Genomic DNA, 113753 nt, shown 5'->3' with positions numbered 1-113753 from the left:
AGTGCGCGTAGCGTAGACGAGAGCGACGATGTAATTCTCCACGGGCTCGGATACGGTGACCGCGCTGATCTCGTTGCGTGCTGTGAATATGGCCTGCTGGGCGAGCACTTCGCGCTTCTCGGCCGTTTTGTTGCCGGAGCCGGCCTCCGTCTCCTCGCCACGCACCAGCCGCATGATGTCGCCCTCGGCCTTCTCATCGGGATAACCGACCTGGACATGCATCAGGAAGCGATCGAGCTGCGCCTCGGGCAAGGGATAGGTTCCCTCCTGCTCGATCGGGTTCTGGGTCGCCATCACCAGAAAGAGCTGAGGCAGGGCACGGCTTTGGCCGCCTACGGTCACCTGCCGCTCCTCCATAGCCTCCAGAAGTGCCGCCTGCACCTTGGCCGGCGCGCGGTTGATCTCGTCGGCAAGGACGAGATTGGCGAAGACGGGGCCCTCCTGGAACTTGAACGTGCCCTTCCCGCCTTCCGTGAAATAGACTTCCGAGCCGGTGATGTCGGATGGCAGAAGGTCCGGCGTGAATTGCACACGCGACAGCTTCGCGTCGAGGTTCTTGGCGAGCGTCTTGATCGCCCGTGTCTTGGCGAGCCCGGGCAATCCCTCAACCAGCAGATGTCCGTTGCTGAGAAGGCCGAGCAGCAGCCTTTCGACCATCGCTTCCTGGCCGATGATCGACTGATTGATGCGTTTGCCGAGCGCGAGGATGTCGTCACGGGCGGTCATCCGTCCTCCGGTCGCCGAGAAACCATTCGTAGTAGGGATTGCTGGCGCCGCCGGCATCCATGAGCTTGTCCATTTGCATCTGCCAACCGCGGCGGTCGTCGACATAGGCGTAGATGCCGGCTTGATAGAACGTATCGAGAAGGTCGCGCTCACGGTGCAGCTCTTGCATGAAGTCCGCGTCCGCGCCCTCGACCGGAACCTCGTGCCGCAGCGCGAAGAGCGCGACGAGCACCGGCGCGAAAGCGTCGCGCCTCACCCAAGGCGCGTATTCGATGCTCGGCCTATCGTCCGTCACGGCCGGCGCATCGCCAGCGAAGGCAGCCAGGCCGGTCTCGTCGGCAATCCAGGTCGCGAGCAGCGCGGCTGGCGAGGCGATGCCGACCTCGCTGAGGGCCGCAGAGACCGCCGGTTCGGCGAAGCGGCGCTGGATCGTGGTCAGGTCCAGCGTCATCGGCTCGAACGAGCCAATCATCAGCATTTCGTGCAGTTCAGTGGTCCAGAGCGATGCGTAGGGGAAGACCTCGATGAAGCTCTTCACCAGCGAACGCGTGTCGTCCGCGTTCTGCGTCGGCAGCGGCAGCCATTGGGCAACTATTCCGTGCCTCGCCAGACGCGATCCGGCCAGCCTGTAGAAGTCCCTCGAATAGAGGTTCGCTACGCCGGCAGCGGAAGGCGGCGGAGGCTCCAGCGTGATCAGGTCGTGCGCTTCGGCGCTCGTGAGCAGCTCGCGGCGACCATCGCGTAGCCGGATCTCGAGCCGCGGGTCGCGGCTGGCGCCGTAATTTCCTTTGAAGCCGGATGCGGCTCGCACCACGCCGGGAAGCAACTCCGCCACCACCCGTTTGTCGAGATCCTGGACGTTGAGCAGCGCGCCTGCGGTGATGCCTGTCCCCAGCCCGATCACCAGCGCGGTGCGCGGCTCCCCGCCGTGGATGATCAGTGGAAGCAGTGCCTGAAGCCGCATATAGCGCAGCGAAGGGAGCGAATCTCCTGAATTGGAGACGCCCTGTATGTAGAGGCGGCGGAATGCACCTTTGCCGCCCTGCTGTTCGACCACCGCCACGGTGGCGCCACGCCCTTCCTCGTAAAAGGCGAGCTTGCCGTTGCGGGCTGCCGGCAGGAGCGTGGCCAGCCTGTCGACTGGTGTCGCTATTGCGGTGAGGCAGGCGGCGACGGCCGCCGCCAAAGTCGCCGCAACCAACCTGCGGCCTTGCTGACCCCAGGTGGCGGCGGCGATTCCGACAAGGCTAGCGGCAACGGCCAGAATGGCCAGCGTGCGGATCAGACCGAAATGGGAAACGAGGAAGAAGCCGGTCAGCACCGTTCCGGCAATGCCGCCGATCGTATTGAGCGCGGCGACCATGCCGACCCCTTGCCCGACCCGGCCCTCCGCCACGATCAGCCGAAGCGCTGCCGGAAACGCAGCTCCAAGCAAAACTGTAGGCAGAAGCACGATTGCCGCCGCGGCGGTGGCAAACCGCGCGCACATGCCGGCAAGCTCGCTTCCGGTCAGCGACAGCGCGATCCTTTCGGTGTAGGTCTGCAGGACGACAAGCCACTCGCCAAGCACTGCGAATTCGGCCAAAGCGACCAGGCCGGCCAAGGAGATGAGCAGGCCGAAGCAACCCCATGGGTTCCGGACCTTGTCGGCCCAGCGCGCGTAAATCGCAGACCCCGCCGCAAGCCCGGTAAGGTAGGTCGCCAGCACCACCGAAAACGCGAAGGTGCGCGTGCTCATGAACTGCACGATGGATTGCGACCACACGACCTCGTAGCCGAGCGCTATGCCGCCGGCCAGCGAATAGAGGGCAATTGCAACGACTGCATCGCGCGACATCGGCGTCGCGCTGCCCGCCGCCTTCGACGGGAGTGCAACGTTCTTGCGCTCCATCAGCAGGGCGCCGGCTGCGGCAGCCACGCTGATGACAGCCGCCGCGAAGCCGGTGCCTCTCAGCCCAACGGCCGGAATGAACAGGAAGGAGGCAAGGAGCGCACCTGCAATGGCACCGAAAGTATTGGCCGCGTAGAGCCGGCCTCCGTTCCCCCCGACCGAGCCGACCGAAGCCGAGAGGGAGCGGACCAGAACCGGCAGCGTACCGCCCATCAGGATCGCGGGAATGCCCACCAAGGCAAAAACCATGGACCATGCAAGCGGGCTCGCGATTGTCTCGAGCCAGGCAAACCACGCAGCGGCGTGAGCAAGGGTCCAGGTTACTGTCACGCCGAGCAGTGCGACGCCTGCTTCGAGTTCGGCGTAGAAGAGGAACGGCCGCTCGGTTCGGTCAGCGAGCCGCCCGAGGGTCAGCCCGCCGATCGCGAGCCCACCGAAGAAGGCACTGACGCCGGCCGAGATTGCGTAAATATCGACGCCGATGATGACGGAAAGCTGCTTGATCCAGAGGATCTGGAAGATAAGGGCCGACAGCCCCGAGCCGAACAGGAGAACGGCCGGCCAGGCAAGCCGCCGGTCCGCCTCGCCTGCGGCGTCGGTTGCGACCTGCTTCATTTGAACATCATGGACACTGACTGTCATGCGGGTTCAGTCCAGTCTCCGCAAGCTCTCGGCACGCCATGGCGTGCCGAGAGAGATTCGTATCTCGGGCCCGAGCTCCTGTCATTGGGCCGGGGCAGCCTCCTTCATCTTGGCCGCGACCTTCGCCTTGACGTCCTCGACGATCTGGTCAACCGAGAAGCTCGCCGGGGCTTGGCTGGGCGGATAATCGACGAAGGTCTGCAGGAACACTGCCGCCCTCGCCACAGCCTCGGCTGTCAGGTAGGCATTTTCTACACGCCATTGGTCATAGCCGCTCCCCGATATGTCGGCGTGCTCGTAGGGATCCATTCGGAGATTGTACATCTTCGGAACCCTGAGGCAGGTGAACGGATTGGCCCAGACGTCGAACTGACCCGGCTGCCTCTGCTCGCAGAAGACGAACTTCCAGTTGTCCATACGCATGGCAACCAGTTCGCTGTCGTCGTTGAAATAGTAGACCTCGTGGCGGGGACCCTTCGGCTCCTGACCGGTCAGGTATGGAAGCTGGTTGAAGCCGTCGAGATGCACCTTAAAGTTCTTGCCGCTGATATCCGTACCCTTGAGAAGGCGTTCCTTGATATCGGTATCGCCGGCCGCGGCGAGCAGCGTCGGGAACCAGTCGAGGCCAGAGGTTATCTCGTTGGAAACGGAGCCTGGCTTGATCTTGCCTGGCCAGCGGATCATGGCTGGCACTCGGAACGCCCCCTCCCAGTTCGAATCCTTCTCACTGCGGAACGGCGTGGTCGCGGCGTCCGGCCACGTGAACGCATTGGGTCCGTTGTCGGTCGTGAAGATAACGATGGTGTTGTCGGCGATTTTCAGGTCATCAAGTGCCTTGAGCAGTTTGCCGACATTCTGGTCCATCTCCCACATGCCATCGGCGTAGAAGTAACCCTTGCCTAACCCGGCCTTCCCCTCATACTCAGGCCGCACATGTGTGAAAATGTGCATGCGCGTGAAGTTCATCCATGTGAAGAACGGCTTCTTGGCGTCTGTCTGCCTCTTTATGAAGTCTATTGCTGCGCCAGTCGTTTCATCGTCGACCGTTTCCATTCGTTTGACGGTGAGCGGGCCGGTATCTTCGATCTTTCCGTCGGCTGTTGCCTTGAGCACGCCGCGCGGATTGTACATCTTCAGAAACGCCTGATCGTCCTTTGGCCAATACGGCCGCTCCGGCTCTTCTTCCGCATTCAGGTGATAGAGATTGCCGAAGAATTCGTCGAAGCCATGCTTGGTCGGCAGGAAGCGATCCTGGTCGCCGAGGTGGTTCTTGCCGAACTGACCGGTCGCATAGCCTAGCGGCTTCAAGGCCTGGGCGATCGTTATATCGCGGTCCTGCAGGCCGACCGGTGCGCCGGGCACGCCGACCTTGGAGAGGCCGGTCCGCCAGGCTGTCTGCCCGGTGATGAACGTCGACCGCCCTGCCGTGCAGCTGTTCTCGGCATAGTAGTCCGTGAACAGCATGCCGTCATTGGCGATGCGATCGATGTTCGGCGTCTGATAGCCCACAAGGCCGCGGCTATAGGCGCTGAGGTTCGTCTGGCCGACATCGTCGCCGAATATCACGAGGATGTTCGGCTTCGCAGCCTCTTGTGCATGAGCGACATCGATGCCCGTCGAAGGACTGAGCGCCGCACTCACCGAGAGACAGGTAGCGGCAGCAAGCGCCATCGCCCCTAACTTCAATCTCGTCTGCATTTAGAGCCTCCTGAATCAAGAGCGCATTCCTCCCGCTCAAAGCTTCCGGCGGGCGCGAAGAGACTATTGTCGCGCAGAGGCTTGGGTAAGTTGTGTTACTGTAACAGACACGCAGCCTTCCGAGGGCCCGCAAGCGTGCCCGATGCCGTTTTCTGCCTTTTTTACGGTTAAAGGCTGGTCTGCCGGTATCCCGAGCGGCTAGATTGTAAAACCCGTCGAAAACAACCGCGGGATTTGGAAAAGGCGCGCGAGCAGCTGCCCGCCGGGTGATCGGAAAGGCTGGAGGCAGCTAGCCGGGAGACGCGGAGCGAGCGAAGATGAAGGACGCCGTCATAGCCGAGGAAGGCAAAGCCGCCTCACCAGGCGAGCCGCCCTATCCTGACATGATCTGGATTCCAGGTGGCGAGTTCCTGATGGGGTCCGACAAGCACTATCCGGAAGAAGCGCCGGCGCATCGGGTCCGAGTCGACGGCTTCTGGATGGACAAGTTTACCGTGACCAACCGGGATTTCGCGCGATTCGTGGAGGAGACGGGCTATGTGACCCTCGCCGAGAAGCCGGCCGATCCCAAGGCCTACCCCGGGGCGCTCCCCGAGCTGCTCGTACCGTCATCGACAATGTTCAAAAGACCGACCGGCCCGGTCGACCTCTCCAATCACTACAATTGGTGGGTCTATGTTCCAGGCGCCAACTGGCGCCACCCGCGCGGCCCGGCGAGCTCGATCAAGAAGCTCATGGACCACCCGGTCGTTCACGTCGGTTTCGAAGATGTCGAGGCCTACGCGAAATGGGCAGGCAAGGAGCTGCCGACCGAGGCCGAATGGGAGTTTGCCGCCCGCGGCGGGCTCGATGGCGCTGAATTCGTCTGGGGCGACGAGCTCACACCCGGAGGCCAGCACATGGCCAACACATTCCAAGGGGAGTTTCCCTGGCGCAACACGCTGGAAGACGGCTTCGAATATACTGCGCCAGTCGGCTCATTTCCGCCCAACGGCTACGGCCTCTTCGACATGGCAGGCAATGTCTGGCAGTGGACGGCGGACTGGTACCAGGAGCACGGCAAGATCGACAGCCCGTGCTGCACGGCCGCCAACCCGCGCGGCGGCGCGCGTGAGGCGAGCTACGATCCCCGCCAGCCGGACGTGAAAATCCCACGCAAGGTAACCAAGGGCGGCTCGCATCTTTGCGCGCCGAACTACTGTCGCCGCTATCGCCCCGCCGCGCGAATGGCGCAGCCGATCGACACCTCGATCTCGCATCTCGGCTTCCGGTGCATCGTACGATCCACGGAAGGCCCATAAGGGCAGCGCTGCGTCCCAACAAGCACAGCAGGCGAGGAAAGGCCACAGGAACGTCGACTCGACATCCTCGCGGCCGTCCGGTCCGGCAAACGACCAGATATGGTTGGCGGGATGCCCAAGGTCCAAGGACCGCTGTGCTTGAGCGCGACTGCCGTAGACCCTGCGCCACACTTGCTGCTGCCGAGCAGATCGGAGCGGACGGCTTCGGGCGGAAACTCATCCGGCATGGCCAGAGAGCGCGCCGGGTTCGCGCAGGCAAACCAAGCACCATGCGGCAAGCAGAACGTGGACCAGAACTGCCGGCCAAAGCAGAACACCGGCCAAGTTCAGTGCCACGCCCGCGTAGGCAAGGACGATGGCGCCGAGACTATAGTAGATCGCCAATCCGACTAGCTGCGCCCGCTGGACCGCACTGCGAGAGTCACTTCTCGACAGCCAGCTCGCGACGCCTATGCAAAGGAGTGCGGCCCCCATCATGCGTCCGAAGACGAGCGCCTCTGGTGAAATCTCTGCCGATCCGAGCAAGAGTTCGGACACGACGCCGGGTACTACAATGAGCACGACACCGATTAAGGCTTCGAAGATCCCGGCCACACCGAGCACCAAGGTCCTGCTGACAGCATACATCGGCGTCCGTGCCTCTCTTTCAACCAATCCCAGCGTCGTTTGGCGGATAGGCGCGCGACAGACGAACACGCCTCCGCCGGGGCGCCCACCGTCAGCGCGGCGTCGCGACAGTTTTCTTATCGGTGGGTTCTTGTAGCCGCGATCAATCTCCCAATCGATGCATGGCCCTATCGACTCGCCTCCGCTTTCTGTTCCGGTTCGAGCTTGAAGGTCAGCTTGTCGATCTTGCCCGTGAACTCGAACGGCGTGTCGTAGCGGTACTCCACCAGCGCGACAGGCGTGCGGGTGTCGATACCGACATCGAAGCTCTCGTCCTCCGGGAACGTGATGGGGATCGTGTGGTCGAGCGAGTTCGTCGCCACTTTCTGCCCGTCGACGGAGAGAATGCCCGTGCCGCCTTTACCAAGCCCTTGACCATCGGATTTGAAGTCGAAGACGATGGTGTGCTTGCCGGGCTCCAGTTCAGGCCCTTCCCAGGTCGTGCGCTTGAGGTCGAGCAAATTGTAGAGGAACACGACCTTGCCTCGGCCGACCCCGAATTCGCCTTTGCTCAGGAACAGGCCGTAGCCGCCGAAGCGCCCGCCCTGGGTGACGATCGTGCCCTCGGCGCCGCCTGCGGGGATCTCGACTTCGGCTGTGATGGTGTAGGACTTGTTCAGGATGTCCGGCGCGGCGCTCGCCGGTGTGCCGGCCAGCTCGCCGGAATACTCGAACTCCGTTCGCCCCGCCGTAAGGCTCGGGCGCGGTGTGTTCCAGCGCGTGAGCGTCGAGTTGTCGAGCGGCAGCACGTTGTACTTCTTCGCCTCTGCGTAGAAGAGATCCTGCATCTGCTTGACCTTGTCCGGCATTTTGGCGGCAAGGTCGTTAGACTGAGTCGGATCGTCCTGGACGTTGTAGAGTTCCCAGTTGTAGCCGGTGATCACGTCCGGCGGCGGCGCAGTGCTAAGCTCCCATGGGAGCGTCGCCGGGGTGGTGGCAGCCACCCGCCCATGGTCATAGATGGCACGGTTGCCGAGCATCTCGAAATATTGCGTGGTGTGCCGGGTCGGCGCGTTGGCGTTCGCCTTGTCCCACGTGTACATCATGCTCACGCCTTCAATCGGAATCTGCTTGATCCCGTTGATCGTGTCGGGCTGTGGGATACCCGCGGCATCGAGAATGGTCGGCACGATGTCGATGACGTGGTGGAACTGGCGCCGGATACCGCCGATGTCCGTGATATGACCGGGCCACGACATTGCCACGCCCTGCGCAGTCCCGCCGAAGTGTGACGGCACCTGCTTCACCCACTTGAACGGAGTATCCATCGCCCAGGCCCAGCCGGCGGAGTAATGCGGGAAGGTCCGTTCCGATCCCCAGAACGGATACCAAAGAAACTGATCCTTGACCGGCACGGAAACGCCGTTGAAGGTGGTGAACTCGTTCGGTGTGCCGTTGATCATGCCTTCGGCACTCGCTCCATTGTCGCCGCCAATGTAGATGATCAGGGTGTTGTCGAGCTCGCCGAGGTCTTCGACTTCTTGAATTACCCGCCCGATTTCATTGTCGGCATAAGCGAGATAGGCGCCGTAGATGTCAGCCTGCTTGATGAAGAGCTTCTTTTCATCCCAACTGAGGGAATCCCACTGCGGCAACTCCTTTGGCCATGGGGTTAGTTGCGCATTCTCCGGCATGATCCCAAGGCGTTTCTGATTGGCGAAGATGGTCTCGCGTACCTTGTTCCAGCCCTCGTCGAAGAGGTGCATGTCGCTGATCTTCTTGACCCACTGCGGCGTCGGGTGATGAGGCGCATGGGTGGCGCCCGGCACGTAGTAGACAAACCACGGCTTGCCTGGTGCGATCTCCTTGAGCTGCTTGATGTAGCCGATTGCATCGTCGGCCATCGCGGTCTCCAAGTTCCAGCCGGGATTGCCCTGGAAGGGGTAGATGGCAGTCGTATTGCGGTACAGGTTCGGTTGCCACTGGCTGGCATCGCCCCCGACGAAGCCGTAGAAGTAGTCGAAGCCCATCCCGGTCGGCCATTGATCGAACGGACCGGCCTGGCTCGATTGGAACGAGGGCGTGTTGTGGTCCTTCCCGAACCACGCGGTCGCATAGCCGTTCGACTTCAGAATGGTGCCGATCGTGCCCTTCTCGATCGGGATGATCGAGTCATAACCCGGGAAGCCTGTCGCCATTTCACCGACCACTCCATAGCCGACCGAGTGGTGGTTGCGCCCCGTTATCAGGGCTGCCCGCGTCGGCGAGCAGAGCGCGGTGGAGTGAAAATTCGTGTAGCGCAGTCCGCTATTTGCGATCCGATCCATATTGGGAGTGGGAATGACGCCGCCAAAGGTGCTCGGGGCCCCGAAACCCTGGTCATCTGTCATGATGAGCAGCACGTTCGGCGCACCCTTCGGCGGCACCACACGCGGCGGCCACCAGGGCTTCGACTCGGTGGCCTTGTCCTTGATCACTCCGCCGAATGGGGCGGGAGGCGGCGGTAGCTGCTTGTCGGTGATTGTGGTGGTGGCGCTGGGCGAGCCGGGCTCGCCCGTGACTTGCTGTGCTGCCGACAGCGTCACGCCGGACAGGAGCACCGAGATGGAAGCGGCGATCCTGATTGTTGCGTTCCGAGCAGTTCCGCGCATGTTTGCCTCCATGTGACGGGTTTACCGTTGGAGCAGCGGCGCCGTATTTGGCGGCCGCTGAGGCCACCTCTTTCGGCAACCTATTGCGGGCCGGCCTGCACGTTATGAATCGGCCTGCCATCCACAGCTATGGCCTGAGTATTCTCGATATTCTTGACGTCTTCCTCGGTCAGCTTCGGCCGATCCACCTTGATCGTCAGCTTGTCGAGCTTGGCGGTAAGCGTGAACGGCGGCTTGTAGTCGGCGTCATTCACGCCGGTGAGGGTGTCGGAGCCGATATCGAAGCTTTCGTCCCACTGCAGGATCATCGGCAGGGTGTGCTCCATCGTCTGCGTCGCCACCACCTTGTCGTCCACCTTGAGCGTGCCGGTACCGGGCCGGCCGACACCGCTGAAGCTGTTGTAGGCGAGCGTGCCGGCGCCGAGTCCGTCGTATTTGAAGTCGAACTCGACGATGTGCTTGCCCGGTGTTAGCGCAGGGCCTTCCCATTTCACGCGCTTCAGGTCGACCAGGTTCCAGAGGAATACCGGCTTGCTGTTAAGCAGGTAGAAGCCGTAGCCGCCGAACCGTCCGCCTGAGGTCAGGATCATGCCCTCGGCACCGCCCGCCGGCACGTCGATGTCGGCGGTGATCGTGTAGGAAGTGTTGAGCAGTGACGGCGAGTCCCCCTGCGGCAGCCCGACCATCGGATGGGTGTAGATGAATTCGCTGCGGCCGGCGGTTATGTTCGGGCGCGGCGCCACGATGCGGGCCGCGACCGAGGCGTCCATCGGGAAGACCTGGTATTTCTTCGCCTCCGCTATGAACAGCTCCTTCATCTCCTTCACCTTATCGGGGTGCTTGTCGGCGATGTTCTGAGACTGGCTGAAGTCCTTGGTGAGATCGTAGAGTTCGAGCACTTGGTTGTTGAGCGGGTCGGGATTGGCAGGACCAAACGCCTCCCACGGCGCGCGGTTCACCTTGGTGCTGAGCAGCCAGCCGTCGTTATAGAGCGCCCACTGTCCCATCATCTCGAAATATTGGGTCTTGTGACGGGTTGGCGCGTGGGCGTTCTCCTTGTCGAATGTGTAGGCGAAACTCGTACCCTCGATCGGCGCCTGCTTGATGCCGTCCACTGTGTCGGGCGCGGGAATCCCGGTTACTTCAAGGATGGTCGGCACGACGTCGATCACGTGCGTGAACTGATCGCGCAGGCCGCCCTTGCCCTTGATGCGTGCCGGCCAGGAGATCGCCATGTTCTGCCCGATGCCGCCGAGCCTCGAGGCGTTCTGCTTGAACCAGGTGAAGGGCGTATCGAAGGCCCAAGACCAGCCCGCAGACATGTGGTTGTAGGTCTGCTCGGTGCCCCAGACGTCGTACCACTTCATCTGCACGTCGACAGGCATTTCGTTGATGCCGTTGAAGAAGGCGACCTCATTGGGCGTACCCAGGGGACCGCCCTCGGCGCTCGTTCCGTTGTCGCCGTTGATATAGATGATGAGCGTGTTGTCGAGCTTGCCCATATCGTCGATGGCTTGGATGACACGCCCGATCTCGTGATCGTTATAGGCGACGTAGGCGGCGAAGACGTCTGCCTGCCTGACGAAGAGCTTCTTCTCCGTCGCGGTCAGATCATCCCAGTTCTTGAGGACTTCCGTCGGCCAAGGCGCAAGCTGTGTGTTCTGAGGGATTACGCCAAGCTTCTTCTGGTTCTCGAAGATCTGCTCGCGAAGCTTGTTCCAGCCCTCGTCGAACAGATGCATCTGGCTGATCTTATCAACCCATTCCTTGGTCGGGTGATGGGGAGCGTGTGTGGCACCCGGGGCGTACTTCATAAAGAAGGGCTTGTCGGGCGCCGTTTGATTGAGCCGGTTGAGATAGTCGATGGCGTCGTCGGCCATTCCGGTGACCAGGTTCCAGCCTGGCTTGCCTTCGAAGGGGTAGATTTGCGTGGTATTGCGAAAGAGGTTCGGTTGCCACTGGTTTGCATCGCCGCCCACGAAACCGTAGAAATATTCGAAGCCCATTCCGGTCGGCCATTGATCGAATGGCCCGATCGAGCTCGCGGCAAAAGCCGGGGTATTATGGTCCTTTCCGAACCAGGACGTAGCGTAGCCATTGTCGAGGAGTATCCGCCCGATGGTTGCTTTGTCCTTGGTGATGATACTGTTGTAGCCGGGGAAACCCGTGGACTGCTCGGAGATCACGCCGAAACCGGCTGAATGATGGTTCCGACCGGTAATCAGCGCGGCGCGCGTCGGAGAGCACAGCGCGGTGGAGTGAATGTTGTTGTAACGCAGGCCGTTCGCAGCAACGCGATCCATCGTGGGTGTCGGAATGACCCCGCCGAAAGTACTCGGGACGCCAAAGCCGGCGTCATCCGTGATGATGAGCAGGATGTTGGGCGCGTCCTTCGGCGGCACGATGCGCGGCGCCCACCAGGGCTTCGAGTTGAGGGCGTCATTCTTGATGACTCCCCCGAAACTCGGGTCGGGCGCCGGCAATTGCTTTCCGTCGATCGTCGTCGTAGCGCTCGGCGAGCCGAGCGTGCCGGTCACCTGCTGCGCTGCCGCCAGCGTCACGCCGGACAGGAGCGCTGCAAGGGAAGCGACGATCCCAAATACTGCTTTCCGAGTAGTTCTACAGGGGTCCATTCTTTCCTCCCGTGGCAAGCGGAAGACTCCGCTGGGTCAGACGTCCTGTCCTAGTAGCAGGGCGGATAGGGGTAGTAGCCGCAGGCCGGCGGCGGGTATGGCGGGCGATAGTAAGGGTCAGCTCTGACCGCGTAAGCCGCGCCCGTGGCTGCACCTGCATACCAGGCGCCGCGAAAAGCGGTGCGACGGGCGACGCCGGCGAACGAGAGTGGCGTGCGCGGCAGCCCTATGATGTCGATGAAGACCGATGCCGGCCCGTCGGCCTTCGCGATGTTGCTTTCAAGAACGTCTACGGTGAAGGTGAGCTTGTCGCCGGAGAGCTTCGGATCCTTGAGGACCAGGACAGCATCTTCGACGTCGGACGCTTCCTTGTCGAACACCGAAACCGTCGCATTCGGCGGATCTTTCTCGAATCCGCCGCCCGGCGCCCACTCTTCCAGGAGATGCTTGGTCAAGGCGTGACCGGCCGAGCGTACCGGGCGATCGGCGAACATTATCGAGTTGAGCGAAATGCCGTTGAGCGTCAGCGTCGTTCCGGTCAGGCTGGCGCTGTCGGAGTTCATGACGATCAGGGACGGAACGATCTCTTGCTTGGCCGTACCGATCGATTTCTGGGCGGGTGCCTTGATGGCATTTTCGGCAACGGCCGAACCGCTCGCGCCCAGAAAGCCGGCAACAGCAACAACCAATGCGAATCTCGATACACCTTCAGACGAGCAAAGCGTGCCGGTGACCTGCTGCGCCGCCGACACCGCCACGCTGGATAGGACCACCGCCAAGGATGCGAGGATTTTGGCTGCTGCTTTCCGAGTCTTTCCGAGCATGGCCCACCTCATTCTTCCTCTCGCTTGCGAGGGTCGGCAAAGCTTGCCGATTTGTTCGGGGAACGGTACTGCTGTCGGTGTTGCCTGCCGCATCGGGGAAGCGGCGGGTCTAAAGAAGCGGCGGATCTAACAGTAGACCCCACGCGCGCACCGCCTGACCGTCCGCCGTGCGACCCCGGCGTAGCTCACCGGCGTGAGTGGCCTGCCGATGATTGCCTGAGCTTCGCTCACAAAGCTGGAGCCGGGGATATTGTCTCCGCTCCAGAACAGGCCCGTAATGGCCGCGGCAAGTGCCGCCGCTACGAGCATTAATCTTGATTTTGTCATGACTATTGTCCTTTCGCCGGTGCGCTCGGTGGAAGCTCGTCGAGATCGGCAAGCGCTGCCTCGTCGACCTCCTTCGCGCCCTTGGGCGGGTTAAATGTGAAGGCTGCCGCGTCGACCGGCACGTCCGTCTTCCAGTCCCTCACCACGAGCGAATACTGGGGGGCCGCGGCTATGGTTTTGCTGGTGATCACGAGCTTTCGGGGCATTGGCTTCTCCCCGAGCTCGACCCACAGCTGCCAATCGGTGTCGTGCTGCCGAAACGCCAAGTGCCCGCACTCGACGCCACCGACCACGCCGCGACCGATGTGCTTGGCATCGGTTATGTCGCCGATCAGAGTGTCGTAGACATTGCTCAGCAAGAGATCAGCCCCAGGCAAGGCCCGGCCACGCTCGCACAACGAGTCGATCAGGTGGTCGACCGAACCGGCCAGGTCCATCTTCACGTAGCCGTTGGTGTTCTTGCCATAGACGACGAGCGTCTTGCCATCGAAGAGCATTTCGACGTCGACATAGCCGCCGGTCCTGGTGGCGCGGATCTCGTTGGGGCGGTCCAAGAGCAACGTACCCGAGCTGGTGAATTGAATCTTCTCCATCTCGGGGGTGATGACCTCGATGTCGGAATCGAACGTCGCCGAGATCGTCTTGGCACTCGCAAGATAGTTCGACATCGATTTGAGGATTTGGGCCGCGTCGTCGTCGGCCGCCAGGGCCGGCGACAACATCAAGCAGGCACCGGCACCAAACGAAACCGCAAAGGCCAGCCCCGCGACACTCCATGCTCGTGATGCTGTCATGACGTTTCTCCATTGTCGGCGGGCCTCGCTAAGCGGGTGGCAAGGTGATCGGTACCCGCTGGCTGTGCTCCGCCGTTCCAACCCACGCACCTGTCGCATTTTAGATGGCGCTTATAAAACCGTGCCGCCGGCCCGGGGCGTAAATTACGGTAACCAACAGGGCAGTTCGGGGGCTCGGCTGTCGTAACAGGGCTGCGCGTGCCCTTGGAGACCGCGTGCGACGGGTTAAAACCCAGGTACCAGTATGCCGGCTTTCCGAAGGCCGTCGACGAAGTGTGCCTGATCCCCGGGCGGGATATTGCGAGTTGCCAACTCCTGACCAACCTCTCGCAGAAGCTGGGGGGCATTCCTCACAAGCCAATCGCGCTCGACCGCAGCGTCGGCGGTCTCGCCGAGCTGTCCGAAGATGGCGGCGGCGATGCCATGGTAGAGGGGGTTCGCCTGCACGTTCGCCTTTCGGATCCACATCGCGGCCGACCGATAGTCGCGCTGCATATAGGAGGAAAACGCCAGTGCTGTTTCGAAATATCCCATTGGTCCCGGGTTGCGGTCGAGCACCTCGAGGATCAACTCGCTGCCGCGCTTCCATTGGCCGGACATGGCCAGGCGTATTCCATACTCGCCCACCAGCTCGGTATCGTTCGGATTGATCGAGACCGCCTGCGCGCCGATCTTCAGAGCTTCGTCAACATCTCCGTGGAAGAAAAGGGCGGTCATTTCCGCCTGTAGGCCCCTCACATTGTCCGGGTCGAGATCGACCGCGCGACGCGCAGCGTCCAGCGCCCGGTCAAGCGGAGGTGTGGAATCCGCGTTGATGCGATAGCGGAAGCGCTGTTCGTCGAGATAGGTGAGCGAGAGCAGCGCCCAGGCGGTCGCATAGTTGGGGAAGCGTTCGGCTGCGCGCTCGAGGCATTGTTTGACGGACTGATGCGTTTCCGGTCGGAGATCGGCCCGATAAGCATAGTAGGCAAGTGTGCAGGCATAGGCCTCCCAGTCGTCGGGCGGCCTCTCGACCGAACGGGCGGCGTCTGTCCGAAAGATGATGCCGTAAGGCTGTGCGATGGCAGTTGCAACTTTGCGGGCAATATCGGTCTCGGTCTCAAGAAGCTCGTGCACCTTGAGGCTCTTATCGTAGCTGTCGGCCCACACCACGGAACCGCCGGGCCGGTCTACGAGGCGCGCTGTAACGCGTAGCTTGTCGTCCTCGATGCGGATGCTCCCTTGCAATACGTAGCGGACCGGCTGGCTGCCTCGGGGAGCGGAGGTGCCTTCCGTTCCTCCGACGACCACCACAATATCCTTGAACTTGGCGATCTGGCCGACGACCTCGTCAGCCAGCCCACGGGCGACGATTGCCGATCCAGTTGTGCCGGACAGGCCCTCGAAAGGCTCGACCAGCAATCCCGGAAGGTCCGGCTTCACCGATTGGGCATTGGTCGCAGAGACTGTTGGACTTTCTTGCCTGATCTCGGAAGCCAAAAGACGGTAGCCGGTGGTGAGCGCGACGATGACAATTGGGATCGCCAGACTGCACCACACTGCCAGGGAGATCTTCGGTCGCGTCGGCGCGACCGGTTGATCGGCAAGCGCGGCGGCTGCTTCCTCAACCTGCGGCTCGCGCTCGAGCCGGTTGAATACCGGGACATAGCCGCCTTTCGGCATGGTTATGACGATCGGATCATCGCGCCCCGCCGTGAAGTAATAGCGCTCCAGCGCGCGCCGAATCCGAGCAGCCTCGATCCGAACCGACGGATCGGTTTGCGCATCGAATGAGGTGTCACGGCCGAAGACCTCGACCGCGATCGAATAGGCCTTTATGCGATCGGCTCGCCCGACCAGTGTTTCTTCGACGACGTAGGAGAAAAATTTGCGCGCGCGTGCCGACACGTCGAATTCGAGGCTCGACAGAATCCGATCAAGCTGACCGCGAATATCCGCTTCGGTACAGGGAGCCAATCCTTCGGCGGCAACATTCCCGCGAACAGCAGCCGCATCAGCCATGCTGTTCCCTCCAGAGACAGGACTTTTTCTGCCGCCCGCTTCTGTGTATTCGCGTAATTTACGTCTCCGCATTGATCTAACGCAATATACTGGCATCACAGCAATTCGGGCATATTCCTCTGCTCCGGGTATGGGCCAGGAATGAAAGCGCGACGCGACGATCTTCTCGGAGGCGATGGCCCGCGGGCGGCAATCCGTCGCTTTCCGGGCCACTTGCAGTTGATCCGGGAATTATTGGCCGACGACGAGAATTTTCGAGGAATATGCGACGACCTTGCCGCTGCCGAGCAGGCTCTTGCGGCAGTGGATCAATTGCCGAAAGCCGTTCAGGCAGAGCGTCGTTCTGAATATGAGGAGCTGATCGAAGACCTCGCAAAAGAGATTCGAACCAGTTTTCGGCTGGCGAGGATCATCCCTATCAAGCGACCGCCGAAGCGCTGAACGAGCGCGGGCAAGCATTGGTCATCATGTCGCTGATACGCCGGATGTACCGCCTGTTGTGCCACGCGACTGATTACCGGTGCGGCTTTTCTCGTGCGTGCCAAGCGTGAAAATGCTCCACCAAGATCGTCAGTGAGACGCCGCGGTCGTTGTTGAAAATTGATCCATCGCAACGACGCGAAGCGCTAATATGCCTTGATGAGATGTTTGGTTTCCCGGGCCTGTGGACGGAGCCGAGCCTATCCCGGGCGAGCCAATTGGCGAGGCTGGAAGGAGATCAGGAGCTAGCTGGGCAATTGCCCCAGCGCCGATAACGACGAAGCAGAATGCACGAGGCAAGCCGCACTCGGCTCATGCGCGATCGTGGAGCCGTGCTGCCAAAGCCGGGAGCGAGCACAATGAAAAGTAAGCTTGTCAGATTGCTGCAATGCGCAACTTTGATTGTCCTGGTGACTTTCGCAGGTTCGTCGCTGGCGCAACAGGCGCCGCCGGACATCTCGCCGGAAAAGGCAAAGCAGTTTCTCCAATTGATGTCGGATCCGCAGATCAAGGCGTGGCTGGAAGCGAAAGTGCCCGCAAAGGCGGAGCCGAGTTCCGGATCCTCGATGGCGGACGCGCTCTCGACATGGGAAACTGTAATGCGCGAACGCTTCGGTGCGCTCGTCAGCGCCGTGCCGCGACTCCCCGACGAAGTCTCCAAAGCGGCCGGGGTGATCACCACTGACGTCAATTCCGGCCGGCCGGGCACGGTTCTCGCCATCCTCGCCGTGCTGATTGCGGTAGGGTTCGGCGCCGAGCGGTTGGCCAGGCGACCGATTGACCGAGGCGCTGTCAGTCCTGCGGAGAGTGCAGGCGGTGGGGAGGCAACCGTCGCACGCGCAATCGCGTCCGAATTTGCCGGCCTGCTGACGTTCTCGATCGCCTCGCTAGGACTGTTTCTGGTGTTCAACTGGCCACCTTTGTTGAGGAAGATCGTAGTTACGCTGCTGCTCGCGACAATCGCCTTCCGGGTCGTGCGAGCAGTGATCGCGTTGTTCCTCAAATTTGGCCGCGGCTCCAGCGAAACTGCGGCGGCCAATGATGCTGAACCGTTGATTGCCATGGACGATGCTTCGGCGCGGTTCTGGGGCCGGCATCTAAGCGTCCTGATGGCATTCCTTCTGTTCGGCTGGGCTCTGGTCAGCCTAATGCCTTCCGTGGGCTTCTCTGCGGATTCGACACGGCTCATCGCTTACCTGCTCGGTCTCGGCATACTCGGAACCGCGATCGCAATTGTCTGGGGCCGCCCGGGGAAGCCGGTTTCGCGGATGAAAGGGATGCTGCTGACGCTCTTCCTCGTCGCCCTGTGGGTCGCATGGGTGGCGGGAACGACAGTGCTCCTGTGGCTCGGCATCTACGCCATCATCCTTCCATCGCTGCTCGCTGGTACGGGCAAGACGGTCTCTGCTGTGGTCGACCCCGTGAAGCCCGCAGGCGCGGTGGGCGTAATGATCGACGTCCTCGCCGTTCGAGGCGCCAGAGCGCTGGTCATTGCGGCGGCGATCATCTGGCTGGTCTATGTGTCAAGCTTCAGCGCACTGGCCCTGGCTGGAAGCCAGTTGAATGAGCGGTTGGCAAGTGGGCTGGCCAACACGGTAATAATCCTGCTGATCGCCGATCTGCTGTGGCAACTGTCGAAGGCGTTGATCGCATACAGGATGGATCTCGCGGCTCACGCGGGCGGCAATCCCGATGAGATCGCCCGCGCCGGCAGGTTGCGGACCCTCCTGCCGATTTTCCGGAATGTTCTGGCCGCGTTCATCATCGGGGTCGCCCTGCTGACGATACTTTCAGGTCTCGGCGTGCAGATCGGTCCACTGATCGCCAGCGCCGGCATCTTAGGCGTGGCGATCGGCTTCGGCGCGCAGACCTTGGTCAAGGACATATTGAGCGGGGTTTTCTACATGCTCGATGACGCCTTCCGCGTCGGCGAGTATATCCAGAGTGGGTCCTACAAGGGCACGGTAGAATCCTTCAGCCTCCGCTCTGTACGGCTCCGCCACCATCGTGGCCCCATCTACACCGTGCCTTTCGGTCAGCTGGGCGCGGTGCAGAACATGAGCCGCGACTGGGCGATCGAGAAGATGACGATCGGCGTCACCTACGATTCCGATGTCGAACTGGCACGCAAGCTGGTCAAGAAGATCGGCCAGGAGCTCGCGCAGGATCCCGAATTCGCGGCCGACATCATCGAGCCCCTGAAGATGCAGGGCATCGAGAATTTCGGCGACTTCGCCATTGAACTGAAAATGAAGATGATGACCAAACCTGCCACGCAATTCCCGATCAAGCGGCGCGCTTACGTGATGATCAAGAAGGCCTTCGAGGAGAACGGCATCAAGATGGCGGTTCCTACGGTTCATGTAGAGGGTGGGCAGGAAAGCGCTGCTGCGGCCCAGCAGGTCATGAAGATGAAGCAGGATGCCGAGCTCGCGGCCGCCGCGGCGGCCAACCAGGCTTAGACTCCAAAGCCTGCGCGCTCTGGGGGCGCCCTCTGGCCGCTGAACAGTTCAACGTCTTTAGCCGTCCGCGCCACGTGACGGCGGCGACACACTTACCCGAACCTGTGCAACCGGACCACGTCGGAATCCGTTGGACCCTTTGCATTGCCCGCCAAACTCGTTCTGTGGACAAGGCTGGAGCGATACCGGCCGCCCTTGGCTTTGCTGCTCGCAGCTATAGACTTGAACTATGAAACCTTCCCGCGACATATCCCGACTGATCGAAATCATGGCGGCGTTGAGAACGCCAGTCACCGGCTGTCCATGGGATCTCGAACAGAACTTCGAGACCATTGCGCCTTATACGCTCGAGGAGGCCTATGAGGTCGCCGACGCGATCGCTCGCAACGACCTTGTCGACCTGCGTGACGAGCTTGGCGACCTCCTGCTGCAGGTCGTCTACCACGCGCGCATGGCCGAAGAGCAAGGCGCATTCGATTTCGGCGCGGTCGTCCAGGCGATCACGGAAAAGATGATCCGGCGGCATCCACACGTGTTTGGCGACGAGGCTGCACGCGGTGCAGGCATGGCCAAGGGAATGTGGGAGAAAGTCAAGGCCGAGGAGAAGGCGGCGAAGCGCGCAGCTCGAATTGCCGCAGGACTCGCCCCCGAAGATCACGGCGCCGGCTATCTGGATAGCGTGCCGGTCGCCCACCCTGCCCTGACGCGCGCGCTGAAGCTTCAGGAAAAAGCAGCTACGGTCGGCTTCGACTGGAAGGACGCCAAACCGATCCTCGACAAGATCGAGGAAGAGATCGGCGAATTGCGTGAGGCGATCGATAGCGGGTTCAGTGCCGATGTCGAGGACGAGTTCGGCGACGTGCTCTTCGCGCTTGTCAATTTTGGCCGCCACCTGAAGATAGACCCGGAGAAGGCGTTGCGCGGCACCAACGAGAAGTTCCGCACAAGGCTGCATGCCGTTCAGCGCGCGCTCGAGGAGAACGGCAGCAGCCTGGAGGCGGCGAGCCTAGACGAAATGGAGGAGCTTTGGCAGCGGGCGAAGGCAGCCGAATAGGGTTCGCGGCCGTCTTCCCATGATTAGAGCAACGCCGCCTGGAAAAGGCTGAATTGGATCAATGTCCTACTCTAATTCTTTGTTTTGATTTGATGTTGTAGTTTGATCTGTCCTCGTTGGGATGCTGACGGGACCCTACGGCTGCTTGTATGTACAATAGATTACAACTACAACCGGGGTGCGGCCGAATACCACCTCCACATGCAATATTTAAACCGAGCGCGTCTATTCCGCGGCTTTTCGCAAATAGAGCCGCCGTTCTATTTCTTGCTTTGCGGCTTGCGTTACGAGCATCGTCATCGTGACGCTGCCGTCTTCATTGTCGACCCTGCGCCGCACATCGCCATTGCGATAGAGCCAGTCGATCAGGCCGAATTGCTGCGGCGGGACGTCAAAGGTCGCGAGTTCGAGCGCGCCGGCAAGGCGCGTCTCGATCATCTCGACAAGGGCGGGAATTCCCTCGCCCGTCACGGCGGAAATCGCGACCGGCGGCCCCTTTGCGGGGTCGGCACTCTCGGCGAGCAGCCGCTCGCGATTGGCCTCGTCGATCAGATCGACCTTGTTCCAGACCTCGATTACCCGAGTCTCGTCCGAAGCATCAACGCCGAGGTCGGCGAGGATCGCCTCCACATCTTCCGCTTGAGCGGACGTATCGGGGTCGGAAATGTCGCGCAGATGCAGGACGAGATCCGCCTCGACCACCTCCTCCAGCGTCGCCCGAAAGGCTGCGATCAGATGTGTCGGCAGATCCGAGATGAAACCGACAGTATCGGAAAGAATGACCGTTGTGCCGTGCGGCAGCCGCACACGCCGGAGCGTCGGGTCGAGGGTGGCAAACAGCATGTCCTCAGCGAGGACGCCCGCCCCGGTGAGGCGGTTGAACAGTGTCGACTTGCCCGCGTTGGTGTAACCGACGATCGCAACGACCGGAAATGGCACTTTCTTGCGCTTGGCGCGATGAAGGTCGCGCGTGCGCCGGACCGTCTCCAGCTCACGCTTCAGCTTGACGATCTTGTCCTGGAGAATACGGCGGTCGGCTTCGATCTGCGTTTCACCAGGGCCGCCCAGGAACCCTGCACCGCCGCGCTGGCGTTCCAAGTGCGTCCATGAACGCACGAGGCGGCCGCGCTGGTAATTGAGATGCGCGAGCTCGACCTGCAACGCGCCTTCCTTGGTACGCGCCCGCTCACCGAAGATTTCCAGGATAAGCCCGGTGCGGTCGAGGACTTTGGCGTTGAGCGCCTTCTCGAGATTGCGCTGCTGCACCGGCGTGAGCGGGTGGTCGACGACGACAAGCTCTGCCTTTTTGTCGCGAACGATGTTTGCGAGCTCGTCGAGCTTGCCGGTGCCGATCAAGGTTGCCGGCCGCGGATCGGCGATCATGACGATTTCGGTGTGAACCGGTTCCAGATCGATCGCAAGCGCAAGGCCGACTGCCTCGTCGAGCCTGGCCCGGGGCGAGCGGCTGAGACGTGGGCGCGAAGGATCCTCCTCGCTGCGCGGCTGCCGGGTCAGCACCGGAACGACAACAATCGCGCGACCGCTCGTTCCCGGGGCTCCCTCCTGCCCCGATTCCGGTCTTGTTGTGCTCTCCGGCCTCTCGCCGGCGCGCTTTTCTCTAACCAATCAGGATTCCCGACTGCCTTCCTCACCATCAAACATCTGAACCGGCTGGCTCGGCATGATGGTGGAGATGGCATGTTTGTAGACGAGCTGCGAATGCCCGTCGCGGCGCAAGAGCACGCAGAAATTGTCGAACGAAGTCACGACACCGGTCAATTTGACCCCATTGATCAGGAAGATCGTGAGCGGGTTCTTGCTTTTACGTACGGAATTCAGGAACAGGTCCTGAAGGTTCTGCGATCTCTCCGCCATTGTTTTTCTTTCGCCGTCCCCTATGCGCCAGATTTAGTAGCGCCAAAATAAATTGCCAGTGTCAAGCACACACAAACACGCCTTACTCCGTGACCTGTGCCGGAGCGGGACAATTCAGCATCCCCTCACTAAAAGCGGTTATCAGGCCCGTGTTTTTTCCGCAACGTCAAAAAAGGCCTGGCGAAGCGACATGGCGACAGAGCCAGGGTGGCCATTGGCTACAGATTCTCCATCGATCTCCACGATCGGCATCACCACGGTAGTGGCCGCGGTTATGAAAGCTTCGCGCGCCGCCTTCGCCTCTGCGACAGTGAAACCACGCTCTTCGATTTCCAACCCCAACTTCCCCGCGACGTCGAACAGGGTGGTGCGGGTGATACCACGCAGGATGCCGTGATCGGCCGGGCGGGTGACGAGCTTGCCTTCCATCGTCACGATCCATGCGTTGGTCGAAGCTCCTTCCTTCACCGTGCCGTCGGGATCGATAAACCACGCTTCATGCGCGCCAGCGACCTTGGCCTTCTGCTTTGCCAGCACGTTGGGCAGCAAACCGATGCTCTTGATATCGACGCGGTCCCACCGGTTTTCGGGCACTGTGATCACCTTCAGCCCGCCCTCGGCGCGCTTGTGCACCACTGCCGGATCGATGCGCTTGGCAGTTATAACGACCGCAGGCCGCGCTGCTACAGGGAAGACGTGGTCGCGAGGGGCCACGCCGCGGGTCACCTGCAGGTAAACCATGCCGTTCATCACACGGTTGCGCCGCACCACCTCGCGCATCACGGTCTCCAGAGCCTTGCGCGACATTGGCCAGGCGATGTCGAGCTCGCCAAGGGAACGGTTGAGACGGTCGAGATGGCGGGTCATGTCCACGATGAAACCACGCGCCACCTCGCAGACCTCATAGACGCCGTCGGCGAATTGGTAGCCCCGATCCTCGACATGCACGACCGCATCGGCGTGGCGAACATAACGGCCATTCACATAGGCAATGCGCGGCATGGGGCCTTCCCGTTTGGTGATTCTCTCTCAACCCGGAGATTTGACGGATTACAGTCGAGCAAGGCAATCGCCTGCTAGTCTGAATCTTGTCGCTGTTCCAAAGGACAGCGATTCAAAACGACAGCGTCTCGCCATCGGCGGGGATGCGCAGGCGTGCCGTGATGCCTGCGGCAGTCGCTGCATCGCGCAAAGCCTGCCGGTCCACCGTGGCATGGTCGAGCGCTTCCATGTGGGTCGCAATCACGATCGCGCCGGCAGGTGCGATGCGACAAACCTCAACCGTTTCTGCGGCATCCATCACAATCGGATCGCCATCCCAGAGCGCACCGCAAGAGTGCGTGACGATGAAGTCAGGCTTGACCTGGCGGATCGTCTCCCTCACGGGCGGATAAAGCACAGTATCACCTGCCCAATAGACGGTGGGCTCGCCAGGTGCTCGCAGCACGAATCCCATGACCGGTCCCATCTTCTCAACGACCTGCCCAAGGCCGTGGCTCCCTTCGCATCGCGTGAAGCTCACGCCATTCCATGCAAGGTCGCCGACGAGTGGCGTGACGTCAGTGAAACCGGCATTTCGAATAGTCTCCTCGTCGCCAGGCTGACAGATCAGCGGCAAGCCCTTCGGAACGATCTGCTTGGCAACCGAATCGAAATGATCGGAATGGAGGTGCGAAACGACGACCAGTTCGACCCCGGCCATTATCGCGTCGATGGCAACCGGCAGGTCCACAAGCGGGTTTGGCGATCTGCCGGTGTAGGAAGGCAGGCTGTGCTGCGGCGCAAGATAAGGGTCGATCAGAATCGTTGCCCCGCCGTAGTCGAGCTTCAACGTGGCGTTCCGGATAAGTTGCAGACGCAAGATCGGCCTCGCTGGTTCAGGTAATGAGGGCTCGCCGGGGGACTTCCTTAGAGCGGCGTTGCATCCAGGCAGGATCGCTACGCCGCTCTAAATCGGATTTCTCCGAGAACCGCTACGAAGGTCCGCTGACGCGGTCCTTCGGTTCGGCACGCTAGACCCCGAGCGACTTCAACTTCCGGTGAAGCGCCGATCGCTCCATGCCGATGAACTCGGCCGTGCGGGAGATATTGCCGCCGAATCGGTTGATCTGGGCTATCAGATATTCCTTTTCGAAGAGCTCGCGTGCCTCGCGCAGCGGCAGTGCCATGATGTGCTGGTCCGATTGGCTGGGCGTGCGCGGCATCACGTCACCGATTTCCGCCGGCAGCCGGTCGGCGCTGATCGGCGCCTCGACGTCGTCGCCGCGGGCCAGAATCATCAGCCGTTCGATATTGTTGCGCAGCTGGCGGATGTTGCCCGGCCAGTTATGCGCCTGCAGCACGGCGAGCGCGTCATCCCCGATGCGGCGCACCTTTATGCCGGATTGGCGCGCGACCTGACGCATGAAGTGGTCGACCAGATAGGGAATGTCCTCGCGGCGCTCGGAAAGTCCCGGCACGATCACCGGGACCACGGCAAGCCGATGATAGAGGTCCTCGCGGAAGCGACCTTCGGCGATCATGCCTTCCAGGTTCTGCGCGGTTGACGAGATGATCCGGACGTCGACCTTGACGCGCTTGGTGCCACCGACCCGCTCGAATTGCTGGTCGACGAGCACACGCAGGATTTTGCTCTGCGTGTCGCGTGGCATATCGGCGACTTCGTCGAGATAGAGCGTTCCCCGATGCGCTTCCTCCAGCGCGCCGACCTTGCGTTCGCCGCCATTCGATTCGGTGCCGAACAGCTCGATTTCCATGCGCTCGGGCGTGATCGTTGCGGCATTCAGCGTGACGAAGGGACCGGTCTTGCGGGCCGACGCCGCATGGATCGCACGAGCGACCATCTCTTTGCCCGAACCGGATGGACCGACGATCATGATGCGGCTGTTGGTCGGGGCGACGCGTTCGATCGTCTGGCGGAGCTGGTTCATCGCCGCCGACATGCCGATGAGATCGAAGCTTTCCCCGCTGCGTTGCTTCAGATCGAGCACCTCGCGCTTGAGTTTCGACGTTTCGAGCGCCCGCTCGGCAATCAGGATCAGCCGGTCGGCCTTGAACGGCTTCTCGATGAAGTCGTAGGCGCCCCGCTTGATTGCCGAAACCGCCGTCTCGATCGTGCCATGGCCGGAGATCATGACGACCGGCAGATGCGGATGCATGACCTTGATCTGGTCAAGGAGCGCTAGCCCGTCGAGCTTCGAGCCTTGCAGCCAAATGTCGAGAAAGATGAGACGCGGCACACGGTCGGCGATTGCGGCAAGTGCCGAATCGCTATCGCGTGCCGTGCGTGTCTCGTGCCCCTCATCGCTCAAAATGCCGGCGACGAGTTCGCGGATGTCCTCTTCATCGTCGACGATCAATATGTCAGACGCCATTACCGACCTTTTCAGTTTCTCTTTCTTTAGCCGCCTTCGAATCACCGGCAGCAGGTAAGGTGCCCTGCCCCATTGGCAGGAACATGGAAATCATCGCGCCACGGCCACCGTGGAAATCCGCCGGAGCGTCGTTGAGCTCCAGATGGCCGCCATGGTCCTCGACGATCTTCTTGACGATTGCGAGGCCGAGCCCCGTGCCCTTTTCGCGTGTTGTCATGTAAGGCTCGAGCAGGCGCTGCCGGTTTTCGCGCGGCAGGCCCTTGCCATTGTCGATCACGTCCACGCGGATGGTGTCGCCTTCAGGGCGGGCGATGATGCGGATCACGCCGCTTTCGCCAGTCTCGCGCTCAGCAGCTTCGATCGCCTCGGCGGCGTTCTTGATGAGATTGCCGAAGGCCTGTCCCATCAACCGGCTGTCGAACGTGCCCATCAGCGGAACATTGCCGAAATCTCGCTCGAAAGCGATATCGGCGCGGCTCACCTCGACCAGGAACGAAGCCTCGCGCAGCGCCTCGCGCAGATCCATTTTCTGCATGTCCGGCTTCGGCATGCGCGCGAATGCAGAGAATTCGTCGACCATGCGGCCGATATCCGCAACCTGGCGGATGATGGTATTGGTGCACTGGTCGAAGACCTCACGATCCTCGGTAATGACCTTGCCGTAGCGACGGCGGATGCGTTCCGCCGACAGCTGGATCGGCGTCAGCGGATTCTTGATCTCGTGGGCAATGCGACGCGCGACATCGGCCCAAGCGGAGGAGCGCTGCGCCTGGACGAGATCCGTGATGTCATCGACGGTAACGACGTAGGAATTCTCCTCGAATTCGTCTTCCGATTCCTCGATCGTGATCTGCACATTGAATGTGCGCTCCGCGCCGGCGCGGAAGAAGGTCACCTGCTCGCGATAGACTTCGCGGCCGGAATTGCGGCCGATCTCAAAGACGCGGCCGACATGCGGCAACACGGCCGAGAGGTTGCGGCCAACCGCTTGCGCGCCCTTGATCGCCAGCATCGCTTCAGCCGACCGGTTGACGATGGTGATGGTGCCGGTGGAATCGACACCGATCACGCCAGCCGTAACGCCCGCAAGCACCGCCTCCGAGAAGCGGCGGCGCTCGTCGATCAGGTCCTTGGCCTCCAGGATCTCGTTTCGCTGCGACTTCAGCTCGTGCAGCATCTTGTTGAAGGTGTCGCCGAGCGAGGCGACGTCGCCATCCGACGCCCGCACAGGCACCGTCACGTCCAGATTGCCGGTCGCCACCTCGTCGGCAGCACCGATCAGCTGACGGATCGGCCTCACCAGCCTGTCGGCCACGGCTATGCCGGTCCAGATGGCCGACAGCACGATTATCAGGGTCAGGCCAAGATAAAGCAGCCCGAACGCGACCTGGGTCGCTCCTCTATTGCGTTCGAGGCCGCGATACTCGTCGGTGTTGGCGGTAACGATCTGGCGCGCCTTGATGACCTCCGGATCGACGAGACGGATCGTATAGAGGTAGGCGTCGGGAATTTCGCGCATCTTGACGATCACACCGACCAGATTGCGCCGGTCGGGCGCGATCAGCACAGGCTGCCCGCCTTCCGCGGATTGAACCCACTGGGGCGGCGCCTGCGGCATTTCGAATTCCGCATTCGTCTTGGCCGCCATGATGACCGAGCCGTCTTCGTTGATGAGGGCGGCATGGGCGAGATTGCGGCCGAGTGCCTGCTGGGACATCAGTTCGCGAAAGCCGGTGCGGTCGAGATTGTAGACGGGGCGAGCCTGGTCGAGGTCGTAAGCCATCGACAGTGTCGTGCCCTGCAGGTTGCGGGCGTTCTCCTGCACATACGCGTCAGCGATCGACAGCGACGAGCTGATGATCGTCTTCGTCCTGATCTCGAACCAGCGGTCGAGGCCGATATCGAGCGTGATCGAAGCGACGACGGCCACCATGATCGCCGGAATGGCGGCGACCAGCGCGAACATGGTGACAATGCGGACATGTAGCCGCGAGGCCGCCTTGCCGCGGCGGCGGGCAAGGTAGATGCGGTGGATCTCGCGGCCGATCAGCCCGATCAACAGGAGAACGAAGCCCGCATTGATCGCGATCAGCGCCAGCGTCGTCGTGATGTCGGGCGTGATGGGCGTAACGCCGACCAGGATAGCGAATGACACAGCCGCGCTGATGAGCGCGCCGACGATCGCCAGCACGCCGGTCAAAGCGAGCAAACGGCGCCCCTCTATGGGCGCCGGGTCATTGTAATTCGACGTTGCCAGAATCGTTTCGGTCGCCATCGGCCCTGAAAAGCCCAGAAATGCGTTGGATGTATGCAACGCATTGTGGCGATTGTGCAACATTCCTCGATATATGAGGAAATGAAATACAGTGGATCAGGGCTGTTTCGAGGCGCGGTATACGTTGACGCCGAGCTCGCGGATCTTCTTGCGCAACGTGTTGCGGTTGAGACCCAACAGATCGGCCGCCTTGATTTGGTTGCCGCGGGTAGCGGTCATCGAGGCGAGCACCAGCGGGTACTCGACCTCGGCGAGGACGCGCTGATAGAGCCCGGATGGCGGCAGCTCGCCGCCGAACGATGCGAAATAGCGCTGCAGAAAGTGCTCGACTGCCTGCGTTATCGACAGGTCTTCGGGGAGCAGCCCCCCTCCGCCCTGCACCGGCACATCGCTTGTCTTCAGCTCGGCTTCGATGATCTCGGCAGAAATCTCGTCCTGAGCATAGAGCGCGGCCAGACGACGGATCAGATTCTCCAGCTCGCGCACGTTGCCCGGCCATGGATAATGCTTCATCAGTTCGATGCCGGCGGGCGAAATGCGCTTGGTCTGCAGCCCGGCGCTCTCGCCCTGCTTGAAGAAGTGGCGAACAAGGTCCGGAATGTCCTCGGAACGCTCCCGTAAGGGCGGCAGGCGGAGCGGCACGACGTTCAGGCGATAAAACAGGTCCTCACGAAACAGGCCCTGGTTTATGAGCGTGCGCAGATCCTTGTTGGTAGCCGCGACGATGCGTACGTCGGTCTTGATGGGAGTGCGGCCTCCGACGGTCGTGTATTCCCCCTGTTGCAGCACGCGCAGCAGGCGCGTCTGCGCTTCCATCGGCATGTCACCGATCTCATCGAGGAAAAGCGTGCCCCCCTCGGCCTGCTCGAAGCGGCCGGTCGATCGCTGCTGCGCGCCGGTGAAGGCGCCCTTCTCATGTCCGAACAGTTCCGATTCGATCAGGTCGCGCGGAATTGCCGCCATGTTGATGGCAACGAATGGGCCGTTCCTGCGGCGCCCATATTCGTGCAAAGCGCGCGCAACCAGCTCCTTGCCCGTGCCGGACTCGCCGGAAATCATTACGGTGAGGTCCGTCTGCATCATGCGTGCGAGCATCCGATAGATGTCCTGCATCGCCGGCGATCGGCCGACGAGCGGCATCGATTCGGGCTGCTCGTCGTCGTGGCGATCGATCTGCGGCCGCTTCGGCTCGGCGAGCGCGCGGTTGACGATATTGATGAGTTCAGTGAGGTCGAAGGGCTTCGGCAAATACTCGTAAGCCCCTGTTTCGGAGGCACGAATCGCCGTCATGAACGTGTTCTGCGCACTCATGACGATGACCGGCAGTTCCGGCCGTGCCTTCTTGATGCGGGGCAACATGTCGAAAGCGTTCTCGTCGGGCATGACGACATCGGTAATCACGAGATCGCCTTCGCCGGCGGCGACCCAGCGCCACAATGTCGAGGCGTTGGAGGTGACGCGGACGTCGTGGCCGACGCGCGTCAGCGCCTGGTTGAGAACTGTACGGATCGCCGCATCGTCGTCGGCGACGAGGATATTGCCGCGCGCAGTCATGGCTTGGCTCCCGATTCAGAGTCGACGTCGGCTGTCTGCTTCCAGGCGGGCATCAGGATGCGAAATGTCGTGCCGCTCGGCGGGGAATCGCATTCGATGATGCCGCCGTGTTCGCCGACGATCTTGGCTACAAGGGCAAGCCCGAGACCCGAGCCGTTCGGCTTGGTGGTTATGAAGGGGTCGAACAGGATCGGCAGTATATCCTCCGACACGCCGGGCCCGTTGTCGCGCACGCAGAATTCGAGCGGCAAAGACACGCGATCCTGGCTGCCAGGAACCGCTACACGGATGCCGGGCCGGAAGGCCGTCGACAGGGTGATCTCGCCTTGCGGATCAGAGCCTATCGCCTCGGCCGCGTTCTTAACCAGATTGAGGAAGACCTGAACGAGCTGGTCGCGATTGGCATAGACGGGCGGGAGCGACGGGTCATAATCCTCCAGGATCTTGATGCGCCTCGCAAACCCATTCTTGGCGATGGCTTTCACATGATCGAGCACGATGTGGATGTTGACCGGATAGCGCTCGATCGGCCGCTCGTCTGAAAAGATCTCCATGCGGTCGACCAAAGAGACGATGCGGTCGGTCTCGTCCGTAATGAGGCGGGTCAGCGCGCGGTCTTCATCGCTTAGTCCCGATTCCAGAAGCTGGGCAGCGCCGCGAATGCCGGAAAGCGGGTTTTTGATCTCATGCGCAAGCATGGCTGCAAGGCCGGTAACGGAACGGGCCGCGCCGCGATGCGTCATCTGGCGATCGATCTTGTCCGCCATCGAGCGTTCCTGAAACATCACGACGACGGAGCCTGGCAGTTCCGGCACGGGAGCGACATAGATGTCGACGACCTTCTCCAGCCCAATGCGCGGTGAAGAGATGTCGACTCGGTATTCGTTGACAGGAGTCTGGCGCTCGCGCACCTGATCGATCAACGCCAGCAGCGGACTGCCGAACGGCACAAACCGGGCAAGCGTGCACTTGGCAAGGATGGGCGCGCTCGAGCGGAAGAAATCCTCCGCATCCGCATTGGCAAAGACAATCCGCCCGTCGGGGCCGATCATGATCACCGGCCGGCGGATCGTGTCGAGCACGATGCGTGCGGGGTCGATTGCCGCCGATGCCTGCCTTTGATCCAGCTTCATGCAACTTCCCTAAACGGTTGCGCGGTCTCAGCAATCAAGGCTTGACGCAGTGCGGAGACGACGATCCTCGGCTCGGTCGAGGTGAGTGCAGTCTTGCGCAGTTCGGCCGAGGTCGCAGGGGCCCGGCGCTCCAGATACCAGCCGAGGTGCTTGCGCGCCTGTCTCAACCCGCTCTCGACGCCGTAGAGCGATAGCATGTCCTCGTAATGCGCAACGACGTAGTCTGCGAGCGCGAACTGACCGTGTGGCATCGGCTCGCCTGAGCTCCCCGAGGCGGCTCCGGCGATCGCGCCCGCGGTCCAAGGTGCGCCGTAATGCGCGCGGCCGACCATCACTGCATCAGCCCCCGACTTGTCGAGAATTTCTGCTGCATCGGCGGGCGACGCGACGTCACCGTTGGCGACGACCGGGATCGATACTGCCTGCTTCACTCGGGCAATGGCCCGCCAATCTGCCTTGCCCTGGTAAAACTGGCAGCGCGTGCGTCCGTGGACCGTGACCATGCTGACGCCGGACTGCTCGGCGCGACGCGCCAGCGTTGGCGCATTCAGCGTCATCTCGTCCCAGCCGAGGCGCATCTTCACCGTCACCGGCACGCTGACTGCGCCGATCACCGCATCGATCAAGGAAACGGCATGGTCGAGGTTACGCATCAGCGCCGATCCGGAATAGCCGCCCGTCACCTTCTTTGCCGGACAGCCCATGTTGATGTCGATGATGTCGGCGCCCTCGCCTTCCGCGATTCGCGCAGCCTCCGCCATATGGTCCGCCTCGCGCCCGGCGAGCTGAACCATATGTACCGGCAGCCCGGAATGCCTGATACGTGTTCCGGCCCCTGCCCTGCCTTTTGCGAGCTCGCCGCTCGCCACCATTTCGGAGACGACGAGGCCAGCGCCATGGGCATAGGCGCGACGACGGAACGGCTCGTCTGTGATGCCTGACATCGGCGCCAGGAAAACCCGGTTCCTAATCGCGACCCCGCCTATGTCGAGCGGCCGCGCCAATTTAGCCAGTTCGGGCATGCACAAAAACAGAGCAATTCATTTAACTGCTCATTCTGTAGCCACAAACTGCGGGGCGTGCAACCGCCAAGTCGCGGCAAATACGGCCAAACCGGGTTTAGGCTGGCATTCGGTCAAACGGCCGATTAGACCTCGGCCATGGATGAAACTACCTCTCGATCGCCAGGTGCCTCGCATGCGACCGTAGGTGTCGTGATCGTCGCGGCCGGCCGCGGCGAACGCGCCGGGCGACCGTCCGATGGCCCGAAGCAATATCGCAAGATCGGGGGGAAGCCGGTGATCGCGCGAACCATCGAAGCATTCCGGAAACATCCTTCCGTCGGGCCGATCGTGGTCACGATCCACCCGGACGACCACGAACTTTTCGTGGAGGCGGTCGGTGGCCTGGCGAATAACCTGATCGCGGTCGAGGGCGGCGCCACTCGACAGGACTCGGTGCGACTTGGGCTTTCGGCACTCCGCGAAGCGGCGCCCGAGAAAGTGCTTATTCACGATGCCTGCAGGCCGTTCGTGGATGCGGCCCTGATCCATCGTGTCATTGAAGGAATAGGCGAGCGCGAAGCAGCTTTGCCTGCATTGCCCATCGCGGAGACGCTGAAGCGAGCGGATGGAGCAGCGACCGTCGCGGCGACCGTCTCCCGCGAGAATCTCTACGCAGCCCAGACGCCTCAAGGGTTCCCGTTCTGGCCGATAAACGCGGCCCATCAGAAGGCGCATCGCGCCGGAAAAGCCGGATTTACCGATGACGCAGCGATCGCTGAATGGGCTAAAATGCCTGTAAGGATCGTCCAAGGCGAGCCGGAGAACATAAAGCTGACCTGGGCAAGAGACATTCAGATGGCCGACCAAAGGCTTTCGGGCGCGATGTTCCCCGATGTTCGCACCGGCAACGGTTACGACGTGCATTCCTTCGAGGCCGGCGATCACGTGACGCTCTGTGGGATAGCCATTCCGCATTCGAAGAAACTCTGTGGCCATTCCGATGCCGATGTCGCCCTGCACGCGCTCACCGACGCGCTGCTCGCGACATGCGGCGCAGGCGATATCGGCACCCATTTTCCGCCGTCCGATCCGCAATGGCGCGGTGCGGCTTCGAGGCTTTTCGTCGAGCATGCAGCAAGGCTGGTGCGCGAGCACGGCGGCCGTATCGCCAATGTCGACATTACCCTGATTGCGGAGATGCCGAAGATCGGCCCGCATCGCGCGGCGATGGCTGCTGTCTTGGCCGAAATGCTGGCCATTGCAGCCGAGCGCATCTCGGTGAAGGCGACCACCAACGAACGGCTGGGCTTCGTCGGCCGCGAGGAAGGGATTGCCGCGATCGCTACGGCGAGCGTCGTCTATCCCGGGAGCCTGCCGGAATGATTGCCGCGGCTGGCACATTCGAAGTGCTAGCACGCCAGGTTCTGGAGGCTTGCCGCGCACATGGCGTCATGCTGGCCACAGCCGAGTCCTGCACCGGCGGCATGATCGCTGCTGCGCTTACCGACATTGCTGGGTCGTCGGATGTCGTCGATCGCGGCTTCGTCACATATTCCAACGAAGCAAAAATGGAGATGATCGGCGTCTCAAAGGCAACACTTGATGCCTTTGGCGCCGTTTCGGGCGAGACCGCAAAAGAAATGGCGGCGGGCGCACTTGCGCGCTCCAGAGCGGGAATCGCACTCTCCGTGACCGGTGTTGCCGGCCCCGGCGGCGGTTCGGTGGAAAAGCCGGTCGGCCTCGTCTGGTTCGGACTGGCGATGAAGGGCCGGGATACGGCTGCCGAGCGGCGGTTGTTCGAGGATAATGGCCGTGCCTTCATCCGCGCCGAGTCCGTCAGGACTGCGCTCGAGATGGCGCTCGCTGCACTTACCGATCAGGCCGGCGGGCCGTAGACCACGTTGGCACGCTTCTCGAACGCATCGGAAAACATTCGGAAGGCGCGGTCGAACATCGAGCCCATCACAGCGCTGAGAATACGGCTCTTGAATTCATAGTCGATGAAGAAGTGAACCTCTGTGCCGCCATCCGGCGCTGGATCGAATCGCCAATGATTCTGCAGATATTTGAACGGTCCATCGATGTATTTCACATCGATCAGCCGTTCGTCCGGCCTGAGGAAGACTTGCGTGGTGAAGCTCTCGCGGATCGCCTTGTAGCCGACACTCATGTCTGCGACGAGAAGCGTGCGGCCATCCTTCTCCTTGCGCGAACGGACAGTGAGGCCGGTGCAAAGTGGCAGGAACTCAGGGTATTTCTCGACATCCGCGACCAGCGCGAACATCTTGTCGGGGGGATGTCCCACGCGGCGCGTCGTTTCAAACTGCGGCATGAAATCGCTAGCTAATCGCGCTTCTTGAGCTGCGCTTCGCGTGCGGCGCGCAGCCGTGCGAAATCGTCGCCGGCGTGATGCGACGAGCGCGTCAGCGGACTCGACGAGACCAGCAGGAAGCCCTTGGTGTAGGCGATCGTCTCGTAGGACTTGAATTCCTCCGGCGTGACGAACTTCTTCACCGGATGATGCTTCCTGGACGGCTGCAGATACTGCCCGATGGTGATGAAGTCGACGTCGGCACTGCGAAGATCGTCCATCAGCTGGACCACCTCGTTCCGCTCCTCGCCGAGCCCGACCATGATGCCAGACTTGGTGAACATCGAAGTGTCGAGTTCCTTTACCCGCTGCAGAAGCCGTATCGAATGGAAATAGCGGGCACCCGGCCTGACGGTCAGGTAGTTCGAGGGCACCGTCTCCAGATTGTGATTGAAAACGTCGGGTTTGGCTTCGACGACAATCTCGAGCGCGCCGTCCTTGCGCAGGAAGTCGGGTGTAAGCACCTCGATGGTCGTTTCCGGCGAAGTGCTGCGGATGGCGTGGATGACCTCTGCAAAATGGCGAGCACCGCCGTCATCGAGGTCATCACGATCAACCGAGGTGACGACAACATGGCTGAGGCCCATCTTTGCGACAGCCTGGGCAACGTTGCCGGGTTCGGTCTTATCGAGCGGTCCCGGCAAGCCCGTGGCGACGTTGCAAAACGCGCACGCGCGCGTGCAGATCTCGCCCATGATCATGAAGGTGGCGTGCTTCTTGTCCCAGCACTCGCCGATGTTGGGGCAGCCGGCCTCTTCGCAGACGGTGACTAGGTTGTGCGATCGCACAATGTCGCGCGTTTCCTGATAGCCGCGCGAGACCGGTGCCTTCACACGTATCCATTCGGGCTTGCGCAGCACCTCCTGGTCCGGCCGATGGGCCTTTTCCGGATGGCGCGGCCGAGATTTTGCAAGAGTATCGAGGACAGTGACCATATTATCTCTGCGGGGCCTGCGGAGGAACACGCGGCTGCGAGCGCCCAAACAGCCATAGGATGAGGATCGCGCCGCAAATGGCGACGATCAGATTGCCGAGGAAACCGTACACGTGGACGTTAAGCAAGCCGGCTAGTGTTCCGCCGACAAACGAGCCGGCAATGCCAACCAGGATATTCGTCAGAAAACTGTGCTGACGGTTCATCGTGCGCTCGGCGATCCACCCGGCCAGAAAACCGATCACCAGCATTCCGAAGAACCCGGTGCCGGGCATGCTCAGGATTCCAACTGGCTGATCCATCGGTCGATCCTCCTCACCAACCGATATAGTTCATAACGGCCTGTGCAAACAGACCATCCCTGGAATGCCCATCATGCGTTGAGCGCACGGCCATATGCGTCGAGCACGCTTTCCTTCATCATCTCCGAGAGCGTCGGATGCGGGAACACCGTATGCATCAGCTCTTCTTCGGTCGTCTCGAGGTTCATGGCAACCACAAAGCCCTGGATCAACTCCGTCACTTCGGCGCCGATCATATGAGCGCCGAGCAGCTCGCCAGTCTTCTTGTCGAAGATCGTCTTGACGAAGCCCTGGTCCTCTCCGAGCGCAATCGCCTTCCCGTTCGCGCCGAACTGGAAACCGCCGACGCGAATGTCGCGGCCCTCGGCTTTCGCCTTCTGTTCGGTCAAGCCGACCGAGGCTACTTGCGGACTGCAGTAGGTGCAGCCCGGTATTTTCGACTTGTCGAGTGCGTGCACGCCAGGGAAGTTGGCTATCTTCTCCACGCAGATCACGCCTTCGTGTTCGGCCTTGTGGGCAAGCATCGGCGGCCCTGCCACGTCGCCAATCGCATAGACGCCCTGCACGTTGGTGCGGCCGTAGCCATCGACCGCGATCGTGCCGCGGTCGGTTTTCACCCCGAGCTGCTCAAGACCGAGATTCTCGATATTGCCCTGCACACCGACGGCCGAGATCAGGCGGTCGGCGGTGATCTTCTCTACCGTGCCGTCCTTCTTCTCCACATGAGCGGTGATCGAGTTCGCTTCCTTTTCGACTTTCGTAACTTTGGCTTCGAGCAGGATCTTCATGCCTTGCTTCTCGAATTGCCGCTGAGCGAATTTCGATACTTCGGCATCTTCGACGGGCATTACCTGCGGCAAGACCTCGACGACAGTCACTTCGGCGCCCATGGCTCGGTAGAAGTAGGCGAATTCGATGCCGATGGCGCCGGAGCCCATGACCAGCAGCGACTTCGGCATTTCCTTCGGCACCATTGCCTCGAAATAGGTCCAGATCAGCCTGCCATCCGGCTCGATGCCGGGCAGCACGCGCGGGCGCGCACCGGTCGCAATAATGATGTGCTTGGCGCTGTACGTGCCCTCACCCTTTGTGCCTTTCGGCAAGGGTGGCTGAGGCTCCATCGGCTTCTTGGCCGATTTGCCGACGACGATCTCGCCGGGCTTCGTCAACCTGGCTTCGCCCCAGATCACATCCACCTTGTTCTTCTTCATCAGGAAGCCGACGCCGTTATTGAGGCGTAGCGAGACCTTGCGCGAGCGATCGACCACCCCAGCCGTATCGGCCGAAACCGTGCCGTCGATCTTCAAGCCGTAGGCCGACGGGTGTTGCGCATAATGCATGATCTCGGCCGAGCGGAGCAGCGCCTTGGTCGGGATGCAGCCCCAGTTGAGGCAGATGCCACCCAGGTGCTCTCGCTCGACGATCGCAGTCTTGAAGCCGAGCTGTGCCGAACGGACGGCCGCCACATAGCCGCCCGGGCCGGAACCGATGATGATGACGTCGTAAGATTCGGCCACAGCGAAAGCTCCTTTAAATCAAACGTTCAAAATATTGCGTACGATCGGCGCCAGCGCTTTGCCGATGGCCCTGGTGTTCTCGGCGTCGAGATGAATGCCGTCGAGCGGCGTGGTCTTCGCCACAGTGCCTGCATCGAAGAAGCCGCATTGGTATTGCTCGGCAATCTGACTGTAGAGCCCGGCGAGCTTTTTCGATTCGCTGATGCCGCCATCGAACATTGCGGCGAAATCGGCATTCTCGGTCTCGCGAATCAGCGGCGGCGAAACGACCAACACCGCAGGAGGCGGTGCGTCAAAGGAATAGACATGGTTGCGGGTGAGCTGAACCAGCCGCTCCATTCCATACCTGATGCCTATAGCGTCGCCACAGATGAACGGCTTCAGGTCGTTGGTGCCAAGCAAGATTATGACGAGATCGAGCGGCTCGTGCGTGGCGAGCAGTGTCGGCAAGGTGCGCACGCCGTTGCGGTCGGCGTCCGCCAGATGATCGTCATATGCGGTCGTGCGGCCATTGAGCCCTTCCGGAATCACACGAGCGGCAGTGCCAAGCTCGGACTGCAGAATGCTCGGCCACCGGTCCTCATAAGCATGCCGGCCGAGCCGCTGGGCATCGTAGCCCCAGGTGAGCGAGTCGCCGTAGCAAAGTATCGTCTTCATCTGTCCTCCTCCCTACTCCGCGCTGCCATTCTCTCTCAGGCGTTCCAGATGCTCCGCTGCATAGGCGAGGCAGCGTTCGAATTGGCTGAGTTCCGAAAGATCACCGGGCTCACCGCCCGTCGGTCGAAAGACGCCGCCAAAGCCCTCCAGCGTCTCGTCGATCATGAGATTGTCGGCGAGATCGAAATCCTCGATGGCATGGCCGACCCGGTCGTATTTCTGACCGTCCCTGCCCGGTGTCGAAGGACCGAAGAAGGCCTCGGCCCTGTCCAGATAATTCCTGGGATGGTTCGAGTAGCCGAAAACAGGCAGGCCCTTGGCGAAGCCGTAACCGAGCTCGAACACTGTGCCGACGTCGGCGCTTGGGCCGCGGAACGGCGACAGGTTCGCGATGATCAGATCTGCCGCGTCCATCAGCTTCACATTGCGCAGGTAAATCTGACGGGACAGGCGGTCGCTGGGCGTGAGGGCAGCAGCATCGATAGGTGGCGTGGGCTCGATGTCATAGCGATGGCAGAGCGCCGCCTTTGCCGCAAAGACCTCCGCCTTGTTGGGAAGGAAGACTTCGGGCCCGGCCAGATAGGCGCGAGGGCGGCGCAACGTCATCTGCAGGTCAAACCAGCATCGACATCGGGTTCTCGACGATGCGCTTGAAGGCGCTGAGCAGCTCGGCGCCGAGCGCGCCGTCAACAGCGCGGTGATCGGTGGAAAGCGTCACCGACATCACGTTGGCCACCACGATCGAGCCTTTCTTCACGACCGCCCGCTCCTCGCCTGCGCCGACAGCCAGGATCGTCGCATGCGGCGGATTGATCACGGCAGCAAAATCCTTGATGCCGAACATGCCGAGATTGGAGACGGCAGTCGTGCCGCCCTGATACTCTTCCGGTTTCAGCTTGCGGTTCCGCGCACGCGCCGCAAGATCCTTCATCTCGTTGGAAATGACTGAGAGCGTCTTCTCATCGGCGCGCCGCACGACCGGCGTGATCAGCCCGCCAGGAATGGATACCGCCACGCCCACATCGGCATGCTTGTGCTTGAGCATGCCGCCCTCGGTCCAGGATGCGTTGGCATCGGGAACCGCCATCAACGCAAGCGCCATCGCCTTGATGATCATGTCGTTGACAGAGAGCTTGTAGGCTGGAACCTCGCCGTTGTCGGTCTTCTTTGTTGGAGCGGCAGCATTGAGCTCGGCGCGCAACTTCAGCAGCGCGTCGATCTCGCAATCGAGCGTCAGGTAGAAATGCGGGATGGTCGATTTCGCCTCAACCAGGCGGCGGGCGATCGTCTTCCTCATATTGTCGTGCGGCACGAGCTCGTAGGAGCCGGGCTCGAACAGCTTCAACACCGCTTCGTCCGACATCGGCTTTGCGACAGGCGCCGTCCCCGTCTGGGCAGCCGGCGCCTTGGCAGCCGGAGCGCCGACGCCGCCTTGAATCGCAGCTTCGATATCAGCCTTGACAACACGGCCATGTGGACCTGAGCCACCAACAGCCTTGATGTCGATGCCGGCATCTTTCGCGATGCGGCGCGCCAGCGGTGAGGCGAAGATGCGATCACCCGTTGCGGCCCCGTTGCCTTGCGCAGGCGCAGGCTTGGGAGCTGCAGGCTGCTGCTGCGCTGGCTCCGCCTTCGTTTCAGACTTGGTCGGCTGCGGAGCTTCGGTCTTTGATGCCTCTGTTTTCGCTGTTTCCGCCTTGGGAGCCTCGACCTTGGCCGGCGCGGCCTTCGCCGCAGCGCTCGCATCCTCGCCTTCACCGGCGAGAACCGCGATCAGCGCGTTTACCTTGACGCCTTCCGTACCGGCCGGCACCACGATCTTGGCAACCGTGCCCTCATCGACGGCCTCGACCTCCATGGTGGCCTTGTCGGTTTCGATTTCTGCGATCACGTCGCCGGGCGAAACCTTGTCGCCCTCCTTGACCAGCCACTTGGCGAGATTGCCCTCTTCCATCGTGGGCGAAAGGGCCGGCATGGTGATGTTGATGGGCATCTATCGGTCTCCGGCATAGAGATGCTGAGGGTCTTCATTCAAGCCGAGTGGCCTGTCCAAAGGCCATAAGTCGGCGAGCGAAAAGGATATCGCGTCGAAGGGTACCGCACTGACCATATCGTCAGACCGCCAAGCTCCATTGAGCTTCCAATTGCCGTCGGTCGCCAGCACGAACACTTCCAGGAGCTGCTGACGTGGGTCCAGCAGCCAAAGATAAGTTACTGCTGCTTCGGCATAGATACGTCGCTTTGTCGTTCGGTCGCGCTGTTCGGTTGAGGCAGACAGAACCTCGCAAATCCAATCTGGGGGAATCTCGATAAATGCCGCATCGTGGTAGTCCCTCAGTCGCTCACGCCGCCAGCCAGCCAGATCAGGAACAATCACGTGCGAACCCAGATGGAGTTCTGGTTCGACGATAAAGATCCAGCCGCCAGGACCTCCCCCGCCACCAAACTGGTATGGATCACCAATCTTTCCGCCAAGGGCCGAAGCTGCCGCGCCATGCCTGGGCGACGGCCGCGGATGGGTCACCAGCTCGCCGTCGATGATTTCCGCCACCAAATGCGGCGGCACCGCCTCCAGGTCGGCATAGGTTGCGGGTGTTTTCTTAGGCTCAACCATAGTCATCGACCGCTGCCAGGACGGAGTCGGATAGATAACAACAAATCGCAGCCCCCCAAACGACCGGCGTCTATCCTCGATAAGTCACTGCCTTAACCGCCTCGACAACCTCCGCGACGCTCGGCAACGCCAGCTTTTCCAGATTGGCGGCATAAGGCATCGGCACATCCTTGCCGGCGATCGTGGTCACCGGTGCATCCAACCAGTCGAAGGCGCGGCGCGACACCTGGTTGGCGATGAAGTCGCCGACCGATGATTGCGGGAAGCCTTCCTCCACAACGACCAGGCGATTTGTCTTCTTCACCGAAGCGATCACGGTATCGAGGTCCATCGGCCGGATCGTACGCAGGTCGATGATCTCAGCGTCGATGCCTATGCCGGCAAGCTCGGCCTCGGCCTTCACGACATAGGTCATGCCGATGCCGAAGGAGACGATGGTGACGTCCTTGCCCGTCTTATGGATGCGCGCCTTGCCGATCGGCAGCACGAAATCGTCGAGCTTCGGCACCTCGAAGGAATGGCCGTAGAGAATCTCGTTCTCGAGGAAGATCACCGGGTTCGGATCGCGGATCGCGGCCTTGAGCAGGCCCTTGGCGTCAGCGGCCGTATAGGGTTGGATGACCTTCAGGCCAGGGATGTGGCTGTACCAGGCCGCGTAGTCCTGGCTGTGCTGGGCGGCGACGCGGGCGGCCGCGCCGTTCGGCCCGCGGAAGACGATCGGCGCGCCCATCTGGCCGCCGGACATATAGAGCGTCTTCGCCGCCGAATTGACGATCTGGTCGATCGCCTGCATGGCGAAGTTGAAGGTCATGAACTCCACGATGGGCTTAAGGCCCGCAAAAGCTGCGCCAACACCCACCCCGGCGAAGCCGTGCTCCGTGATAGGCGTGTCTACGACGCGCCGCGCCCCGAACTCCTGCAGCAAACCTTGGGTGATCTTATAGGCACCCTGATATTCGGCGACCTCCTCGCCCATGACGAAGACGTCCGGATCGCGGCGCATCTCCTCAGCCATGGCATCGCGCAGTGCTTCGCGGACGGTCATCTGGACCATCTCGGTGCCGGCTGGAATATCCGGATCAGCAGCCACCTGAACCTTCGGCGCTGCCGGGACAGCGGTATCCTTCTTGGCGCTAGGCTCTTCCTGCGGCTCGCGCGCTTTGCCGCCCGCATCATCGCGTTTTGCCTCGGCAGGCGCCTCTGCGACGGCCGGGGAGCCATCGCCCTTGCGAACATTTGCGGCGCTTTCGCCTTCCTGCAGCAGTACCGCGATCGGCGTATTGACCTTGACGCCTTCGGTGCCGGCCGGGATCAAGATCTTTCCGAGCGTGCCCTCGTCGACAGCCTCCACCTCCATGGTGGCCTTGTCTGTTTCGATTTCAGCGATCACGTCCCCTGAGGCGACCTTGTCGCCCTCATTCTTCAGCCATTTGGCGAGATTGCCCTCTTCCATCGTCGGCGAGAGCGCTGGCATCAAAATATCGATCGGCATCTTTCGCCCCCCTTAAAGCACGACGTCGGTCCAAAGCTCGGACACGTCCGGCTCGGGATCGGTCTGGGCAAATTCTGCGGCGTCCGCCACGATGTCACGCACCTCCTTGTCGATGCCTTTGAGCTCCTCCTCGCTCGCCCATTTCTTCGCGATCAGGCGTGCCCTGACCTGCTCGATCGGGTCGTGCTCGGAGCGCATCTTCTGCACTTCCTCCTTGGTCCGATACTTGGCTGGGTCGGACATGGAGTGGCCGCGATAGCGGTAAGTCAGCATTTCGAGGATGATGGGCCCCTCGCCGGAGCGGCACCACTCGAGCGCAAGATCGCCCGCCGATTTCACGGCCCGCACATCCATGCCATCGACCTGAAGGCCGGGAATCTTGAACGATAGGCCACGATGCGAGAACACGGTCTCGGCCGAGGAGCGTGCGACGGACGTGCCCATCGCATAGCGGTTATTCTCGATGATGTAGACGATCGGCAGCTTCCACAGCGAGGCCATGTTGAAGCTCTCGTAGACCTGACCCTGGTTGGCCGCGCCGTCGCCAAAGAAAGTCAACGCGACCGAATTGTTCTGCCTATAGCGGTTGGCAAAAGCGAGCCCGGTGCCGAGGGGGACCTGCGCGCCGACGATGCCGTGCCCCCCATAGAAGTTCTTCTCCTTGGAGAACATGTGCATGGAGCCGCCCTTGCCCTTGGAGTAACCACCGCGGCGCCCGGTCAATTCAGCCATCACCCCGCGCGGTGACATCTCCATCGCAAGCATATGACCATGGTCGCGGTAGGCAGTGATCATCTGATCGCCTTCCCGCATTGTCATCTTGAGGCCGGTAACGACCGCTTCCTGACCGATATAGAGATGACAGAAGCCACCGATGAAGCCCATGCCGTAGAGCTGGCCGGCTTTCTCCTCGAATCGCCGGATCAGGAGCATATCGCGAAAAACCGCCAGTTCCTGCTCCTTACTGAAGTCTGCAGGCTGCGGCGTAGTGAGGCTTTGCTTGATTTCAGTGCGTGATTTGGCTGATGTTTTCTTGGCGGCGGTCGCCATCAGTCGCTCCCTAATATGTCTCTTGATGGACATTGGGGCCGTCGCACCCCACGCGACCCATCTCGTTCCGTAAACGCTAGCATGGAGAGTTGGGTTCGGCCATGCGGAAAAACGCATGGCAGGCATGCAAAACGCACGGCCAGCCCGCGGCTAACCTATTCTATTCGCTCGATAAATTATCGATTAACTTGAATTCTGTTAATTCGCCGCCGCAGGATCGAGCATGATGGTGATCTCATCCGAATGCGACACGTTCAGCGAGCGGCGCGCCTGCTCGTCCAGCATATCCTTCTCGAGCGTGCCGTCATGCATCAGCTGCACACGGCGCTCGAGCTCGAGCCTCTGCGCTTTGATAGCGGCAAGTTCTTCGTTGAGCTCCAGGGCCTGTGCCTCGAGCTGGTATTTCGAATTGATGCCGAACTCGCCGTGATAGGCGTGAAAGCCGAAATAGGCGAGAAACAGGGCCGAGATCGCAGGCACGATCAAACGGCCGGTATTTCGATTCTTGTGCTGGCGGGTCCACATGGCGCGCTCCTTGCGCACCATGTCGCCTGATCTTGCTTAATAGAGAGTTACCAACGAAAGCTGAAGATCAGCCTTGTGCCTTCACCACGCTCTTGCCCGCATAGCTCGCCTGCTTGCCGAGCTCTTCCTCGATGCGGATGAGCTGGTTGTACTTGGCGGTGCGGTCGGAGCGGGCGAGCGAGCCGGTCTTGATCTGCCCGCAATTGGTCGCAACGGCGAGATCGGCAATAGTGGAATCTTCCGTCTCGCCGGAGCGGTGGGACATGACCGCGGTGTAGGCTGCCTTGTGGGCGGTCGCGACCGCATCGAGCGTCTCAGACAGCGAGCCGATCTGGTTCACTTTGACCAGGATCGAATTGGCGACTCCCATGCGAATGCCATCCCGGAGGCGAGCAGCATTCGTAACGAAAAGGTCGTCGCCGACGAGCTGCACCTTGCCGCCCACGAGGTCGGTCAGTGTCTTCCAGCCTTCCCAATCGTCCTCGGCCATGCCGTCTTCGATCGAGATGATCGGATAATCGGCGACGAGCTTGGCCAGATATTTGGCCTGCGCCTTCGGATCGCGCGCCTTGCGCTCGCCCTCATAGACGTAGTTGCCGTCCTTGAAGAACTCGGTCGAGGCGCAATCGAGCGCGAGCGCAACTTCCTCGCCGGGCTTGTAACCGGCCTTCTCGATCGAAGCCACGACGAAGTCTAGCGCGGCCTGCGCGCTCTTCAGATTTGGTGCAAAGCCACCCTCGTCGCCGACATTCGTGTTGTGGCCGGCCTCCTTGAGGCCCTTCTTCAGCGTGTGGAAGATTTCCGAACCCCAGCGCACTGCGTCGCGCAGGGTCGGCGCGCCGATCGGCATGATCATGAATTCCTGGAAATCGATCGGATTGTCGGCATGCACGCCGCCATTGACGATGTTCATCATCGGGACGGGCAGTATGTGTGCATGCGCTCCGCCGACGTAGCGGTAGAGCGGAAGCCCCGCGGCCTCGGCGGCAGCCTTGGCGACAGCCAGCGATACGCCGAGGATGGCATTTGCTCCAAGCCTGCTCTTGTTCGGAGTGCCGTCAAGCTCGATCATCGTCTGGTCGATATGGAGCTGGTTCTCGGCTTCCATCCCGCCGATCGCCTCGAAAATCTCGCCGTTGACAGCTTCCACCGCGCGCTCGACGCCCTTGCCAAGGAAGCGCTGTCCGCCATCACGCAATTCGACGGCTTCATGCGCGCCGGTCGAGGCGCCGGAGGGTACGGCGGCGCGCCCCATCGACCCGTCTTCCAGCACCACGTCGACTTCGACGGTCGGATTGCCGCGGCTGTCCAGAATCTCGCGCCCCACGACGTCGATGATGGCAGTCATGCGCAAACCCCTCTGTTCCTGTCGATTGAAAGCCGCGTTGTCTTAGCCAAAGCCCCGCGAGAAAGGCAATGCACGGGGAGAGTTTATTTTTGATCAGAGCAAGCCAGGCTCACGGGTCAGAGCCGGACGGCAGCGCGATTGTGAGCGAAGGCGAAGGCAGAGGCGGTGCCTGCGCAGGCAATCACCGGCCCCAGAAGCGAGAACGGCAACGGGATCACCAACCCGGCAATGGCGATCGCACCGAGCGCAATCGCCGCTATGAGCAGCCCCCAGAAACCGGGCAGAGCAGCCGCAGCGAAACCGGCGAGAATCGCGACATAAATGACGACCGGGTTGGCGAGGGCTGACCCGAACAGCGCGCCGAAGACGGCGACCAGCAGGGCCGCATAGACGAGCAAGGCGCGGCGGCCGTAATCACCTGGTGCGCCGCCGATAAACATCAGGAAGACGAGGATAATAGTCGGGATGTTGACGATCAGGGCAAAACTTATGCTGCTCGTCATCATCTGATCTCAAGCCGCCGGCTTAACAGTCGACTTGAACTTGGACATCAGATAGGGCCCCGAAAGGACGGGCGCATAGCGCGGCCTTTCTCCTGGCGCCAGGCAGGATTCGATACAGCTTATCTCGGCATCCCAGTTGGGCTGGTGAAAAAAGGCAAACGACTGCCTTCGCGCCGCATTGCCGTCCGAGTTGACGACACGGTGCAACGTCGAGACCCAGCGGTCGTTGGTCCACAGCGCCATCAGGTCGCCGATATTGATGATGAAGGCGCCCGGCACCGGCGGCACCTCGCTCCACTTGCCCTCTGGCGTGTAGATCTGCAGCCCGCCTGAGCCCGCCTGCGGCAACAGGATCGTCAGGCTGCCGTAGTCGGTATGCGCGCCTGCCCTGAGCTGGCCTGGCTTGGGCGCAACCGAGGCTTCCGGATAGTTGAGAGCGCGCATTGCGCTGATGGGCCGATCGATCATCTCCTCGAAGAAATGTTCCGGCAGCTTCAGCGCTACCGCAAAGACGCGCATTATCCGCGCCGCCAGATTCTCCATTGCTCTGTAGTAAGCCTTCCACGCATCGACGAAACCCTCCGGCGCGGCGGGCCAGATCGTCTCGGCATAGCAGAATGAAAGAGCTTCGGGATCGCTCAAACCCGACGGAACGGACGGTGGGCCTCCGTTGAAACTTTCCTTCAAATCAGGCGGTGTATCGGCGCCTTTCGATTTGGCGAGCGCCTCGACCCCTGGCCCGAGATATCCATAGGGGTAGCCGGCATAAGGCGCCCGCACCTTCTCCTTCGCCTCCGCCGGCAAGTCAAAAAAGGCATGAGCTGCAGACCAGGCGGCTTCGATAATGGGCTGCGGCACCCCATGTCCGCTGACTGCCAGAAAGCCCGTGCTGCGGCAAATTCCATCAACCTCGGCGCCCAGGACCGCGCGCTCGGCCATCCCGGCCTTCTCGAAGCGCGAAAGATCGAAGATCGGGAAACCGGATGTCGGCATGACGCGCCACCTTTCCATTCGTCATGCCGACCTTAGTCGGAAAATCACGCCGCTGCATAGCGGCCGAGAATTGGGAAATCCGGCTTTCCCCCGAAAGCCATCACTGGGGTGAGCCGGCGAGCATTCGAAGAGGCCCGCCGTGCCTGGCTTCGGCCCGCCGCGCTCAGTGCTCAGTGCCAGTAGGGATCAACGTGCCAGTACTCATACGAGGCATTGCGCGCGACCTGACCGTCGCCTTGGGTCAGCTCGTCAATCGTGTAGCTCGGCGCAGCCTGGAGCTGCTCCTTGGTGAAAGGGACGACATAGCCGCCGCGGGTGGGCTCATAGTCGAGTACCGACCATGGAATAGCGTGATATTTTTCGCCAATTCCTAAAAAGCCGCCAAAGCCGATGACCGCGAACATGATGCCGTTCGAAGCCTTTTCCAGCATCACGTCCTCGATTGTGCCTATGTGGTCGCCGGCAGTATTGTAGACTGATGTTCCGATCACGCGCGAAGCGCGAATAGCGTCTGTATGTCCGCTAAGGGTCGGCATTGTCTTGTTCTCCTCGTTGAGTGAATGGATCACAAACCAACGGGAAGCTTCGTCCGAAGTTCCGGACAGCGCCGTGGACCAGGCGGGCTGCGCTCAGTCCGCTACGACGAATGTGATCCTCAGACTGACTCGAAGCAAAGATATACCGGCGGGTGTTCCCCTCAATCCCGGCCTATGATTTCGCAACGCGATCCAAGGCGATCAGCCGTTCAAGCAGGGCCGGCATGTCTTTCAGCGGCACCATGTTCGGGCCATCCGAAGAGGTCGAGTTGTCGGGATCCTGATGCGTCTCGATGAAGACGCCCGCCACGCCGACGGCCACCGCCGCGCGCGCCAGTGTCTGCACGAAACGGCGCTCGCCACCCGACGAGCCGCCCTGACCTCCAGGCTGCTGCACGGAATGCGTGGCGTCGAAGATCACCGGCGCGCCGGTCTCAGCCATGATCGGCAGTGCGCGCATGTCGGACACCAGCGTGTTATATCCGAAGGAAGCGCCACGCTCGGTCACCAGCACGTTCGGGTTGCCGCTGTCGGTCAGCTTGGCCACCACGTTCTTCATATCCCAGGGCGCGAGGAACTGGCCCTTCTTCACGTTGACCACCTTGCCCGTCTTGGCGGCGGCGACAAGCAGATCAGTTTGGCGGCTGAGGAAAGCCGGGATCTGCAAGACATCGACATGCGGCGCCACGATCGCGCATTGTTCCTCGTTATGGATGTCAGTTAGCACGGGTAGGCCGAATTCATTGCGCAGGTCGTCAAAGACCGGCAGCGCCGCGTCCAGACCGGCGCCGCGCGTGGCCTTCAGCGAGGTTCTATTCGCCTTGTCGAAGCTGGTCTTGTAGACCAGACCGATGCCGAGCCGCTCGGCGATTTCCTTGAGCGCGCCGGCCATGTCGAATGCGTGCTGGCGCGATTCGAGCTGGCAAGGGCCGGCAATCAGGGCCAGCGGCGCAGTATTGGCGAATGCCACACTTCCGACATTCACAACGCCGTTTGGCTTGCTCATTGCTCTTCCCCGAATGCGAATAGCGCACCCTGACCAGGCGCGGGTTGGACGATGACACGATTGTTGCGCCTCTCGAAAGCAACCTGCATGGCCCGAAGGATATCTTCTGCGCCCGGCGCATTGGCAGTTGCAATGCCGATGGGATGATAGCCTTCCGGCGCCACGGTGAAGCCGAGCTTCGTCACTCGGTTGCCGGCTGTCGCCAAATCGAGGACCGGCAGCACTGCATGATCGATCGGACGAGCGGGAGGAGCATACATGCTCGCGACTTGCCCGAAATCGGGCGCGGGTTCAAGGCATGCAGAGCGGCGTAAGCCATTACGCCGGCTGCTCGGCGCGTTCGGCCCGCCGCGCCACCCTCCAGCCGATCACCGCAGCAGCAAGGAGCACCAGCGCGGCGATGAGAAACGATGTGCCGGGGAACGGCAGCCACGAATCTTCGCTCAGCGTGAAGGCGTATACCGCGCCGAAGAATAGTGGCGAGGCGATGCCGGCGATGCTGCCGACGCTCATGTTGGCGCCCTGGAGCTGCCCCTGCTCGGATTCGGAGACGCGCTGCGTCATCAGCGACTGAATGGTGGGCATGGCTAGGCCCCAGAGCGCATTCGGGAACATGGCGAGCGTAAAGGTGAGCCCATCGGGCGCCAACCCCATCAGGGCAATGCCAAACGCTCCGCCGAACAAGCCGAAGACCATCACCGGACGATCACCGAAGCGCTTCGTCGCCGGACCGACGAGCAGCCCTTGCACCGCCATGTCGAGCAGACCGACCATGGCGAGCAGCGCGCCGACTTGCCAGGCGCCCCAGCCGTAGCGATAGCCGGCGTAAAGCACGAACACGGCCGAGAAGACGTGGTGGGCGAAATAGAGAAGGAAGTTCACCACCGCCAGGCCGGAAAGCTCGGGGTGCGAAGCAAGGAGCCGCATCGCGCCGAACGGGTTGGCGCGGGACCATGAAAACTCCATGCGGTTCTCGGGCTTGAGCGACTCGGGCAGAATGAGCAAACCGTAGAGAAAGGCAACTCCCGACAGGCCGGCCGCAAACCAGAACGGCGCGCGCGGCGAGATCTCGCCGAGAAAACCGCCGATCAGCGGTCCGAGCACGAAGCCGCCGCTGAAGGCGGCGCCGATAAGTCCGTAGCCGCGCGCCCTGCCCTCCGGCGGCGTGATGTCGGCCATGTAGGCAAACACCGTCGTGAAACTCGACGAGGTGACGCCGGCAATGATGCGCCCGAGCGCGAGCCACCAGAGGTTCGGCGCCAACGCCATGAGCACATAGTCGGCCGCCAGCCCAAGGCAGGAGAGCAGGATGACCGGCCGCCGACCGTACCGGTCCGACAGTGAGCCGATCACCGGCGACGCGATGAACTGCATGCCGGCCCAGAGCGCCACGAACACGCCATTGATCCAGCCGGCTTCCGCGTTCGAGCCGATGAATTGCTCGATGAGCTCCGGGAAGACGGGAATAATGATTCCCATCGCCACGATGTCGAGCACCGCAGTGACAAAGATGAAGGCGATGACGGCCTTACGGCGCGCGCCAAAGAGACCGGACATGACGGATTCCTGCAAGGACCGGCCTTATAGCTGTCGATCCGCGAGATGACCACCCGCTGTGATGGGCGCTCCTGACAGCCCGCAGGCAGCCAGGCGGCAGCGATAGCGGCGCTATCATCTGCCTGTCACGAGAATCGTCGATGAACCCCGCGAATCCGCCCGCATGCGGCGGAAACAGGGCTCGACAGATGCGCGGGAAGCCGGCGATCACGGCAGCAATCGAGGCAGAGCAGCCTTCAGCCAAAAGCGAAGCTGGCGCGGACTCGCAGCACAGCGACGTCCGTCGCATCCTGCTGGTCACCGACGCCTGGCACCCGCAGGTAAACGGCGTGGTGCGCACGCTGGAGCGCCTTTCCGAAAAGCTTCCCACAATGGGTGTCGAGGCGGTCTTCCTGACGCCGGCCGGTTTTCGCAGCCTCGCGATGCCCACCTATCCGGAGATACGGCTTGCATTGACGACGCCCGGAGAGGTCCGCCGACAAATAAAGGCCGCTGCCGCCGACCACGTTCATATCGTGACGGAGGGTCCGCTTGGGCTCATGGCGCGCTGGGCCTGTCTGAAGGAAGGTCACCACTTCACGACGAGTTACCATACACGCTTCCCCGAATATCTGCGGGCGCGCTTGCCCCTTCCCGAGAGCTGGACCTACGCGTGGATGCGCCGTTTCCATAATGCCGCGGCCGCGACACTTGTCGCTACTCCCTCGCTGGCGACCGAACTTGCCGGCAAGGGCTTCACGAAGCTGAGGCCATGGACTCGCGGGGTCGACACCGAGCTTTTCAACCCAGACCGGAGCGGGGATCTTGGTTTGCCGCGACCGATATTTCTCTATGTCGGCCGTGTCGCGGTCGAGAAGAACATCGGCGCCTTCCTCGGGCTCGACCTGCCGGGCAGCAAGGTCGTGGTCGGCGACGGTCCAGCGATGGCGCAGCTCAAGGCGCGTCATACCGACGCGCATTTTCTCGGCGAGCGCACCGGGCTGGAGCTAGCCCGCATCTATGCGTCGTCCGACGTGTTCGTCTTCCCGAGCCGCACCGACACGTTCGGCATTGTGCTGCTGGAAGCTCTGGCAAGCGGGCTGCCGATTGCGGCCTACCCAGTCACCGGCCCGATCGACATCGTCGGCGACGGGACGGCAGGCGTGCTGTCGGAGGATCTCGGGGCCGCGGCGCAGGCGGCACTCACCGTCGATCGACAGCATGCGAGGGAGAAGGCGCTAGGCTATAGCTGGAAAGCCTGCGCCGAGATGTTCGTCGGTCACGTCCGAGATGTTCATGGCAAGCACGAGCAAGCTATACCAGCCGGCTCTGCTCCATAGCCGCGCCGATGAAGCTCGCAAACAGCGGATGCGGTTCGAAGGGGCGGCTCTTCAGTTCGGGGTGATATTGCACGCCGATGAACCAAGGGTGGTCGGGATACTCGACCGTCTCGGGCAGCACGCCGTCCGGCGACATGCCGGCAAAAAGCAGTCCGCATTCCTCCAACCGCGCCTTGTAGTCGATATTGACCTCGTAGCGATGGCGGTGGCGCTCTGAAATCAGCGTGTTGCCGTAGATTTCCGCAATCTTGGAATGCTTTGTCAGCTCGGCCGGATAGGCGCCGAGCCGCATGGTGCCGCCAAGATCGCCCGCCGCCCTTCGCTTCTCCAGCATGTTGCCCTTCAGCCATTCGGTCATCAGGCCAACAACAGGCTCCTTGGTGGGGCCGAACTCGGTCGACGAAGCATTCTCTATTCCGGCAAGCGATCGGGCGGCTTCGATACAGGCCATCTGCATGCCGAAGCAAATGCCGAAATAGGGCACCTTGCGCTCGCGCGCGAACTTCGCGGCAAGGATCTTGCCTTCCGAGCCGCGCTCGCCGAAGCCGCCCGGCACGAGTATGCCGTGCACCTTTTCCAGGAAGGGCGCCGGATCTTCCTGCTCGAATATCTCGCTTTCGATCCAGTCGAGCTTGACGCGCACCCTGTTGGCCATGCCGCCATGGGAGAGTGCCTCGATCAGCGACTTGTAGGCGTCCTTGAGGCCGGTGTACTTGCCGACCACCGCGATCGTCACCTCGCCTTCCGGGTTGTGGATGCGGTTCGAGACCTCCTGCCAGCGTTCCATGCGGGGCTTCGGCGCAGGGTCAATGCCGAATGCAGCGAGCACCTCCGAATCCAGCCCCTCCTTATGATAGGCCATCGGCACGTCATAGATGTGCGGCACGTCGAGGGCCTGGATGACGGCGCTCTCACGCACGTTGCAGAACAGCGAGAGCTTTCTACGCTCCTCCTTCGGGATGATCCGATCCGCACGTACCAGAAGGATGTCCGGTGCAATGCCGATCGAGCGCAATTCCTTGACGGAGTGCTGGGTCGGCTTGGTCTTTAGCTCGCCGGCGGTCGGGATGTACGGCATAAGCGTCAGATGCACGTAAACGGCGTTGTTGCGCGGCAGATCGTTGCCGAGCTGGCGGATTGCCTCGAGGAAAGGCATCGCCTCGATATCACCGACCGTGCCGCCAATCTCGCAAATGACGAAATCGTACTCCTCATTGCCCGACAGGACGAAATTCTTGATCTCGTCGGTGACGTGCGGGATCACCTGAACCGTCGCGCCGAGATAGTCGCCGCGTCGCTCCTTCTCGATGATGTTCTTGTAGATCCGGCCTGTGGTGATGTTGTCTTCCTGGTTCGCAGAGCGACCCGTGAAGCGTTCGTAGTGGCCGAGGTCGAGATCCGTCTCGGCTCCGTCGTCGGTCACGAACACCTCGCCATGCTGGTAAGGCGACATCGTGCCAGGGTCTACGTTGAGATATGGGTCGAGCTTGCGCAGGCGCACGCGGTAGCCACGCGCCTGCAAGAGGGCACCGAGTGCCGCTGCAGCTATGCCTTTTCCAAGGGAAGAAACCACGCCGCCGGTAATGAATACATATCGCGCCATGGGAACCAAGCCATAACTCCGGCCAAGTGATTCCGCCAGCGGAAAATCACGGCCAACACTTTCCTGCACTGCGGCCAGTCGTCCTAGGGCCCAGCCGCCCAATGAAAAAGGGCCGGCGCCGCCGGCCCCTTCGAGAATTTTCGCGTGATCGCTAGAGTACGACGACGGGCGTGCCGAGCTTAACGCGGCGATAGAGATCCATCACGTGATCGTTGATCATGCGGAAGCAGCCATTCGACGCTGCGGAGCCGATGGATTGCGGCTGGTTCGTCCCGTGAATGCGCAGGTGCGTGTCCTGCTTACCCTGGTAGAGATAGATCGCACGGGCGCCCAGCGGATTGTCCGGCCCACCGTCCATGCCGTCCTTGTACTGGCCATATTTCTTAGGCTCGCGCTGCTGCATTTCCTTCGTCGGAATCCAGCGCGGCCATTCCTGCTTGTCGCCGACCGTCACGCTGCCCTTGAACTGCAGCCCTTCCCGGCCGACCGCGATCGCATACCGGCGGGCCGTCGAGCGATCCTCGATGAGGTAGAGAAACTTCGCGCTCGTATCGATGACGATAGTGCCCGGGGCATAGCCGGGGAATTCGACTTCCTGCGGCTCGAATTCCGCTCTCACCTTGAACTTCTTCCTGGTCTGCCGCTCCTCGAGGACCGAGTCCAGAGCACGGGTTTCCGGCAGCATCTCGGCTCGAGAAGTCCCGCCGAAAAGGCTTGCGAAGATGTCCGGCTTTCTGTCCAGGTTCTCGCTCCGCAACTCGCCCTTGTTACCGGTGATCGAGACCTGGATCGGCTGGGGCTGCTGAGTTTCCGGCTCTGCCTTGGTTTTGGCGACAGTCGCCACAAGCTTCGCCTTTTCCTTGCCGTCCTCCTTCGAGGGGGCTTGCTTGAGGCCGCCGCCGAACAATGCCGCGAACAGTCCCCGCGGCTTCTCTTCTTCCTTGGCCTCTTCAACGCCCGCCTTGTTTTTCGCCTTGGCGAGTTTCTTGTTGTTCTTCTTGCTGGCCGACTTGGCCTTCAGCTTCTTCTCCGTTGCCGGATCGGTCTTTGAGGTCGCGGCTTCAAGCGCTGCAACGCTTTGGGTTGCGGCTGCGACGACTTCAGTCTTGCCGGTGTCAGCGGTCGTGCCCGCTGCGAAAGCCGGGGCACAGGCGATAGCCGCGCCAATGCCCAGCAGAAGGAGGCTGCGAAATTTCATTTTGATGTTGCCCGAGTGATCGATTTGCACACGGCGGCAAAATCTGCTGATCCGCCAAATCGAAATTGCCGCCGCGTTGCCCTTATAGGCGATCAACAATCGTGCTCACAAGCTGGCCTCGGGCCCAGCAACGGCGATATGCGGTCCTTCGAATGTGTTTTGGATTCAGTGTGTCCGAATGACAACAACCAGCCTCGGCAGGATTGCACGAGGCTGGTTGCGCAGGCCTTGAGAGGCGCCTGAGCGCCCGTAATTATTGGCTGTTCGGGACCGCCGGTGAGGCTGGGGCCGGCGCCGGAGGCGGCGTCGCCGGTTTTGATTCGCCGCTCGGAGACGTCGTCCCGCCATTTTCCGCAGGTGGCGTCGCCTTGTTGTTGCCGCCGAGCTTGTCAAGCACGCCACCGGAGCCGCTGCCATTGCCGGCTGCACCACCGTTCTGTTCTCCGCTCACCGGCGCGCGATCGAGAATGTCGATCGGTCGCTCCCCGTAGCGGGCAAGCAGCGAAAGACCCAGCGAGGTCGCGAAGAAAGCGATCGCGAGTATCCCGGTAGCCCTGGTCAAGGCGTTCGCAGCACCACGGGCCGTCATGAATCCCGAGCCGCCGCCGATGCCCAGCCCACCGCCTTCGGAGCGCTGCAGCAGCACCACGCCGACAAGCGCGACGACGACCATGAGATGGATGACGATAAGGACTGTTTGCATGGAATTCCCGGCAATCACAAGCGTCGCTGACGGGGCTCGACGCCGTTGGAGGCGGCTCCATACACGCGTTTCATAGTATTTCCAAGCCCGTGCTGAGATATGGTGGCACGATCGAGGAATGCAACCTCGGCTGAGAGCCCCTCCTCGCGGTCAGATGGCACGATAGGCATCGGCGATGCCGAGGAAATCGGCCGCCTTCAGGCTCGCCCCACCAATAAGCGCGCCATTGACGTTGGCTACGGCCAGCAAGTCGCGCGCGTTCGCGGGCTTCACTGAGCCGCCATAGAGAATGCGGGTCCTCTCGGCTTCTGCACCGATCAAGCTGCCAAGTTCGTTCCGGATATGCGCATGCGCCTCGGCGACGTCCTCGACAGTCGGCGTGAGTCCAGTGCCGATCGCCCAAACAGGTTCATAGGCAATGACTACGGATTCGTGCGTCGCGCCTTTCGGCACCGAGCCGGCGATCTGCCGCGACAATATGTCAAGCGTGGCACCGATCTCGCGCTCGGCTCTGGTCTCACCGATGCAGACGATGGCCACAAGCCCCGCCCGCCATGCCGCTTCCGCCTTGGAGAGAACGACGGCATCCGTCTCGCCATGGTCGGCGCGCCGCTCGGAATGGCCGACGATCACGAACGACGCGCCGGCATCCTTCAGCATCTCGGCCGACACATCCCCCGTATGCGCGCCCGATTCCTTCCAATGGCAATCCTGACCGCCGCTGCGCACCGGCGTCCGCGACAACACTTCCGAGGCGCGCGACAGGAGGGTCGCGGGCACGCAGATCAGCGCGTCGGCCTCGGCTTCGAGTTCTCCGGTGAAGCCTCGGCCTATGGCCAGCAGCTCGTCGAGCGAACTGCCCGTGCCGTTCATTTTCCAGTTACCGGCGACGAGTGGACGAATGGCAATAGACATTATCAAGCTTCCTCCCTAACGCGCGGAACATCGGGTTCACTATCAAAATCAGGGCACAAAGCAATCGACAGCAGGCTAGACCCGGGCAAATAAGGGCGCTATTGCCCAACCAACATCAGGCAGGCGCGCCCTTGTAACCAAAGAAAGGCGCGCGATCGGAACTGGATATGCTCGACGCACTACGCACGGCCGCGGGAACCTGGGTTGCCAAGCTGCTTCTTTTCATGCTCGTCGTGAGCTTCGCGATCTGGGGCATTTCCGGACGCATGATCACAGGTTTCGGATCGCCGCATGTGATCGAAGCCGGCGGCACGGCGGTTTCGATGAAGGACTACCGCCTCGCCTACGATCGCCAGATGCAGATTCTCTCGCAGCAGTTCGGGACTCGACTGACGCGCGAACAGGCAAAGGCACTCGGGCTCGACCAGCAAGTGCTAGGGCAGCTCACCGCCGGCGCGGTGCTCGACGAGCAGGCGCGCAAGCTCGGTCTCGGCGTCTCCAAGGATCGGCTGGCTGAGCTTGCTCGCCAGGATCCGGCCTTCAGGGGTCCCGACGGCAAGTTCGACCGGCAGCAGTTCGAGGAGATGATCAGGCGAGCCGGCATGAATGCCGAGGACTATCTGAAAACCCGCAAGCAGGCTGCCGTGCGCCAGCAGATCCTCGAGGCGATTTCCGACGGGCTGAAAGCGCCGGCTACCTTCCTCCGCGCAGTGGCGCTGTACCGCGGCGAAAACCGAACTGTCGATTACGTTTCGGTTCCGCGCTCCCTGGTCGAGCCGATCGAGGAACCGGCCGATTCTGCGCTGAAGAGCTGGTTCGAAGCGCACAAGGCCAGCTACGCGGCGCCGGAGTACCGTAAGATCTCCTACATCAGGCTCGACCCTGAATCGATCGCCGACCCCGCCTCTATCAGCGACGAGCAGGTGAAGAAGGATTACGAGCAGCATATTGCCAACTATACGACGCCCGAGAAGCGGACGATCGAGCAGCTGGTTTTCCCGTCCGAGGAAGCCGCGAAGACTGCATATGACTCCACGAAAACCGGCTCGACCTTCGAGGACCTCGTCAAGGGCGCAGGCAAAACCACGGCGGATGTGGAACTTGGCACTTTCACCAAGGAGCAGGTGCCCGACCCGGCGATCGCCGACGCTGCCTTCGCGCTGCAACCGAACCAGGTAAGCGACGTCATCAAGGGCTCGTTCGGGCCGGTGTTGGTGCGTGTCACCGCCGTGACGCCGCAGGTCGTCAAATCGCTCGACCAGGTCAAGGAGGAGATCCGCAAACAGCTCGCGACAAGCGAGGCAAGCCGGATACTGCTCGACGCGCATGATTCCTACGAAGACGCTCGGGCGGGCGGCGCGACACTTGCTGAGGCGGCCGCCAAGCTCAACCTCAAGGTCGTGACCATCGACGCGATAGACAGGCAGGCGCAGCGACCGGACGGTACCATTGTCAACGACATCCCGGAATCGGCCGAGTTGTTGAAGCAGGCCTTCGAGAGCGAGGTCGGCATAGAGAACCCGGCGATCAACATCGGCTCTTCCGGCTACGTCTATTACGAGGTCCAAGGTATTACGCCGGCGCGTGACCGGACCCTCGAAGAGGTCCGTGACAAGGTCGTAGCCGACTGGAAGGCCGCGGAGGCGGAAAAGCGACTGGACGCCAAGATGGCCGACCTGGAGAAGCAGGTGAAGGACGGCGCCGACCTCGACGCGATCGCTGCCGAGCTGAAGCTGGAGAAGCAGACCAAGCGTGGCCTGAAGCGCGAAGCCGATGACGCCGACTTCGGCAGGCAGGGTGTGGCCGCAGTCTTCGGCGTTGCACAGGGCGGCGCCGGCACGATCCACAACCCTGCTGGAGACGGGCGCATTCTCTTCAAGGTCACCGAAGTCTTCGAGCCTGCCGATGCCGGGCCGGACTCCGTGCCTGAGGAGGCGAGACGGCAATTTGCGGCAGGACTGTCGGAAGACCTGCTCGACCAGCTCGTGGCTCAGTTGCAGACCCAATATGAGGTGACGGTCAACCAGAGCGCCATCCAGCAGTCGTTGGCCTTCTGACGAGGGGACATGAGCGAGCTCAAGGCGCATATTGCAAAGGTTGCTACCGGCAAGCCGCTCAGCTTCGAGGAGGCTCGTGCGGCTTTTGACACGATCATGTCCGGTGAGGCGACACCGAGCCAGATCGGCGCCTTCCTGATGGCCTTGCGCGTGCGCGGCGAGACGGTCGAGGAGATCTCGGGCGCCGTCGCCACGATGCGCGAGAAGATGCTGCGCGTCGAAGCTCCTGACGGTGCGGTCGACATTGTCGGCACGGGGGGGGACGGCTCGCACAGCGTCAACATCTCGACGGCGTCGGCATTCGTGATCGCAGGCTGCGGCGTGCCCGTCGCAAAACACGGCAACCGCGGCCTTTCTTCGCAGACAGGAGCAGCCGACGTGCTGATGGCACTCGGCATAAAAATCGATCTCACACCTGAAGCAATCGGCCGCACGATCCGCGAGGCCGGCATCGGCTTCATGTTCGCCCCCTCGCACCATCCGGCAATGCGCCATGTCGGTCCGACCCGAATCGAGCTCGGCACGCGGACCATTTTCAACTTGTTAGGCCCCCTCTCCAACCCCGCCGGCGTAAAGAGACAGATGGTCGGCGTCTTCGCAGCGGAATGGGTAGAACCACTTGCCAAGACGTTACAGGCACTGGATGCCGAGAAGGTCTGGGTTGTGCATGGCGACGGGTTTGACGAAATCACGACGACGGGCGAAACGAAAGTATCGCAGCTCGTGGACGGTTCGGTGACGACGTTCTCGATCACGCCGGAATCGGTCGGATTTCCCCGGTATCGGCGCGAGGACCTGCGCGGCGGCGACGCAGCCTTCAACGCGCGCGCCTTGCGGAACCTGCTCGAGGGTGCCCCAGGCGCCTATCGGGATACGGTGCTGATGAATGCCGGTGCGGGTCTCGTCGTCGCCGGAAAGGCGGATTCACTGGCGGATGGAGTCGTGCTCGCGGCACGCTCCATCGACGAAGGACGCGCCGAGGGCGTTCTCGACGCGCTGATACGCACATCCAACGACTAGGCAGATCATGGCCGACATTTTGAAGAGGATCGAGGCCTACAAGCGCGAAGAGATTGCCGCTGCGAAGTCGCGCGTGCCGTTCGACGAGCTAAAGGTGCGGGCGCGAGATGCGGAGCCGCCACGCGGCTTTCTCGTCGCCTTGCAGGCAAAGCGCGCGAAAGGTGTTTTCGGCCTCATTGCAGAGATCAAGAAGGCCAGCCCATCCAAAGGTCTGATCCGTGCGGATTTCGATCCGCCGGCGCTTGCTCGCGCCTATGAAGCCGGTGGCGCCGCTTGCTTGTCGGTCCTCACTGACACGCCATCCTTCCAAGGCACGCCGGAATTCCTGACAAACGCACGTTCGGCGACGAAGCTGCCGGCTCTGCGCAAGGATTTCATGTTCGAGCCCTACCAGGTTTACGAGGCACGTGCCTGGGGCGCTGACGCCATACTGATCATCATGGCAAGTCTTTCCGACGACGAAGCGCTGACGCTCGAAGACGCTGCCTTCGAGCTGGGAATGGACGCGCTAATCGAAGTGCATGACGAGGCGGAGCTGGAGCGCTCGCTCCGGCTGAGATCCCCTCTCCTCGGCATCAATAATCGCGATCTGAGAACCTTCGCGACGTCACTGGAAACGTCGGAACGGCTTGCCGCCTTCGCTCCGGAGGACCGTCTCCTCGTCTCGGAGAGCGGCATCTTTGCCAATGAGGACTGCATCCGGCTTCACCAGCACGGCGTCGACGCCTTTCTGGTCGGCGAGAGCCTGATGCGACAGGCGGACGTCGAGACAGCGACTCGCACCCTGCTCTTCGGCGCCGGTGCGCAGCAACCTGCAGCGCGCCGCCATGGCTGAGGCAGACCGGCTCACCCATATTGGCGCCGCAGGTGAGGCGCATATGGTAGATGTGGGCGCAAAGGCCGAGACGGAGCGCGTTGCTATTGCCGAGGGCACAGTCATCATGCTGCCGGCCACGCTCGAGACGATCCTCGCCGGCGACGCCAAGAAGGGCGATGTGCTGGGCGCGGCCCGTATTGCCGGCATCATGGCGGCAAAGAGAACACACGAACTGATTCCTCTCTGCCATCCTCTGCTTCTCACCAAGGTCGCGGTCGACATTGAGCCGGATCGGTCGCTGCCGGGGCTGCGCGTGCGCGCGCAGGCGCGGGTCACCGGCAAGACCGGTGTCGAGATGGAGGCATTGACGGCAGCTTCGGTTGCCTGCCTGACGATCTATGACATGGCGAAGGCCATCGACCGTGGCATGGTCATTTCCGGCATCAGACTGCTCGAGAAGACCGGCGGAAAATCAGGCGATTTCCGCGCCGGCGAAGGATAGGCAATGGGATTGCTGTCCGTCGAGGAAGCGCTCGGCAAGCTGCTCTTCGGCGCGGCACCGAGTGGCGTGGAAACGGTTTCGATCTCCGAATGCGCGGATCGCGTGCTGGCCGAGCCGCTGAAAGCGCTTCGCACGCACCCCCCCTTCCCGGCTTCGGCGATGGATGGCTATGCGGTTCACGCGGCCGATCTCTCGCCGGGCGCGAAGCTCGCGGTCATTGGCACTGCTCCCGCCGGTGCTCCTTTCGAAGGGGGGATCAGAACCGGTCAGGCCGTACGGATCTTCACGGGCGCGCCGGTGCCCGATGGAGCCGATACCATACTGATCCAGGAAAATGCCAAGCGCCTGGACGAACGTACTATCGAGGTATTGGAGACGGTCTCTGCCGGGCGCCATATTCGCCGGGCTGGTCTCGATTTTGTCGAGGGTGACACGCTGCTGGACCGCGGCCGAGTACTTGATGCGGCAGCCCTTTCCTTGGCGGCCGCGGCCAATCATGGCAGCCTGCGAGTCTTCCGGCGTCCCTTGGTCGCCATCATTGCCACTGGCGACGAACTGCTGCCGCCGGGGAGTGAGCTTGGGCCCGGTCAGATCGTCGCATCGAACAGCTACGGCACTGCCGCGATCGCTCGCGCCGCCGGCGCGGCTGTCCTCGACCTCGGCATCGTGCCGGACCGCCACGACGAGATCGCCGCCCGGGTCGAGCAAGCACAGGCGGCCAAAGCCGATATAGTCGTCACCCTGGGCGGCGCATCGGTCGGCGATCACGACCTTGTCAATCAGGTGCTGACGGCCCAGGGTATGACGCTCGAGTTCTGGAGGATTGCCATGCGTCCAGGCAAGCCGCTGATGTTCGGCAGGCTCGGCCGGACGAGCATCATGGGGCTGCCGGGCAACCCCGTATCGAGTCTCATCTGCGCGCACATCTTCCTGAAGCCGCTCGTTGCAAAGCTGGCGGGCCGGCCGGCCGATGCAGACATCCGCGAGGCAGTGCTCGGCAGCGCCATGGCGGACAACGATCAACGCCAGGACTATGTACGCGCCTCGGTTTCATCCGGTCCCGGCGGTCTTGTGGCTTCACCTTTCAGCGCCCAGGATTCCTCGATGCTGAGAGTTCTTGCCGATGCCAACGGGCTTATCATCCGCCCTCCCGGCGCACCGGCAGCACCGGCCGGAACCATCGTTCCGGTGTTGATGCTACGCTGACATTATTTGAAAGAGAAATTCTGGAAAAGCTTGTCCGGTCATAGACGAATGGGCTTTCGCCTCAGCACGATCACGCCATCCCGAGGATCAGGTGAGGAGCCGACCTTGCGAACAGACGGCGCGCCGGGGAAGCGATGCTGGACAGGCGTCCATCTCGACTTGGCTATTTTATATCGCCGGCGAAATAATTGTACGATCCTCCGGCGGACAGCGAGATGCCAAGTCCTCCACCCGCAATGATGGCGAATCCTTTGGCACTCTCACCGATATCACCGGGAAACACAGCCCCTGTCGCAAGTCGGCCGACCCAATTGCCGGAGGCAGGCAGGCCAAAAAACAAAAGCCAAGCGCCGTACCCGCCGACGAAGACATTGGCGCTCAAGAAGTGAGTCAGGCATCCACCAAAAAAGGAGGTCGACATAAGTTTCGTCCTCGCCTTCGCAACGCAAATGCCCCGTGTTCCTGCCGGCAAGTCGCCGATGGAGAAGCCGCTATTGTCGGCAAGAAACTTCACCACCTTCGCGGCGATCGAGTTGCCCTGCAGGCCTGGAAGTCCTCCGGACAAACCCGCCGAGAATCCAGCGATCCACATGTTGCCCTGAACTCTCTCTCGACCAAGTGGTGTTCCGAGGTGTTCGAACACGATGGGGCCAGTAAATGCGCCCCCTCCAATCGGGGCAGCTACACTGACTCCGGTTAGGCTAAGATTGGTTACATACCAATCATCGAACTCCTCGATCGGGACTGGTTTTGGCGCAGGATTCGGCGGGATAGGGGCCGGACTGCCGCCGGACGCCAGCAGGTTCAACTGCTTGAGCGTGTTCATGTTCGGATCGACAACGCCGTCGATGTTCTGAAAGATGCCACTGCTCTTCCAGAAGACCTGAAAGTCCCAGATCGCATCTGCAAGAACTTGTGGGCAGAATTTATTCGGCCCCGCAAGCGGCGGAGCAACGGTAATTCCGCTGAGGATCAGCCCCTTTTTTCCGCCCTTGTCAGTCGGGATCGACCAGAGGAGATCAATGATCTTCTGCTGATCCCGCTGATTGTTCGTCACATTCTGCTTGCGCCACCTCAGGCCGACCGGCCCATCCAGCGTGACAGGCATGCCCCCCTCCTGCAACGGGAATGCTCACTGTATCAGCTTTGAGTATGCTGTCCATCCGCTGCGCCCGCCCCCCGAAGACCGGGATTGCGCTGGCAGTTCGAGAGCAGCACTTGCAAGGATGGATGGTCTGACGCTCTGGAAGGTTGCAGACACCAGCCTTGCAATAGAGCTTCGTTGACCGGATACAGCAAACGTCCCCTTTACGGATTCATTAAAATTTAAACGGTTGCGGAACACAACTGGAACATATAGTGATTGTTCTGGTTTTGTTTTCGCTTCTGATTCTCGGGGCCGCCAATGCTGACGCGCAAGCAACACGAACTGCTTCTGTTCATTCACGAGCGGCTCAAGGAGGCCGGCATCCCTCCGTCCTTCGACGAGATGAAAGAGGCTCTCGACCTTGCCTCGAAATCCGGCATTCACCGGTTGATCACTGCACTCGAGGAGCGCGGGTTCATTCGCCGGCTTCCCAATCGGGCCAGGGCGCTGGAGGTATTGAGGCTCCCGGACTCGATCGCACCCGGCCTCGCGCCGGCGCGCAACAAGTTCTCGCCGAGTGTCATCGAAGGCAGTCTCGGCCGCAAGCCTGAGCCGGTGCGCCAGCGCATCGCCAGCAATGACGACGAAGGGGGCGGCGTTTCCATTCCGGTGATGGGCCGCATTGCGGCGGGCGTGCCGATCGAAGCCATTCAGCACAAGACCCACTCGATCTCGGTTCCACCGGAGATGATCTCCGGCGGCGAGCACTACGCGCTGGAGATCAAGGGCGATTCGATGATCGAGGCCGGGATTTTCGACGGCGATACCGTCATCATCCGCAACACCAGCACGGCCAATCCAGGTGATATCGTAGTTGCGCTGGTCGACGACGAGGAAGCGACTCTCAAGCGCTTCCGCCGCAAAGGTGCCTCGATCGCGCTCGAAGCCGCCAACCCAGCCTACGAGACGCGGATCTTCGGGCCTGACCGGGTCAAGGTGCAGGGCCGGCTGGTCGGGCTGATCCGCCGCTACTGAGCGATGCGGCCGGATCATCGGCTGCTTCATTGTCGATTCTAAGAGAGGCTGGGACCGTATTGGCTGTCGTCGCTTTCGGTTGCGCAGCGGCCTCGGTCGGCTTCTGCCGCTCATATGGCGCCAGCCCCCGCGCCTCGCGCGCGAAGGCCCGATGGGTATGCCAGGGCCGGTACGGCTTGCTGATCGCAAAATCGATTTCCGCGGACATTTGACCGGCGCGCCTCTGAAAACTTACTGACGCGCTGCCTCGCCGGGCGAGATCGCGCTTGGTGAGCACGGTTGGGCCGGCTTCTAGGCACGGGTTTTCTGCTGTAGCGTCGTCGATGACGATCAGCTGAGCGATCGCGCAAAACGGCAGTGCCTCGGCAGCGGTTGAAACATGGACGATCTGCGCCGCACTGACCGAATAGGCGACGCAGACATTTCCTGCGCAATTGAAAGCTTCCTCGCCGGTTTCGGCGAGCTGGCGAGGATCCTCGATCGCCACGTTCTTCGGCTTGGTGAGAACCTCGCTCCCAAGGGCACGCTGCCAGTCCTCGATCGTGAAGCCGTTCGGGCGCATTCGGTTGACAGCCAGCGCGCCATCGTCGGTACGGATTGTCAGCAGCCGCGCATCTTCCGAGATCAAAGCTTCGGGCAAACTGCGTTCCATGATGATCGCCAGGCCGGCGAATGTCAGGGGCACGGCAACGAGCCTGAGCCAAGTTGTCGACACCGTCGCGGCGATCAGCGCCGCAGTGAGCACGGCGACTGCGCTTGCCGGAACAAGCCCTACCCCGTCGATGGGCGACACGTCGGAGATCCATTCGGCAATCACGATCATGGCGGTCAGTCCCTTGCCCATCACTAGAAAGGCCCACTTGTCGAGACCGAACGGCATCAAAATCATGCCGAACACGGCGAAGGGCATGACGATCGCGGACACGATCGGCATGGCCGCAAGATTGGCCACCACGCTGAGCGGCGAAACGCGTTGGAAGTGGTAAGCACCGTATACTGCCGTCGCCGTCCCTGCGACCAGCGATGTGGCGGCCAGTCCTACGGCATGACCGATGATCTTTGTCAGGCCACTCCGGAGCAGGCCTTGGTCCGAACGAATTGCTGGCGGACCGCGTCGTCTTTCAGACCAGGAAGTATAGGCACCGATCAGCGCGGCGGTTGCAGCGAAGGACATTTGGAAACTGGGCCCGGCGACTTCGTGCGGCGAGACAGCGATGATGACGATCGCAGAGATGGCGAGATTGCGCATGCTGAGCGCCGCACGATCGAAGATCACCGCGACAAGCATGATGCCGATCATCAGGAAGCTGCGTTCCGCCGCAACGGAGAAGCCTGAAATGAAGAGATAGATGCCGAGCGCTAGAATGGCTGCGCCGGCAGCGTATTTCTTCACGGGCCGCCGCGATGCAAAGGACGGAAACAGCGCGAAGCCGGCACGAAGCGCTGTCATGATCGTTCCAGCCACGATCGCCATATGCAGGCCGGATATTGACAGCACGTGCGCGAGACCCGTTCGCCGCAGTGCCTCGTTCACATCGTCGGGAATCCCCGCACGCACGCCAGCGATCAGAGCGGCCGCAATCTCACCCTCCGCCTCGCCGTCAATTGCCGTCCGGATTCGGTCGCCCAGACCAGCACGCAAATTTTCTACAAGTGCGAAGAACCGTGTGGCCATGTCGGCGGGCGGAGACTCGGCGACCCGCTGCGGTGGTCTGAAGAAAAAGCCGTTGGCGCCGATCCCGTTGAAATAATTGGCGAAAGAGAAATCGTAGCCGCCCGGCCGCGTTGGACCAGCCGGCGGCACAAGCCGCGCAACTCCTACGACGGTTTCACCCACCCGAAGGCCGGCGGGTATCGACTGCGCTGAGACGCGCACTCGCTCCGGCACGTATTTCAGCTTCGGCCGCTCGGTGGCAAGAACGTCCACCGTCAGGCGGATGCGCCCATTCGCCTGCTGCTCGATCAGCGCCACGCGACCAGTCAGCCTGGTCGAAATCTCGGCCGCGAGAATCCTCGTGCCCGCACGCCAGGTCTCGACTTTCGCGAAGGTCATGCCGAGAGCAAAGCAGAGCAAGGCAGATAATATCAGATGCAGCACAAGACGCGATCGGGCCAGCCACGTGACAAAAGCAATCGCGAGCACGCTCGAACCGAGTTCCGCAAAGCTGGGTTCGCTGTCGATCGAGAAGTAGACCAGCGCGCCCGCCGCGAGGAAAACGGGCGTGAACAGGAAGGTTGTTCCGCGGTCCCATTCGGTCGCAATCGCATTCCGGACGGCGCCACCAAGCCGCGGGACTGCCCCCCACCGCACCATGCGGGCGATCTTCGATCGCACTTCTGCAGTCCGGCCGAACGCCGAACCAGGCGCGGGCGGCAAACTGCCAGCGCGTTCGAGGTTTGCAGGCGGGGCCGGCATGAGCTCCGTCGCAAACCCTGCACGTTCATCGAACGGCACCTTTGGCCGAACCTGGTCGTCCGGGCCCGCCATCCCTCACCCCTTGCGGCACCGAACTTCCATGCTACATGAGCGGCCGGAAAACGCCATGCGCCTGGAAAGGCATGGCGATGCCGGCGTCACGGCTGGCTGCAGCTTACCCAGAGACCTCAATGTCAAAACCCGTCGTCACACGCTTTGCACCTTCGCCAACAGGCTTCCTGCATATTGGCGGGGCACGCACGGCCCTCTTCAACTGGCTCTATGCCCGCCACACGGGCGGCATCATGCTTTTGAGGATCGAGGACACCGACCGCGAGCGTTCTACCGAAGCGGCGACGGCTGCGATCCTTGACGGAATGACGTGGCTCGGCCTGGACTGGGAGGGCGAGGCGATCTCGCAGTTCCAGCGGGCGCCGCGCCATCGTGAGGTTGCCGAGGAACTGGTCCGCATGGGCAAGGCCTATTACTGCTATGCCTCGGCTGCCGAGCTCGAAGAGATGCGGGAGAAGGCGCGCGCCGAGGGTCGACCGCCGCGCTATGACGGCCGCTGGCGCGACCGCGACCTCTCCGAGGCGCCGGCCGGTGTGAAGCCGGCGATCCGCATCAAGGCACCGACCCAAGGCGAGACGGTCGTGAATGACCGCGTGCAAGGCGAAGTGCGTTTCCCCAACAAGGATCTGGACGACTTTATCATCCTGCGCTCGGACGGAACGCCGACCTACATGCACGCCGTGGTCGTCGACGACCATGACATGGGCGTGACGCACATCATCCGCGGCGACGATCATCTTACCAATGCGGCCCGCCAGACGATCATCTACGACGCGATGGGTTGGGAAGTGCCCGTTATGGCGCATGTTCCGATGATCCTCGGAGCTGACGGCGCCAAGCTGTCGAAGCGGCACGGTGCGCTGGGCGTCGATGCCTATCGTGCCATGGGCTATCTGCCGGCCGCGCTCAGGAACCATCTCGCCCGCCTCAGCTGGAGCCACGGCGACGAGGAAATCATGGCGCTCGACGATATGATTCGCTGGTTCGAGATAGAGGACATCAACAAGAGCCCGGCGCGCTTCGATTTCCAGAAGCTCGAGGCGTTGAACGGCGTTTATATGCGACAGACGAGCAGCGACGAGCTGTTCGATATCTTCGTTAAGACGCTGCCCTATCTCGACAACGGTCGGTGGATTCTCGATCGGCTCGACGAGCGGCGCGGTGCGCAGCTCAAAGCGGCATTGGGTGGCCTGAAGGAGCGTGCCAAGACACTGGTCGAGCTCGCCGACGGCGCAGCCTTCCTGTTTGCCGAGCGTCCGTTGCAGCTCGATGAGAAGGCTGCGTCGCTTGTCGCAGGATCGGCGCAGGACGTCCTGAGGGGGGCAAAGGTCGCGCTCGAGAACATCCACGGTGAATGGGATGCGCCATCGACCGAAGCCGTGATTCGCAGTTTTGCGGAGAGCAAGGCTCTCAAACTCGGCAACGTGGCGCAGCCACTACGTGCCGCGCTCACCGGCAGGGCCACTTCGCCGGGCGTCTTCGACGTACTCGCCGTGCTTGGCCGAGAGGAAAGTCTCGGCCGAATTGCCGATCAAATCGGTTAGTAAGCCAGGCTGCCGGAGGCATCGCTAAAATTCATTGAACCCAACCTTGTGCGATGCAACATTACGGTGCGCGTCGCGCTTGGCAGCCAATCCCGAATGCGATAGCAATCTCGCGCATTTGCAGGCCTCGCTACCTCGCGTTGCGTCCTTTCCCGCCTGTTCTGGCGAGGCCCAAACCCGACAGGAGATTCCGATGAGCGTATCGGCGGCGAAACTCGAATTTAATGGCAAGTCGATCGATCTCGAAGTGTCGCACGGGACTGTCGGGCCTGACGTCATCGACATCGGGTCGCTTTACAAAGAGACCGGCGCGTTCACCTACGATCCCGGCTTCACCTCGACGGCGAGCTGTGAGTCCAAGATCACCTTCATCGACGGTGACGAAGGCGTGCTTCTGCATCGCGGATATCCGATCGACCAGCTCGCGGAGCACGGGGATTTCCTCGAGGTCTGTTACCTTCTGCTCTATGGGGAATTGCCAACCAAGGCGCAGAAAGACGATTTCGACTATCGCGTGACGCGCCACACCATGGTGCACGAGCAGATGTCGCGCTTCTTTACGGGTTTTCGCCGCGATGCACACCCGATGGCGGTGATGTGCGGCGTCGTCGGCGCTCTCTCGGCCTTCTACCACGACTCGACCGACATCTCGGATCCGTATCAGCGCATGGTCGCCTCCATGCGGCTGATCGCCAAGATGCCGACCATCGCGGCAATGGCCTATAAATATCACATCGGCCAGCCCTTCATTTATCCAAAGAACGAGCTCTCCTTCGCAGCGAACTTCCTGCACATGTGCTTCGCGGTGCCCTGCGAAGAGTACAAGGTCAACCCGGTGCTGGCACGTGCCATGGACCGCATCTTCATCCTGCATGCCGACCACGAGCAGAACGCCTCGACCTCGACCGTGCGGCTCGCGGGTTCTTCGGGCGCCAACCCCTTTGCCTGCATCGCGGCTGGCATCGCCTGCCTGTGGGGACCCGCACATGGCGGCGCCAACGAGGCGGCGCTCAACATGCTTGCCGAAATCGGCACCGTCGACCGCATTCCGCAGTACATCGCGCGGGCCAAGGACAAGAACGACCCCTTCCGCCTGATGGGCTTCGGCCACCGCGTCTACAAGAACTACGATCCTCGCGCCAAGATCATGCAGAAGACGACGCATGAGGTCCTCGGCGAGCTGGGCATCAAGGACGACCCGATGCTCGATGTGGCGATCGAGCTCGAGAAGATTGCGCTAACCGACGAATATTTCATCGAAAAGAAGCTCTACCCGAATATCGACTTCTATTCCGGCATCACGCTGAAGGCGCTCGGATTCCCGACCACCATGTTCACCGTGCTGTTCGCGGTCGCCCGCACCGTCGGCTGGATCGCTCAGTGGAAGGAGATGATCGAGGACCCCCAGCAGAAGATCGGGCGCCCGCGTCAGCTTTACACCGGGTACACCGAGCGCGACTACGTGCCTATCGCCAAGCGTTGAGGCTTGGCGGCAGGACTGGGATTAGGGCAGTGTGGTTGTTGAAATCAGATCGCCACGCTGCGCTATTTCGCTGTTAGATAAGATTATCTGAAGCCACTGTGCGCTTTCGGCGCAAGACTAGGTTCACAAAGCCATCTTTCGCGAACGTTCCTCGACCGTTCGCAGCACGACATCGGCAGCAATCTCGCCGGATGGCCTGTCGGTCGAGAGCCGCCTCCTGATCTCGGCGAACCCGTCCTGTTGCCAGCGCCGAAGCTGAGTGTCCGACAGCAGCGCTTCGACCTGGCGGGCGACATGTTCGGGCCGGACGATATCGTTATAAAGCTCGGGCACGACCGGACGATCGGCAATCAGGTTCGGGAGCGAGGCGGACCAGGCCGTCACCAGAAAACGAATGCTGTTCGCCAGCCAATCGAGCTTGTAGCAGGCGACCAACGGCACGCCGACGAGCGCCAGCTCCAGTGTAACCGTCCCCGACGCGGAGAGCGCGGCGTCGGCTTCGCCGAAGGCACGCCACTTGCCCGCGACATCACCGATAACTTCAGGCCGTTCGGGCCAGTCCGCGACTGCCGCTTCGATCATGGGCTGCACATGTGGCACTGTGGGCATCAGCACCCGCAGCCTGTGGCCGCGCCGGCTCAGCACATCGAGCGCCCCTCGGAAAGGCTGGATCAGTCGGGAGACTTCGCCCTTCCGTGAGCCGGGTAACACCAGCAACGTCGAGGGCTCGCCGTCCGAAGGTAACCGGCGCTGCCGCTGTGCTTCGACCGCTGCGACGAGGCCTGCGTCATGCGAAAGCCTGTGGCCGACAAAGGTGCCTGCCGGTCCGCCTATGCGTTCAAGGGCTTCCGGCTCGAAGGGGAGCAGGCAAAGTATATGATCGACATGGGGCCGCATGGCCGGCGCGCGGCCTGGACGCCATGCCCACACGCTCGGGCAGACATAGTGGACAATCGGGATAGCAGATGCGGCCGCCCTCACCTTGCGAGCCACGCGCAAGCCGAAGTCCGGACTGTCGATCGTCACCAGACAGTCCGGCTTGGCTGCTGCAATCGCGCGCGCTGTCTCGCCGATGCGACGCAGCAAGCGCGGCAAATCGCGCAGCACCGCGCTGATGCCCATCAGGGCGATCTCAGCCGGATCAAAAAGGCTTTTCAGCCCTTCTTCCTGAAGATGCCTCCCGCCCACTCCGACAAGTTCCACCGGCGCGCCGGTCATAGAGTGCAATGCGCGAACGAGATCGGCACCGAGCAGGTCGCCGGATTCCTCTCCGGCGACCACGGCGAGACGAAATGGCCGTGCGGTGCTGTTCAAGCCGTGTCCCCCGGGAGGCCAACCACGAAAAGGCCGAGGGCATCGGCTGAAGAGCGCACCGTCTCATAGTCGAGGATCAGCGAGTGCCCTGCCTCCACGCCAATTCCGGCAAGCCCGGCATCATGAGCGGCCTTGACGGTTTGGGGGCCGATCGCCGGCAAATCGGCGCGCAGCTCCTGCCCCGGTTTCGCACATTTGACGATGACGCCGCGCTTCTTGCCCGACAACCGCGGATGCGAGCGCAGACTTGCAGTCCGGGCCAGCAGCCCATCGGTTCCCTCCACCCCCTCGACGGCAATGACGCGGCCGCCGATCGCGATAGCGCCCTGGCCGATGTCAAGCGCTCCTATGGCCTTGGCTGCGCTGAAGGCGGCACGGAGATCACGATAGTCGGCGCTCTTGGGCTGCGCTCTGGTAATGGCGCCTTCGATCGCCAGTAGATCGGGCACAACTTCATGAGCTCCCACCACTTTCGGGCCAACCTCCTCGATCAAGGCGACAATCGTGCTGAGCAGCGCATTGTCACCTTTCCCCAGGGCCAAGGCCAAGCGAGGCAGCATCGTAGTGAGCATGTAGCGGCTGGGCTTCAGCCTGGTCAGCCTCGGGCGGCGCCCGATCCCGCCCGCCAGCACCACATGCGTTATCCGCTCGCGCTTAAGAAGGGGAATGAGATCGGCCATATGCTCAAGCTCGATCGTTGCGTGATCGTAGGAGGTGAGCTCGTCGACATCGGCCTCTTCCCCGTTTGTGATGACCACGAATGGTGGATGCCCGGCGGCGTTCAATCCAGCGGCGACATTTACGGGAAGCCGGCCGCTGCCGGCGATAACTGCGACACGGTCGCTTGCAGCGAGCTCGATGGCGGGCCGCGTCTCAGGCGGCGGCATCGGCGTCTTCGTCGCCATCGTCATCGTCGAGAGCGGGGGTGAGGAAGTAGCGCTTCTCTCGCGACTTCAGGAAATCGATGATTTTCATCGCCGCCGGAAAGTTCGCGAACTCGACGGTCGCTGCCGTGAGATTCTCCGAAATCGGTCGGCTGCGGTCGAACACGGCTCGGTACGCACGCCGCGCGGCGTGGATTTCTGCGCGAGAGAGCCCGGACCGCTTCATGCCGATTATGTTGAGGCCCCGCAGCTTGGCAAGGTTGCCGCGAGCGATCCCGAACGGAATGACGTCGCCCGGAATTGCAGAGCAGCCGCTCAAGAAGGCATTGTCGCCAATGCGCGCGAACTGGTGGACAGCGGTCAATCCGCCAATGATGACATTGTCGCCGATCTCGCAATGGCCCGCGAGCGTAGCGCCGTTGGCGAAAGTCGCATTTTTACCGACAATGCAGTCATGAGCGACATGCGTGTAGGCGAGAAAATTGCCATTGTCGCCCACGACCGTCTCACCGCGGCTCGTGTCGGTGCCGGTGTGCATCGTCACGCCTTCGCGAATCGTACAGTTTTTGCCGATCGACAGTGTTGTGCGTCCGCCCTTGTGCTTGGCGTTCTGCGGCAGACCGCCGAGAGCTGCCTGCGGGAACACGCGCGTCCCTGCGCCAACCGTCGTCGCTCCTACGATCGAGACGTGACTGAAAAGCTCGACATCATCCTCAAGAATGACGTCGGCGCCAACATGGCAGAATGGGCCGATTTTCACCCGTTCGCCCAAACGGGCGCCGGATTCCACGACGGACAATGGATGCACGAGAGTTGCGGCCGACATCGATATGCGCCGATCAAGCCTGCGCGGGCGTCATCATCGCCGTGATTTCCGCTTCGGCAACCTTGGCGCCGTCGACGATCGCCTCACAGGCATATTTCCAGATGTTGCCGCGGTTCTTCAGCTTTCTCACATGGATCTCGAGTTGATCGCCCGGCACGACCGGGCGGCGGAATTTTGCGTTGTCGATGGTCATGAAATAGACGACCGCAGGCCTTTCGCCAGCCGTCTTCTTGATGCAGATCGCGCCTGCCGTCTGAGCCATCGCCTCGATAATGAGAACACCCGGCATGACCGGCTGGCCAGGAAAATGACCCTGGAAATGCGGCTCGTTGACGGTAACGTTCTTGATTCCTACCGCCGAATTGTCCTCGTCGATGGAATGTATGCGGTCGACCAACAGAAATGGATAGCGATGCGGCAACATGCGCAGAAGGTCGCCGATGTCGGCTGTGCCGAGGGTCGCCGCTAGCTCACTCGCCATCACTATCCCCTTTCGACCCTTTGGGCCTTGTCAGGCGGCGGATCGCCGCGACCTCGCGGAAAAACTGATTGACCGGCTTGGCCGGTGTGCCGGCCCAGCGCTCGCCAGCGGGAATGTCATGCATCAAGCCGGAGCTGGCGGCAAGCTGTGCCCCGCTTCCAATCGTCACGTGATCGGCGATGCCGACCCCCCCGCCGAGCTGGACACCGTCGCCGAGCTTGACGGAGCCCGACAAGCCGACCTTGCCGGCGATCAGGCAGAAACGGCCGATTTCAACGTTGTGGGCGATTTGAACCAGATTATCGATCTTGGTACCTTCGCCGATCACCGTATCCGCCATGGCGCCGCGATCGACTGTTGTGTTGGCTCCGATCTCGACATCATCCTGAATTATGACGCGGCCGATCTGCGGCAGCCGCTCCGCGCCTCGAGGGCCGGCGACGAAGCCGAAGCCTTCGCGGCCGATCTGGGCGCCTCCGTGTATCACGACGCGATTGCCGATCAACGCGCACTGGACGGTCGCGCCGGGCCCTATGAAGCAGTCGCGTCCAATCTGCGACCAGGCGGCGATCACCGCATTGGGCGCGATCACCGATCCCGAACCGATGGCGACACGCGGGCCGATCACCGCCCCTGCTTCGACAACGACGCCCTCCTCGAGGAAAGCCGTGTCGGAAATAGTTGCGCGGGGCGATATCCCGGATTCGCCTGTAAGGGCCTGCGGCCGCGCAGCCGTCGGATAGATGAGGCGGCCTATCAGGGCAAAAGCCCTTTGCGGCTTCGGAGTAACCAGAACGGCGACCTGAGGCGGAACCAACGCGGCGATATCGTCGGTGCAAAGCACTGCGGCAGCGCTGAGCCCCTTCAGCAGGCCGGCATTGCGCCTGCCCTCCACGAAGACCAGTTTGCCCTCACCGCCTTCGGTGGCCGAAGCGATGCCGGTGACGATGCGCTCTGCATGGGCGTCATCTACGAGCTTTGCACCGGTGCGTCCGGCGATCTCGGAAACGGATATCGGCCGAGACGGCGCGAAAAAGACCGGGTCTGCCATATTGCGCGCCTTACCTTCCGGGCCAACCCGGCCCGGAAGCATTGTCGTCCTACCCCTAAAAGCGGGTGGAGATGCCGAAATTGAAGTTCTGCGTGTTGTCGGTGTCCTCTTTGAGGACCGGGAAAGCATAGTCGATGCGCAACGGCCCAAAGGGAGAAGCCCAGATCAGGCCGGCGCCGACCGAAGCGCGCCAATCCATGCCGGTGCTCTGAAGGTCATTGACAACGGCATTAACATTGTTGCCGAAGACGGTCGCCGCGTCCGCGAAGACGGCGCCGCGAAGCCCAATGCTTTCCGGGATAATCGGTAGCGGGAACTGAGCCTCCGCGTTCGCGTGAAGGTAGCTCTCGCCGCCAAGATGGTCACCGGTTCGCGCATCAACGGGTCCGATGCCGTTGTATTCGAAGCCGCGAATCATGCGGTCGTTGTTCTTGAACAGATCGAAGGTCCGGAGCCCTTGGTCGCTGAAGCCCTCTACGTGGCCGCCGCCGGCCGTTAGAAGACCGACGATGTCGTACTCTTCGGAGAGAGTATGATAGTAGCGGGCGCGAGCAAAAGCCTTGACGAACTGCGCATCGCCGCCGAGACCGGCGACTTCAACAGTCCCAGAGGCGTAGATGCCAGCATGCGGGTTGTTGATGTCATCGAGCGTGTTGTAAATCAGCGAACCGCTGACCGACGACTTCAGCCACGGGCTTTCTTCGACGCCCTGGAGAATAGCCGGGGAGATGTTGCACTTTGCCGGATCGAAGACGCCGTTAGTCTCACAATCACTGTCAATTTTATATTTTTCCTGCGAGATGTTGTAGGCGAGCTGCGTCGACAGGGACTGCGTGACTGGCAGGCCAAAGCGTACCGTCGCGCCGATGATGTCGCTGTTATAGGTGGTGTAGTTGCGGGTCGACTTGTAGATATCGAAACCCGCCGAAATGCGACGGCCGAGGAAGTACGGCTCGGTAAACGACAACTGGAAATCGCGCGAGTTCTGGCCGCCACCGGCCGAGAACTTGATGTACTGGCCACGGCCCAGGAAGTTCTTTTCCGAAATGCCACCATCGATGGAAGGCCCGGAGGTTTCGCCGCCCGTCGTGTAACCGGCACCAATATTGAACTCGCCGGTCGATTTCTCGACGACGTCGACGACGAGGACGACCTGATCGGGCTCGGAGCCCGGAGCGGTCGAAATCTCGACGGACTGGAAATAGTCGAGGGCTTGCAAGCGCCGCTTGGCACGCTGCACCAGCACCTGGTTGAAAGCATCGCCCTCGCTGATGTCGAATTCCCGACGGATCACATAATCGCGTGTGCGCTCGTTGCCGCGAATCTCGATGCGCTCGACATAAGTGCGCGGACCCTGATCGATCGCATAGACGACCGAGATCGTATGGTTCTCGAAATTGCGGTCGCCGCGCGGCGTCACCTGCGCAAAGGCGTAACCCATGCCCGCCACCTTCTCGGTGAGCGCGATGATCGTATCCTCGACATTCTTGGCGCTGTAGACCTCGCCGGCACGGGTCTTGATCACGCCGCCCAGAGCCTCGGCATTGACGCCCTCGATGCTGCTCTCGATGGAGATGTCGCCGAAGTTGTAGCGTTCACCTTCTTCGATGGTGAAGTCGATCGTGTACGAATTGGTCGCCGGATCGAGGTTGGCCGAAGACGAAATCACCTGGAAATCGGCAAAGCCGTGATTGAAGTAGAAGCGGCGCAGCGCTTCCTCGTCCGCGCGCAGCTTGTCCTCGGAATAGACGTCGTCACGCAAGATGTACGACAGGATCGTCGACCGGTGGGTCGAGATCACTTCGGAAAGCCGGCGATCGCTGAACGCGTTGTTGCCGTTGAAGTTGATCGCGGCGATCTTGGTGCGACCGCCTTCGTTGATCTCGAAAACCACATTCACGCGGCCTTGGCCGACATCGATGACCTGCGTGGTCACCTGAGCGTCTTCACGGCCGATCTGCCTGTAAGCCTGCTTGACGGCTTCCACATCCGCGTTGAGCGCATCCTGAGAGAACGGCCCGCGCGGCTTCAGTTGCACAGCGGTCGCAAGCGCGTTGTCCTTGAGCTTCTTGTTGCCCTGGAACAGGACTTGGTTGACGATCGAATTTTCCTTGACCTGAACGACAAGCGTCGAACCAACCTGGTTGATGCGAACATCCGAAAACAGGCCGGTGGAAAAGAGCCGTTTCACCGCCTCGTCGATATCGGCATTTGAAAAGGACTGGCCAGGCTTGACGTCGATGTAACCGATAATGGTCTCGCGATCGACACGCTGGTTGCCTTCGACACTGATGCGGCTGACGACCGCAGCTTCGGCGGAAGGAACATATGCAAATTGGACTGCAACCGTTGCGGGTGCCACCAACCCTACTGACAGAGCCACCGCCGACACGGCGCTCAAAAACTTACCACTTGCCTTCATAGGGCTGTAAGACCTTTTCTCGTTGTCCCCACGGCGAGAAATCCGGACGGCCGGAGTAATCTCGTACCGTATTATCCGGAAATTCCCTACACGCAAGGCTCCCGGTTAATTTGTGTTTACATAACCAGGAGGCGTGGCTTTCGCGTCACGCCTATCCCCCCGCATGGTAAACGCACTCTCAATCGGATGCGCACTCAAGCCAAATTTCTTCATAATTTCAACAGCCAAACAGGTCGTTCCAGAACACGAATCCCATAAAGACGAGAACGACCGTGAACCCTGCCCGGTAGACGATCTCCATCAATCGTTCGGAGACTGGACGGCCTATCAAGGCCTCGATGCCGTAGAACAAGAGATGGCCGCCGTCGAGCGGCGGAATCGGTAACAGGTTCAAAATTCCGATTCCGACAGACAATAAAGCCACGAGTTGCACCAGCCACTGGAACCCAAGCGCTGCCGCGCGGCCTGCCATGTCGGCGATCTTCACCGGACCACCCAGCTGACATTTGTCCTCGCGGCCGACAGCGAAGCGTTTGATGAACTGGCCGGTGCGCTCGACGATGTGTCCCGTCTCGCGCAAGGCTTCGACGAAGGCTCCGGCCGGGGTGAAGGAGACGTAGCGCGGCTGCGCTACCTGTTCGTTGGTAATGACGCCGATGGTGCCGAGCTTGACGGTGTTGCCCAGCGCGTCCTTCTGCTCGGTAATCTTCGGCGTCGCGGTGAGCACCACATCCTTGCCATCGCGCAGCATGACGAAAACGATCGAATCGCCGGCGCGGCCGGACACCAGCCTCTGCACATCGGTAAAGCTCTCCACCGGCTGGCCGTCGACGCTGACGAATCGGTCGCCGGGCAGGATGCCCGCGGCCGCGGCTGGGCTGTCGGGTACGATCTGGGCAACGGTCGGCTGTAGAATCACCTTGCCGTAGATCGAAAACAGGACTGCCAGGACGACGATCGTCAGCACGAAGTTGAAGAATGGGCCGGCGAAGACGGTAAGCGCCCGTTTCCAGACCGGCTGGACATGGAACGCAACCTTGCGCTCCTCGTCGGAGAGATGGGCAATTTCCTTCTCATCCGGCTGGCTGACCGCATTCATATCGCCGACAAATTTCACGTAGCCGCCAAGCGGAATCGCGCAGAGCTTCCAGCGCGTGCCATGCCTGTCATTGAAGCCAAAGAGTTCCGGGCCGAACCCGATAGAGAAGGTGGTAACGCCGATGCCGCACCAGCGACCTATGAGGTAGTGGCCCATCTCATGGACGAACACGACCACGGTGAGCACGAATAGAAACGGCACGATCGTTCCGATCAGCAGCCCTTTCGTGCTGAATATGGAGGCGATCGTGTCGATCAAGGGCAGTCCTCAAATTTGGTACTGGCTGCTACAGCCGTGCAGTTTCGCTCAAATGCCGGCAAATCCGTGGCTAGTGTCCCGTTCTAGCACGAATCGCACCAGGCTGCCCTTCGGCTATCAGCCACCAACCAATCCCGAAGCTGGATTATCGGCACTGCCGAACAGCATACCGATCACGTATAGAGCCCAGGCAGCGACGACAAGCCCGTCGACGCGATCCAGGAAGCCGCCGTGGCCCGGGATCAGCTGGCTCGAATCCTTTACGCCCTGTCGGCGCTTCAGAAACGATTCGAGAAGATCGCCGAACTGGGCAATCACGGCGAGCGCCAGCGCTATGGCTGCGACCCAGACATTGCTCCAGCCTGTCAGTTCGGCAAAAAGCGTCCCGCCGGCCAGCCCCCCGACCGCGCCGCCGACAGCACCGCTCCAGGTCTTGCTCGGCGAGATCGATGGCGCGAGCTTCGGACCGCCGACCGTCCGGCCGACGAAATAGGCAAATACGTCGGTGGCCCAAACGACAGCGAACAAGAAAAGAATGAGGAGAAGTCCCCCCCAGCCGTCACCACGGATAAGCGCCAGCGTGAGGGCGGAGATTGCAGCGTAAGCCACGCCTGCCGCATTCCAGAGGCCCTGCCCGCGCGCCCATCCGTGGGCGCTCGACACCAGGATCGCCACTGCGGCGACAAGGAAAAGCACCCGCGCCTGAAGTCCGATAACGAGACAGCCGAGGGCTAGACCGAGGCAGAGCGCCGAGAGCCAGTGATGCTCCGTGCTCGTCGGTTCGCGTCGCATTGATGCCCATTCATAGAACATCGCACCGGCGACCAGGGCCGCTAGCACACGGCAAACCACGCCCCCCAGCCAGACGAGACCCAGCACTACAGCGCCGAGCACGATCGCGGAAAGGATACGAATCTGCAGGTTGGTCAAACGTTTTCGACCGGATGTTCCAGGATCGCTGGATGCAGGATCAGGAGATGCGCTCACAATGCAACATCGCGCGCCGGCACGCCGCCGTAGCGTCTGTCGCGACCGGCATAAGTGCGGATGGCCTCGACCAGCTCGTTACGACTGAAGTCGGGCCAGTAGCAGGGCAGGAACACGAACTCGCTGTAGGCCGCCTGCCAGGGAAGGAAGTTGGATAGTCTGAGTTCACCGCTGGTGCGAATGACGAGGTCCGGATCCGGCATGCCGGCCGTGTCCAGATATTCCGCAAACGCGTCCTGGGTCACCTCTTCCGGCGCAATCACGCCGGCGTCGACTGCCTGCGCGATCTTGCGGGCCGCGCGCGCAATCTCGTCTCGGCCGCCATAGTTGAAGGCGATGACCAGGTTAAGGCTGCGGTTTTGACACGTCAGTGCCTCGGCCTCTTCGAGCAGCGCTCTGATATCGGACGAGAGCCCGTCACGGTCGCCGATCACGCGAACCCTGACGCCGTTCTGGTGCAGTTCTGCAAGGTCGCGACGGATGAAGAGTTTGAGCAGCCCCATCAGGTCGGTCACTTCCGATTTCGGCCGCGACCAGTTCTCCGACGAGAAGGCGTAGACTGTCAGCCATTCAATGCCGAGATCGGGTGCCGCCCGCACGGCGGCGCGCAGAGCCTGCACGCCGGCTCTATGGCCGGCGACCCGCGGCAGGCCGCGGGCCTTCGCCCAACGGCCATTGCCGTCCATGATTATAGCTACATGCGCTGGGTCCGACATTCCTTCACTTTCAGGCGTCCGGCTTCGTTGGGAAGCCGTCAGACTTGCATGATTTCGGCTTCCTTTTCCGTCAGCAGGACATCGATTGCCGAAATCGTCTCGTCGGTCATTTTCTGCACGCGGTCGGACTGGCTGCGCAGTTCGTCCTCGTTGATCGTCTTGTCCTTCTCGGCCTTCTTCAGGTGATCCATCCCGTCGCGGCGGACATGACGCGCTGAAACGCGTGCATTCTCCGCGTATTGATGGGCAATCTTCACCAATTCCTTGCGCCGCTGCTCGTTGAGCTCAGGCAAAGGGATGCGCAGTGTCGTACCGTCGACGATGGGATTGAAGCCAAGGTTGGCCTCGCGGATACCCCGATCCACGGCGCCGACAAGAGACTTGTCCCAAACCGAAACCGATATCATGCGCGGCTCAGGCACTGTCACCGTCGCCACTTGGTTGATCGGCATCGACGTGCCGTAGGCATTGACATGGATGGGATCGAGCAAGTTGCTCGACGCACGTCCAGTACGCAGCGACGCAATATCGTGCTTGAAGGCTGCGATCGCGCCGTCCATCCGCCGTTGCAGGTCCTTGAAATCCACGCCGTTCGTCACTTGAGGTCTCCTTCCCGTCCTCGCCCGCCATTGGGCTGGAGCAGCGGTTGTCGCGCTATTGCTCCGCCACCACCGTGCAGTGGCCTCCGCCCTTCAGAATGGCGCCGAAGCCGCCTTTTTCATGAATTGAGTAAACGATTATCGGAATGTTGTTTTCACGTGCAAGCGCAATCGCAGTGGCATCCATGATGGCTAGGCCCCGATGCAGCACCTCCTCATGGCTGATGCGGGCGAAACGAACGGCATCTTTCTCCTTCTTCGGGTCGGCCGAATAGACGCCGTCGACCTGCGTACCCTTGAAAAGCGCGTCGGCGCCGATTTCGGCTGCCCTCAGCGCCGCGGCGGAATCGGTGGTGAAGAACGGATTGCCGGTGCCGCCCGCGAAAATGACCACCTTGCCGGCATCCATGTAGGCGGTCGCCTGTCGTTGCGAGAAGCTCTCGCAGATCTCAGGCATGGCAATCGCCGACAGTACCACAGCGTCGACGCCGAGCTTGACCAGTGAGGTGCGAAGCGCCAGCGAATTGATGACGGTGCCGAGCATGCCCATGTGGTCGCCGGTAACGCGGTCACCGCCCTTGGAAGCAACCGCGACCCCGCGAAAGATGTTGCCGCCGCCGATGACCACGCCGACATCCACGCCGAGTTCCTTCGCCTCCGCTATGTCACTGGCGATCTGATCCGCAACCGAGACGTCGATGCCGAAACCCTGGGTGCCCATCAAGGCTTCGCCGGAGGCCTTCAAAAGGACACGGCGGTAGATTGGCTTGATCGTCATTCGATCCCCTGGAAGCCGGAAAAGGTTGGTGGAGGGACTGAATGCCGCCGCTGCTGCGGTTCGGTCCCGAGCTTTCGTCGCTCGATACACGAAGGGCGCCGCGATGTCACGCGACGCCCTCCCCGAACAGACCTGCTTATAGCGCGGTTATTTCTTCACCGCGGCAGCTACTTCTGCCGCAAAGTCGGATTTTTCCTTCTCGATACCTTCGCCGAGCGCGAATCGCAGGAACGCCGTGAGCTTCGCCGGCGCGCCGATCTCCTTCTCCGCATCCTTGAGTGCCTTCTCGACGGTAACGTCGGGATTGAGCACGAAGGACTGCTTCAGGAGCACGACCTCCTCGTAGAATTTGCGCAGCCTGCCCTCGACCATCTTCTCGATGATCGCTTCCGGCTTGCCGGACTGGCGCGCCTGCTCCGCGAAGATCGAACGCTCGCGCTCGACAACCGCCGGATCGAGCTCCTCGGGCGTCAGTGCGAGCGGGTTGGTGGCCGCGACGTGCATGGCGATCTGACGCGCAATTGCATGTGCAGCCTCTGCCTTGCCCGAGGTCTCGACCGCGACCAGCACGCCGAGCTTGCCGAGATTGTCGGCAACGGCATTATGGATATAGGTCGCGACGGCGCCCTGGCCGACCGAAAGCTTTGCCGAGCGACGGAAATGCAAGTTCTCGCCAATGGTGCCGACCGCGTCCTTGATCGTCTCGGCAACGGACTTGTCCGAGCCAGGATAATTCGCCGCGGCGACCTTCTCGGCGTCGCCGCCGAAGGCCAGCGCCACCTTAGCGACGCTGCGAACGATGTCCTGGAAAGCATCGTTGCGGGCAACGAAGTCGGTCTCCGAATTGACCTCGACGAGAACAGCCTCGCGCAGCCCCGAATCGATGCCGATCAGACCTTCGGCCGCCGTGCGGCCGGCCTTCTTGTCGGCTTTGGAGATGCCCTTCTTGCGCAGCCAGTCGACCGCGGCTTCCATGTCGCCATTGGTCTCAGCGAGTGCGGCCTTGCAATCCATCATGCCCGCGCCGGTCAGTTCGCGAAGCTCCTTCACCTGTGCAGCCGAAATGCTCATATGATCCTCTTGTCGAAATAGGCTGGCGCACCACCGTTCCGATGATGCGCCTGCTATTGGCGTCACGCGCCTTGTTTGGGGGACCATGATCTTTCCGAAAATCGGGTCCCGCTTCGGGATCATGGTCAGGGTTTATTGCGGAAATCCGGAGGCCAGAAAGGCTTTCCGAATCAAGCCTCCGGCGCGGCGCCTTCGGGTTGCGCATCGAGTGCCGGCTCGATCGGGGCTTCCGCCGAAGCGCCGATATCCATGCCGAGCGCGCCCTGCTGACGAGCGATACCGTCGATCGCTGCCTTGGCGACCAGGTCGCAATACAGAGCGATCGCGCGCTGGGCGTCGTCATTGCCCGGGATCGGGTAATCGATCTTGTCGGGATCGCAGTTGGAATCGATGATCGCCACGACCGGGATGCCGAGTCGCTTCGCCTCTTGGATGGCGATCGCCTCCTTGTTCGTGTCGATCACGAACATCAGGTCAGGCGTCGAGCCCATGTCCTTGATGCCGCCCAGCGCCTTGTTGAGCTTGTCGCGCTCACGGTCGAGGTTGAGGCGCTCTTTCTTGGTGAGGCCCTGAGCCTCGCCGGCGAGCGTCTCATCGAGCTTGCGCAGCCGCTGGATTGAGTTGGAGATCGTCTTCCAGTTGGTGAGCATGCCGCCCAGCCACCGTGAATTGACGTAGTATTGGGCAGAGCGCTGCGCAGCATCGGCAACAATGTCGGATGCCTGGCGCTTGGTGCCGACGAACAGCACGCGGCCGCCGCGGGCGACCGTGTCGGAAATCGCGACAAGGGCCTGATGCAGCAGCGGAACCGTCTGCGACAGGTCGATGATGTGGACGTTGTTGCGGGCGCCGTAGATGTAGGGCGCCATTTTCGGGTTCCAGCGATGCGTCTGGTGGCCGAAGTGAACACCAGCTTCCAATAGCTGGCGCATGCTGTAATCAGGCAGAGCCATAGTGGTTTCCTTTTCCGGTTGACCCTCCACGGACCTTGGACGGCGGGGTTCAAGCCCCGGTCGCCACCGGAGGCATCAGCCGGATTTCTCCCGAGCAGAAGCCGAAGTCCGTGTGTGGAATGGCCGGCCATATAGTTGCTCGGCGTGCCGAAAGCAAGCCGCCACGGCCGCATGCGCCGATTATCCGGTCCGTTCGATTGCAGAGCTGGCGATCTGGGCGTGGTGGAACGGATTGGCGTACCGACGGAAAGTCCCTCTGGCTTCGAGCTCGACATTGATCGCATCGAGCGCGACCTGCATGCGCGAGCGAAGCGCCTCGAGGGCGTTGTCGACCGAGCCGGAGAACTCGTGGATGGCGAGAGGCTGGGGAACGCGGATATAGGCACGGCGTGGGCCTGCCGGCTGCGGCAGGAATCGATTGAGAGTGTCGCGAAGCGAGCCAGCGCAATAGTCGTGGCGAATGCGCTTCAGGTGCTCGGCGAGCTCTTCCTGGGTGACAGACCTGCCGACAAATGCGAACGAGCCGACACGCCGCACGCGCGCCAGGGCTTCGGCCAGCGATCTGAGTTCCTTCGCCGTTTCCTTGGACAGTGCACCCTTTTCACGAAGGCGGCGCCGTGCCAGCCGGAGCAGCTGATCCTCGTCCTGGCCGGCCTCGGTCTCCAGCATTTCTGCGATCCGTCTTCGAGCCTCGACAATGATGGCTGCCTGCCGCTCCGCGAAGGCTGCACAAGGATTCGCAGTGATCCCCAACCGCTCTTCCTGGCGAGCGAGCAGTGCCAAGTATATTCCGTAAACTCGTTCAGGCAGCGATCGGCCAGCTCTCGGATCGAGCTTCAATTGTCGCTCGACATAGGCGCACTCCGCCATCAGCGGCTTCTCGACATCTTCCAGGAAAACGAGCTTCCAGACGATTGGCGCAACCCATGCCTCGAAGCCAGAATCGGTCCTGCGTCCCTGTTCGAGCGCCTCCCGAGCCATCTCCACTGCGCCAGGCAGCAGCCGTGCGACATGGTTGCCATGCCAGCCCACGCTTCCTTCGGGATGAAGCAGTACTGCGTGGCCTTTCAGCGCCCAGGCCTCGGAGAATTCCCGCGCCGGGGTGCCGTTGCCGGGAATCTGTGCGATCAGATTGTTGGCGAGCCAGAATCTCTGCGCGAGTGGCCCCGTCCCGTTTACGATCGCATGCGTCGCCCATGAGGCGGCGAGCGGGCTCACCCGGGCGATGACCTCCTTGTCGATCATCCAGTCGGTGAAGAATTCGGGATGATTGGGCGCAATGAAGGTGGCCTTGCCCCGCCCGCAAACTGCCTTCAGCCTTGCCTCGTCGTCAGCCGGAACATCGAAGTGACGGATATTTGCGAGGCCGCGGAATGGGGGAACCTTTCTGAGCGGCCATAGGTCTCGCAGCAGCGGAATGCCTTTCAACATGAACACGCGGTTGAACGTGGTCATGGCGCCGATCAGCGCCTGGTTCGGCCGCGGTCCGATGAAGGTGTCGATCCGGCTCACGTTCCCCGTCCGCGAACCAATCCGTTTGGCGGCCCTTGCTACTTGTTGCAGGTACCAGGCTTGACGTCGAAGAGCTTCAGATTCACGAGCTTGCCCCGCATGGAGAAGTCGCCATAATCCATTTCGAGATCCCGCGTAATGCCATTCTCGTGCAGCTTGAAGCTGATGCGATATTCGGGAAGCTCCTCGCCGCCCTTCTTGCTCTCGTCGAAATAGGCGATTTCGACTGGCCAGACCTTGTCCTTCTCCAAGCTGGCGAGTGCCGGCGCTTCGGGGTCGTTCTTGCGCTCGTCGGCCTTCTTGCCGATGACCACCGTCGTCGTCATCGCCCGGTCGGCGTCATCAGAGCCGTCGAAAAGGCTGGTCTGGTAGAATGTTTCGCCAGTATCTGCTCTGTCCAGCAGGTCGATCAGGTGCTGGGTCGGGAATTGGGCGAAGCCGAGGTTCAGGTGCTTCTGTTCCGGTTTCTCGAGCTTCACCTTGAGGCCTTTCGCCTCCCGATTGGCGGTTCCCCTTATTTCCTTGTCGAGTGACTGATCGAGGTAGGATTTCGTGACGAAGCTGAAGGCCTTGCCGTCGGCATCCTCGAAGGTGGTCGTCTGCTGGTCGGTCAGCTTGGTCGTGTCGCCTGTGTCGATCTTCGTCACGAAGCGGAAGGTCACGGTGTAGCCCTCGCAGGCCGAACCGTTGAACTCGTAGACCATCCGACCGGTGATGCCGGTGATGCCGGAGCGGTCGGACGCATGGTCGAGCGTCAGATCATAAACTGCCCGGTGAGGCGCGAGCATTCGTGCCGCAAAGGCCGTATCGGGAAAGGCCAGGGGGACGAAGGCGAGAGACAGGAAAGCAAGCCGCGTAACGGGCATCTGGAACTCCGGTCGGCGGCCTGTGGCAGGCCGCGCTGAGGTTTGATCCACCATAAAAAAAGTCATGGCGGAAGCGAGGCAAAAATAGCACCTTCCCCAATCACTACTCCGACACCATCGAATAAGGAACATGCAATGGCAGAGACTATCGACAGCCGGCTCGCAGCACTCGGGATCAGCCTGCCGGCCGCTGCTGCGCCCGCGGCCAACTACGTGCCGTTTACCCGCTCGGGCAATCTGGTCTTCACGGCCGGGCAATTGCCATTGAAGGACGGCAAGTTGGTGGCGAGCGGACTGCTCGGTCGCGACCTCGATACGACCGCAGGCAAAGAGGCCGCGAAATACTGCGCGATCAACATTCTCGCGCAGGCCAAGGCTGCAATCGGTGATCTGGAGAAGATGAAAAGGCTGGTGCGGATAACCGTATTCGTCGCCTCGGCTCCCGACTTCACCGAGCAGCATCTAGTCGCCAATGGCGCGTCGGACTTCCTGGTGGCGGTGCTTGGCGAACGCGGCAAGCATGCGCGCTCGGCGGTCGGGACCGCTGTGCTCCCGCTGAACGCATCGGTCGAGATCGAGGCGGTATTCGAGGCGGATTGATGGACCATATCAGCTGGATAAAAGAGCGGCCGGTCGCCCATCGCGGCCTGCACGACCTCAACCGGACCCGCTGGGAAAACACGCTGTCCGCGTTCGCTGCGGCGATCGAAAAGAACTACGCGATCGAGTGCGACGTTCACCTTTCCGGCGACGGCGTGCCAGTCGTCATTCACGATAACGATCTGAAGCGCCTCACCGGCGTAGACGGCTATGTTTGGCAACGCAGCGCTGCCGAGATCAAGGCACTGAGGATCGGCGGAACAGAGGACCGCGTACCGACGCTTGCCGAGACGCTGAGGCTCGTCGACGGGCGCGTGCCTCTGGTGATCGAGCTCAAGGGCGTACCGGGCCACGATGCCGGTATTGTTGCCAAGGTCGCATCGGAACTGCGCAGCTATCGCGGCAAGGTCGCCATCATGTCGTTCGATCATTGGCTGCTTCGCGACTTCCCGAAGGAGGCGCCGGGCGTCCCCGCTGGGCTGACAGCCTGGGGCGACATGCCGCACCACTTCGAAGCGCATTTCTCGATGCTCGGCAGCGGCTATTCCTTTGTGTCCTATGACGTGACTGCATTGCCCAATCCATTCGTCACCTTCGTCCGGGAACGCCTCCAAATGCCGGTGATCAGCTGGACTGTTCGCGACAGGGCTGCGGTCCAGCGTACCTTCGCACATGCCGATCAGATGACGTTCGAGGGTTTCGATCCCGACGGAGGATTGACGAGCTGACCGCTTGCAGCAGGATGGCTCAAACAGGGTGACCATTCTGCCAGTTGTGTTTTAGCGCGAGCTCAGCTGAAATTCCGCAACGTTCCTGCATCGTGCAAAGCCGGGCTTGCACAAAACGCCTGAAGGCCCAGATTACGCAATATGGCGGATCAGACAGAGGCACGAAAGCTCGCGGACGGCGAATTGGCCGTTCGCATCGCGACAAGCATCGGCGCTTTCACGAAAAAGGAATGGCAGAGCCTTTCCGGAACGACACGCAACGACCCGGCCGGCTACAATCCGTTCCTCTCCTATGAATTTCTGACGAGCCTCGAAGAGTCTGGCTGCGCCGTGCCGCGCACCGGCTGGCAGGGTCAGCATCTGAGACTTGAAGACGCCAGTGGAGCGTTTATCGGCGCCGTACCCTGCTACGCCAAATCGCACAGCCAGGGCGAATACGTCTTCGACTACGGCTGGGCCGATGCGTTTGAGCGGGCCGGAGGCCGCTATTATCCCAAGCTGCAGGTCTCGGTCCCCTTCACGCCTGTGACCGGCCCGCGGCTGCTTAGCAGGAGTTGCGAAGGCAGCACGCAGGTCAAGACTGCGTTGGCGGCGGGACTGAAGCTGGTGACCGATCGGCTCGACGTTTCATCTGCGCATGTCACTTTCGCACGAGCGGACGACATTGCAGTCCTGAACGAGGCCGGCTTCCTTATCCGCACCGACCAGCAATTCCATTTCTTCAACAAGGGCTATCGCAGCTATGCCGATTTCCTGGACACGCTGGCATCCCGCAAGCGCAAGGCGCTGAAGAGGGAGCGACGGGAGGCGTTGTCGGCAGGGATCACGATCGACTGGCTGAGTGGAAAGGACATCACCGAAAGCGCCTGGGACGATTTCTTCACCTTCTACATGGATACGGGCGGCCGCAAATGGGGCCGGCCCTATCTCAACCGAAAGTTCTTCTCGCTGATCGGCGAGCGGATGGCCGAAGACGTGTTGCTGGTGATGGCGAAGCGCAGCGGCCGCTATGTTGCCGGCGCAATCAACTTCATCGGCTCGGACGCGCTCTACGGGCGCAACTGGGGTTGCATCGAGGACCATCCCTTCCTGCATTTCGAGGTCTGCTACCACCAGGCGATCGATTTCGCGATCGAGAGGGGCCTCAAGGTCGTGGAGGCGGGTGCGCAAGGCGAGCACAAGCTGGCGCGGGGATATATGCCGGTAACCATGCAATCTGCGCATTACATTTCGCACCCAGGCCTGCGTCGAGCAGTCGCCGACTATCTGCAGCGCGAGCGGCGCGAGGTTGCGCATATGGGCGAGTACCTCGAGGCTCACAGCCCGTTCCGACGCGGCGAGCGCCAGGACGAAGAATGAGTCACAGACTGGCGAAGCGTGGTTTCGTCCAGGTCGATATCACTCTGGACGGGATGAATCGGAGCGGAGTCTCGGAGAATTTCATCGTCTTCCAGCTGTCCATTTCTGCAGCATCATCTTACCCGAAAGCCCTGCAACTCTTTGGGATTGTGCGCTAATCAGCTGTCACGCGAAGCACGGAAAAGGCCGACCGATGTCCCCTCCCCGTCTCGCCAATTCGGAGGACCGAAATGACCATTCAAGCCTATGACGACAGCAACGTCTTTGCGAAGATCCTGCGCGGCGAGATTCCATCCCAACGCGTCTATGAGGACGAGCACGTCGTCGCGTTCATGGACGTGATGCCACAAGGGACAGGTCACACGCTGGTCGTGCCGAAGGCGCCGTCGCGCAACCTGCTCGACGCCGATCCCGCAATTTTCGGTCCGCTCTACACGGTGGTGCAGAAGATCGCGCGGGCGACGAAGAAGGCCTTTGCGGCCGACGGTGTCACTGTCATGCAGTTCAATGAGCCGGCGTCGGGACAAACGGTCTTCCACCTGCATGTCCATGTGCTGCCCCGCTTCGAAGGGATCCCCCTGAAGCCGCACAGCGGCGCGATGGAGAAGCCTGAGGTGCTTGCCGCCAATGCCGAGAAAATCAGGGTGGCCTTGAAGGACGCCTGAAAGGCAGCAAGAAGATCCGACGAAAAACGGCGGCCATTGGGCCGCCGTTTTCAGTTCCTGAAGTTGAGATCAGCCCTTGCGGGGCAATTGCGGCACAAGGCTGCGCTTGGAGGCATCCTTGCCGCCCGACCGTTCTTTGGGCGCCGCAGTGGCCGCCTTGCGCGTTGCACGTTTCGCCGCCGGCTTCCGGCGGACCGGACGATCCGGCTCTTCCTTCTTCGGCCTGACCGGCGTTTCGTCAGCAAGCGCCTCGAGCTTCAGACCGGTTTCGCCGGTCTCCTTCGTCTCGACGGAAACGCGCACCGTGCCGCCCTTCTTCAGCTTTCCGAACAGAACCTCGTCGGCGAGCGGCTTCTTGATATGCTCCTGGATGACACGAGAGAGCGGACGCGCGCCCATGCGCTCGTCATAACCCTTGTCTGCCAGCCATGCGACTGCTTCCGGCGTGAGGTCGAAAGTGACGCCACGCTCCGAAAGCTGGGCCTCGAGCTGCATGACGAACTTCTGCACGACCTGGTGCACGACAGGAACAGGCAGCGAACCGAACGGGATGATCGCGTCGAGACGGTTGCGGAACTCCGGCGTGAAGAGCCGGTTGATCGCCTCCATGTCGTCGCCTTCCCGTTTCGATGAGCCGAAACCGATCGCGGCTCTGGCCATGTCGGCCGCACCCGCATTGGTGGTCATGATCAGGATCACGTTGCGGAAATCGATCTGCTTGCCGTTATGGTCCGTCAGCTTGCCGTGATCCATGACCTGCAGCAGGATGTTGAACAGGTCCGGATGTGCCTTCTCGACCTCATCGAGCAGCAGCACGCAGTGCGGATGCTGGTCGACACCGTCGGTGAGCAATCCGCCCTGGTCGAAGCCGACATAGCCGGGAGGCGCACCGATCAACCGCGAAACTGTGTGGCGCTCCATATATTCCGACATGTCGAAGCGCAGGAGTTCCACTCCGAGCGAGGCGGCCAGCTGTTTGGCGACCTCGGTCTTGCCGACGCCCGTCGGGCCGGAGAACAGGTAGCAGCCGATCGGTTTCTCCGGTTCACGCAGGCCTGCGCGAGCAAGCTTGATCGCGGATGCGAGCGCGGTGATGGCCGTATCCTGGCCGTAGACGACACGCTTCAGTTCCGTCTCAAGACCGGCGAGCACCTGCTCGTCATCGGCCGAAACGGTCTTCGGCGGGATGCGCGCCATCGTCGCGATCGTCGCCTCGATTTCCCTGACGCTGATCGTCTTCTTGCGCTTGGTCTCCGGCAGCAGCATCTGCGAGGCCCCGGTCTCGTCGATCACGTCGATCGCCTTGTCCGGCAGCTTGCGGTCGCTGATATAACGGGCTGAAAGTTCCACCGCCGCCTTGATGGCGTCGTTCGTGTAACGGACCTTGTGGAATTCCTCGTAGTAAGGCTTCAGGCCTTTCATGATTTCGATAGCGTCGATGACAGACGGCTCGTTCACGTCGATCTTCTGGAAGCGCCGGACCAAAGCACGGTCCTTCTCGAAGAACTGGCGGAACTCCTTGTAGGTCGTCGAGCCGATGCAACGAATGTTGCCGGACGACAGCGCTGGCTTGAGAAGATTCGAGGCGTCCATTGCGCCGCCCGAAGTGGCGCCAGCGCCGATCACGGTATGGATCTCGTCGATGAACAAGATCGCACCCGGATAATCCTCGAGCTCCTTGACCACCTGCTTCAGCCGTTCCTCGAAATCGCCGCGGTAGCGCGTGCCGGCGAGCAGCGTGCCCATATCGAGGGCGAAGATCGTGGCGTTTGTGAGCACGGCAGGCACGTCGCCTTCAACGATGCGCTTGGCGAGCCCCTCGGCGATCGCCGTTTTGCCGACGCCGGGATCGCCCACATAGAGCGGGTTGTTCTTGGAGCGGCGGCAGAGCACCTGGATCGTCCGATTGATCTCGCTTTCGCGGCCGATCAGGGGATCGATCTTGCCCGACTTCGCCTTGTTGTTAAGGTTGATGCAGTAGGCCGACAGCGCGTCCTGCTGCTGTTTCTTCTTGCCACCCTCCTCGGCCTCGCCATTCTGAGAGCTGGACTGCTCTTCCTCGGCGCCACGTGGCGGCCGGGACTCGCTCGCGCCCGGGCGCTTGGCAATGCCATGCGAGATATAATTGACGGCGTCATAGCGCGTCATCTGCTGTTCCTGCAGAAAATACGCAGCATGGCTCTCGCGCTCTGCGAAGATCGCCACCAGGACGTTCGCGCCCGAAACCTCTTCGCGGCCGGAAGACTGCACGTGGATCACCGCGCGCTGGATGACGCGCTGGAAGCCGGCGGTCGGCTTGGAATCCTCGTCGTAGCCGGTGACCAGATTGTCGAGTTCGGTGTCGATATAGTTGAGGACGGTGCGCTTGAGTTCCTCGAGGTCGACGTTGCAGGCTCGCATCACGGCCGCGGCATCAGCATCGTCGATCAACGCCAGAAGCAGATGCTCGAGCGTTGCGTATTCGTGGTGCCTCTCATTCGCGAATGTGAGGGCCTGATGAAGGGCCTTTTCAAGGCCTTGGGAGAAAGCCGGCATTCAGAACCTCACTTCTTCTCCATCACGCATTGCAGCGGATGCTGATGCTGACGGGCAAAATCCATCACTTGAGTCACTTTGGTCTCAGCTACTTCGTAGGTGAACACCCCGCATTCTCCGACGCCGTGATTGTGGACGTGCAGCATGATGCGGGTGGCCGCCTCGCGATCCTTCTGGAAGAATCGTTCGAGAATATGGACGACGAACTCCATGGGTGTGTAATCGTCGTTGAGAAGCAGCACCCGATAGAGGCTTGGCTTCTTCGTCTTCGTCTTGGGGCGCGTGATAACTGCTGTGCCGCGCCCAGGGCCATTTCCACCCTCGTCGCCGTTCTGCATTGTCGCCCTGCGCTCCAGCATGGCTACCCCGCCAATCGTCAAATGTTCCTTCCTTTTTGCCACCCCGACGGAGCGACATGTAGGTCATCCTCAGGCGATTTTAAGACCTTCTGCGGTGCTGACAATACGGTGTTCACGCCAGACCGCTTTGAACTCCTCTTTTCGTGAACGATCTCGCGTGCCCGTGCACAGCAAAAAGCCCGGCCGTGCGATCACAGCCGGGCTCGTCGAACTCACCTTGTCCAGCAAGGCGGCGGCGTCGCCGCATTATTTGGTCTTGGCGATAACCGATTCGAACGGCTTATAAGCGTTCTTAAAGAGCTCGGCATACAACTCGCCGAGTTTATTGGCCTCGGCCACGAAGCCTTCATAGGCGGTCTTGGCGTAGTCGGTCTGGACCTCGATCGCTTTCTCCAGCGACTTCGCCGCAACGAGCTTCTCAAGCGCCGCACTGCCGGTCTCGAAGCTCTTCTTTGTATATTCGGTTGCCTCGACGGCGATCGCCTGCAAGCCGTTGGAGAGGGAGGCAAAGCTCTTCAGGCTGGTATCCATATATTCCTTGCCGAACTTGCCGGCGTCCTCGAACGTCTGGGCCATGGGCATTTCCTTTCGGTCGACGATTCTTCGCTCTTATTGAGCTTGTGCAATGCATCTCATTTATTGTGCACTGCACAAAATGTCAATCACCGATTTCCGCAGCGGAAAGCCGCACGAATTTTCTTCAACTTTTCCTCGATTTCGCGCGAACCGGTGAACGTCCCGGTTACCATAAACCGATTGGTAACGACGCTCGCCTAGTCTCGCCCAGATGAGAGGCAGGACCTTTGCCGCCTCGGGGTGCAATAAGATTCAAAGGGTACGACAGTGCGTCAGGCGTCGCCGGCCAACCTCAACAATTTGTCTTTTCTCCAACTGGGCGTCGCCCTGCTGACGGCGATTGCGATCGGCTTTTCTTCGATTGCCGAGGCATCGGCGGCCAATTCGAGATATGCGGCGATCGTGATAGACGCCAATACGGGCAAGACGCTGTTCTCTGCGAATGCCGATGCCGCGCGCTTCCCGGCATCGCTCACCAAGATGATGACGCTCTATCTCGTCTTCGAGCGGCTTGCCTCCGGCAAGCTCCAAAAGACGACTCAGGTGCCGTTCTCGCAATATGCAGCCGGGCAGCCTCCGACAAAACTTGGCATCAAGGCTGGGCAGTCGGTGTCGGTCGAAACGATCATCTATTCGATGGTGACCAAGTCGGCCAACGACTCCGCTACTGCCATCGGCGAGTTCATCGGCGGCTCGCAGGCCGGTTTCGCTCGTCTGATGAACGCGAAGGCCCGGGCGTTGGGCATGACCAACACACATTTCGAGAACGCGTCCGGTCTCCCTGATCCGCAGCAGCATTCAAGCGCACGCGACCTCGCCCTTCTCGGCCTCGCGCTGCGCGAGCATTTCCCGCAATATTACCCCTACTTCTCGACGCATTCCTTCACCTATGGGCGGCAGCGCATGGCGAACCACAACCACCTGCTGTCTCGCGTGAAGGGGATGGATGGCATCAAGACGGGCTACACCCGCGCCTCCGGGTTCAATCTCGTTTCTTCTGTCGCCGACGGCAATCGCCGGATCGTAGCGGTTGTGATGGGCGGACAAACTGCCCGCGCCCGCGACGACCACATGGCCGACCTTATCGCCAACTATCTGCCTAAGGCTTCGGGCCGCAGCGGCGGCGGCGACCTGATCGCGAAGGCCAAGGAGGATAAGGCAGACGATACGCGGATTGCCGCTGCCGCGCCGATCGCGGCACCCGCGCCCACGCCGGAAAGGCGCCCCGAAAAGAAGAGCAAGGCCGCGGCCGCCCAGCCCGCAGACGAGACCAAGGCGGCAGAGGAGCCTGTCGTGCAGGCCTACGCAGAACCTGTACCGCAGTCCAAGGCGGCGGTGCTCGACGCCGTCGACCCGATCGCGACATCCGCGACGAAGGCGCCGTCCGGCTGGGCGATCCAGGTCGCCTCCTCACCGGACGCACAGCAGGCGAAGTCACTGCTCACCAAGACCGGCAAGGACGCATCGTCGATCCTCGCCGACGCTCGGGGTTATACCGTTCCGTTCGAGAAAGGCGGCGTCACATATTACCGCGTCCGGTTCGGTGGCTTCGCGTCGAAATCGGCCGCTTGGGACGCATGCGGGGCTCTCAAGAAGAAGAAGATCGCCTGCTACGCAATCCTCGAATGAGATTGCCGGCGGCAGCCAGCCAGTTTCTCCCGGAAATGTAGTCAGTCGAAGGAGCGCTAGTTGTGATCGGAGAGCAGGACATCCTTGGCTTTGTTGATTCGCGCCGCAAGGAAAGACGAGCCGCCGACGTCGGGGTGGAGGCGCTGCATCAGGCGGCGGTGCGCCTCGCGGACATCCGCCGCGGCAGCCCCCGCTTCAAGACCAAGGACCTTGTAGGCCTCCTCCTTAGTCATGGGGCCAGAACTTGGCGGGCCACCCAACCCGTCGCCGAAGTTCGGCTGCGCGTTTTTGCGCCAGATGGGAAAACGGCTGTCAAGATACGCTTCTAGCAGCTGACGGCTCTCGAAATCACCGGCGAGTTCCTTGTAGAGTTCGACGAGTTCCGACTGGCTCAATCTGCTCAACAGTCGCCCCTCGCGACGGCCTGCCAGCACCAACCCTTCGAGTGCGCCTGTCTCATGATCGAGTTCCATCTCGAGGGCGGCAGTCCGCACCATCGAACGTTGCGATTTCGGCTTCGTCCGGTTGCGAGGGAGCTGGGTGATTGCGATCCAGAACAGCGCCGCGGTGATCAGAATGCTGCCTAGCCCTGCCCTGCCGACCGCGACGAGTGAGAGCCCCATGAAACCGAGCAGCATCGGTCCGACGATGCGGATCGCGGATGCAAGTGCGGTCGGGCTCGCCCTCAGGAAGGCGACTGCAAGCAGCGCAGCAGCGAGCAGGCCAACGAGGATTTCCAATATGATGCTCATGCTGTCTCGCAGTGCAGGAGCGCAAGCTCGTCGAAAAGCACGACGTCGATCTCTCGTCTACAGCCATCAAAATGTGACGGGATGTCGACGCTTGCAAGACCGCTGCAGCTCGACCTGGAACAGATCCTATAGCAAACCCAATTCGGCGAGCTCGCGCCTGAGCTGCGGCGGCATTTCGAGAATGGCCGCCTTGCCCCGGCCGAGATCGGTCGGCGCGTCGGCAGGCTTGAGATAGCGCCAGCCCTGGAAGGCACGGCGAGGCTGCCACTCAGTCGGCACCACCTCCGGATCGAGGATCAGCCGACAGCGGCCGATGCCCTCGTCATCGGTAAAGGGACGGATGTCGAGCAGGCGCTGCCGGCACTGTACATTGCCCTTGATCACCCAGTAGAGCGAACCTCCGTCCAGCAGATCGGCCGTCCTCGTCGGCACCATTCGGGTGGTGTGGAACTGCTCCACCGGATCGCCGGCGCGGCGCCGCTCGTCGAGCTTCATCGCGATCCAATCCTCGAGATCCTCGATGCCATCGCAGCCGACGCAGAGTTTTATGAGATGCAGGGCCATAATTGAGATCTAGAGCCCGAAGCACGCCCGATCAACGAAGCCGGGAGTTATGCACAGCCCGCGCTCAGCCGGATCGAACAGCCTTACTCAGCATTCCACGACATTTACGGCCAATCCGCCCTGGCTCGTTTCCTTATATTTCTCGCTCATATCGATGCCGGTCTGGCGCATGGTTTCGATCGCTGCGTCTAACGGGACGAAATGCTTGCCGTCGCCCTTGATGGCGAGCGAGGCAGCGGTCACAGCCTTGACTGCACCGAGCGCATTGCGCTCGATGCAAGGCACCTGCACCAGCCCGGCAACCGGATCGCAGGTCATGCCGAGATGGTGCTCCAGCGCTATCTCCGCCGCGTTCTCGACCTGCTCGGGCGTTCCACCCATAACGGCCGCCAGCCCTGCAGCAGCCATGGCGGAAGCCGACCCCACCTCTCCCTGGCAGCCGACCTCGGCGCCCGAGATCGATGCATTGTGCTTGATGATGCCGCCTACGGCAGCGGCGGTGAGCAGGAATTCGCGGATGCCGTCCTGGTCCGCTTCCGGATGAAAGTGCAGCCAGTAACGCATGACGGCAGGGATGACGCCGGCGGCGCCATTGGTCGGCGCCGTCACGACCCGGCCGCCGGCGGCGTTCTCCTCGTTCACCGCCATAGCGTAGACCGAGAGCCAGTCATTGGCGGCGAGCGGGTTCGGCCTGTTGGTGCGCCAGTCCTCCTGCATGCGCTCATAAAGCTGACGGGCGCGGCGGCGCACCTTCAGCCCGCCCGGCATGATGCCCTCTTGCGATAGCCCGCGCTCTATGCAGCCCTTCATGGCCGCCCAGATGCCGTCGAGCCTTTGGTTCAGCTCGGCGCGAGACATTATGATCTCCTCATTGGCACGCTTCATCTCGGCAATGGAGAGGCCACTCCCGGCAGCCATATCGAGCATCTCGGCCGCGCTCGCGAACGGATAAGGCACGTCGACAGGAACTTCGGGCTCGCTGCGCGACTTCATGCGCTGAAGTTCCTCGTCGGAGACGACGAACCCCCCACCGATCGAATAGTAGATGCGCTTCAGGAGCAGCAGATCGGACGAGTCATAGGCATAGAAGATCATGCCATTGGCATGGCCGGCGAGCGGCGTCTTCCTGTCGAGCACAAGGTCGGATGCGGGATCGAAGCGATAGGAAGGATGGCCGGTCGGCGAGACGCGCTTTTCCGACTTGATCCGCTCGACGATCAGAGCCGACGTGTCCGGGTCTGCGGTGAGCGGCGTGAGCCCGGCCAACCCGAGGATCACCGCGCGGTCCGTGCCGTGGCCGATTCCGGTGTAGGCGAGCGAGCCGTGCAGGCTGGCTGCGAGCCGGTCCACATGAACGCCCGCGGGCCGCGGCCAGTCATTGCCCGCCACCTCTTCGAGAAAACGCGCCGCCGCCGTCATCGGCCCCATGGTGTGCGAGCTCGACGGTCCGATGCCGATCTTGAACAGGTCGAATACCGAGAGGAACAACCGGTTTGGCTCCTTTGCGCTAAGCAGGCATTCGTGAATTGTCCCACGAATGTCCGCTTGGATTCCTTGGCTTATCGCAGATTCTCATGCAAAACCGTGGGACACTTTTGCGGAAGCCGCTTGGGATTGCGGCTTCTTCAGCCATGCATGCGTTTCTCTTCTGCTCATTTTCCAGTCGCGGCTTCCTGCCGCCCGACCTCGCATGCTCTGCAAGCGACACGCTTCCGTTCAGGCTCAGGAACCTTGACCCATGCCCGCCTGACCGGAATCATCGGCGCGATGTCCGGAATATAAGTGATGACCGAAAACTTACCGCTCAGCATCGCCGACGCGCTCGCGCTTTTCTTCTTCATCATAAGCTGGGTGGGGTATGGCTATGCCGTCGACAAGAAGCTCGTCGGCCGCCTCTCTCTCACGCAAGCGATGGACGCGCAACGCGAGGCCTGGATGCATACCATGGCTCGGCGCGAGCTCAGGATGATCGACACCGGCATCATGGCTGGCCTGCAGCAAGGCACTGCCTTTTTCGCTTCGAGCACGCTGATAGCGCTCGGCGGCTGTTTCGCGCTGCTGGGCGCGACCGATCGCGTGCTCGCGGTGCTTTCCGACCTGCCCTACTTCACGCAACCGGCGCGCGGTGTGCTGGAGATGAAGACGATCGGGCTCATCGTGCTGTTCGCCTATGCCTTCTTCAAATTCGGCTGGTCCTACCGCCTCTTCAACTATTGCTCGATCCTGGTCGGCGCCGTACCGCTCATCCGCGACGGCGTCGGCCATTCAGCCGAGATAGAGACGGCAGTGCGGCGTGCGGCGCAGATGAACATCCTTGCCGGCAGGCATTTCAACGCTGGCCTGCGCGGCGTCTTTTTCTCCATCGGCTATCTCGGCTGGTTCGTCAGCCCCGTTGTGCTCGTCGGCTCGACGATTCTCCTGCTCCTGGTCCTCGCAAGACGGCAGTTCTTCTCGGCCGCGCGGCGTGCAGTGATGGAGCCGCAGCCCTCATCCCGGCGCCGGGAAGATGTTGTCGATATAGCCGGCGAGCCAGTAACCCGCGAGGCCGATCCATTCCCGAACAGCAACCGTCGTGAGTTGCAGTGAATGGACAGGATCATCGTCAACGAACAGGCCGAAACGTTCCTGCCCGGTAGTGCTGTAGTCGGCAGGCCACGGGATCACCGGGAAGCCGACCTTCCTGAACAGTCCGACAGAGCGCGGCATGTGGAAGGCGGACGTCACCAGCAGCCAGTTCTCTTCCGGTTTGGGATTGACCATCTGCTTGGAGAAGGCGGCATTCTCGGCCGTGTTGCGCGACCTGTCCTCGATGATCAGACGCTCGCGCGGAATGCCGAACGCAGAGAAGAAGCGGACGGCCGTATCTGCGTCGGCCTCCGCTTTTGTCAGCACACTACCGACGCCGCCGGAGACCAGGATTTTGGCCTGTGGAAAGCGCTGCGCCATCAGGACGGCCTCCACAAACCGGTCGCCGGCGCTGTTCATTTCATAGCCGCCCCTCACAAAATTGATCTCGCCCTCCAGGCCACCGCCGAGCACGACGATCCCATCTACGTGCTCCGGCAGCTGGGCAGGCCTGTGAAACCGCTCCTCCAAAGGGTGCAGGAGCAGCGCGCCGGCTGAGGTCCAGGCGCAGAGGGCGAGGATCAACAATGCTATGAGCGAGCCCAAGGCGCCAAGCCGCTTTCGACCGAAAAACGTCGCAACGAGCCCGGCAGCCAGGATAAAAGTCGCGAGATTGAACGGCTGGGCGAAGAACCAGAACGTCTTCGAGACGTAGAAGAACATGAACCCCTCCCGCCAGTCTCGCGATCTCGAAATTTGCCTCACATTGATATCGGGCTTTGGGCGAACTTCGAAATCACGACACTAGGAGCCAAGAAATGGCTAGTATCCCAGGTTCTGAAATTCGCTCAAAGCCATAAGTCCAGCTCGTGCAAGTTTCAGAACCGCGAAACCACCGATCAGGCCCCGGGCGCCGCTTCTACCACCATCTCTCCGGCTCGAAACGCCCCGCCGCCTGCTCGATCACCGCACCGGCGCGGAATAACGTCTCTTCGTCGAAAGGCCGGCCGATGAGCTGCAGGCCGAGCGGCAACCCCTTCTGATCGACCCCGGCGGGCACCGCGATGCCCGGCAGTCCCGCCATGTTGACGGTCACCGTGAAGACGTCATTGAGGTACATCTTCACCGGGTCGTTGGCCATGTCCTCATCGGCGATGCCAAAGGCAGCGGAAGGGGTGGCGGGCGTCAGAATCGCGTCGATGCCGTCGGCAAAAACGATCTCGAAGTCGCGTTTGATCAGGTTCCGCACCTTCTGCGCCTGGAGGTAGTAGGCGTCATAGTAGCCGGCCGAGAGCACATAGGTGCCGATCATGATACGACGCTTGACCTCGCGGCCGAAGCCGGCCGCGCGAGTCTTCTCGTACATATCGATGATGTCCTTGCCCGGCACGCGCAGCCCGTAGCGGACGCCGTCATAGCGGGCCAGGTTGGAGGACGCTTCTGCCGGCGCGACGATGTAATAAGCCGGCAAGGCATATTTGGTGTGCGGCAGGGAGATATCGACGATTTCGGCGCCGGCATCCTTCATCCAGGCGATGCCCTGCTGCCACAGCGCCTCGATCTCCTCGGGCATGCCCTCGACGCGATACTCCCTGGGAATGCCGATGCGCATGCCTTTGATCGAGCGCCCGATCGCCAGCTCGTAATCCGGCACCGGCCGGTCGACCGAAGTCGTGTCCTTCGGGTCGACGGATGCCATCGATTTCAGCATGATCGCAGCGTCGCGGACGTCGCGAGCGATCGGGCCCGCCTGATCGAGCGACGAGGCGAAGGCCACGATCCCCCAGCGCGAGCAGCGGCCATAGGTCGGCTTGATGCCGACCGTGCCAGTCAAGGCGGCGGGCTGGCGGATCGATCCACCGGTGTCGGTCGCAGTCGCCGCAGCGCAAAGCCAAGCCGAAACGGCCGTTGCGGAGCCGCCCGACGAGCCGCCCGGCACCAGGCGCTGGTTGTCGAGCTGACGTTCGGTTTTCACGCCACCTGCCGACACGAAGCCTGCTTCGCCCGCGTGGGTCGTGGGCATTACGCTGGTGGTCGCCCGCGAGCGGCGCCACGGATTGATCGCCGGCCCATAATAGGAGGTCTCGTTGGACGAGCCCATGGCGAACTCGTCCATGTTGAGCTTTCCGAGCATGACCGCGCCGTCGGCCCATAGATTGGCCGAGACGGTCGATTCGTAACGCGGCCTGAACCCGTCAAGCACATAGCTGCAGGCCTGTGTGTGGATGCCTTCGGTGGCGAAGAGATCCTTGATGCCGAGCGGAATTCCTTCCAGCGCCCTCGCCTCCCCCTTGGCCAGCCTCTCATCTGACGCCTTGGCCATGGCGCGCGCCTTTTCGTCCGTAACGACGACATAGGCGTTGAGCTCGGGATTGGCGCGCTCGATAGCTGCGAGGTAGGCCCCGGTCAGCTCGGACGAGGTGATTTCCTTGGCGCGCAGCTTCTGGCGCGCCTGGGCAATGGTAAGACGGGTAAGGTCGGTCATAGGGATACCATTTCGGGGGTCAGTGCCTTCTCATAGAAGACCGACCAGTTCGAATCCGGATAGTCGAGCACAGGGCCGCATCGCGTGAAACCGGTGCGCTCATAAACGGTCCAGGCGGCGGGGTGGCGGTCCCCGGTCTCCAGGACGAGCCGGGTGAAGCCCTCCTGCCGGGCCAGCGCCTCGATATGGCGGACGATCTCGGCGCCGATCTTGAGGCCGCGATGCGAGGGGCGGGTATACATGCGCTTCACCTCGCCGACGCCGCCGGCGTGACGCTTCAGCGCGCCGCAGCCGATTGCCATGCCATCGTCGCGCGCGACGAAGACGGTCGTGTCGGGTTCGGCCATCTGCTCGACGCTCATATGGAAGCAGAACTCGGGCGGGGTCAGCTCGAGCAGAGTCGCGTTGAGCTCGCCGATCAGCGCACGCACGTCATCCTGCAACGGCGTCTCGACAGCAATCTCGATGGCCATGGCCTACTCGACCACCTTGGGCACAAGGAAGAAATTCTCGGCCGTCGCGGGCGCGTTGGCGACAATATCCTCGGCCTTGTTACCTTCGGTGACGACGTCTTGCCGCTTCTTGATCTCCATCGGGATAACCGAAGTCATCGGCTCGACGCCGGTGACGTCCACCTCGTTAAGCTGTTCCACGAAGCCGAGAATCTGGTTGAGCTCACCGGTCATGCGCTCGGCCTCCTCGTCTGTCACCGCAATGCGGGCAAGCCGGGCAACACGCCGAACGGTCTCGATATCAACGGACATGCTTGTCAAGCCTTTCGAATCCGGACCGGGCTATAGCGGCGCATAGCGAGCGGTGCAATATGACTATGATCTGGAGCCCGCCGCCGGCTTCAAGGCAGCGTCACGCCGTCACAGCGATAAAACGTACCGCTCAGGCCGTCCTCGCCGCCCTCACTACCCTTGATGGACGACACCTCGTCCCTCATGGACGTCACATCCAGCTGGCCGGATTGTCGCTCTACGATCGAGAAGACGTCCGGCGACATGAGCCCGGGTTCCTCGCAGATAGCCGTGACCAGCCAGGCCTTGTCCTGGCGAGGATGCTTCGACACCTCCACGAAGGCGCAATTATATTCCAGCGCATCGAAACCGCGCGCTGACAGGACCATATTGCCGTCCTCGATGACGTTCTGCAGCGAGTTCTTCTTGGCGTTGGAGCAGATCTCTTCCGATCTCAGATAGTTGCCGCTGATGAAATTGTCGGCGGCCGAAGCTGCCGCAGGTGCAAGAACAAGGAACGCGGCAACCGCGTATGACAAGCTTCCCATTTGTACCCCCCTTGAGAAGACCACGTCAGAGTTCGAAAGCTTCGCCGACCATGGGAACGATCACCTTGGTCGAGGTGCCCTGCATCCCTTCGACGAACTTGTCCGCAGTCTGGTCGATGATCGGGAAGGTCGCATAATGGCAGGGAATGACCGATTCGAACCTGAAGAAGCGACGGCAGGCGAGCGCTGCGACGGCGCCGCCCATCGTGAAGCGGTCGCCGATCGGCACGATGCCAATTGCTGGCTCATGAAGCTCGTTGATCAGCGCCATATCGGAGAAGATGTCGGTGTCGCCCATGTGATAGAGCGTCTTATCGTTAGGGAAATGCATGACGATGCCGGCCGGGTTGCCCAGATAGGTGTTCGTGCCCTTGTCTCCGCCGAAGGAGGAGGAATGCAGCGCAAGCACGAAAGTCGCGGTGAAGCCGCCGCAATCGACAGTGCCGCCGAGATTGGTCGGGTTGATCTGACCCTGGTCGACGCCCTGCCCGACCAGATACATGCAGAGCTCGAAATTGGCGACGAGCATCGCACCGCTCTTTTTGAGCACCGCCGCAGCGTCGAGGATATGGTCGCTGTGACCATGCGTGAGGAGCACATGGGTCACGCCCTCGGCAGGGCCTTCCCAGCCCTTCCCCCAGGATGGATTCCCGGAGAGGAACGGGTCGACCAGGATCTTCGCATTGCCGCTTTCCACTCGGAAAGTGGAGTGGCCATACCAGGTGATCTTCATGTCTCGTCTCCGGCTCGATTTATTGTGGCTGGGAGGATAGGACGCGGCCTGTCGAAGTCAAAAGGAAAGCGCGCCGCAGCGTGATCGTGACCATAGAGGAATTGCCGCAGTTGCTTGCCGCCGGAGGAACGGTTGCCGGGATCGATCTCGGCGACAAGACGATCGGGCTGGCCGTCTCGGACCGCTCGCTCGCCTTCGCCCATCCGCGGCCGGTCATTGCCCGCAAGAAATTCTCGCAGGATGCGCCCACCCTGATTGCGGCACTGGGCAAAGACGACGTGCGCGTGGTGGCAATGGGACTCCCCGTAAACATGGACGGCAGCGAGGGACCGAGGGCGCAGGCCTCGCGAGCTTTCGTGCGCAACATCGCGAAGCTGACGGACCTGCCCTTCCTGTTCTGGGATGAGCGGCTATCGACAGTCGCCGCCCAACGGGCACTCATCGAGATGGACGTCTCACGGAAGAAGCGGGAGAAGCGTATCGATTCGGCCGCGGCCGCTTTCATCCTGCAGGGCGTGCTCGACCGACTTCAGGCGCTGGGCCCGGATTCGACCGGGAAATAGCGCTCATAGCGGCGGCGGGCCGATGCGGCGATCTCGCGGCGGCGGCGAAAGGCCCAGATTGCAATGAGTATTGCGGTGTCCACGATGCAAGCGTGCGCGATCATTGCCGGGATGGTCTTGGGGTCGACGCCGAGCACGTTTCCGTAGATCTGGAAAACCAGGTCGTGCAGGCGCCGCGACAGATAGATGCTGCCGAAATTGATGTCGTTGAGAGACAGGAAGTACCAGCCCCAAAAAAGAGCAAGCGGCGTCGCCCAAACGGCAAGAACATATTTCATCGACTGCCTCCGAGCGCCCCCGCGCTGGGCCGGCCGGAAATGCGGGAAAGCAGCGCGGCATGAGCGCCGCGGGCCGCAGCAATGCCGGCGAGCGCCCGCAAAGCAAGTCGTGTGACGGGCTCGGCATTGCCGCGGATCATTCCCTCGCCGAAAAACGCCGTCGCCGGCGTCCATAGGAACAGGACGCAGGCGACGGCGAAAGCGAACGAAAAGAAGCCCGTTAGGAGCGGCCCGCCACCCATGAGAAAGGCATCCGGCGTTGGAGCCGCGCCAAGGAAGGTCAGCGCAGCAAGAATGCCCTGCTCGGGATTGAGCGTCGACACCATCGCAAGCGATGCGAAGGCTGCAATCCAGTAAGAGGCGATGAGTAGCGTAAAAATATGCCGCATGGGGCTCCCGTCGTCCTGACTCGGACAGTGGGCTTCCGGGAGTTGGGCCGCAACATAAACCATTTGTTAAGGTTAACGGCTATCCACAGGTCCTGGCTGAAGTCTGATCCGCGCTTTCCGGTCCCCCCACCAGGATATCGGCGGTGCCTACGACAACCGCCTACATCGCAGGGTAAAGCGTATCGACTATAAGCCGCGCGTCGTGGCGGGCGTCGAGCATGCCGTATGTCGCGCGCCATTGGCCTGCGAGCCGCGTCTCCATGAATGCGTCGGCGATGCGGCCTGCGCCGAGCCGCTTCAGTTCGGCAGCGGCGGCAGAGAGCGCAAGCTGCTCGGCGAGGATGCGAGCCGAACCCTTGTCCTGGCTGGCGACCTGAATGGCTGCCTTGAGCACGGTCACCGTGCCCGGTCCGCCGGGACCCAGGTCCTTTTCGATTCCGGCAAGAACGTCGTCGAACAGGTTCGGTGCGCGCGAGAGCACGCGCAGCACGTCGAGTGCCATGACGTTACCCGAGCCTTCCCAAATCGCATTCACCGGAGCCTCGCGATAGTAGCGGGCAAGCGGCGCTTCCTCGACATAACCGTTGCCGCCCAGACACTCCATCGCTTCGTAGAGCACGGCCGGTGCGATCTTGCAGACCCAGTATTTGACGACCGGTGTCATGGCGCGGGCAAAGGCCGCCTCGCCGCGGTCGCTCGCCGCCTCGTCGAAGGAGCGAGCCAGACGGAAGGACAGCGCCGTCGCCGCGGCAACGTCGAGCGAAAGGTCGGCCAGGACGCGCTGCATCAAAGGCTGCTCGATCAGCGGCTTGCCGAACACCTGCCGATGCCGCGCATGATGGACCGCTTCCGCCAGTCCGGCGCGCATGGTGCCCGATGACGCGATGGCGCAATCGAGCCTCGTCAGCGTCACCATGTCCATGATGGTCCTGACGCCGGCGCCCGGCTCGCCGACCATTTCGCCGATCGCCCCTACGAACTCCACCTCGGAGGAGGCATTGGAGCGGTTGCCGAGCTTGTCCTTCAGTCGCTGGAAACGGAAGCCGTTCCCCTCCCCCTCGCCGATCAGCCGCGGCACCAGGAAGCAGGAGAGTCCCTCGTCCGCCTGCGCCAGTACGAGGAAGGCGTCCGACATCGGCGCCGACATGAACCATTTGTGGCCGGTGATGCGGTGGAAGCCATTGCCGGCCCGCTCGGCCTTGGTAATGTTGGCGCGCACGTCGGTGCCGCCCTGCTTTTCGGTCATGCCCATGCCGAGGGTAAGGCCGGCTTTATCGACCGGCACCTTTTGCGCCTGATCGTACTTGCGCGTCGTCACGCGCGGCGCCCATTCCCGGAAGAGCTTCGGACTAGCCATCAGCGCCGCGAGCGACGCGCTGGTCATGGTGATGGGACAAAGATGCCCGGTCTCCAGCTCGGCGGTGAGGTAGAAGCGTGCAGCGCGGATCTGATGGCGCTTGCCGGTTTCCTCGGCGCCGTTCTCCCAGATCGACGAATGGAGCCCGGCGGCGATCGAGCGGCGCATCAGGGCATGGTAGGCCGGATGGTATTCGACGAGGTCGATCCGCCTGCCTTGGCGATCATGTGTCTTGAGCTTCGGGGTCTCGGTATTCGCGAGCCTGGCGAGATCCTGCGCTTCGGGTGAGAATACAAAGCGGCCGAGGGCGTCGAGGTCCTTCTTGACAGGCGCGGAAAAGAATTCCGCCAGCTGCACGAGGAGCGGATCGCCGCGCCAAGCATTGGTGCCGGAAAGCGGCGGCGGCTGGTTCGTCACCTCGTGCGTCACGGAGTTTCCTTTGGCCTTTGATTTTCCGGCGATTCTGCCCCTTCCGCTGCTTATAGCCCAAATTTTGCCCGACAAAATCCCGTGGGAGAATCAAAGAGAGGAAGCGGCACTGCTTGCGGCTCGCGAGGCTTGGTCCTATAGCGGCGCCTTGACATGACCGACGCAGCCCTTCCGCCGCTCTTCCCTCACCGCCACCTGCTCGGCATTCGCGATCTTTCTCCTTCCGACATCGAGCTCCTGCTCGACCGCGCCGATGCGGCGGTGGCGATCTCGCGCCGCCCGGACAAGAAGACTTCGTCGCTGCGCGGCCGCACGCAGATCAACCTCTTCTTCGAGGCTTCGACCCGCACGCAATCGTCCTTCGAGCTGGCCGGAAAGCGGCTCGGCGCCGACGTGATGAACATGTCGGTCGGCTCGTCGTCCGTGAAGAAGGGTGAGACACTGATCGATACGGCGATGACGCTTAACGCCATGCGGCCGGACATATTGATCATACGCCATGCCTCGGCGGGTGCGGCTGCCCTGCTCGCGCAGAAGGTCGGCTGCTCGGTTGTGAATGCCGGCGACGGCGCCCATGAGCACCCGACCCAGGCATTGCTCGATGCGCTCACCATCCGCCGCGCCAAGGGCAGAATCGCCGGCCTGTCGGTGGCGATCTGCGGCGACATACTGCATTCGCGGGTCGCGCGATCCAACATTCTGCTTCTCAATGCGATGCGTGCGGGCGTGCGCGTGGTGGCGCCCTCGACGCTGTTGCCTGCTGGCATCGAGCAGATGGGTGTCACCGTGTGCCGGACTATGGCCGAGGGACTGAAAGGGGCCGACGTCGTCATGATGCTTCGCCTTCAGCGCGAACGCATGACCGGCGCCTATGTGCCCTCAGTCAGAGAATATTTTCGCTACTTCGGCCTCGACGCGGAAAAGCTGAAAGCGGCGAAGCCGGATGCGCTGGTCATGCATCCCGGCCCGATGAACCGCGGCGTCGAGATCGCTTCGGAGATTGCCGACGGGCCGCAAAGCTTCATCCAGGAGCAGGTCGAGATGGGTGTCGCGGTGCGCATGGCCGTAATGGAAGCCCTGCTCGACCCGCGACGCAACGGTGAAGGCCACGCCGCATGAGTGTCACGGTCTTTCAAGGTGCTCGCGTCGTTGATCCCTCGCGCAACCTTGACGAGGTGGGCACCGTCATCGTCGACGGCAGGAACATCGTTGCCGCCGGAAAGGCTGCGCTGAACCAGGGCACGCCGGAAGGCGCTGAGATCATAGAGTGCGCCGGCAAGGCGGTGTTGCCAGGCCTTGTCGATGCGCGCGTCTTCATCGGCGAGCCCGGCGGCGAGCATCGCGAGACGATCGCATCGGCCAGTCTCGCAGCGGCCGCAGGCGGCGTCACTTCGCTCGTCATGATGCCGGATACGGACCCGGTGATCGACAATGTCGCGCTGGTCGAGTTCATATTGAGGACGGCGCGCGATACTGCGCTCGTCAACGTCTTCCCGTCTGCCGCCATCACCAAGGGTTTCGAAGGCCGCGAGATGACAGAGTTCGGCCTGCTCAAGGAAGCGGGCGCGGTCGCCCTCACCGAGGGCCGGCACAGTATCGGCAGCACGCTGGTCATGCGGCGCGCCCTGACCTATGCCCGAGACTTCGACGCGGTGATCGCGCACGAGACCGAGGATCGCGACCTCGCCTCGGGCGGCGTCATGAACGAGGGGCTTTACGCGAGCTGGCTCGGGCTGCCCGGAATTCCGCGTGAGGCGGAGACGATCCCGCTCGAGCGCGACTTGGCGCTGGCGCGCCTCACCGGCGGCGCCTACCATGCCGCGAAGGTCTCGACGGCACAGTCGGTCGCGGCGATCGCGCGCGCCAAGGCGGACGGAGCCAAGGTGACCGCGGGCGTCTCGATCAACAATCTGTCGCTCAATGACAATGATGTCGGCGAATACCGCACCTTCTTCCGGCTCGCGCCGCCGCTGCGCGCCGAAGAAGACAGGCTGGCCATGATCGAGGCGCTGAAGGACGGCGTGGTCGACATTGTCGTTTCGTCGCACGACCCGCAGGACGTCGACACCAAGCGCTTGCCTTTCGCCGACGCAGCGGCAGGGGCGATCGGGCTCGAAACGCTGCTCGGCGCGGCTTTGAGGCTCTACCATAATGGCGAAGTACCACTGATCAGGCTGATCGACGCCTTGTCCACGGCGCCGGCAAAGCTGTTCGGTCTGCCAGGCGGGACGCTCGCGCCGGGTGCATTTGCCGATCTCGTCCTGGTCGACCTCGACGAGCCCTGGATCGTACACGAGGCGGACATCCGGTCGCGCTCCAAGAACACCTGCTTCGAAGGCGCAAGGCTGCAGGGCAAGGCCTTGCAAACGATGATTGCGGGCCGCACAGTATTTCGGGGTTAGGGGGAAAACCGATGTTCGGTATCTTGGCGGCGCTCATTTTCGGCTACCTGCTGGGCTCGATTCCGTTCGGGCTGCTGATCACGCGCGCGGCCGGGCTCGGCGACGTCCGCAACATAGGCTCGGGCAATATCGGGGCCACCAACGTGCTCCGCACCGGCAACAAGGGGCTTGCCGCCCTCACCTTGCTGTTCGATGCGCTCAAGGGAACGGCTGCCGTGCTGATCGCCGGCTGGTTCAGGGGCGACCTTGCACTTTACGCCGGCTTTGCAGCGTTCCTCGGCCACATCTTCCCGGCATGGCTCAACTTCAAGGGCGGCAAGGGAGTCGCCACCTATCTCGGCGTGCTCGTCGGCCTCAACTGGCTGACCGGGCTCGTCTTCGCCGCCGTCTGGCTCGGCGTGGCATTCTTGACGCGCTTCTCATCCCTGGCGGCCCTGACGGCGGCGCTCGTCGTGCCGGTGTTCCTTTATTTCCTCGGTCAGGGGGACGTCGCCCTTCTCTTCCTGATCATGACGGCGATCGTCTACTACAAGCACCGCGCCAACATCGAACGGCTGCTGGCCGGGACGGAGTCGCGAATCGGGGACAAGGAATGAGCGACAGCGCAGCCGCGGGGCCGAGGCTCAGCGACCGCCAGCGTATCCATTGGCTCCGCCTCATCCGCACCGAGAATGTCGGGCCGGCGACCTTTCGCGACCTCATCAATCGCTTCGGCTCGGCCGAGATCGCGCTCGAAATGCTGCCCGAGCTCATGCTCTCGGGCGGGGCCAGGCGTCGGCCGCGTATTCCCTCACAGGCCGAAGCGGAAGCAGAGATCGAGGCGGCCGAGCGGGTTGGCGCCCGGCATGTTGCGATCGGAGAGCCGGACTATCCGCCGATGCTCAGACATACCGAGCCGCCACCGCCGATCGTGGCGGTCAAGGGCGAGGCCAAGGTATTCGCGTTGCCGGGGGTCGCGGTTGTCGGCGCGCGCAACGCGTCGCTCGCCGGAATACGCTTCGCGCGCAACCTCGCCGCCGAGATCGGCCGGGAAGGAAATGCGATCGTCTCCGGGCTGGCGCGCGGCATCGATACGGCAGCTCACCAGGGCGGCCTTGCGACAGGCACGGTCGCGGTGCTGGCCGGCGGGCTCGACCGGCCCTACCCACCGGAAAATGTCGGTCTCGCCGACGAGATCGCCGCGCACGGCGGCGCCATCATCTCGGAGATGCCGTTCGGCTGGGAGCCGCGCGCCAAGGATTTCCCGCGACGCAACCGGCTGATCGCCGGGCTGTCGCTCGGTCTCGTTGTCGTGGAGGCAGCGGACCGTTCCGGGTCGCTGATCAGCGCCAGGCTTGCTGGCGAGATGGGGCGTCTCGTCTTTGCGGTGCCCGGCTCCCCGCTCGACCCGCGTGCGGCTGGCTCCAACCGGCTTCTCAAGGATGGCGCGACCCTGGTCACCGAAGCACGCGACGTGCTCGATCACATCGCGCCTCTTTCCAGGGCTCCCGTCACACAGCGGCTGGTATTCGAAGAGCCGCCCGATTTCTCGGCAACGCCGCCGCCAGGCGATAACGATCGTGCAAAAATCCTGGAGGCGCTCGGCCCTACGCCGACGGGGGTAGACGAGATCATCCGCCATACCGGATTGCATCCGGCGCAGATATTCATGATTCTGCTCGAACTCGATCTTGCCGGCCGCCTGGAACGGCATGCCGGCGGCATGGTTTCGCTGCTCTACTCGGAGTAGCGGAAATCAAGGCTATGGGCCTCGATTCTCCATCCGGAGTTGCGCACATCCGGTGGACGTATCGGGCTGATTGCAGAAGCGAAAATCGGCTTGGGACTTGACCGCGGGCCGAAGCGCAGCCATTTGACGAGACTTCCGAGAGGCAACGGGTTGCGCCTGGCGCAAGCGCAGCACCCCAGGGACATGCACCGTAGAATGGACGTCGTCGTCGTCGAATCACCGGCGAAAGCCAAAACGATCAACAAGTATCTCGGCCGCAACTACAAGGTTCTGGCCTCCTTCGGTCACGTCCGTGATTTGCCGGCCAAGGACGGCTCCGTGCGCCCGGACGAGGACTTCGCCATGTCCTGGGCGGTCGATGGCCCCTCCTCGAAGCGCCTCACCGACATCGCAAAGGCCGTCAAGGACGCCGACGGGCTCATCCTTGCGACCGACCCCGACCGCGAAGGCGAAGCGATTTCCTGGCACGTTCTGGAAGTGCTCAAGCAGAAGCGTGCGCTGAAGGACAAACCGGTCAGCCGTGTCGTCTTCAACGCGATCACCAAGCAGTCCGTGCTCGACGCAATGGCTAATCCGCGCCAGATCGATGCCCCGCTGGTCGACGCTTATCTCGCGCGCCGCGCGCTCGATTATCTGGTCGGCTTCACGCTCTCGCCTGTGCTGTGGCGCAAGCTGCCCGGCGCGCGCTCTGCAGGCCGCGTGCAGTCCGTGGCGCTACGCCTCGTCAGCGACCGCGAGGCGGAGATCGAGCGCTTCGTGCGCCAGGAGTACTGGCAGATCGCGGCGCTGCTTTCAACACCGCGCCACGACCAATTCGAGGCACGACTGACAGCCTTCGACGGCAAGAAGCTGCAGAAGCTGGACATCTCCACGAAGGAACAGGCCGACGACATCGTCGCAATGCTCGACGGCGCGACGTTCCGCGTCGCTTCGGTCGAGGCGAAGCCGACCAAGCGCAACCCCGGCCCACCCTTCACCACCTCGACGCTGCAGCAGGCCGCCTCCTCGAATCTCGGCTTTGGCGCGTCGCGCACCATGCAGATCGCCCAGCGTCTTTACGAGGGTGTCGACATCGGCGGCGAGACGGCTGGCCTCATTACTTATATGCGTACGGACGGCGTGCAGATCGCGCCTGAGGCAATCAGCGCAGCGCGCAGCGAGATCGCGAGCTCGTTCGGCGACAAGTACCTGCCGGAGAAGCCGCGCTTCTACTCGACCAAGGCCAAGAACGCGCAGGAAGCGCATGAGGCTATCCGCCCGACGGATTTCTCGCGCACGCCGGCCCAGATGCGCAAGTTCCTCGAAGCTGACCAGGCGCGGCTCTATGAGCTGATCTGGAAGCGTTCCATCGCCAGCCAGATGCAGGCCGCCGAGATCGAGCGCACCACGGTCGAGATCGATGCGGTGAACGGCACCCGCAATGCGGGTCTTCGCGCGGTAGGTTCCGTCGTGCGCTTCGACGGCTTCCTCGCCGCCTATACCGACAATCGCGAGGACGATGCCGAGGACGAGGAGAACCGGCGGCTGCCCGAAATCCGTTCCGGCGAGACGCTCGCGAAGGACCGGATCGTGCCCACGCAGCACACGACCGAACCGCCGCCGCGCTACACCGAGGCGACACTGATCAAGAAGCTGGAGGAGCTCGGCATCGGCCGGCCTTCGACCTACACCTCGATCCTGAAGACACTCGAGGACCGTGAATATGTGACGATCGACAAGCGCCGGCTGTTCCCCGAGGCCAAGGGCAGGCTGCTTTCTGCCTTCCTCGAAAGCTTCTTCGAGCGCTACGTCGAATATGACTTCACGGCTTCATTGGAAGAAAAGCTCGACGAGATTTCGGACGGCAAGCTCGCCTGGAAGGAGGTGCTGCGCGACTTCTGGCGAGATTTCTCCAATGCCGTCAACGATATCAAGGAGCTGCGCGTCTCCGACGTGCTCGAGGCGCTCAACGAGGAGCTCGCACCTCTGATCTTCCCGCAGAAGGAGGATGGCAGCAACCCGCGCGCCTGCCCCAAATGCGGCACCGGCAATCTGTCCCTCAAGCTCGGCAAGTTCGGCGCCTTCGTCGGCTGCTCGAACTATCCCGAGTGCAGCTACACGCGCCAGCTAGGCGATGCAGCGAACGGCAATGGCGAGGCGGCCGCTCTCGAAGACGGCACCAAGGTTCTTGGCAAGGACCCGTATACCGACGAGGATATCACGCTCAGAAGCGGCCGCTTCGGTCCTTACGTACAGCGCGGCGAAGGCAAGGAAGCCAAGCGCGCCAGCCTGCCCAAGGGCTGGACCGTCGACACGATCGACCATGAAAAGGCGCTGGCGCTGCTTTCGCTGCCGCGCGATGTCGGCAAGCACCCCGAGTCCGGCAAGATGATTTCGGCCGGCATCGGTCGCTACGGCCCATTCGTGCTGCATGACGGCACCTACGCCAACCTGGACAATGTCGAGGACGTGTTCTCGATCGGCATCAACCGCGCCGTCTCGCTGATCGCGGAGAAGCAGTCGAAGGGCAAAGCAGGCCGCAATGGCGGCACGCCGGCTGCGCTCAAATCCCTTGGCGAACATCCCGACGGCGGCGAAATCACCGTGCGCGACGGCCGGTACGGCCCTTATGTCAATCACGGCAAGATCAACGCGACCCTGCCCAAGGGCAAGGATCCGGCCTCGGTGACCTTCGACGAGGCGGTCGCGCTGCTTGCCGAGAAGGCTGCCAAAGGCGGCGGGAAGCCGTTCCGCGGCCGCAAGAGGGCCTGACCGCTTGGCGCGCCGTGTATCCGGGCGAAAGACCAGCGGCAAGACGGCCGGGCAGACGACGCAGGCGACAAGGACCGAGTTCCGGCCTTCGCGCGAGGAGATCCTGCGCTACATCGAGCAGAACCCCGATCGCTCCGGCAAGCGCGAGATCGCCAAAGCATTTTCGCTAAAAGGTCAGGATCGCATCTGGTTGAAGGACTTGCTGCGCGAGCTCCAGGACGAGGGGCTCGTCAGCAAGAATCGCAAACGGCTGCTCAAGCCGGGTGCCCTTCCCAATGTCGTGGTCCTGGACGTTTACGGACGCAATGATGAGGGAGGCCTGCTCGCTCGCCCCTCCGAATTTGAGAGCGACGGGCCTGTGCCGATCGTTTCGATCCGCTCGCCGCGCGGCGTCAAAGGTCCCACCCCAGGTATCGGCGACCGGCTGCTTGCCAAAGTGTTCCCGGCCGACGATCCGGCCGGGCTCGCCTATACCGGCCGCGTTATCCGGGTGTTCGAGAAGCGGCGTGAGGCCGTGCTCGGCGTCTTCCGTGTCATGCGGGACGGCACATTCCGCATTGAACCGGTGGAGCGCCGCCAGCCCGAGCTTACGATCGAGTCGGAATACCGCGGGGACGCCAAGCATGGCGACCTCGTCGAAGTGGAGCCGCTGCGAACCGGCCGCTACGGCGTGCCGCGCGGCAAGGTGATCGCGGTGCTCGGTTCGATGACCAGCGAGAAGGCGGTCTCGATGATCGCCATCCATGCGCATGATATCCCGCATATCTTTCCGCAATCGGCGCTCGCAGAGGCAGATGCCGCTAGGCCTGCGACGATGGCCGGCCGCGAGGATTGGCGAAAAGTGCCGCTGGTGACCATCGATCCGGCGGATGCCAAGGATCACGACGATGCCGTCTTCGCCGAGCCCGATCCCGACGAAAGGAACCCGGGCGGCGTGATCGTAACGGTCGCCATCGCCGACGTCGCAGCCTACGTTCTGCCGAACTCGGCGCTCGACCGTGAAGCACTGCGGCGTGGCAATTCGGTCTATTTCCCCGATCGCGTCGTGCCGATGCTGCCGGAGCGCATCTCGAACGATTTGTGCTCGCTGCGCGAAGGTCAGAACCGCCCTGCCCTTGCCGTGCGCATGACCTTCTCAGCCGAAGGCCGGAAAATCCGCCATTCCTTCCATCGCGTCATGATGCGCTCCGCGGCAAGGCTCTCGTATCCGCAGGCGCAAGCCGCGATCGATGGCCGGCTGGACGAAACAACCGAACCGATCCTCGATCGCGTGCTGAGACCGCTTTGGAACGCCTATGCCGTGCTGCAGCGCGGCCGCAACGCGCGCGAGCCGCTGGAGCTCGACCTGCCCGAGCGGAAGATTCTGCTCAAACCCGACGGCACCGTGGGCCGCGTTGTCGTGCCGGAGCGGCTCGAAGCACACAAGCTGATCGAAGAGTTCATGATCCAGGCCAATGTCGCGGCCGCTGAAAGCCTGGAGGCGAAGAGGCAGGCTCTGGTTTACCGCATCCACGACGCGCCATCTCTCGCCAAGCAGGAGACATTACGCGAATTCCTGCAATCGATCGGGATGACCTTGGCGCGAGGCGCGCAGCTCAGACCTGCGCAATTCAACCAGATCCTGAAGCGGGTCGGCGGCACCGATAGCGAGGAGCTTGTCAACGAGGTCGTGCTGCGCACCCAAAGCCAGGCTGAATATTCGCCAGGGAACATCGGCCATTTCGGGCTCAATCTGCACCGCTATGCGCATTTCACTTCGCCGATCCGGCGCTATGCCGACCTTATCGTTCACCGCGCCCTGATTTCCGCGCTCGGCCTGGGCAGGGACGGCATCACGCCTAACGAAGAAGCACGGCTCGACGAGATCTCCGGGCTGATCTCCGCGGCGGAACGTCGCGCCATGGCGGCCGAGCGCGAAACGATCGACCGCCTCGTCGCCGGCTATCTGGCCGAGCGCAAGGGCGAGGCCTTCGAAGGCCGCATTTCCGGCGTGACCAAGGCGGGGCTTTTTGTCCAATTGCCGGAGTTCGGCGCAGATGGCTTTGTGCCGATATCAACTCTCGGTGGGGATTACTATATCTACGACGAGTCAACCCACTCCCTGTTCGGGGAACGTACCGGGCGCGGCTACCAGCTTGCCGATCGCGTGGAGGTCAGGTTGGTCGAAGTCGCGCCGCTGGCCGGCGCGTTGCGCTTCGAAATGTTGAGTGAACCCAAGGCGTTGCCCGGTGGAAAGCGATCTTTCCACAAGGCTAAGAAACGCCCCGCAGCCCGCGGTAAGCGGCCGGCCGCGCGGGCAAGGAGATCAAGATGAACCAACAGGTCTTTGGCGGCGTCAACCAGTCGCTGCGCCCGGCTCGTCCGCTGCTGACGGCGATTCAGAGGGGCTTTTTGGGCAAATGTCCGAACTGCGGCAAGGGCCGGCTCTTTGCCTCCTTCGTCAGGACGGTGAGCGAATGTGAGCATTGCGGCGAAGCGATCCACCATCATCGCGCCGACGATCTGCCGGCCTATTTGGTAGTCGTCATCGTGGGCCACCTGGTGCTCGGCGCCTTCATGGGATTCGAGTCCATGTTCGACCTCTCGCTGATCCAACAGCTCGCAATCTGGATTCCACTCACGATCGTGCTGGCGATCGGGCTGCTGCGGCCCGTCAAAGGCGCCGTGGTCGGACTGCAATGGGCCCTCTACATGCACGGGTTCGGCGGCGAGGAAGACGAAGTCGAGACGCATCCGGAAGTCTGATCGGGCTGATCAGGCGCATGCAGGCTAACCTCACCAAATCCGATATCGACAAGGCCGAAGGCCGCGATTTCGCCCTGGGCGAAGGGCCGAAGCGGCCGCGCGATGCGGCAACGCTGATCTTGATTGACCGCAGCGGCAGCGGCTTCAAGGTCTTGCTCGGGCGCCGGCACGCGAGGCACGCCTTCATGCCGGGAAAATTCGTCTTTCCCGGCGGCCGCACCGATCCTGCCGACAGCCGTATCGTGCCGGCAGGCGATCTGCATCCGCTCGAACTGGCAAAGCTCACGGCCCGCAACCGCGTCAGGCCCGGCCGCGCCCGTTCGATAGCTCTCTCGGCCGTGCGGGAGACCTATGAGGAGGCCGGCCTGCTGATCGGGCGCAAGGGCGCCTTCTCTGCAAAGTCCGAAGACTGGCGTGGCTTTGCCGATCACGCGGTGCAGCCATCGCTCGAAAACCTGCGCTTCGTGGCCCGCGCAATCACGCCGCCCGGCCGCGTGCGCCGCTTCGACACACGGTTTTTCGCGGCGTGGCGCGAAGACATCGCAATTGCGCTACCCGCAGGACCAACAGATGAGCTTGAGGAGATCGTTTGGCTGCCACTCGACGAGGCCAAGCGTGCCGACATTCCGACGATCACGAAAATGATCCTCGAAAGTCTGGAAGAAAGGCTCTCGACGGATCCCGATCTTGCACCGGGCGGCACAGTGCCATTCTACCGCCTCGTCGGGAAGCGCTTCGTGCGCGAGCTCCTCTAGTATCCAAATT

General features: G+C 62.0%; 103 protein-coding genes (1 of these 103 only partly in view). 30 read left to right on the top strand and 73 right to left on the bottom strand.

Annotated elements, in window-relative coordinates; translation table 11 throughout:
* From SAZ10_RS14060 to SAZ10_RS14050, 3 genes are all read right to left on the bottom strand, one after another.
* Positions 1-726 carry the 5' portion of a MoxR family ATPase gene (locus tag SAZ10_RS14060; protein ID WP_318609866.1) on the bottom strand. The gene continues 255 nt to the left of window position 1, outside the view, so the window shows 726 of its 981 coding nt (coding positions 1-726); it begins with the start codon at positions 724-726; its stop codon lies beyond the left edge, outside the window.
* Positions 713-3232 (bottom strand): spermidine synthase, encoded by a 2520-nt coding sequence (locus SAZ10_RS14055; protein ID WP_318609865.1) that lies wholly within the window; start codon positions 3230-3232, stop codon positions 713-715. The genes SAZ10_RS14060 and SAZ10_RS14055 overlap by 14 nt, the downstream gene beginning before the upstream one ends.
* A 108-nt stretch (positions 3233-3340) precedes the next feature.
* Positions 3341-4957, bottom strand: a complete 1617-nt coding sequence (locus SAZ10_RS14050) for an arylsulfatase (RefSeq protein WP_318609864.1) — start codon at positions 4955-4957, stop codon at positions 3341-3343.
* A gap of 317 nt (positions 4958-5274) precedes the next feature.
* On the opposite strand from SAZ10_RS14050, the gene SAZ10_RS14045 reads away from it, so the two are divergent.
* Positions 5275-6258 (top strand): formylglycine-generating enzyme family protein, encoded by a 984-nt coding sequence (locus tag SAZ10_RS14045; RefSeq protein ID WP_412535213.1) that lies wholly within the window; start codon positions 5275-5277, stop codon positions 6256-6258.
* Positions 6259-6474: 216 nt separating this feature from the next.
* Here SAZ10_RS14045 and SAZ10_RS14035 read toward each other — a convergent pair whose 3' ends face one another.
* The 7 genes from SAZ10_RS14035 to SAZ10_RS14005 all read right to left on the bottom strand — a co-directional run bounded on the left by SAZ10_RS14035 (position 6475) and on the right by SAZ10_RS14005 (position 16094).
* On the bottom strand, positions 6475-6885 hold the full coding sequence (locus tag SAZ10_RS14035) for a hypothetical protein (RefSeq protein ID WP_318609863.1): 411 nt from the start codon (positions 6883-6885) through the stop codon (positions 6475-6477).
* Positions 6886-7052: 167 nt separating this feature from the next.
* Entirely contained in the window at positions 7053-9515 is a 2463-nt protein-coding gene (locus SAZ10_RS14030) for an arylsulfatase (RefSeq protein WP_318609862.1), read from the bottom strand.
* An 80-nt stretch (positions 9516-9595) separates the two neighbouring features.
* On the bottom strand, positions 9596-12148 hold the full coding sequence (locus SAZ10_RS14025) for an arylsulfatase (RefSeq protein ID WP_318609861.1): 2553 nt from the start codon (positions 12146-12148) through the stop codon (positions 9596-9598).
* Between the two features lie 50 nt (positions 12149-12198).
* On the bottom strand, positions 12199-12972 hold the full coding sequence (locus SAZ10_RS14020; protein WP_318609860.1) for a hypothetical protein: 774 nt from the start codon (positions 12970-12972) through the stop codon (positions 12199-12201).
* A 126-nt stretch (positions 12973-13098) separates the two neighbouring features.
* Positions 13099-13299, bottom strand: coding sequence for a hypothetical protein (locus tag SAZ10_RS14015; RefSeq protein ID WP_318609859.1), 201 nt, complete (start codon positions 13297-13299; stop codon positions 13099-13101).
* Positions 13300-13301: 2 nt separating this feature from the next.
* Positions 13302-14093 carry a DUF2092 domain-containing protein gene (locus tag SAZ10_RS14010; protein WP_318609858.1) on the bottom strand — a complete coding sequence of 264 codons (792 nt, stop codon included), beginning with the start codon at positions 14091-14093 and terminating at the stop codon, positions 13302-13304.
* Positions 14094-14318: 225 nt separating this feature from the next.
* On the bottom strand, positions 14319-16094 hold the full coding sequence (locus SAZ10_RS14005; protein WP_318609857.1) for a hypothetical protein: 1776 nt from the start codon (positions 16092-16094) through the stop codon (positions 14319-14321).
* A gap of 141 nt (positions 16095-16235) precedes the next feature.
* Between SAZ10_RS14005 and SAZ10_RS14000 the strand changes: the two genes are divergently transcribed.
* From SAZ10_RS14000 to mazG, 3 genes are all read left to right on the top strand, one after another.
* Complete coding sequence (locus SAZ10_RS14000) at positions 16236-16535, top strand: hypothetical protein (RefSeq protein WP_318609856.1); 300 nt, start codon at positions 16236-16238, stop codon at positions 16533-16535.
* Positions 16536-16933: 398 nt separating this feature from the next.
* A complete protein-coding gene (locus tag SAZ10_RS13995; RefSeq protein WP_318609855.1) occupies positions 16934-19036 on the top strand; it encodes a mechanosensitive ion channel family protein in 2103 nt (700 codons plus the stop codon).
* A gap of 229 nt (positions 19037-19265) precedes the next feature.
* Entirely contained in the window at positions 19266-20090 is an 825-nt protein-coding gene (gene mazG, locus SAZ10_RS13990) for a nucleoside triphosphate pyrophosphohydrolase (RefSeq protein WP_318609854.1), read from the top strand.
* Between the two features lie 225 nt (positions 20091-20315).
* Here the strand turns inward: mazG and hflX are convergent, their stop codons facing one another.
* From hflX to dusB, 9 genes are all read right to left on the bottom strand, one after another.
* Positions 20316-21716: a GTPase HflX gene (hflX, locus tag SAZ10_RS13985; RefSeq protein ID WP_318609853.1), complete on the bottom strand. Its 1401-nt coding sequence runs from the start codon at positions 21714-21716 to the stop codon at positions 20316-20318.
* Positions 21717-21965 (bottom strand): RNA chaperone Hfq, encoded by a 249-nt coding sequence (gene hfq, locus SAZ10_RS13980; protein WP_318609852.1) that lies wholly within the window; start codon positions 21963-21965, stop codon positions 21717-21719.
* Between the two features lie 141 nt (positions 21966-22106).
* Positions 22107-22967 (bottom strand): D-amino-acid transaminase, encoded by an 861-nt coding sequence (locus tag SAZ10_RS13975; RefSeq protein ID WP_318609851.1) that lies wholly within the window; start codon positions 22965-22967, stop codon positions 22107-22109.
* Between the two features lie 112 nt (positions 22968-23079).
* Positions 23080-23826 carry an MBL fold metallo-hydrolase gene (locus SAZ10_RS13970; RefSeq protein WP_318609850.1) on the bottom strand — a complete coding sequence of 249 codons (747 nt, stop codon included), beginning with the start codon at positions 23824-23826 and terminating at the stop codon, positions 23080-23082.
* A 151-nt stretch (positions 23827-23977) separates the two neighbouring features.
* A complete protein-coding gene (locus SAZ10_RS13965) occupies positions 23978-25339 on the bottom strand; it encodes a sigma-54 dependent transcriptional regulator (protein WP_318609849.1) in 1362 nt (453 codons plus the stop codon).
* Positions 25329-27614 carry a PAS domain-containing sensor histidine kinase gene (locus SAZ10_RS13960; RefSeq protein WP_318609848.1) on the bottom strand — a complete coding sequence of 762 codons (2286 nt, stop codon included), beginning with the start codon at positions 27612-27614 and terminating at the stop codon, positions 25329-25331. Before SAZ10_RS13960 ends, SAZ10_RS13965 begins: the two co-directional genes overlap by 11 nt.
* A 96-nt stretch (positions 27615-27710) precedes the next feature.
* Positions 27711-29168, bottom strand: coding sequence for a nitrogen regulation protein NR(I) (gene ntrC, locus SAZ10_RS13955; protein WP_318609847.1), 1458 nt, complete (start codon positions 29166-29168; stop codon positions 27711-27713).
* Entirely contained in the window at positions 29165-30301 is a 1137-nt protein-coding gene (locus SAZ10_RS13950) for a nitrogen regulation protein NR(II) (protein ID WP_318609846.1), read from the bottom strand. The genes ntrC and SAZ10_RS13950 overlap by 4 nt, the downstream gene beginning before the upstream one ends.
* Complete coding sequence (dusB, locus tag SAZ10_RS13945) at positions 30298-31323, bottom strand: tRNA dihydrouridine synthase DusB (RefSeq protein ID WP_318609845.1); 1026 nt, start codon at positions 31321-31323, stop codon at positions 30298-30300. Before dusB ends, SAZ10_RS13950 begins: the two co-directional genes overlap by 4 nt.
* 138 nt (positions 31324-31461) lie before the next feature.
* On the opposite strand from dusB, the gene SAZ10_RS13940 reads away from it, so the two are divergent.
* Both SAZ10_RS13940 and SAZ10_RS13935 read left to right on the top strand, forming a co-directional pair.
* Entirely contained in the window at positions 31462-32688 is a 1227-nt protein-coding gene (locus SAZ10_RS13940) for a bifunctional 2-C-methyl-D-erythritol 4-phosphate cytidylyltransferase/2-C-methyl-D-erythritol 2,4-cyclodiphosphate synthase (protein WP_318609844.1), read from the top strand.
* On the top strand, positions 32685-33200 hold the full coding sequence (locus tag SAZ10_RS13935) for a CinA family protein (protein WP_318609843.1): 516 nt from the start codon (positions 32685-32687) through the stop codon (positions 33198-33200). The genes SAZ10_RS13940 and SAZ10_RS13935 overlap by 4 nt, the downstream gene beginning before the upstream one ends.
* On the opposite strand, the gene SAZ10_RS13930 is transcribed toward SAZ10_RS13935, so the two are convergent.
* The 18 genes from SAZ10_RS13930 to SAZ10_RS13845 all read right to left on the bottom strand — a co-directional run bounded on the left by SAZ10_RS13930 (position 33182) and on the right by SAZ10_RS13845 (position 48710).
* A complete protein-coding gene (locus tag SAZ10_RS13930; RefSeq protein ID WP_318609842.1) occupies positions 33182-33637 on the bottom strand; it encodes a type II toxin-antitoxin system RatA family toxin in 456 nt (151 codons plus the stop codon). The two genes, SAZ10_RS13935 and SAZ10_RS13930, sit on opposite strands and share 19 nt — an antisense overlap.
* Before the next feature lie 11 nt (positions 33638-33648).
* Positions 33649-34611, bottom strand: a complete 963-nt coding sequence (gene lipA, locus SAZ10_RS13925; protein WP_318609841.1) for a lipoyl synthase — start codon at positions 34609-34611, stop codon at positions 33649-33651.
* A 1-nt stretch (position 34612) separates the two neighbouring features.
* On the bottom strand, positions 34613-34912 hold the full coding sequence (locus SAZ10_RS13920; RefSeq protein ID WP_318609840.1) for a GlsB/YeaQ/YmgE family stress response membrane protein: 300 nt from the start codon (positions 34910-34912) through the stop codon (positions 34613-34615).
* A gap of 71 nt (positions 34913-34983) precedes the next feature.
* Entirely contained in the window at positions 34984-36429 is a 1446-nt protein-coding gene (lpdA, locus tag SAZ10_RS13915) for a dihydrolipoyl dehydrogenase (protein ID WP_318609839.1), read from the bottom strand.
* 18 nt (positions 36430-36447) lie between these two features.
* Positions 36448-37086, bottom strand: a complete 639-nt coding sequence (locus tag SAZ10_RS13910) for an SGNH/GDSL hydrolase family protein (protein WP_318609838.1) — start codon at positions 37084-37086, stop codon at positions 36448-36450.
* A gap of 12 nt (positions 37087-37098) precedes the next feature.
* Positions 37099-37692: a nucleoside 2-deoxyribosyltransferase gene (locus tag SAZ10_RS13905; RefSeq protein ID WP_318609837.1), complete on the bottom strand. Its 594-nt coding sequence runs from the start codon at positions 37690-37692 to the stop codon at positions 37099-37101.
* 7 nt (positions 37693-37699) lie between these two features.
* Positions 37700-39079, bottom strand: a complete 1380-nt coding sequence (locus SAZ10_RS13900; RefSeq protein WP_318609836.1) for a pyruvate dehydrogenase complex dihydrolipoamide acetyltransferase — start codon at positions 39077-39079, stop codon at positions 37700-37702.
* Entirely contained in the window at positions 39080-39706 is a 627-nt protein-coding gene (locus SAZ10_RS13895; protein WP_318609835.1) for a Uma2 family endonuclease, read from the bottom strand.
* 64 nt (positions 39707-39770) lie between these two features.
* A complete protein-coding gene (locus SAZ10_RS13890) occupies positions 39771-41192 on the bottom strand; it encodes a pyruvate dehydrogenase complex E1 component subunit beta (protein WP_318609834.1) in 1422 nt (473 codons plus the stop codon).
* A 12-nt stretch (positions 41193-41204) separates the two neighbouring features.
* Positions 41205-42242, bottom strand: coding sequence for a pyruvate dehydrogenase (acetyl-transferring) E1 component subunit alpha (gene pdhA / locus SAZ10_RS13885; RefSeq protein ID WP_318609833.1), 1038 nt, complete (start codon positions 42240-42242; stop codon positions 41205-41207).
* 198 nt (positions 42243-42440) lie between these two features.
* Positions 42441-42767 (bottom strand): septum formation initiator family protein, encoded by a 327-nt coding sequence (locus SAZ10_RS13880; RefSeq protein ID WP_318609832.1) that lies wholly within the window; start codon positions 42765-42767, stop codon positions 42441-42443.
* A gap of 67 nt (positions 42768-42834) precedes the next feature.
* Entirely contained in the window at positions 42835-44115 is a 1281-nt protein-coding gene (gene eno, locus SAZ10_RS13875) for a phosphopyruvate hydratase (protein WP_318609831.1), read from the bottom strand.
* A 116-nt stretch (positions 44116-44231) separates the two neighbouring features.
* Entirely contained in the window at positions 44232-44621 is a 390-nt protein-coding gene (locus SAZ10_RS13870) for a hypothetical protein (protein WP_318609830.1), read from the bottom strand.
* Positions 44622-44627: 6 nt separating this feature from the next.
* On the bottom strand, positions 44628-45611 hold the full coding sequence (locus SAZ10_RS13865; protein ID WP_318609829.1) for an isopenicillin N synthase family dioxygenase: 984 nt from the start codon (positions 45609-45611) through the stop codon (positions 44628-44630).
* A gap of 170 nt (positions 45612-45781) precedes the next feature.
* Entirely contained in the window at positions 45782-46147 is a 366-nt protein-coding gene (locus SAZ10_RS13860; protein WP_318609828.1) for a PRC-barrel domain-containing protein, read from the bottom strand.
* Positions 46148-46319: 172 nt separating this feature from the next.
* Positions 46320-47153 carry a 3-deoxy-8-phosphooctulonate synthase gene (gene kdsA / locus SAZ10_RS13855; RefSeq protein ID WP_318609827.1) on the bottom strand — a complete coding sequence of 278 codons (834 nt, stop codon included), beginning with the start codon at positions 47151-47153 and terminating at the stop codon, positions 46320-46322.
* A complete protein-coding gene (locus SAZ10_RS13850; protein WP_318609826.1) occupies positions 47150-47413 on the bottom strand; it encodes a VOC family protein in 264 nt (87 codons plus the stop codon). Before SAZ10_RS13850 ends, kdsA begins: the two co-directional genes overlap by 4 nt.
* 58 nt (positions 47414-47471) lie before the next feature.
* Positions 47472-48710, bottom strand: a complete 1239-nt coding sequence (locus SAZ10_RS13845) for a TCR/Tet family MFS transporter (protein ID WP_318609825.1) — start codon at positions 48708-48710, stop codon at positions 47472-47474.
* Positions 48711-48850: 140 nt separating this feature from the next.
* Here SAZ10_RS13845 and SAZ10_RS13840 point away from each other — a divergent pair, with 140 nt between their 5' ends.
* A complete protein-coding gene (locus tag SAZ10_RS13840; protein WP_318609824.1) occupies positions 48851-50029 on the top strand; it encodes a glycosyltransferase family 1 protein in 1179 nt (392 codons plus the stop codon).
* Here SAZ10_RS13840 and SAZ10_RS13835 read toward each other — a convergent pair.
* The 4 genes from SAZ10_RS13835 to tpiA form a co-directional block, all read right to left on the bottom strand.
* Entirely contained in the window at positions 50004-51632 is a 1629-nt protein-coding gene (locus SAZ10_RS13835) for a CTP synthase (RefSeq protein ID WP_318609823.1), read from the bottom strand. The genes SAZ10_RS13840 and SAZ10_RS13835 overlap by 26 nt on opposite strands.
* 151 nt (positions 51633-51783) lie before the next feature.
* On the bottom strand, positions 51784-52830 hold the full coding sequence (locus SAZ10_RS13830; RefSeq protein WP_318609822.1) for a L,D-transpeptidase: 1047 nt from the start codon (positions 52828-52830) through the stop codon (positions 51784-51786).
* Positions 52831-53083: 253 nt separating this feature from the next.
* A complete protein-coding gene (secG, locus tag SAZ10_RS13825; protein WP_318609821.1) occupies positions 53084-53533 on the bottom strand; it encodes a preprotein translocase subunit SecG in 450 nt (149 codons plus the stop codon).
* A 150-nt stretch (positions 53534-53683) separates the two neighbouring features.
* On the bottom strand, positions 53684-54448 hold the full coding sequence (tpiA, locus tag SAZ10_RS13820) for a triose-phosphate isomerase (protein ID WP_318609820.1): 765 nt from the start codon (positions 54446-54448) through the stop codon (positions 53684-53686).
* Between the two features lie 167 nt (positions 54449-54615).
* Between tpiA and SAZ10_RS13815 the strand changes: the two genes are divergently transcribed.
* From SAZ10_RS13815 to glp, 5 genes are read left to right on the top strand one after another with little or no spacing between them, the layout of a single operon-like run.
* On the top strand, positions 54616-56505 hold the full coding sequence (locus tag SAZ10_RS13815) for a SurA N-terminal domain-containing protein (protein ID WP_318609819.1): 1890 nt from the start codon (positions 54616-54618) through the stop codon (positions 56503-56505).
* Positions 56506-56514: 9 nt separating this feature from the next.
* Complete coding sequence (gene trpD, locus SAZ10_RS13810; protein WP_318609818.1) at positions 56515-57525, top strand: anthranilate phosphoribosyltransferase; 1011 nt, start codon at positions 56515-56517, stop codon at positions 57523-57525.
* A gap of 7 nt (positions 57526-57532) precedes the next feature.
* The gene (gene trpC / locus SAZ10_RS13805; RefSeq protein ID WP_318609817.1) at positions 57533-58360 is read left to right on the top strand and encodes an indole-3-glycerol phosphate synthase TrpC; all 828 of its coding nucleotides are present in this window, start codon (positions 57533-57535) and stop codon (positions 58358-58360) included.
* A complete protein-coding gene (gene moaC / locus SAZ10_RS13800) occupies positions 58353-58844 on the top strand; it encodes a cyclic pyranopterin monophosphate synthase MoaC (protein ID WP_318609816.1) in 492 nt (163 codons plus the stop codon). Before trpC ends, moaC begins: the two co-directional genes overlap by 8 nt.
* Positions 58845-58847: 3 nt before the next feature.
* The gene (glp, locus tag SAZ10_RS13795) at positions 58848-60050 is read left to right on the top strand and encodes a gephyrin-like molybdotransferase Glp (RefSeq protein WP_318609815.1); all 1203 of its coding nucleotides are present in this window, start codon (positions 58848-58850) and stop codon (positions 60048-60050) included.
* A 163-nt stretch (positions 60051-60213) separates the two neighbouring features.
* Here glp and SAZ10_RS13790 read toward each other — a convergent pair whose 3' ends face one another.
* Positions 60214-61158: a hypothetical protein gene (locus SAZ10_RS13790; RefSeq protein ID WP_318609814.1), complete on the bottom strand. Its 945-nt coding sequence runs from the start codon at positions 61156-61158 to the stop codon at positions 60214-60216.
* Positions 61159-61455: 297 nt separating this feature from the next.
* Here SAZ10_RS13790 and lexA point away from each other — a divergent pair, with 297 nt between their 5' ends.
* On the top strand, positions 61456-62172 hold the full coding sequence (gene lexA / locus SAZ10_RS13785) for a transcriptional repressor LexA (protein ID WP_318609813.1): 717 nt from the start codon (positions 61456-61458) through the stop codon (positions 62170-62172).
* Here lexA and SAZ10_RS13780 read toward each other — a convergent pair.
* Positions 62129-64507: a ComEC/Rec2 family competence protein gene (locus tag SAZ10_RS13780; protein ID WP_318609812.1), complete on the bottom strand. Its 2379-nt coding sequence runs from the start codon at positions 64505-64507 to the stop codon at positions 62129-62131. The genes lexA and SAZ10_RS13780 overlap by 44 nt on opposite strands.
* Positions 64508-64779: 272 nt before the next feature.
* On the opposite strand from SAZ10_RS13780, the gene gltX reads away from it, so the two are divergent.
* Positions 64780-66204 (top strand): glutamate--tRNA ligase, encoded by a 1425-nt coding sequence (gene gltX, locus SAZ10_RS13775; protein ID WP_318609811.1) that lies wholly within the window; start codon positions 64780-64782, stop codon positions 66202-66204.
* 193 nt (positions 66205-66397) lie between these two features.
* Entirely contained in the window at positions 66398-67687 is a 1290-nt protein-coding gene (gltA, locus tag SAZ10_RS13770; RefSeq protein WP_318609810.1) for a citrate synthase, read from the top strand.
* Positions 67688-67810: 123 nt separating this feature from the next.
* On the opposite strand, the gene lpxB is transcribed toward gltA, so the two are convergent.
* The 15 genes from lpxB to SAZ10_RS13695 all read right to left on the bottom strand — a co-directional run bounded on the left by lpxB (position 67811) and on the right by SAZ10_RS13695 (position 83504).
* Entirely contained in the window at positions 67811-69001 is a 1191-nt protein-coding gene (gene lpxB / locus SAZ10_RS13765) for a lipid-A-disaccharide synthase (RefSeq protein WP_318609809.1), read from the bottom strand.
* Entirely contained in the window at positions 68998-69906 is a 909-nt protein-coding gene (locus tag SAZ10_RS13760; protein ID WP_318609808.1) for an LpxI family protein, read from the bottom strand. Before SAZ10_RS13760 ends, lpxB begins: the two co-directional genes overlap by 4 nt.
* Positions 69875-70711 carry an acyl-ACP--UDP-N-acetylglucosamine O-acyltransferase gene (gene lpxA / locus SAZ10_RS13755; protein WP_318609807.1) on the bottom strand — a complete coding sequence of 279 codons (837 nt, stop codon included), beginning with the start codon at positions 70709-70711 and terminating at the stop codon, positions 69875-69877. Before lpxA ends, SAZ10_RS13760 begins: the two co-directional genes overlap by 32 nt.
* Positions 70712-70724: 13 nt before the next feature.
* On the bottom strand, positions 70725-71192 hold the full coding sequence (fabZ, locus tag SAZ10_RS13750; RefSeq protein WP_318609806.1) for a 3-hydroxyacyl-ACP dehydratase FabZ: 468 nt from the start codon (positions 71190-71192) through the stop codon (positions 70725-70727).
* A complete protein-coding gene (gene lpxD / locus SAZ10_RS13745) occupies positions 71182-72243 on the bottom strand; it encodes a UDP-3-O-(3-hydroxymyristoyl)glucosamine N-acyltransferase (RefSeq protein ID WP_318609805.1) in 1062 nt (353 codons plus the stop codon). Before lpxD ends, fabZ begins: the two co-directional genes overlap by 11 nt.
* Before the next feature lie 55 nt (positions 72244-72298).
* On the bottom strand, positions 72299-74665 hold the full coding sequence (gene bamA, locus SAZ10_RS13740) for an outer membrane protein assembly factor BamA (RefSeq protein ID WP_318609804.1): 2367 nt from the start codon (positions 74663-74665) through the stop codon (positions 72299-72301).
* Between the two features lie 217 nt (positions 74666-74882).
* The gene (rseP, locus tag SAZ10_RS13735; protein ID WP_318609803.1) at positions 74883-76022 is read right to left on the bottom strand and encodes an RIP metalloprotease RseP; all 1140 of its coding nucleotides are present in this window, start codon (positions 76020-76022) and stop codon (positions 74883-74885) included.
* Positions 76023-76139: 117 nt separating this feature from the next.
* Positions 76140-76952 carry a phosphatidate cytidylyltransferase gene (locus SAZ10_RS13730; protein ID WP_318609802.1) on the bottom strand — a complete coding sequence of 271 codons (813 nt, stop codon included), beginning with the start codon at positions 76950-76952 and terminating at the stop codon, positions 76140-76142.
* A 53-nt stretch (positions 76953-77005) separates the two neighbouring features.
* Positions 77006-77767, bottom strand: a complete 762-nt coding sequence (locus SAZ10_RS13725) for an isoprenyl transferase (RefSeq protein ID WP_318610127.1) — start codon at positions 77765-77767, stop codon at positions 77006-77008.
* Positions 77764-78285: a ribosome recycling factor gene (gene frr / locus SAZ10_RS13720; protein WP_318610125.1), complete on the bottom strand. Its 522-nt coding sequence runs from the start codon at positions 78283-78285 to the stop codon at positions 77764-77766. The genes SAZ10_RS13725 and frr overlap by 4 nt, the downstream gene beginning before the upstream one ends.
* A 94-nt stretch (positions 78286-78379) precedes the next feature.
* Entirely contained in the window at positions 78380-79102 is a 723-nt protein-coding gene (gene pyrH, locus SAZ10_RS13715; protein WP_318609801.1) for a UMP kinase, read from the bottom strand.
* Between the two features lie 147 nt (positions 79103-79249).
* A complete protein-coding gene (gene tsf / locus SAZ10_RS13710; protein WP_318609800.1) occupies positions 79250-80173 on the bottom strand; it encodes a translation elongation factor Ts in 924 nt (307 codons plus the stop codon).
* A 170-nt stretch (positions 80174-80343) separates the two neighbouring features.
* A complete protein-coding gene (gene rpsB, locus SAZ10_RS13705) occupies positions 80344-81126 on the bottom strand; it encodes a 30S ribosomal protein S2 (RefSeq protein WP_318609799.1) in 783 nt (260 codons plus the stop codon).
* Positions 81127-81306: 180 nt separating this feature from the next.
* Positions 81307-82638, bottom strand: coding sequence for a hypothetical protein (locus SAZ10_RS13700; RefSeq protein WP_318609798.1), 1332 nt, complete (start codon positions 82636-82638; stop codon positions 81307-81309).
* A 38-nt stretch (positions 82639-82676) separates the two neighbouring features.
* Positions 82677-83504, bottom strand: a complete 828-nt coding sequence (locus tag SAZ10_RS13695; RefSeq protein WP_318609797.1) for a cell envelope integrity EipB family protein — start codon at positions 83502-83504, stop codon at positions 82677-82679.
* 135 nt (positions 83505-83639) lie between these two features.
* Between SAZ10_RS13695 and SAZ10_RS13690 the strand changes: the two genes are divergently transcribed.
* The 4 genes from SAZ10_RS13690 (at position 83640) to SAZ10_RS13675 (ending at position 86856) form a co-directional block, all read left to right on the top strand.
* The gene (locus SAZ10_RS13690) at positions 83640-84104 is read left to right on the top strand and encodes a RidA family protein (protein WP_318609796.1); all 465 of its coding nucleotides are present in this window, start codon (positions 83640-83642) and stop codon (positions 84102-84104) included.
* Complete coding sequence (locus SAZ10_RS13685; protein WP_318609795.1) at positions 84104-84832, top strand: glycerophosphodiester phosphodiesterase; 729 nt, start codon at positions 84104-84106, stop codon at positions 84830-84832. Before SAZ10_RS13690 ends, SAZ10_RS13685 begins: the two co-directional genes overlap by 1 nt.
* Before the next feature lie 141 nt (positions 84833-84973).
* Entirely contained in the window at positions 84974-86191 is a 1218-nt protein-coding gene (locus SAZ10_RS13680) for a GNAT family N-acetyltransferase (protein WP_318609794.1), read from the top strand.
* 230 nt (positions 86192-86421) lie between these two features.
* Positions 86422-86856: an HIT family protein gene (locus SAZ10_RS13675; protein ID WP_318609793.1), complete on the top strand. Its 435-nt coding sequence runs from the start codon at positions 86422-86424 to the stop codon at positions 86854-86856.
* Positions 86857-86925: 69 nt separating this feature from the next.
* On the opposite strand, the gene clpA is transcribed toward SAZ10_RS13675, so the two are convergent.
* The 3 genes from clpA to SAZ10_RS13660 all read right to left on the bottom strand — a co-directional run bounded on the left by clpA (position 86926) and on the right by SAZ10_RS13660 (position 90326).
* Entirely contained in the window at positions 86926-89391 is a 2466-nt protein-coding gene (gene clpA / locus SAZ10_RS13670) for an ATP-dependent Clp protease ATP-binding subunit ClpA (RefSeq protein WP_318609792.1), read from the bottom strand.
* 8 nt (positions 89392-89399) lie between these two features.
* Entirely contained in the window at positions 89400-89729 is a 330-nt protein-coding gene (gene clpS / locus SAZ10_RS13665) for an ATP-dependent Clp protease adapter ClpS (protein WP_318610123.1), read from the bottom strand.
* A gap of 267 nt (positions 89730-89996) precedes the next feature.
* A complete protein-coding gene (locus tag SAZ10_RS13660; protein WP_318609791.1) occupies positions 89997-90326 on the bottom strand; it encodes a phasin family protein in 330 nt (109 codons plus the stop codon).
* Between the two features lie 267 nt (positions 90327-90593).
* Between SAZ10_RS13660 and SAZ10_RS13655 the strand changes: the two genes are divergently transcribed.
* Positions 90594-91955 (top strand): D-alanyl-D-alanine carboxypeptidase, encoded by a 1362-nt coding sequence (locus tag SAZ10_RS13655; protein WP_318609790.1) that lies wholly within the window; start codon positions 90594-90596, stop codon positions 91953-91955.
* A gap of 56 nt (positions 91956-92011) precedes the next feature.
* Here SAZ10_RS13655 and SAZ10_RS13650 read toward each other — a convergent pair whose 3' ends face one another.
* The 3 genes from SAZ10_RS13650 to SAZ10_RS13640 all read right to left on the bottom strand — a co-directional run bounded on the left by SAZ10_RS13650 (position 92012) and on the right by SAZ10_RS13640 (position 94759).
* Positions 92012-92707 (bottom strand): molecular chaperone DnaJ, encoded by a 696-nt coding sequence (locus SAZ10_RS13650; RefSeq protein ID WP_318609789.1) that lies wholly within the window; start codon positions 92705-92707, stop codon positions 92012-92014.
* A gap of 126 nt (positions 92708-92833) precedes the next feature.
* Positions 92834-93271 carry a DUF1489 family protein gene (locus SAZ10_RS13645; RefSeq protein WP_318609788.1) on the bottom strand — a complete coding sequence of 146 codons (438 nt, stop codon included), beginning with the start codon at positions 93269-93271 and terminating at the stop codon, positions 92834-92836.
* A gap of 87 nt (positions 93272-93358) precedes the next feature.
* Complete coding sequence (locus SAZ10_RS13640; RefSeq protein ID WP_318609787.1) at positions 93359-94759, bottom strand: L-serine ammonia-lyase; 1401 nt, start codon at positions 94757-94759, stop codon at positions 93359-93361.
* Positions 94760-95056: 297 nt separating this feature from the next.
* Between SAZ10_RS13640 and SAZ10_RS13635 the strand changes: the two genes are divergently transcribed.
* A complete protein-coding gene (locus tag SAZ10_RS13635) occupies positions 95057-95857 on the top strand; it encodes a DUF599 domain-containing protein (protein ID WP_318609786.1) in 801 nt (266 codons plus the stop codon).
* Here the strand turns inward: SAZ10_RS13635 and SAZ10_RS13630 are convergent.
* The 6 genes from SAZ10_RS13630 to SAZ10_RS13605 all read right to left on the bottom strand — a co-directional run bounded on the left by SAZ10_RS13630 (position 95759) and on the right by SAZ10_RS13605 (position 100345).
* On the bottom strand, positions 95759-96559 hold the full coding sequence (locus SAZ10_RS13630; protein ID WP_318609785.1) for a YdcF family protein: 801 nt from the start codon (positions 96557-96559) through the stop codon (positions 95759-95761). The genes SAZ10_RS13635 and SAZ10_RS13630 overlap by 99 nt on opposite strands.
* Positions 96560-96755: 196 nt before the next feature.
* The gene (locus SAZ10_RS13625) at positions 96756-98321 is read right to left on the bottom strand and encodes an amidase (protein WP_318609784.1); all 1566 of its coding nucleotides are present in this window, start codon (positions 98319-98321) and stop codon (positions 96756-96758) included.
* Positions 98318-98794 (bottom strand): GNAT family N-acetyltransferase, encoded by a 477-nt coding sequence (locus SAZ10_RS13620; protein WP_318609783.1) that lies wholly within the window; start codon positions 98792-98794, stop codon positions 98318-98320. The genes SAZ10_RS13625 and SAZ10_RS13620 overlap by 4 nt, the downstream gene beginning before the upstream one ends.
* A 3-nt stretch (positions 98795-98797) precedes the next feature.
* Complete coding sequence (gatC, locus tag SAZ10_RS13615; RefSeq protein WP_318609782.1) at positions 98798-99085, bottom strand: Asp-tRNA(Asn)/Glu-tRNA(Gln) amidotransferase subunit GatC; 288 nt, start codon at positions 99083-99085, stop codon at positions 98798-98800.
* Positions 99086-99174: 89 nt separating this feature from the next.
* Positions 99175-99612, bottom strand: a complete 438-nt coding sequence (locus SAZ10_RS13610) for a hypothetical protein (RefSeq protein WP_318609781.1) — start codon at positions 99610-99612, stop codon at positions 99175-99177.
* Positions 99613-99637: 25 nt separating this feature from the next.
* The gene (locus SAZ10_RS13605) at positions 99638-100345 is read right to left on the bottom strand and encodes a metal-dependent hydrolase (RefSeq protein ID WP_318609780.1); all 708 of its coding nucleotides are present in this window, start codon (positions 100343-100345) and stop codon (positions 99638-99640) included.
* An 80-nt stretch (positions 100346-100425) separates the two neighbouring features.
* Between SAZ10_RS13605 and ruvX the strand changes: the two genes are divergently transcribed.
* Entirely contained in the window at positions 100426-100908 is a 483-nt protein-coding gene (gene ruvX, locus SAZ10_RS13600; protein ID WP_318609779.1) for a Holliday junction resolvase RuvX, read from the top strand.
* On the opposite strand, the gene SAZ10_RS13595 is transcribed toward ruvX, so the two are convergent.
* The 3 genes from SAZ10_RS13595 to SAZ10_RS13585 form a co-directional block, all read right to left on the bottom strand.
* Positions 100875-101186: a DUF6105 family protein gene (locus SAZ10_RS13595; protein WP_318609777.1), complete on the bottom strand. Its 312-nt coding sequence runs from the start codon at positions 101184-101186 to the stop codon at positions 100875-100877. The genes ruvX and SAZ10_RS13595 overlap by 34 nt on opposite strands.
* The gene (locus SAZ10_RS13590) at positions 101183-101575 is read right to left on the bottom strand and encodes a hypothetical protein (protein ID WP_318609776.1); all 393 of its coding nucleotides are present in this window, start codon (positions 101573-101575) and stop codon (positions 101183-101185) included. Before SAZ10_RS13590 ends, SAZ10_RS13595 begins: the two co-directional genes overlap by 4 nt.
* Before the next feature lie 160 nt (positions 101576-101735).
* Complete coding sequence (locus SAZ10_RS13585; RefSeq protein WP_318609775.1) at positions 101736-103361, bottom strand: DNA alkylation response protein; 1626 nt, start codon at positions 103359-103361, stop codon at positions 101736-101738.
* 153 nt (positions 103362-103514) lie between these two features.
* Here SAZ10_RS13585 and SAZ10_RS13580 point away from each other — a divergent pair, with 153 nt between their 5' ends.
* The 8 genes from SAZ10_RS13580 to SAZ10_RS13545 all read left to right on the top strand — a co-directional run bounded on the left by SAZ10_RS13580 (position 103515) and on the right by SAZ10_RS13545 (position 113743).
* The gene (locus tag SAZ10_RS13580) at positions 103515-104480 is read left to right on the top strand and encodes an aspartate carbamoyltransferase catalytic subunit (RefSeq protein ID WP_318609774.1); all 966 of its coding nucleotides are present in this window, start codon (positions 103515-103517) and stop codon (positions 104478-104480) included.
* Positions 104477-105763, top strand: coding sequence for a dihydroorotase (locus SAZ10_RS13575; RefSeq protein WP_318609773.1), 1287 nt, complete (start codon positions 104477-104479; stop codon positions 105761-105763). The genes SAZ10_RS13580 and SAZ10_RS13575 overlap by 4 nt, the downstream gene beginning before the upstream one ends.
* A gap of 11 nt (positions 105764-105774) precedes the next feature.
* The gene (gene plsY, locus SAZ10_RS13570) at positions 105775-106359 is read left to right on the top strand and encodes a glycerol-3-phosphate 1-O-acyltransferase PlsY (RefSeq protein ID WP_318609772.1); all 585 of its coding nucleotides are present in this window, start codon (positions 105775-105777) and stop codon (positions 106357-106359) included.
* Positions 106356-107492, top strand: coding sequence for a DNA-processing protein DprA (gene dprA / locus SAZ10_RS13565; RefSeq protein ID WP_318609771.1), 1137 nt, complete (start codon positions 106356-106358; stop codon positions 107490-107492). Before plsY ends, dprA begins: the two co-directional genes overlap by 4 nt.
* 195 nt (positions 107493-107687) lie before the next feature.
* The gene (gene topA / locus SAZ10_RS13560; protein ID WP_318609770.1) at positions 107688-110243 is read left to right on the top strand and encodes a type I DNA topoisomerase; all 2556 of its coding nucleotides are present in this window, start codon (positions 107688-107690) and stop codon (positions 110241-110243) included.
* 4 nt (positions 110244-110247) lie between these two features.
* Positions 110248-112557 (top strand): ribonuclease R, encoded by a 2310-nt coding sequence (rnr, locus tag SAZ10_RS13555; protein ID WP_318609769.1) that lies wholly within the window; start codon positions 110248-110250, stop codon positions 112555-112557.
* Positions 112554-112988, top strand: coding sequence for a DUF983 domain-containing protein (locus tag SAZ10_RS13550; RefSeq protein WP_318609768.1), 435 nt, complete (start codon positions 112554-112556; stop codon positions 112986-112988). The genes rnr and SAZ10_RS13550 overlap by 4 nt, the downstream gene beginning before the upstream one ends.
* A gap of 17 nt (positions 112989-113005) precedes the next feature.
* Complete coding sequence (locus SAZ10_RS13545; RefSeq protein WP_318609767.1) at positions 113006-113743, top strand: NUDIX hydrolase; 738 nt, start codon at positions 113006-113008, stop codon at positions 113741-113743.
* The last annotated feature ends 10 nt before the right edge of the window (positions 113744-113753 follow it).

It is taken from the genome of Mesorhizobium sp. BAC0120, assembly GCF_033542235.1.
Taxonomy (GTDB): Bacteria; Pseudomonadota; Alphaproteobacteria; order Rhizobiales; family Rhizobiaceae; genus JAWRCU01.
The sequence above is the reverse complement of the archived record's forward strand: the minus strand, read 5'-3'. Positions and strand labels throughout refer to the sequence as shown.

Excerpts from the sequence above, each read along its gene's own strand:
- SAZ10_RS13830 (WP_318609822.1), bottom strand. The coding sequence starts at position 52,830 with ATGAAATTTCGCAGCCTCCTTCTGCTGGGCATTGGCGCGGCTATCGCC.
- lpxD (WP_318609805.1), bottom strand. The coding sequence starts at position 72,243 with ATGGCAGACCCGGTCTTTTTCGCGCCGTCTCGGCCGATATCCGTTTCC.
- SAZ10_RS13695 (WP_318609797.1), bottom strand. The coding sequence starts at position 83,504 with ATGCCCGTTACGCGGCTTGCTTTCCTGTCTCTCGCCTTCGTCCCCCTG.
- tsf (WP_318609800.1), bottom strand. The coding sequence starts at position 80,173 with ATGAGCATTTCGGCTGCACAGGTGAAGGAGCTTCGCGAACTGACCGGC.
- SAZ10_RS13645 (WP_318609788.1), bottom strand. The coding sequence starts at position 93,271 with ATGGCCCTGCATCTCATAAAACTCTGCGTCGGCTGCGATGGCATCGAG.
- plsY (WP_318609772.1), top strand. The coding sequence starts at position 105,775 with ATGTTCGGTATCTTGGCGGCGCTCATTTTCGGCTACCTGCTGGGCTCG.
- SAZ10_RS13625 (WP_318609784.1), bottom strand. The coding sequence starts at position 98,321 with ATGACCGACCTTACCCGTCTTACCATTGCCCAGGCGCGCCAGAAGCTG.
- clpA (WP_318609792.1), bottom strand. The coding sequence starts at position 89,391 with ATGCCGGCTTTCTCCCAAGGCCTTGAAAAGGCCCTTCATCAGGCCCTC.
- SAZ10_RS13900 (WP_318609836.1), bottom strand. The coding sequence starts at position 39,079 with ATGCCCATCAACATCACCATGCCGGCCCTTTCGCCCACGATGGAAGAG.
- SAZ10_RS13575 (WP_318609773.1), top strand. The coding sequence starts at position 104,477 with ATGAGTGTCACGGTCTTTCAAGGTGCTCGCGTCGTTGATCCCTCGCGC.
- SAZ10_RS14035 (WP_318609863.1), bottom strand. The coding sequence starts at position 6,885 with ATGTATGCTGTCAGCAGGACCTTGGTGCTCGGTGTGGCCGGGATCTTC.
- SAZ10_RS13680 (WP_318609794.1), top strand. The coding sequence starts at position 84,974 with ATGGCGGATCAGACAGAGGCACGAAAGCTCGCGGACGGCGAATTGGCC.
- gatC (WP_318609782.1), bottom strand. The coding sequence starts at position 99,085 with ATGTCCGTTGATATCGAGACCGTTCGGCGTGTTGCCCGGCTTGCCCGC.
- SAZ10_RS14010 (WP_318609858.1), bottom strand. The coding sequence starts at position 14,093 with ATGACAGCATCACGAGCATGGAGTGTCGCGGGGCTGGCCTTTGCGGTT.
- pdhA (WP_318609833.1), bottom strand. The coding sequence starts at position 42,242 with ATGGCGACCGCCGCCAAGAAAACATCAGCCAAATCACGCACTGAAATC.
- SAZ10_RS13965 (WP_318609849.1), bottom strand. The coding sequence starts at position 25,339 with ATGGCGTCTGACATATTGATCGTCGACGATGAAGAGGACATCCGCGAA.
- SAZ10_RS14015 (WP_318609859.1), bottom strand. The coding sequence starts at position 13,299 with ATGACAAAATCAAGATTAATGCTCGTAGCGGCGGCACTTGCCGCGGCC.
- bamA (WP_318609804.1), bottom strand. The coding sequence starts at position 74,665 with ATGAAGGCAAGTGGTAAGTTTTTGAGCGCCGTGTCGGCGGTGGCTCTG.
- moaC (WP_318609816.1), top strand. The coding sequence starts at position 58,353 with ATGGCTGAGGCAGACCGGCTCACCCATATTGGCGCCGCAGGTGAGGCG.
- SAZ10_RS13905 (WP_318609837.1), bottom strand. The coding sequence starts at position 37,692 with ATGACGTTGCGCCGCCCTCGCGCCTATCTGGCCGGGCCCGAAGTCTTC.
- SAZ10_RS13590 (WP_318609776.1), bottom strand. The coding sequence starts at position 101,575 with ATGCGGCATATTTTTACGCTACTCATCGCCTCTTACTGGATTGCAGCC.
- SAZ10_RS13690 (WP_318609796.1), top strand. The coding sequence starts at position 83,640 with ATGGCAGAGACTATCGACAGCCGGCTCGCAGCACTCGGGATCAGCCTG.
- SAZ10_RS13675 (WP_318609793.1), top strand. The coding sequence starts at position 86,422 with ATGACCATTCAAGCCTATGACGACAGCAACGTCTTTGCGAAGATCCTG.
- tpiA (WP_318609820.1), bottom strand. The coding sequence starts at position 54,448 with ATGTCTATTGCCATTCGTCCACTCGTCGCCGGTAACTGGAAAATGAAC.
- SAZ10_RS14020 (WP_318609860.1), bottom strand. The coding sequence starts at position 12,972 with ATGCTCGGAAAGACTCGGAAAGCAGCAGCCAAAATCCTCGCATCCTTG.
- pyrH (WP_318609801.1), bottom strand. The coding sequence starts at position 79,102 with ATGACGATCAAGCCAATCTACCGCCGTGTCCTTTTGAAGGCCTCCGGC.
- dprA (WP_318609771.1), top strand. The coding sequence starts at position 106,356 with ATGAGCGACAGCGCAGCCGCGGGGCCGAGGCTCAGCGACCGCCAGCGT.
- SAZ10_RS13920 (WP_318609840.1), bottom strand. The coding sequence starts at position 34,912 with ATGGATCAGCCAGTTGGAATCCTGAGCATGCCCGGCACCGGGTTCTTC.
- SAZ10_RS13660 (WP_318609791.1), bottom strand. The coding sequence starts at position 90,326 with ATGGCCCAGACGTTCGAGGACGCCGGCAAGTTCGGCAAGGAATATATG.
- SAZ10_RS13935 (WP_318609843.1), top strand. The coding sequence starts at position 32,685 with ATGATTGCCGCGGCTGGCACATTCGAAGTGCTAGCACGCCAGGTTCTG.
- SAZ10_RS13895 (WP_318609835.1), bottom strand. The coding sequence starts at position 39,706 with ATGACTATGGTTGAGCCTAAGAAAACACCCGCAACCTATGCCGACCTG.
- lpxA (WP_318609807.1), bottom strand. The coding sequence starts at position 70,711 with ATGTCGGCCGCAACTCTCGTGCATCCATTGTCCGTCGTGGAATCCGGC.
- SAZ10_RS13845 (WP_318609825.1), bottom strand. The coding sequence starts at position 48,710 with ATGTCCGGTCTCTTTGGCGCGCGCCGTAAGGCCGTCATCGCCTTCATC.
- SAZ10_RS14050 (WP_318609864.1), bottom strand. The coding sequence starts at position 4,957 with ATGCAGACGAGATTGAAGTTAGGGGCGATGGCGCTTGCTGCCGCTACC.
- SAZ10_RS13620 (WP_318609783.1), bottom strand. The coding sequence starts at position 98,794 with ATGGCCATCGAGATTGCTGTCGAGACGCCGTTGCAGGATGACGTGCGT.
- SAZ10_RS13870 (WP_318609830.1), bottom strand. The coding sequence starts at position 44,621 with ATGATGACGAGCAGCATAAGTTTTGCCCTGATCGTCAACATCCCGACT.
- frr (WP_318610125.1), bottom strand. The coding sequence starts at position 78,285 with ATGGACGGCGCGATCGCAGCCTTCAAGCACGATATTGCGTCGCTGCGT.
- topA (WP_318609770.1), top strand. The coding sequence starts at position 107,688 with ATGGACGTCGTCGTCGTCGAATCACCGGCGAAAGCCAAAACGATCAAC.
- SAZ10_RS13790 (WP_318609814.1), bottom strand. The coding sequence starts at position 61,158 with ATGCCTGTCACGCTGGATGGGCCGGTCGGCCTGAGGTGGCGCAAGCAG.
- trpD (WP_318609818.1), top strand. The coding sequence starts at position 56,515 with ATGAGCGAGCTCAAGGCGCATATTGCAAAGGTTGCTACCGGCAAGCCG.
- SAZ10_RS13835 (WP_318609823.1), bottom strand. The coding sequence starts at position 51,632 with ATGGCGCGATATGTATTCATTACCGGCGGCGTGGTTTCTTCCCTTGGA.
- SAZ10_RS13595 (WP_318609777.1), bottom strand. The coding sequence starts at position 101,186 with ATGAAATATGTTCTTGCCGTTTGGGCGACGCCGCTTGCTCTTTTTTGG.
- SAZ10_RS13610 (WP_318609781.1), bottom strand. The coding sequence starts at position 99,612 with ATGGGAAGCTTGTCATACGCGGTTGCCGCGTTCCTTGTTCTTGCACCT.
- SAZ10_RS13880 (WP_318609832.1), bottom strand. The coding sequence starts at position 42,767 with ATGTGGACCCGCCAGCACAAGAATCGAAATACCGGCCGTTTGATCGTG.
- rpsB (WP_318609799.1), bottom strand. The coding sequence starts at position 81,126 with ATGGCTCTGCCTGATTACAGCATGCGCCAGCTATTGGAAGCTGGTGTT.
- SAZ10_RS13815 (WP_318609819.1), top strand. The coding sequence starts at position 54,616 with ATGCTCGACGCACTACGCACGGCCGCGGGAACCTGGGTTGCCAAGCTG.
- SAZ10_RS13975 (WP_318609851.1), bottom strand. The coding sequence starts at position 22,967 with ATGCCGCGCATTGCCTATGTGAATGGCCGTTATGTTCGCCACGCCGAT.
- SAZ10_RS13605 (WP_318609780.1), bottom strand. The coding sequence starts at position 100,345 with ATGAAGATCACCTGGTATGGCCACTCCACTTTCCGAGTGGAAAGCGGC.
- ntrC (WP_318609847.1), bottom strand. The coding sequence starts at position 29,168 with ATGACTGCGCGCGGCAATATCCTCGTCGCCGACGACGATGCGGCGATC.
- SAZ10_RS13995 (WP_318609855.1), top strand. The coding sequence starts at position 16,934 with ATGAAAAGTAAGCTTGTCAGATTGCTGCAATGCGCAACTTTGATTGTC.
- kdsA (WP_318609827.1), bottom strand. The coding sequence starts at position 47,153 with ATGAGCAAGCCAAACGGCGTTGTGAATGTCGGAAGTGTGGCATTCGCC.
- SAZ10_RS13635 (WP_318609786.1), top strand. The coding sequence starts at position 95,057 with ATGACCGAAAACTTACCGCTCAGCATCGCCGACGCGCTCGCGCTTTTC.
- gltA (WP_318609810.1), top strand. The coding sequence starts at position 66,398 with ATGAGCGTATCGGCGGCGAAACTCGAATTTAATGGCAAGTCGATCGAT.
- hfq (WP_318609852.1), bottom strand. The coding sequence starts at position 21,965 with ATGGCGGAGAGATCGCAGAACCTTCAGGACCTGTTCCTGAATTCCGTA.
- SAZ10_RS14025 (WP_318609861.1), bottom strand. The coding sequence starts at position 12,148 with ATGGACCCCTGTAGAACTACTCGGAAAGCAGTATTTGGGATCGTCGCT.
- SAZ10_RS13630 (WP_318609785.1), bottom strand. The coding sequence starts at position 96,559 with ATGTTCTTCTACGTCTCGAAGACGTTCTGGTTCTTCGCCCAGCCGTTC.
- SAZ10_RS13950 (WP_318609846.1), bottom strand. The coding sequence starts at position 30,301 with ATGAAGCTGGATCAAAGGCAGGCATCGGCGGCAATCGACCCCGCACGC.
- SAZ10_RS13860 (WP_318609828.1), bottom strand. The coding sequence starts at position 46,147 with ATGCCGACCCTTAGCGGACATACAGACGCTATTCGCGCTTCGCGCGTG.
- SAZ10_RS13960 (WP_318609848.1), bottom strand. The coding sequence starts at position 27,614 with ATGGCGACCGAAACGATTCTGGCAACGTCGAATTACAATGACCCGGCG.
- fabZ (WP_318609806.1), bottom strand. The coding sequence starts at position 71,192 with ATGGCGAGTGAGCTAGCGGCGACCCTCGGCACAGCCGACATCGGCGAC.
- SAZ10_RS13840 (WP_318609824.1), top strand. The coding sequence starts at position 48,851 with ATGAACCCCGCGAATCCGCCCGCATGCGGCGGAAACAGGGCTCGACAG.
- SAZ10_RS13545 (WP_318609767.1), top strand. The coding sequence starts at position 113,006 with ATGCAGGCTAACCTCACCAAATCCGATATCGACAAGGCCGAAGGCCGC.
- eno (WP_318609831.1), bottom strand. The coding sequence starts at position 44,115 with ATGACTGCCATCATCGACGTCGTGGGGCGCGAGATTCTGGACAGCCGC.
- SAZ10_RS14000 (WP_318609856.1), top strand. The coding sequence starts at position 16,236 with ATGAAAGCGCGACGCGACGATCTTCTCGGAGGCGATGGCCCGCGGGCG.
- clpS (WP_318610123.1), bottom strand. The coding sequence starts at position 89,729 with ATGCAGAACGGCGACGAGGGTGGAAATGGCCCTGGGCGCGGCACAGCA.
- SAZ10_RS13910 (WP_318609838.1), bottom strand. The coding sequence starts at position 37,086 with ATGAAGACGATACTTTGCTACGGCGACTCGCTCACCTGGGGCTACGAT.
- SAZ10_RS14030 (WP_318609862.1), bottom strand. The coding sequence starts at position 9,515 with ATGCGCGGAACTGCTCGGAACGCAACAATCAGGATCGCCGCTTCCATC.
- SAZ10_RS13550 (WP_318609768.1), top strand. The coding sequence starts at position 112,554 with ATGAACCAACAGGTCTTTGGCGGCGTCAACCAGTCGCTGCGCCCGGCT.
- glp (WP_318609815.1), top strand. The coding sequence starts at position 58,848 with ATGGGATTGCTGTCCGTCGAGGAAGCGCTCGGCAAGCTGCTCTTCGGC.
- SAZ10_RS13650 (WP_318609789.1), bottom strand. The coding sequence starts at position 92,707 with ATGAGCATCATATTGGAAATCCTCGTTGGCCTGCTCGCTGCTGCGCTG.
- SAZ10_RS14005 (WP_318609857.1), bottom strand. The coding sequence starts at position 16,094 with ATGGCTGATGCGGCTGCTGTTCGCGGGAATGTTGCCGCCGAAGGATTG.
- SAZ10_RS13685 (WP_318609795.1), top strand. The coding sequence starts at position 84,104 with ATGGACCATATCAGCTGGATAAAAGAGCGGCCGGTCGCCCATCGCGGC.
- SAZ10_RS13940 (WP_318609844.1), top strand. The coding sequence starts at position 31,462 with ATGGATGAAACTACCTCTCGATCGCCAGGTGCCTCGCATGCGACCGTA.
- secG (WP_318609821.1), bottom strand. The coding sequence starts at position 53,533 with ATGCAAACAGTCCTTATCGTCATCCATCTCATGGTCGTCGTCGCGCTT.
- SAZ10_RS13890 (WP_318609834.1), bottom strand. The coding sequence starts at position 41,192 with ATGCCGATCGATATTTTGATGCCAGCGCTCTCGCCGACGATGGAAGAG.
- mazG (WP_318609854.1), top strand. The coding sequence starts at position 19,266 with ATGAAACCTTCCCGCGACATATCCCGACTGATCGAAATCATGGCGGCG.
- SAZ10_RS13580 (WP_318609774.1), top strand. The coding sequence starts at position 103,515 with ATGACCGACGCAGCCCTTCCGCCGCTCTTCCCTCACCGCCACCTGCTC.
- SAZ10_RS13850 (WP_318609826.1), bottom strand. The coding sequence starts at position 47,413 with ATGTATGCTCCTCCCGCTCGTCCGATCGATCATGCAGTGCTGCCGGTC.
- SAZ10_RS14045 (WP_412535213.1), top strand. The coding sequence starts at position 5,275 with ATGAAGGACGCCGTCATAGCCGAGGAAGGCAAAGCCGCCTCACCAGGC.
- dusB (WP_318609845.1), bottom strand. The coding sequence starts at position 31,323 with ATGCCCGAACTGGCTAAATTGGCGCGGCCGCTCGACATAGGCGGGGTC.
- lipA (WP_318609841.1), bottom strand. The coding sequence starts at position 34,611 with ATGGTCACTGTCCTCGATACTCTTGCAAAATCTCGGCCGCGCCATCCG.
- trpC (WP_318609817.1), top strand. The coding sequence starts at position 57,533 with ATGGCCGACATTTTGAAGAGGATCGAGGCCTACAAGCGCGAAGAGATT.
- lexA (WP_318609813.1), top strand. The coding sequence starts at position 61,456 with ATGCTGACGCGCAAGCAACACGAACTGCTTCTGTTCATTCACGAGCGG.
- SAZ10_RS14055 (WP_318609865.1), bottom strand. The coding sequence starts at position 3,232 with ATGAAGCAGGTCGCAACCGACGCCGCAGGCGAGGCGGACCGGCGGCTT.
- SAZ10_RS13930 (WP_318609842.1), bottom strand. The coding sequence starts at position 33,637 with ATGCCGCAGTTTGAAACGACGCGCCGCGTGGGACATCCCCCCGACAAG.
- gltX (WP_318609811.1), top strand. The coding sequence starts at position 64,780 with ATGTCAAAACCCGTCGTCACACGCTTTGCACCTTCGCCAACAGGCTTC.
- SAZ10_RS13865 (WP_318609829.1), bottom strand. The coding sequence starts at position 45,611 with ATGCCGACATCCGGTTTCCCGATCTTCGATCTTTCGCGCTTCGAGAAG.
- SAZ10_RS13760 (WP_318609808.1), bottom strand. The coding sequence starts at position 69,906 with ATGGCGACGAAGACGCCGATGCCGCCGCCTGAGACGCGGCCCGCCATC.